Source organism: Neorhodopirellula pilleata, from assembly GCF_007859915.1.
Classification (GTDB): domain Bacteria; phylum Planctomycetota; class Planctomycetia; order Pirellulales; family Pirellulaceae; genus Rhodopirellula; species Rhodopirellula pilleata.
On record NZ_SJPM01000010.1, the window covers coordinates 66,743 to 182,085 of the forward strand.

The window sequence follows — 115,343 nt, forward strand, 5'->3', positions numbered from 1 at the left end:
AGCCCAGACTCTTTGGCTTGGACTGCAACGAGTCAACGACCTGTCCCACGCATGGGACGCTTTCGGCCCCGATTCTCGAGAAAAATCAGACAACCAATCCGACCACACTTGTGTGGTACAGTGAGCTTACGCAGCGGGTTACGATTGAATCAACAGCCCGCCGGCGGCCGGGCGTAATGAACGCCGCTAGAGAACCAACCCCCAACATACACCTTGACGTGCATATTTAAACCTATACACTGGGGTGCATGAAAAGGGTGGCTGATCAGGAAGGCTTCCCTGAGTTGCTTCTTTCCAGGAAACCGATTGATGATCAGTGAAAAGACGGTTCGAGTTATCAAAGACATTACCCCCGTGGTTGCCGCCAATGCGGAGACGATCACTCGGCGATTCTACGAGCGGATGTTTGTGGCCAACCCCGAAGTGAAGGCGTTTTTCAATCAATCGCACCAACACACCGGAGGTCAACAAAAGGCGCTAGCCGGCGCGATCTGTGCCTACTTCACGCACATCGATAACCCCGCCGTCTTGATGCCGGCCGTCGAGTTGATCGCACAGAAGCACTGTTCGCTGGGGATCAAAGCCGAACACTATCCGATCGTCGGTGCCAATTTGCTCGGTGCGATCGGCGACGTGATGGGCGACGCCGCGACTCCCGAGATCGTCGACGCGGTCGGTGAGGCCTATGGGTTCCTGGCTGAAATTTTCATCGCGCGCGAGAACGCGATCTATCAAGAACAAACGGCTGCGCCGGGCGGTTGGAATGGGACGCGAGAATTTATCGTTGCCAAGAAGATCCGTGAAAGTGATTTGGTCACATCGTTTTACTTGAAGCCGGCCGACGAGGGTCCGTTGCCTTCTTTCCAACCAGGTCAATACATCACCGTTCACATCGAACACCCTCACACGCCTACGTCTCCTCGCAACTACAGCCTTTCGGATCGTCCGAACCAGCCTCACTATCGGATTAGCGTCAAACGCGAAGAGCGACTTTCAGCGGACGCCCCAGACGGGTTGATTTCGAACTATCTCCATGATGGGATCGACGAAGGAGATTCGATTCACGTCGGTCCGCCGTGCGGCGAGTTCACGATCGACCCAGAGGCGGCGGACAAACCGATCGTTTTGATCGCGGGCGGGATCGGAGTGACTCCATTGATGTCGATGGCCAAGTCGCTGGTTCACACCAACCCCACGGTTCGCATCCACTTCATCCATGCGGTTCGTAACAGCCGTATCCAGGCGTTCGCCGACGAACTTGCCCACTTGGTTGAGGTCGGTCCGAATGTAAAAACGCACGTGATCTACGACAAACCGTTGCCGGGTGATACTGACGACGGCAAGTGCGATGCGACGGGATTCGTCACAACCGAGTTACTGCGTGATTGGACACCATGGGATGAAGCGAGCTTTTACTTCTGCGGCCCTCGAACTTTCATGCAAAACATTGATGCCAGTTTGCGCGAACTTGGCGTGGATGAACACCGCATGCGGTACGAATTCTTTGGCCCGAAACAGGATCTCGCGGTGCTCGACGCAGCGACCACCTAGTGGGGGCGTCGGAATCAAGGATTAGGTTTGGGCTGAATGGAAATCCATTGATTGCTGTTCATTTTGCTTTCGATGGGCGTGCGATTTGGTAGCCGCCTATTAGCAACCAGTCCGCTGGGAAAATGAATATTCGACGTAGCGATCCGTCGGAGGTTCATCCGGCACGCTGTGTGCCTACGGCAAGGAGTGGCGGATTGAGAGTTGTTTTTTCGAATGATTGATTCGGTTCGCCCGCGAGTTCAAGCAGAAATTGCCTGCTTTCACTCGAACGATCCGCCGTACGAATCGCCTTCCGGAGAACAACATGACTGGCTTCCTGTCTACCACCCTGCTCGAACTGCTTTCACATCGATCGAAAGCACAGGGAGCCCGATCACGAAAAAAGCAACCCCAGAAATTTCGCCATACCTCCATACGGCGTTTGCTTGCCGAACCACTCGAGCAACGTCGAGTGTTGGCTGCGTATCTGGTCACGACAGCCGACGACGTGGTCGCCGAAGATGGGATGCTCAGTTTGCGGGAGGCGATTCAAGCCGCGAACACGAATGCGATCGTCAATGCGGATACGGTCGCGGGCGACGCCGGTCCTGGGATCATTGACAGCATTACGTTTGCGGGAGGCTTGTCGGCGATCACACTCGGAAGCGAGTTGACCATTAGTGATTCACTCGCAATTTCGCTGGGGGACGACGCGGCCTCTCAAATCATCAGCGGCGACGATTCCTCGCGAATCTTTTCGATCGTCGAAGGTGGATCCGGCGTGGCAACCAATGTCTCGATCGAGGGTTTGACGCTCAGTGATGGTTTAGCCGAACGCGGAGGTGCGATCTTCATTTCCTCGGGCCAGTCACTCACGCTCGATTCGGTCACCGTAACGGATAGTGTGGCAACCGGCCCCTTGGCGACTGACGGTGGTGGGGCCGTTTTCGTTGATGGCGGCGAACTTACCATCACTAACTCGACCATATCGAATAACATCGCCAGTGGAGCCTCCGGCAGCGGAGGTGGAATCTTGAATCTGGGCGGCTCATTGACTGTAGCCGGCACGACAATTAGCAACAATGTTGCTAACCGGGCCGGCGGGGGCATCGAAGCGACCGGCGGAAGCTTCACCACGTTGACCGATGTGTCGCTGAGTCAAAACGTTGCAGGCCCAGATGGATCGGCTATGCCGGGAAATGGCGGTGGATTGCATCTCTCGGGTGATGGGAATGCCGCAATCACCGGTGGCACCGTGTCGGGAAACACTGCTGCCCTTGAGGGCGGTGGCTTGTGGAATAATCTCGGTACGATGACCGTCGAAGATACTACCCTGATCGATAACGTCGCTTCAGGTGATGCCGCCGACGATGGAGGCGGTGCCATTTTCAATAACGGCGGAACGCTGACGGTGACCGATGTCACGATCAGAGGCAACTCAGCGGATGGCCTGCTGGGAAGTGGTGGTGGAATCTTCAGCACCGACGGAACCGTCACGATCAACTCGAGTCAGATCGGAGGGCCGCTTGCCGCTGATGGCAACACCGCCAATCGAGCCGGTGGCGGTATTGAAGTCATTGCGGGAACGGTAACATTAAACTTTGGCACTGACGTGTCCAACAATTTTGCGAACATCAACGGCGGTGGACTTCACTCGACGGGCGCAGCTCAAGTCACTTCAAACTTCGCCATCTTTGGCAGCAATACCGCGGCCAGTGAAGGCGGAGGGCTATGGAACTCGTCAACGGGCGTCATGACGATTAACGGTGGAGCCTTAACCTCCAACATAGCCAGCGGTGACGATGCCGATAATGGCGGAGGCGGACTTTTCAACGACGGTGGCACGCTTGTCGTAAGCGATGCTACCATCGCCTTTAATGTTGCCAATGGCCTGAATGGATCCGGCGGCGGCATTCTCAATGATGGTGGGGTGCTCACAATCAGTGGAAACACCACGATCAGCGGCAACACGGCCAACCGAGCCGGCGGCGGGATCGAAGTCACCGCAGGTTCGTCGACGACGTTGACTGACGTCACGTTGGATCAGAACGTCGCCGGGCCGGTCGGATCGGCGGCACCGGGTAACGGGGGCGGACTGCATATCACCGGCGATGGTAGCGTAAGTATCGTCGGCGGAACGGTTTCCGCGAACACCGCCGGAGCCGAAGGGGGTGGACTGTGGAATAGCGATTCGGGAAGTTTGTCGGTGGATGGGACCTCGGTGAGCGGTAACTCCGCACCGATCGGCGGAGGTATCTTCAACGACAGTGGAGTCGATGTCACCGCGCGAACGTTCACGACCACCCTGACACCGCTCAACGGTTCCGGAGTGAGCGGGACGGCAAGTGTTACGGTCGACGACTCCGATCCGGAAAACCCGACGATCACGGTCAATATTAACGCCTCGGGGTTGGTTCCCGATCAACCTCACATTCAACATATCCACGGCCGCGTTGCATCGGATTTGGACACCACCGGATCCATTCCCGGTCCCTTTGTGGGACAAGGCGGCATCGCGATCGATACTCGCACACCTGTAGCCAGTGACGATGCCAACGGCGACGGTTTCATCACGGTGGGGGAAGGTGCGGCTGCGTACGGCAACGTGCTACTGAATCTTTCCAGCCCGCGAGCGCCCGTTCCTCAGGAAGGCGATTCACCACTGGATGATTTTGACATCAATGACTTTCCCACCGCACCGGGCGGCGTGATTGATTTCACGGAGACCTACACATTTGATTTAAGTGATCCCAACCAGGCACGCCAGTACAACAACTTGTTGCCGATGTCGCTGCGTGAGATCGTCTTGCACGGTGTGAACACGAACATCGACGTCGACCAAGATGGTTCACCGGATGGTTACCGGGTGACGGGTCCGGCCGCAGCGGGAACGTTGCAAGCGGTCGGCGGATCGTTGACGATCCGTAATGCGATCATCACCGGCAACACCGCGAGCGGCAACGGTGGCGGCATCGCCAACGAGAGCGGTGATCTTTCGATCACGGACTCGACGATCTCGCAAAACGTCAGCGGAGGCGATGAGCCGGGCGAAGGCGGCGGCGGGATCTTCAACGACGGGGGAACGGTGACGATCACCGACAGCGACGTGACCGGAAATACCGCGATCGTGGGACTGGGCAACGGCGGTGGGATTCTCAATGCGGACGGAGGCACGCTCGTGGTGCGTGGGGGTACGATCTCCGATAACGATGCCGCGCGCGCCGGCGGTGGGGTGGAGAACGCGGGCGATGCGACGTTCTTTGAAACCGAGTTCGATGGCAACACGACCGGAATCAACGGAGGCGCGTTGCACACATCTGGACCGTGGACGGCGCATTTCATCGACGTATCGATCACAAACAACACCGCCGATGCCGAAGGCGGTGGTGTTTGGAACAGCGTCACAGGTACAATGACTCTGGTGGGATCGACCATCAACGGCAACACGGCACGCGGCGACGACGCCGACCAAGGTGGTGGCGGCGTGTTCAACGACGGTGGGCAAGTCACGATTGATTCAACAACGATCAGCGACAACTTTGCCGATGGAACCGCCGGTAGTGGCGGTGGCATATTGAACCTGGGAGGTGCCTTGACCGTGACCAACACCAGCATCACTGGCAACACCGCCAACCGAGCCGGTGGCGGGATCGAAGTCACCGATGGATCATCGACGAGCTTGAGCCTTACGAACCTTAACGACAACGTTGCCGGCCCGGTCGCAACGGCATCTCCTGGTAACGGAGGTGGGTTGCACATTACCGGTAACGGAACTGTTTCACTTACTGAAACGACTGTTGATGGTAATTTCGCGGCAAACGAGGGCGGAGGACTTTGGAATAGTAGCTCAGGCACGATTGAGGTGATCCGATCGACCATTTCGAACAATAGGTCTGGCGATGGCGGTGGCGTTTTCAATGATGGTACGAACGGTGACGTGACAATCATCAATTCAACGATCGCAGGCAACTCCGCAATATCCTCAGGTGGTGGGATCGCTAGTGAAGGGTCATCGGTAACGCTGAGAAGCGTCACCATCGCAGACAATACGGCCGCGATCGGTGGCGGGGTATCATCGATCCTCAGTTCGGTTACGGCTACCAATACGATTATCGCTCGAAACACAGGCGTGACGAACAGCAACGTTGATGGCGAGTTTACCGATGGTGGCAACAATTTCATCGGATTCGATGCGGGTCTGGGAACGCTCGGCGATAACGGCGGTCCGACGCAAACGATTGCCCTGTTGGCGGGAAGCCCGGCCCTAGACGCAGGAGTTTCTGCGGGGTTAGCCACGGACCAACGTGGTGTTTCGCGTCCGCAAGGTACCGGCGTGGATATCGGCGCTTTCGAATCGGACCTTTCCGCCCCCGTCGCCGCCCTTTCGATTGCAGCCAACAACGCCGACCAAAACGAAGGTGATATGGGGACCACGGCGTTTACCTTCACTGTTACTCGCGGAACCAATGTTTCCGGAATGACGAGTGTTGATTTTGCCGTTACCGGAACGGGTGCCAACCCGGCAACGGCGTCGGACTTCGTCACCAACGTGTTGCCGTCGGGAACGCTCAACTTCCTTGCAGGAGAAACCAGCAAGGTCATCACCATCGATGTCGCCGTCAACTCCACCTTTGAGCCCGATGAATCGTTTTTGGTAACGCTAACGAATCCGAGCGGTGGCGCGACCTTTTCAACCAACACAGCCGTCGGGGTGATCCGGAATGACGACGCGGCACCGACCCCAACACTTTCGATCGCCGCCACTGATGCGGACAAGGATGAGGGCGATAATGGATCAACCGCATTTACGTTTACCGTTTCGCGGGGTGTTGTAACTTCGGGTACGACAACGGTTGACTTTGCAGTGACCGGCACAGGAAATAATCCCGCGACCGCGAACGATTTCCTAATCAATTCACTGCCCAGCGGAACGATCACGTTCAACGACGGTGAACTGACGAAGACGATTACGATCGATGTCTCCGGCGACAACGTTGTCGAACCAGACGAAAATTTCCGAGTCACCCTTAGCAATGCTAGCGTTCCAGCAACGATATCAAACGCGGCGGCGGTCGGGACGATCCAAGATGACGACCGGGTCGAACGTCAGACGCGGATTTTTATTCCGAACATTGTGGCTCGGCCGCACATCATCCCCGGCGATAACGTTCCCACTGCTATCATTTTTCAAGCGGTAGCCGACACGACTGTCACCGTGACATCTGCCTTTGGCAGCTCGGCAGTGAATGGCATACAGATTCTCGACGGCAATACCAATCCGATCAGCAACTTTGTCGACGGTGCGAACAGGGCAATGGTCGTTGCGGGTGGGCTCTATGCGGTGATCTTTCCGCCCCAAGGAACCGAAGGGCTCTACACCATTCGGTCGTCAGCCGGATTCGATGCTTTATCGAATCGCCCTGGAACGAACATTATCCAGCCGACCGATACCAACGGCGACGGCAACACGACGGCATTGGATGCGTTGATGGTCATCAACGAGATTAATTCGATCGATCAATCAAGAGCCGCTGGAGAAGGCGAGCCGATCTCGACTGAAATGGAAGCGGCCTCGTTCTTGGACGTCAACCGTGACGAGAGTATCACTGCATTGGACGCGTTGATCATCATCAACGAGCTCAATCGTCATAATGATTCGACCAATCGGACGATAGGTTCGGGTGAACCACTCGTACCGGCGGCGACGGTGAATCCGTCCAATTTGGCCAATTCGCAGAACGACTCGCCGACCGCTGATCGAGTACTCGCCGAAGCCGAATCGCACTTCTTTGTCGATACGTCCAACGATGAGACAATTGACCAAGTTGCACGGTACGGACCAGAAATCCGCGCGAACGCGATTGATGCTGCCTTGACTGAAACCGATGAGGAATCCAGCTTAGGCGAAGCCCGCGATCACTTCGCCGATCAGGTGCGGTTAATGTAGATAAGGCAGGATCTTTCACCGGATCCATGACTTTAGTTGCCGCCGTTGTCGATTTGGAAACCCTGGAAAGGCACGACGCCGTAGATCCCATTCGTAAAGACTTGGGCGACGAACTGGTCGAAGAGCAAGATCGGACGTTCGGGAACGATCACGACGTCGCCGTCACGCAACCAGATCTCATCGGCGGGCGTCGGACGCTTTCCGCGAATGGCACCTTGAAGGTCGAGCATTGTCGATACCAAACGCCAATCTTCGGCTCGGCGGAAGATCACGACTTGACGAAGATTGCCGCCGGCCAAATGACCGCCCGCCGTCGCAATCGCACCGATCGCCGTTGTTGGTGCGGTCATTTCGATACGTCCGGGCGTGGCGACTTGGCCGAGAACGTAGACGAAATGGGGCGCTTGTACGGCGAGTATCGGCTCAATTTCCAAACCCACCACGACCTCGGCGTAACGCAAGTTGACTTCGCGTTTAAGTTGGCTGAGCGTGAATCCTTGAACGTTGACACCGCCAATACCCGGTAGGCGGATCTGGCCATCGGGCATGACGGTCACGGTCAGCGACTGTGCCGCGAGTCCGCCCAATCCACCAACGGCGGCGCGGATGTCTTCGGCGAGCGTGTTGGTACGGACGGGCGTCACGTCAATTGACGGATCATCATAGAAGGCTTTGTATTCTCGTTCCAATAACGCTCGTAGCCCCTGCACAGTCAAACCGGCCGCTTGGACTTGGCCGAGCAGGCGAACGGTGATGCTTCCATCGGGTTGAATTAACAATCCGTTCTCTAGGGAGCCACGATTCAGATCACCGTCGGCGATCGACTCGATCGACACTTGATCGCCGGGCATCAACCGGTACTGACCGTTCTCCTGGCGTCGTGTCACCAAGTAAACCACTTGTATTTGATCACCGGGACGGATGTGATAGCGGGCAAGGTGTTGCAATCGAGCCGGCCCGGCATAGCCGCCAGGCCCGTAGGCATCGAAGTTCATCGGACGCATGTCCTGCCACCGCGCCTCATTTCCGCACGCGGTTGCGCAGTCGACGCCCATCATGCATTTCGGACAACCGTATCCCTGCGGACCAGCCACCATCGTCGTACCGCATCCCTGACACCCATGCGCAGTGATCGATTGATGTTCGGCTGGAGTTTGCGCCATCAAGTTATCTGCTAAGAACAGGCAACTTGCGATGAAAATAAGACAATGAACAACGATGCGTTGCATGAGCGCTTTAGGACAGGGAAGAATCGAACCGACTCGTCTGCACCTCGGGAGGTGCCTGCACTCTTGAAAACATTGGAGTTCACGGACAGTTGTCGAGTCGAAGAGCATGACGGTGAGGGTGAGAGTTTTCATGAGATCACCACCATCGCTTCGGGCTTGGCATCCGAGTGGTACTGACTCGGGCGGCAGGCGACACGGTTGCCGCAGGAATCACAGGTGGCCCGTTGTATCGTGAAGGCGTGATGGCAAATCCCGAATTCGGCGAGCCCAGTTCCGTCGGTTCGGATTGGGTTACATTGGTCGAGTCCGCTGCCGCAGGAAGGGTTCTGCGGAAGGAGGCGACCAGATTATGCATGATGGAAGTGCGCGGTACGGTTTCCGATCGTGCAGATTCCGGTGTCGCGTTGTTCATCGAATCGCGGTTGAGCGACACTTGATTTGAGCCGACCGGCAAGATCGATTCGTTGGATTGCGAAGGTTTCATTCCAGGCAGAACACTAGTTGAGATCGCCGCGAACTGGGTCGGACTCAACGCGATCACATCGGGGACGCGTCGGGTCGAATCAGGCGGTGTTTGCGATCGAGTCGACGCCATGATGGATTGTCCGTAGTCACGTTTTTCAGGGCGAGCGGAGATCGACTTCAAATGTGCTAGCCGAGCGGAGTTGGCGGAGTTAGGTTGAATCGACAACGAATGTCCCAACGCCCAGCGGGCTTCGTCGACCAAACCGATATCGGCGAGATGGTGGCCCAACTTGGCGGCTAAGTCCGCATTGCCGCTTTGACCTTGGACTGCGGCGCGGCGTAGGCAAATCGCAGTTGGGCCTGGCAATTGCGACAGGTCGTTACGACCGAGTCGAATGGCGGCGACCAAGTCCATCGTCTGCGCGGCAAGCAAACTTTGTGCTGCCAACTCGGCGAACTGAGAACGAGCGTAGTCGAGATAACGATCGATCGCCTCGCTGACGGTTGGCAAACGATCCGACGAGCCTGTCGACGGCTCACCCTGATTCGAGAGCGAGTAGGCGGCCCGTAGCGGAGGAAGTGTCTCACGAACGACAGGTGTTTCGTGAGATCGAGCCAGGCGAGAGATCGAGACCGCATCGTTTTGTGCAAACGGACCGACAAAATCACTTGCCTCCATGATCGCCCGTTTCCCCCGGTGCAGACGCTGGATTGCGGTCGGTGCCGAAGAATCTGCCAATCGAGGATTCATGCTGGCGGCCAGGTCGATCGCGAGCGCTGACTTTTCTAGCGACTCCCAAGCCGACGTTTCGGCTGACGCATAAGCTCGGTAGTCGTAGTCGAGTTGGGCGGTCTGGAACAGTTTCGCGGCGATCTCGAGTTCCGACTGAGCCGTTTGGGTCGCCAAATAAACCGAGGAACCCGCTTGAGGAGCGGGAGGCTGCTGGGCGAGGAACTGGGAACGTTTCTTTGCCGCACTGACGAGTTGAGCATTGGCACGACCGGTCACCGCACGCCCGTTGTTCGGCGGAGTGTTGAGCTCAGATCGAAGAGATTCGGTCACCGGCAAACGATAAGGCTGGGTGGGCATCGCCATCGTTGCTACAGAATCGCTGACTAATGACTGGCTCGGTTGCTGGACTGACACACGTTCGTATTGTGACCAATCGGGACCGACGAAGGAGCTTTGGCGAGCGGATCGGTCAACGATATTCGCGGTGGGAGTCTGTAAGCTAGCCGTAGCAACAGGCCCCCAAGAATGCGGTGGCGACGTGATCACGTCGCGGGTTGGAACTGCGAACGGATTCGTTCTTGGGCCGAGATTCTGGGCGTCTTCCGATGCGGCATCGCGTGCCATCAGAAGCGATGACGCCAGGATCGTGGTACCTCCGACCGCTAGGAATCCAAGGCGGTGTAGCTTGCCAAGGCTAGATTGAATGCGGCGGGAGTTGGCGCGCATGGAACTGGCGGTGCAACGACGTTGTGTTCGAAGGTCGGCTGGAGGCTGAGCATTCGTGGTCATCGCAACCAGTCTGATTATTGAGGATTCGTGAAACACCACAACAACACCGATCACGCGGTGGTTGAGTCCAACATTTCCATCGGTCGGCCGGTGTTCGGTTTGTTTGGATTCTTCCGATCGTCGGGGTGAAATGTTCGTTGCAGCCTGAACATGCGGAACAATCCTCACAGATTGACATTCCACCCATCGGATGTCCGGAAAGGAGTCCACTGTTCAATCGACCAGTTGTTACCGACATCCCTTTGGATCGTGACCTACAGTTCAGGAGAATGCGTTCCGAAGCTTCGACCTTGGTTCAATTGATCACCCCTCCGACCCTCAACCACCAACGACAATCTGATCGTTTCTATTCGAAGAACTCAGAGGAGCTTGCGGCAGACCTTTTGATTCTCGAGGGCGACGACGTGCTCGCGTTCCCGGTTCGCTTGGCCGACATCAGCGAGACAGGCTGTGCCGTTGAGATCTCCGCGCAATTCAATCGAGATATTCCCGTTGCGATCCTGCGCATCCGCGACATTGGAGGCACCGTCAATTTGGAACTTGCCGGCCGGATGTGCTGGAACCAACGTACATCATTGGGGGCGAACACGTGTGGATTCTGTTTCCGTCGTCCGCTCTCGAATGAGATCATCGATCAGATGGTCGACAATGGATGGGTCACACGACGGCTGGAACCTCGCGTGAGAACTGGAGCGATCGTCGAGGTTCGACGCGCCCATGGTCTGCCGACAATCGGGATGGCCACCCTGCAAGACTTTTCCATGACAGGGATCCGTCTTACATTGAACTCCGAAGTCGAGGTCGGAGAACGACTATTGATCAGTAACCGTGCTGAAGTCGATCAATATGATGTCGATGCCGCACTGAAATCCACCAAACGGATCGCAAATGGTGGCGTAACGGTAAAGTGGGTACGTCCCACCGACGACGGCTACGAGTGCGGATGCGTCTTTCAAAACTTAGCTGCGTCGAGGGCAATCAACGATGCGTTCTCAACGAGTGGATTGATGGCGAAGCATTGATCGCCGAAGCCTTTTCGCGGTCTCGTAGCCATCGAGTTTGGGCATCTCCATGTCCAACAAAATCAGGTCGAATCGACGGCCGCTCGCGTTACGTTGATTGACTTTTGCGATCGCATCCTCGCCATCGACCGCTTCGACGACACTCGCGTTCCACTTTTCTAGTAAATGCTTCGTCAGGAATCGGATATCGCGGCGATCATCAACGATTAAGAACGTGCAAGCGTTCATCATGCCGCTGTTGTTTCCGATCTGAAGATTCGCTTGGGACGCGATCTCACAGCCGATTGTTTTTCTCGGTTTCACCAAAGGGGTTTGGGAGACGTCGCCCGTCTGAATTGTAAACTGGAACCGACTGCCTTCGCCCGGTGTGCTCTCGACGGTGATTTTTCCACCAAGCATGGTGACAAGACGTTGGCTGATGACCAGACCTAAGCCGGTGCCGCCGTAGTCGCGCGTGATTGTTCCGTCGCCTTGTGAAAATGCTTGAAACAATCGTGACTTCTGTTGGTTACTGATTCCGATGCCGGAGTCGGCGACCTCAAACTTCAGCTTGTTGGTGTCCGCTGCATAAGCCACCGTCAAAGAGATACTGCCATAGTCCGTGAACTTAATCGCGTTGCCGATCAGATTGATCAGTACCTGTCGTACTCGTTTGGGGTCACTTTGGATCAACAGAGGAACCTCTCCGTCGTAGCGGATCAACAAAGAAAGCCCTTGTGCTTCCGCCTTCACTCGCATCAATCGCCTTACATCCTCGACCAATTCTTGCAAGGAAAATGGCTCAACGAGAATTTCGAGCTTCCCAGCTTCGATCTTCGAAAGATCCAGAATGTCGTTGATCAGCTCCAATAGGAAATTGCCGTGACTGTGTATCGTGGTAAGATGCTCGCGACGATCAAGGTCCGTCTCGTCTTCTAAAAGAATATCGGTGTAGCCCAGAACCGCCGTCATGGGCGTGCGGATTTCGTGGCTCATGTTGGACAAGAACTCCGTCTTGGCTCGACTAGCTTCGTTAGCACGTTGTTCACTTTCGGCCAATGCAATTTCGGCAAGTCGTTCCTGATGAATATCGGTGAAGGTGCCGGCCCACTCGCGGATGTTGCCGTCGCCATCGAGGATCGGAACCGCTTCGGCATCGAAATATCGGTACTGGCGACTGGCGTCGTTCCAGACCCGCCCGGTCGTGTGATAAAGGCTTCCGTCACGCTGGGATTCATTCCAGCGTTCTTGAACATGTTCCCGGTCTGCCTCGTGGACTGCTTGAAGCCAGCCTCGGTATCGATGTTCGCTCCAGCTCTGGCCGGTATATCGCTCCCAAGATTTCTGAGGGGACACAAACTCACCTTTTGGATCGGCAGTCCAAATGATGCTTCGCGTGCCGATGAGCAGTCCTTCGTAACGTTGTTTTAGGGCAACCAGCACCGCGGGGATCGCAAAATAGGCAAGCCAAATCGCCAAGTCCGAAACGACGTGAAGCCAACCAAGGAAATCCGACCAGTTCCCACAGTACCAACGAGGCGGAAAATCGGACGTATCAAACAGGTTCTGGAAAAAGTCGATCACTCACAATGCTCCAGAACGACTTGGACTCGCTCAACCGGCTCGACTCCATCGCTGGTGCCAACGCAATCGCACCCACAACGACCAAGCAATCGATCCATCGAGTCGATTGTTCGTTCATGACCAGATAGGCTCTTGTTTATCGGACAAGGAAACTCGGGGACATTCAATCTGATTCAACGAATGGTAAAAGGTGATAGCTGACCACTTCTGAGGGCAACTTGTCGCGAATGGTTCCCGATTGCCGAGCCAATTTCCCGAATAGCGGGTAATACTATATCTGCAGGTATTATTAATCATATACGCGATTCAACATATAAGTGGATAGGCTCAGGGTTTGGCGTGTCGCGAGCGACATCGGCTCACGAGAGGCCTGTCGTTGGCGGCGTGTTGATTTGATTGGCCGTACAACATTAGCGACGGTCCAGGCTCACGCCCTTCGGCTAATTAAATGCCTCCTTTATCTTCAAGGCAGAAGTTCGGCAAAAAAGCTTAGGGGGTTTGGCGCACGACTTGCATTGCGAGAATCGAGATTCGATGCATCTTGATTTCTTCTGTTCTGAGCTGGAGTAATGCTATGTCCACTGCCGAGTTTCCTCGCGCTTTTGCGGAGGGATTATTGTATCGTCAAGAGAAAGAGGTGACTGACAAGCATGTGAAGAGTCGCTTGGATCCTTCGGTGCCTCAGTGGTGGGTGATGCTTTTGGCCAGTACGGTCGCACTTGTCACAAGCGGTTACCTTCTTGTTGATGCTGCCGATCAATGGTCTGCGGATGAGTTGGATCACGGTGGCGGCGGCCTGCTCACTCGCGAGTTTGATCGGATTGCAGACACTGAGTGAAGCTCCGGCCACTTTCGAGATCATCGAGCATGGCAACGAGGTGAGTGGAGACGAGACAACCATCTCGGCCCCCTCTTCCATCCCGGCGTCGGGAGCGGGAGAAGCCAATGATGCGGGTAAAAGCAACATGCTCTTCGACGCTCCCCGGCGTCAAGCCTCGAGTTCGCAACAGGATGCCAAGGCGGCTCAGTTGATCGCGGCAATCGTTAACCCGGCAGCTTTGCTATACGGCCAAGTCACGGCGCCCGAAACCAAGTCGCCCACTGCGCTCGTGCTGGGCAACATTGAGTTGCGAACGGATTCATGGCCGTTGATCGGAAGGCCGGATGCCGAGATGGTCTTTGTCGAGCTTTTTGATTACACCTGTCCGCACTGCCAGCGGACGCACAAATCCCTTGACGCCGCTCGAGAACACTTTGGTGACAAGCTAGCCGTCATCACCATGCCTGTTCCACTCGATCGCGAGTGTAATCCTACCGTTAACTCGACCCATCCCAGTCACAACGAGGCGTGTGAGCTTGCAAAGCTTGCCATCGCGGTGTGGTGTGTTGATCCCAGTCAGTTTGAAAGGTTTCACGACGTGCTGTTTGAATCGACGCCGAACTATGCGCAAGCTCTTTCGAAAGCACGATCACTGGTCGATCAAAAAAAACTTACCGAGATGCTCAATAGCTCACTGCCGTCGGATTACGTGAACAAACATGTCACGTTGTATCAACGCGCGGGCGCAGGCACGATTCCGAAACTCTTGTTTCCGAGAACCAGTTCGGTCGGTGCCGTTGAAAGTCCCGATGCCATGATTCGGCTGATCGAGCAGCATCTCTAAAAACGTGTTAGTGATCATGCCCTGAATGGTCGTGATCGTGCGAAATCTTGCCCGTGTAAGACGAGCCCTCGATTGACAAAACGACCGCGCCTTCGGCCTCGGCATCGAGCCAACGCATCAATTCGCCATTGGTCGATGAAAAATGCGACGAACGACCCTCGGGGTCATCGGTTTGACGGTCGGCAGCAAGCTCAAACGACTTGACTTTGCCATCGTGTTTCAGACTCAGTGTGAGTGTTTGAACTTCAATCGCAACGGGTATTGTCGCGGTGTTATCGAGTACAAACATGGAGACCTTCGCGGCATCGTGAACCATCTCAACATGAAACGCTTCTTTACCGAGTTCGATCAGTTCGCCCCCATGTGGTCCGTGTTCAGGATGGCCGTCTGAATCGGTTAGCGATGGCAAGTCGTCCATAACGATCACGTCGGAAGGCTCCGGGACTGACGGGACGGACTCACTCGGCCCTGAACAACCGACTAGGCCATAGCAAACTAAGGTCAATGTAAACAAATGAATCTTCATTTCAGATTTCCAATGAGAGGTTTGTGGTGATCAGAACTCGGGTCTGGTAATTAGCTGGACTCACGCGGGTACAGTGCGTGTTCAGGTCGAACGCCATCGGTCGACCGCTGAGCAACCTGCGAGCGATCACGGATGATCTGTTTTCCCGCATTGATCCCGGTCGTCCAAAACAAGGCAGGACGAACAAAGAACTCCGCCAATGTGCTGGTGAGGAGACCGCCGACGATTACGGTTGCGATCGGGTATAGGATTTCCTTGCCCGGCTCACCCGCCGCGAGTGCCAAAGGAAGTAAGCCGATCCCCGATGTGAGCGCCGTCATCAGCACCGGGGCCATCCGTTCCTGCCCCGCGCGCCGGACCATCTCACGCGTCCATGATTCGCCTTCGTGCTCGTTTAGGTAGATATAGTGATTCAACAACAAAATACCATTGCGGCTCGCGATTCCGCACAGCGAGATGAATCCGACCATGGCGGCAACCGTGAGGTTCTGATCCGTGAGGATCAATGCCGCGACGGCTCCTAAGAAAGCGGTCGGTAACGCGACGAGGACCTGCATCGAGAAGTTTGCATTGCCAAAGAGTGTGTACAGGATCAAGAACATTCCAAGCAGCGCGACGCAGGAAAGAATCGCGAGTCGGCGAGTCGCAGATTGCTGGCTCTCGAACTGCCCGCCGTACTCGATGAAGTATCCTGGCTCGAGCGGCAAATCGACGAGTCGTTGTTGAATGTCGCCGACCACATCCACGACGCCCCGTTGCGAGACGTTTGCCTGCAAGACAATGCGTCGACGGACCTGCTCTCGCTTGATCATGTTGGGCCCACTGCTCTCGTACACATTCGCAACGGCTTCCAAAGGCAGGGTTCCACCATCGGGCAGCGGGACCGCCAATCGTTTGAGTTTGGTGAGGTCTTCGCGAAAGGGCTCGTCCATTCGAATCATCAAATCGAACGTGCGTTGGCCGAGTAACACTTGGCTGATGACTTGTCCGTTCATCGCCGTTTCAATCAATTCCATCACATTGGCGGGACGTAGCCCGTTTTGTGTTAGTGCCTTGCGATTCAGCTCGATTCGCAGTTGGGGGATGTTGGTTTGCTGTTCGATCATGACATCGGCTAAGCCGGGAACGTCCGCGATACGGCGCTTCATTTCCTCAGCCTTGTTGCGCAGGACATCTAGGTCGTCGCCGTAGAGTTTGATGCCGATTTGTGCTTTCACACCGGAGATCATGTGGCTGATCAAGTGAGCCAATGGCTGTTCCGTACTTGAAACGACGCCGGGTATGTCTTCCATGGTCTCGCGGATGCGTTCGATGGTACCTTCACGATCGGCACCGTCGTCGATTTCCAGAAACAGCTCAGTGACGTTGACGCCTTCGGCATGTTCATCCAGTTCGGCTCGACCGGTACGCCGTGCGACCGACTTGACGGACTGAATCTTCATCAGTTCCTCTTGCACGTTTTGCCCGATGCGATTGCTCGTCGCCAAGGATGTTCCCGGAGCAAGCAGCGCATTGACCTGTACGGCACCCTCGTTGAATGGCGGTAAGAAGTCGCGTTCGAGCTGGGAGACGGCGAAGATCGCAAACCCAACCAAGACTGCCGCGACACCGAGAACCGGACCGGCGAATCGCGTGCTGAAGTCGATTGCGATCCCGGCGATCCCTTTGAGTCCCTCGAGCAACTTGCCCTCTTCGGCCTCCGGACCACCCAAGAAAACTTCAGTAACCTGAATCAACCCCCACACCACAGGCGTCAGTACAAGCGACCACGCGAGGGGACTGCCAGGCAATCCGATTGGAAGATGCACAAGGTGAACGACTCGGGGCACAACCCAGTAAACGGTCAATGCGGCAATCCCAAATGCCAACACCGGCATCACCACCTGCCAGGCTCGCTTGTTGACCAATAGCAAAGAGGCCAAAACCGGTGTCACCGTCAACGAAACCGCCAGCGAGGCGATCAAGGATACGACGTAACCCATCGCCAAGGGAACGAAGAGTTTTCCCTCCATGCCTTCGAGGGCAAACAGCGGTATGAAAACAAGCACGACGATTGCTGTGCCGTAGACGACGCTGCTACGCACCTCAATGCTGGCTTTGTAGACAACTTCCAATGCGGGCCGTGGCGTCACCGACAGTCGGTTCTCTTTCAGGCGTCGAAAGATGTTCTCAACATCCACGATGGCATCGTCGACGAGTTCGCCGATCGCGACGGCGATCCCGCCCAGTGTCATGGTGTTGATCGAAAGCCCGAACGCAGCGAACACGCACGCGGTCGCAATGATGGATAGCGGAATCGCCGTGAGCGTGATGAATGTCGTGCGGAAATTCAGCAAAAACAAAAACAAGATAACGAGTACCAAGACGCCGCCGTCGGCGAGCGCTTCGACGACGTTGTCGATCGCGCGGTCGATGAACGAACGTTGCGAATAAACGTTGGCAATCCGGATGTCGTTAGGGAGCGAGACCTTCAGCTCTTGAAGAGCGTCGGCGATCGCTTGATCGACCGCGCGAGTGTCGCTGCCGGGCTGTTTGTTGATGGTCAAGACGACGGCCGGACCACCTTCGATCGTACCATCCTTCCCTCGTAAGTACGCGGACGAATCGCCACGCATGACTTGGGGCCCCTCAACCACTTTGGCGATGTCACCGACCGTAATCGGTAGGCTATCACGCATGGTGACGACGATCTCTTTCAAGTCCGCCAAGCTAGTGATCCGACCAAGGCCTCGGACAAGCAACTCATTGGCACCTCGTTGGTCAAGATATCCGCCCGTCGCGTTCATGTTCGCTTCGCCGACTGCGGTGTGAACGTCACCCATGGTAAGACCGAACTCAAGTAGTGCATCGGGATTAACCAACACTTGGTACTGCATCCGGCCGCCCCCCATAGAGAACACCTGCGAGACGCCAGGGATCGTGAGTAGTCGTTGGCGGACGACCCAATCGGCGAGCGTGCGAACTTCCATCGGCTCCGTCTTTCCCCCTTCGCTCCACATGCCGTACATGAGGATTTGACCCATGATCGACGAAATCGGGGCGAGGGTTGGTTTCACACCGTTTGGCAATTGCTCGGCGACGAGTTGCAATCGCTCATTGACGACTTGTCGATCGTTGTAGATGTCGGTATTCCACTCGAATTCGACGTAAATGACCGACAAACCGATGCCGCTGCTGCTGCGGACCGCTTCGACGCCACTGGCACCATTGAAAGCCGTTTCGAGCGGAAACGTGATTAGCGTTTCCACTTCTTCGGGCGCCATCCCGGGTGCCTCGGTGATAACGACCACGCGAGGACGATTCAAGTTGGGAAACACGTCGATCGGCAGCCGAGCGGATTGCCAAGCACCAACACCCAACATGATGGCGGCGAGTGCCAAGACAATCAGTCGATTGCTAAGCGAGAAATGAATAATACGATCTAACATCAGTGATTGTGCCCCGCGTGCGGATCGATGGCGCCACCGGCTTGGTTCTTCATCGCCATCTGCAACTGATGGGCACCGCTGACGGCGATCGTCTGGCCTGGCCAAACTTGACCATCATTCTTAATCGCAGCATGGACGCTGTCCGACGCGAGCACCTCAACGGGGACGCGATCGAAATGACTGCCATTCTCGACAAATAGATATCGCTCCGGCCCTTCTTCTGCCACAGCGTCTTTGGGGACCACCAGCGCGTTCTCGATGCGCGACTGCGGCAAACGGACGGTCAATCGTTGACCTGGTTTGTATCGCCAACTGACATACCGTTTGTCACCGCGTTGTTCGCTTCGTTCGATTTGGTTGGGAAGACCGATATAAAATGGCAAAGACCGTGAGTCCGTCCCCACTTCGTTTCCGATGTAGACGACATTCAGGCCCGCGATCGTTTCGACTTCGTTATCCGTTCCGATCATCGTCGCCTGTAACTCGGCACCGGCCTCGGCGGCTTTCCTCAGCAGACCCGCGTCGCGTTGATACGCTTGCCCTTCAATCAATAGTCGACTGTAGTCGGACAGTTGAGCAATCTGCTGACCCGTCGTAACTGATTCGCCCCGCCGAACGTCCAGTTCGGTGACAAGGAACTCCGCGTCAATGTGCTTATGCTCCGGCAAGGACATCGGCGGCGGTTGCATCGCAGCTAGCCGAACACTCGGATTGCCGGACACTCGACTATTTGCTTCACCGAGCGATTCGTGATGCAATGAGTTATCCTCTTCGACGAGCGGTGCCGTCACAACGACCTCCCGAATCAGCGTGCGAGTTCGTTCGATACTGGCGATTTGTTCTTCGCTTAAGCCGTGAAGCAGCATCGATTGGCGAGCGGCGCGGATGCCAGCCAATAACTTGTCGCGTTCGTACTCGCGAGCCAAGCGTGTTTTCCCCGCGATCGCTCCGGATTGTGAAATGCTCGCCAGTCGCTCGATCTCGCGCTCTTCGATGTCCATCTGTCCGAGCTGCGATAGAAATGCTTGCTGAGTATTGACGAGGTCCTGATGAGTCAGGCGAAGGGTGAACAGCGGATCGCCACTATGAACCATCTCGCCTCGCGAGATGTTGATGGCGTTGATCACTCCCGTCAGCGGCGAAGTGATCGAGACATGAGTTTCGCCGGGCCAGCGCGTCACGATGCCGGGAACTTCGACGAAACTCGTGTACGGCCCGACGACTGCGGTGGCAGTCGTGAGTCGTAGATTCGCGCGGGCCTGTGGGCTTAGCTCGATGGATTGGCCCGGTTCGTGATCCCCGTGATCATGGCCCGCGTGCTCCTCGTCGTGATCGGTATGTTCGCAGGAACTATGATCGTGACCGGCGTGGGGGTCGGAATCGACCACCGAGGTAGTGACCAGGCCAAGCCGGCGTGGTAGTTCGGTAAACGCGAGCGCACCGACAACAATGGCAATCGCCATCGCGACCGTCGTCAATAAAAAGCCGCGCACCCGCTGCGGCCAAGATTTCAGCGTGGACATCGTGAACCATGAATGGTTTGAGAAACAAGATTGCAATAGAAACCGGAAACCAAAGAAATCAACGGCCTGCGACTCGATAGTGGCGCAGACTCAACATCATTCTTTGTTCAGCAAACTTGGCTCAAATAATCCACGTGCAAAGGCAAGCGCAGTGCGAGAGAGAGTCTTGCACACCGAGAACACGACAGTGTGGTAATCCGCAAGACATCATCGCATGTAGATAGTTCGCCATGGGATCATGTTCATACGTCACGAACTCTACCAACGGCGGGTCGATGATGAACACAAAATCGGCCGAGGCGACGAAGCTACATTCCGTCACGCCGTGGCTACCCGGATGATCGCCGTCACATGGCCGCGATTCGCACTGACATCCATGAACGCCAACTTGGGCGACTCGATGTCCAAGACCGTCGGTGGCCGGTTCGCTGCTGTGGCTGTGCGAATGACCACAACACACATTTGAATGCGAATTGCTTACGTCCGCCATTTCAAGGGACTGCTCACATCCTCGGTCACCACACCCGAATGTTTCGCATCCGTTGACATGGTGCAACGAACATCCGAAGAACAGATGCATCAGCAACGCGACGACGGTGGTGAGGCGACAAACAACAGGCACGAAAATATCCTTTGACGAGTCCTGTCGTTATTATCGGTTGTGTGGGTAACATGGACCAGACCTTCTGTGCCGAATTCTCAAATTTCCCACAAGTCAGTTCGGCAGCGGTGCGGGAACTGTCATGTCGGGCTGCATCGATCGGCGTTCGGAAAAACGCCTGTCAAACAACGACGACACAGGAACGCCGGCCAGAAAAACATCGCGAATTCATTTCGCCAGGCGGATACCAGTGAACTGCCATCGGGTGTCGGCGGGAAAGAAGTTTCGATAGGTGGTTCGGATGTGATCGCTCGACGTGGCGACGCTACCGCCGCGCAGCACATATTGATTGCACATGAACTTGCCGTTGTATTCTCCGACGGCGCCCGGTGGCGGGCGGTACCCAGGATAGGCTGCGTAGCTACTGGAGGTCCATTGCCAAACAGAACCCATTAAGGTGTCGGGCGATCGCGTCGGATGGATGGCGAACCCCCGATCGACCAATTGGTCGGCAAACGGTTGCTCGTTTCGCGTTGCTGACCGGTTCCGTTCGGACTTCGCGGCCGCTTCCCATTCAAACTCGGTTGGCAATCGCATTCCACGCCACCGAGCGTACGCGTCGGCTTCGAACAAACTGATATGACAAACCGGCCAATCGTCGTTCAAGGGGACTAATCCGGCAAGCGTGAATGTCAGCCAGGCTCCGTTTTGCTGGAGCCAATAAAGCGGAGATCTCCAACCGTTGGTTTGGACCGCGTTCCAGCCCATCGATAACCAGAGTTCGGGTCGCTCGTATCCGCCATCATCGATGAACTCGCGGTACTCGCCACAGGTCACCAAGTCACCTGCCAAACGTGTTCCCATCAAATGAACTTCGTGCACAGGCGATTCGTTGTCGAACGAAAATCCCTCACCTTGTTGGCCGATGGTGACCAAACCCGATGGAACGTCGATCCAGTTTTCGGTCGCGGTTCGAGCGGGTTCAAAAGGCAGGTCGTCGTACTTCGGCCACAGCGGACTGCACGACAACGCATGCTTGATATCCGTCAGGATCAGTTCTTGGTGTTGCTGCTCGTGTTGAATGCCGGTTTGAACAAGAGCCAATTGAGCGTTGGTTAACGAGTTGGAATCGAACGCGTCTCGAATCGCTCGGTCGACGTGACTTCGGTACTCACGGATCGTTTCCAAACCCGGCCGCGAGATCAAACCGCGACGATGTCGGGGATACTGGTCGCCGATCGTGTTGTAGTAAGAATTGAACAGATAGCCGAAGGCTTCATCAAAGACCCTGTAGTCAGGTTGGTCTTTAAGAACGAAAGTCTCAAAGAACCACGTCGTGTGCGCCAGATGCCACCGCGTCGGACTGGCGTCGTCCATGGATTGGACCATGCAATCTTCCGCCGACAAGGTGCGTGTGATGCGATCGGTGAAGCTACGCGTCTTGAGATAGACGTTCGCGAGAGTATCACTCGAATCAGCCGCGTCAGTTGAAGTCATCAAGCTATCCGCTGATGTGCCGGATGCGACCGTGCTCACGATGTTGCTCCCTCGACTACCAAATGCAAAACACCAAAATAGTTTTGTGAATCGGTCCAATGATGATGTAGCGAAAAACCGTAAGTTTCGGCGAATTCGGCGAAGCCTTCGATCGTGTACTTGTGCGAGTATTCGGTCAGGATTTCTTCGCCGGCTGCGAACTCGATCGCGTGGTCTCCGACTTGAACCGTTTGCTCTTGAAGACTTTGGATGGTGATCTCGATTCGGTGTTCGATGTCGTTGTAGTTCGCTTGGTGTTCGAACCTATTCAAATTGAAGTTTCCGTCGAGTTCGCGGTTGATCCGGGCAAGCATGTTCAGGTTGAAAGCGGCGGTCACGCCTTCGCCATCATTGTAAGCTGCCTCGATCACCGACACATCCTTTTGCAAGTCGATCCCAATCAGCAAACCACCTCCACGTCCAAGCAATCTTGACATCGAATCCAGAATAGCACCGCCCCGGCCCCGATTTGATCGGCGATCGAGACGGCGTTTTCAGACATGATTTGAAGTTCCGTTCGCGTCGGGTAGTACTCATCGAGACCGCAGATTTGATCAAACAACGCCGAGCCGGTCTCGTCGTAAAGATACTTGCACGGCAGTATTTTGCGTGTTTGTCGCAAGCCCGTCAGAACGTCGTGTCGAAAAGCAAGATCGGGGGAGGTTGCAATGGGCATGATCGAGTTGAGTCGGTTCAGATGTTAGGCGATTGAGAGCGGACGAGGTATCGTATCCAGTCGACTATTGCCGAACCTTTCAGCGAGTCATCTCGGCCATCGCCTGTTCTGCCAATGCTCGATTGGGGAACTCCTTGACTTGAAATCGACCGAACGCGGTGGATCGGATTTCTCGAACACGCTCGGGCGAACTGGTTAGGTAAACCCGGCTTCCGGCAACGATCAAATAGTGTGTTTGATTGGCGATCGGATTGACGTAATTCAAACTCTTCAAGTGTTTGGTGAGTTCCTCCGCGATCTCGGCATCGCTCTGGGTAATGTGGCGTCGATAAACCGCTTCGGGGTCGGTTTCGCTGCCTTGTGCAAGCGCCGTGCCTTCGAACGGTTTCAGACCGCTGCAGTCGCGGATGCAGGCGAACAACTCGTTTTGATGACGCTTGGACATCATGTGAATGAGCGACCAGGAATACGCATAATCGAGTGAATCAAGCGAGTCTGCAGTGACGATACGGTCGATCGTGGCCGGACGTGTGGTCGTTCGATTTTCGGTCCAATCGTTCTCAATCTCGAACATCCGAAGTTCATTCGTCGCACCCAGGCCACTCCAGCGGATTCCCCGTCCGACCGATGTCGGTGCATAGAATTCCGCCAAACCCTCACTGAGCCACAACGGCCAACGCGACAATCGTTGTTGAACGCCGATATTGTGTAGGATCTGATGAGCCCCCTCGTGGGCGATCGTCGAGATAGCATTCTTAACTGCGATCTCGGGGGCGTGTTTGGACATTTCGGATTGTTCGTACAAGTAGACCGCGTTGGTGATCGCGTCGTAGTACGCCACGACTCCGCGAGGCATCCGACGGTAGTCTTGGAATTCCTGCTCGGTCGCGAACGCGATCACGACCAGTGGCAATTCGGGCTCGTGTACATCCACCGCAGAACGTGAAAAATACTTTCGGACGGCGGGGTACATGGATTCCATAATCGTCCGGGCCGATTTAACGAACAACTCGCTCGCATTGTGCAAGTACAAGAATCGGCGACTTCGAATCGCCTGAAAATCGGCCAATTTCGGGTCCGCAAGAAGCTTCGCTTGCAACCGGTCCATATCGAGCGGTTCGAAGGCATCGGTTGTTGGTGAAACGTCCCCGTCGGTGAACGATTTCAGGGTTCCGTCCGGCATCAAGGCGATCCGCGACGATCCGATCGTGACGTGATGGCGTGCCACGACCGACCCACCTTCGTCATCGCGAACTCGCCAACGTTCGCCCTGAGATTGCATCAACGGTCCCGGCGTGATTCGCAAGCCTGCGGTGGCGGCCTGTGGGTCTTCGTTCCAAGGTTGGTTTGCGGGGGCCGGTTCGGGATTCTGGCCCAACGCACCTGGGAAGCCACGAAGGGTTTGTTCCATTTCCTCGCGGTCGGCCGCGCCTCGTTCTCGCATCTCCTTGATTCGTTGCTCGGTTTCACGAAGACGGTCGTTGAGACCCTCCAAAACGCCGCCGAATTGAGCTTGGCTGCACCGAACCCCTAAGCTCAGGTCGGCCGCAACGCCCAAGATTAAAAAACAGAATACAAGTCGCATCGATAAAGCCTCGGAAATGAACGTTCGCTGACGGACTAAGAACGTGTTTTAAAAAGGGGTCTGACCATTTGGAGGCGAATCCTTTGGAGGCGAATCGATTTCATTGGGTTTTTGGCCTCGCCGGAGAGGGTCAGCCCCCTTTTTAAAACACGTTCCAAGAATATCCGATCGGGTACGAATCGTGGGCAGCGGGCCACAAATTGCTGTTCCCTTGTGGCGGGGGAATCGACTAATCAGGTGGTCGAAACGACATGCCTCGGAGCGAAGGACCACCTGAAAACTCATCATGGAAACATCGCTGCATCAACAACTCAAGTCTCACTACGCGACGTCGTCGGACCAAATCGAGGTTGTGATCGGTGCCTATCGAATCGACGTGGTGCGAGATAGTGAGTTGATCGAGATTCAGTGCGCTTCGCTTTCGGCGATACGCAAGAAGGTCATCGATTTGTTGCGTCGCCATGACGTTCGTGTGGTGAAGCCCACGGTCAACCGCACTCGAATCTGCAAACGAAACGTCTCGAACGGACCGGTCATTTCACGCCGGCTCAGCCCCAAGTGCGGTGCCGTCCATGATATCTTTGAAGAATTGATCTACCTCCGTGGCGTTTTTCCGAATCCTCGGCTGACGATCGAGATCCCGACGATCGATGTCAATCAGTATCGATGGATGCGAAAACGGAAAACTCGCCGTCGTCGTGACCCGGGTTACGTGATCGAAGATACCGAACTGGTCGACGTTCATTCGACCGTGGAACTGAATGAGCCATCGGACTTATGGCAACTGCTTCCCGGCGAAGCGGTAAGCAAGTTGTTTGATCAAGCGAGCGATTCGTCGGGAGTCTTCAATACCAACGACTTAGCGGACGCGGTGGGCTGCGCAAGATGGATTGCTCAACGAATCGCCTACGTCTTGCGACACTGTCACGCGATCGAACCGATCGGTCGGGATCGCACGGGCATTCGCTACCGAATCCCTGTGCAACACGCCATCCTCGTTTGAACCGAATGATCCGTGGTGGCGACTTTCAGTCGCCAAGTCCTGAAGCGACGACAGATAGTCGCCACCACTTGTGGAACTTCAGTCCGGTTGCTTGACGAAGTTCGTCTTGGGCGGCAACTTCTTCACGCGGGACAGGGCGGCAATCCGGTGGGACGAATCTTCGGACGCCTCGCGTGGTAGATCATTTTGGTATTGCGACCTATGGGTTAGCGATGACGAGCGTGGTACCCGCGTCGTTTCGCTTGGTTGGTGAATCCATGAGCGGGTTTGATGCAAACTTGATGGCTTGGCCGAGTCCGCATCATCGAGCTGGTCCTCCCAACCGCGAGGGATCGGTTCGGGATAGGTTGGTATCAAGGGATCGTCGATCGGATCGAGGGAAGTGTCTTCCCCAGGCAGTGTGTCGTTCATCGGCGGTAAGAGTTGTTCCAGCGGCACGGGAAGTTCGTCCTCGAGTGACGATTCCATCTCCAAGATCGACGGGGAAAGTCCATCGCGAGGACTGGACCGATCACTAGGACTGGGCAGACTGTCTTCACGGTCGCGGGATTGGTCTGGACTTGGTTGTCGGGATTGTTCGGCTTGTCGTTGTGCTTCGGCGGCAGACTCGGCTTCAGCAGCCAACTCCCGACGCATTCTCGCTTTGAGTTGCTCGACTTTGGATTCGTCGATTCGACGCCGTTCTTCGCTGCCGACCGGGGGCCCGCCGATGATCTGATTCGGCTCGGTTTCACTGGGGTCGATCAGGTACTTATCAAACTTTTTCTGCAACCGTTTTTGTTCAAGGTATTCGCGATACTCGGCAAGCTCGTGTTCGGTCATTTGGGGCGGGTTGGTCGGAGCCTCTGCGCGGAGTACCGAATGATCCATCGACTCAGAGGCGAACGGCGAGGGGTAACTTCGAGTCGAGTATTCCCTTTGATTTCCGTCGGGATCGAGTTGGGAATAGTAATGCCCAGCGGATTCTTCGGGGTCAACCAACGGTTTCATTGGTCGCACATTTGCCGCATTTTGGCTGACCGCCCACGCGTACCGATCAAATCGGTGATAGAAGGTATCGGCTGTCGGCGATCGCATCGGGTCGACACCCGCAAACGCAGCGTTGCCGCATTGGGGGCAGCCATGAAACTTTTCGCAGTCCGTTCCGATTCGGGCGGGAAACGAACGCGGTGGTAAGTTCGCAAGCGGACGAATTCCGCTGCTGTAGCAAGCGTGGTACCCGTCACCGTATCCACAACCGCAAAGCCGTCCACTCCGCGTGATCGCTTCAGGAAACCCGGCTAGGGAAGGGATCGTCGAAACGACGGCACCGACGGAAACGACGGCGATCGCCGCGAGCCATCGACGTCGATGTTTCCGGCGATGGGTCGAAACGTGATGGGTTGGGCAAGATGGAAGGGCGGCAACATCGTTCATGGGGATGTCCAACGGGTTCAATCGCAATGAGAATCACAATGGTCTCAACCGTCATGATCGGTCGGTTGTGACGAACCGTTTCGACCGACCGAGCCAACCCGCTCAGATTTACCGCACCTCGGCAGGATCGCGTCAATCAGGTAACCTGTAGGGATGATTCCTCCAGCATTAATCCTTGTCGATTCCGATCAAACCTCCACCTCTCCGAGTTCGTCGGCGACGGCGACGCTGTTTGCCGGTTTAGCCGATCGGAACGCGAATTTGTTTCGTCGTTTGGGGCTGCCTCTGGGAGACCCGGCGGCTTGGTTGGAATTGCCCTCGGGGCGGGTCGTTCGCATCGTCCGCGATCTTGAGATGGATCGCGCTCGCGCCCGCGCCCATGAAATGTCTGCCAATCCGGGCGCGGTTCATTGTCCAGCCGATTTCAAGCCAGAGGATGGCGAGTTGAGCAGCGACCGAGAAACCGCCGTTGCACAATCGATCGCAGTTCTAATGAAACAAGAAGGGGTCACCAACGTGATCGGTGACCGCTCCTTGCCGTTAATCTATGTCTATCAGTTGGCCGAGGTGGGCATCCGAGTTCAGTACGATGCGGCGTTGGGCGTGATCGATCGCCGTCCCAAGTCGGCGTCCGAGATCGAGGCTCTTGCCCACGCACAGCATGTGACTGAACAGGTTATGTTCGAAGTCTGCCACCGGATCGCCACCGCGACGGTCGACGATGATGGGCAGCTGTTTCAAGACGGCGGCTTGTTGACGAGTGAACGATTGGTCAATTACGCCCGACGCGGTTTTATGGAGCGAGGCTTCACGATGAGCCACGGTGCGATTGTCGCGTGTCCGCCGCATTCGGCCGATTGTCATCATGCCGGTACCGGCCCGTTGTATTCAGGCGTGCCGATTATTGTCGATCTGTTCCCACGAGATGAATTGACCCGCTATCACGGTGACTGCACGCGGACCGTGGTGCATGGAACACCGAGCGATGAAGTAATTCGAATGCACGCGGCGGTAGTGAAAGCCAAGGCTGCCGCCGAAGCCGAATTGTATCCGGGCCGAACGGCCGAGGCGGTGCATTTAGCATCGGACCGGGAACTGATCGCGGCGGGCTATCAATCTCATCGCGGACAACTGACCGAGGCTCCATCGATCCAACACGGTACCGGCCACGGAATCGGTTTGGAGATTCACGAACCGATCTTATTAGACTTCGGCGGCGAAGCGATGCTCGAAGGTGAAGTGTTCACCGTCGAACCCGGCTTGTACGGCAAACGGGACGGGGGCGTCCGCGTCGAAGACATGTTGGTCGTTACGCAAAACGGACCAAGGAACCTCAACCAGTTACCACAAGGTTTGAACTGGGAGTGATCGGCAAGTCTCAGCGTCAGAATCTTCTTTTAAGGATCCCTCGCTCTCCGGCGTGTTGATTCAGTGAGCCGACGGCGCTAGCGGGCTGTCGATTTAATTAGCCGTACCGCGTTAGCGGCGGTTCCCGCGACCGTTAACCGGGGCTAACGCCCGTCGGCTAATTGTTGTCACTCGGTATACGATTAAATCAACAGCCCGCTTTTTCGGGCGTTGGCTTTAAAGTCCGTGCGGTTCATTCCAAGAAACATCTGTCCGGGCGTGCAAGCGTTTGCTCACCTGTGTATTGCCACCGGAGAACAATTCGAACCGGGTCAACACCTCGTCGACATGAACTTGTTGAGCTTCATGAACCAGCATCGGTGTGATTCCGGGGATGATCACGGTGGTCAGAGAACCTTTGTGAGCCGACACGATCTTTGGTTCTAAACGTTCTCGCTCGGACTCACTCGCCACGAGCAACAGCAACCGTTGGCGTCCTCCGCATTGCAGCAGTCGTGGTCTCGCGACGTCAAGTGCCGACTCGATGGTTGTTTGTTGTTCCCACCGATTCTTGCTTCGGGAACCACCTGCAATCATTTGCGTCTTCATCAGGCCGGTTTGACCGGTTTTTGTCGATGAGCCGGACGTGCAGTACAGTGCCGTGGCAACGATGGAATCTTTCGAAGATTGGTTTGAATCGTCGTTGACGTTTGTCGTCGAGTCGACCCCAGGTTCGGCCGATTCATTTCGATGTTGATCAACGATCCGTTCGACGATTGGCAAACACTTCGCAACCAAGTCCGTAGCCATTCCCTCGACCTCCCACGGGGCATTAGGACTGTGGATCGGTTTGGTTAACCATATTTGTGCTGTCTCGGCGTGGACTTGGTCGAGGACGGCTTGTAATCGCGATTGAATCTCTTGTGGCATGTCTTGCCATGGATTCTCGGTATCGCGGTTGTCGCCCGGGACGCTGCGGATCGCCCGCGCGATCCCGATGGCGGTGGCCGTTAATTGGGTGTGCAATTGCTCGAGCTGATTCTGCAGATCGACCGTCGCATGCAACGTGATTCGCTGTGCGATCAACGAGATCGATCTTCTTGCAATCTCTTCGGCAAACAACAACCGGTCCGCTGCGTCGTCGACACCTGACGTCGTTGCATCCTCAATGTTTGCTAGCGAACCGCCAGCAAACTCACTCGGAGAGTTGGATTCGGTCTCAATCTCTTCTTGAAGATTGGCGATCTCTTTTGCGAAATCGAGTGATAATCGTTCAATCGCCTGGACCGCCGACGTGATGTCGATACGTCCATCGTTCAATCGAGCGACCAGTTCTCGTCGCAGCATTAGTAACTGTCCGGCCGCTCGTCGATCTAGCTGGCCGCTGATGTCGGCATCGTCGAGTGCGTTGAAGATGACGTTCTCGACCGCGTCAGGTTGGCTTAACGCCTCGTCACTTAATGGAGCCAGTAGCTGGGCAATGTAGTTGGAGATGCTGTTCTCGTTGTCGCCAAACTGTCCGACAATGAACTCGACGGTGCTGGTTAAATCCAACCCGCATCGTTTTTTAAGTCGTTCAGCGAGCGGTCCGGCGATCTCGCGTGATTCGGCGGGACGTCCGAGCCATGTGAGTAGCAACTGACGGGTCGCCGACGGTGCGAGCAAGTTTTCTTCAAGGGCTCGCAAACACTTCAATCTCGCCACCCCGACGCTTCGGATCATCGGCTTGATCATGTTTCCCGAATCTTGAATGTCACAGTGGCGGGCGCTCGCGAGAATCTCGGACGCACCGGTCGCGTCCGCCCAAAGGTAATCTACGATGGTTGATGATGCCGACGGTGAATCTGCGGTCTGTTGTTCACCATCGAGGACCAAATAGGCGTTGCGCAATGGGTTGCGTACTGCGGGGACTCCCGGCCAACCGATTCCTTCATCGCCCGGATAGCTGTTGCCTGGTAAAAGGTAATGGCGGATCTCGGAGATTGCGGCGTGGGTATCGTGCAAGCTCACGCCTTGAGTCGGGTTCCCTTGCAAACTAACCGCAGAAAACAGCGGCAGGATCGGCGCATGCTCCAAGCCGGCTTCATCGAGCAACGTTCGCAGTCGCGGTGTGATGTCGAGCACCATGCCGCTGGCCGTTCCGCCAGACAACGAACCGACGACATAGATCGACGGTACTCGTTCGCCGCAAACGGCGGCCAAGTGGTCGATGGCCTCACGCAATCCAGAGTCGATTTTCTCTGCATGATCCATCATCGCCAATCGGCCAAGTGGTCGCATGCCTTCGGTCGCTCCGCTACGTGGCACGTTGTAGATCCATCGCCGCGATACCGAACGCATGTGTTGGGTCGGACGATCGCGGTATTCCTGAGCGCTTCGCAGGGGCGTGTGCAGAATGGTTGCCGGAGGGATTCGGTCGGATGCCTCGGTTAGTCGTGCGGCGTGGATGTTTTGCATGTCCGTATCAATCAGGACCGAATGCAAGTCCAATGGACACGCCGAATGCAAGGTCGCCACGCGCCCCCGCAGTTCATGCAGGCATTCCCCGCCTGCACCACCGATTGCGACCACCAACGCATGCCCCGTCACACGGCTCTGTAGTAACTTGGTCTGGGCGTTGAGGCTGGGCAGATCCTCTACCTTACCGGATTCGCTCGGTCCGGCGACGTTGACTCGCTGGACGACGGTCGATTCACGTTGCCGCGGTGTTCGCAATGCCTCGACGAACGCCTTGCAGCTATCGAATCGACGTTTAGGGTCCTTTTCGAGTGCGCGGGCGACGGCGACTCGATCGGCGGGCGGCAGCGGTTCCAAGTTGGGCGCGGCGTGGACATGTTGCGTTGCCAATTGGGCGATCGTTCGTCCGGCAAACGGTCGTGTGCCCGTTAAAAGTTCCTGGTACATAACGGCGAGTGAATACTGATCGCTATTAATACTCGGTTGACCATCGAAGACTTCCGGTGGTGCATAGATCGGCGTCAGCCCGCCGATGATCGACTGATCAATATCTCGCAAATCTTTTAGCAAACCAAAGTCGCCGACTTTGACGTGCCCGCCGACCATCAATAGGTTCCCAGGCTTCACGTCAAGGTGCTGCAGTTGATAACTCGTGTGCAAGTAGTCAAGTGCGTCGGCGGCATCGTGCAAATACGATAGTAACGCCGAACGTGGGATTCCACACGAACCTCGATCGATGTGGCGTTTCAGAACGTCCTCGAGAGAACCGTCGGCCAGTTCGGTGACGATCACCAATTGGTCGTCGACAACGCCGAAGCGTTCCAGCGTCAAAAGAAATGGGTGGTGGACGCCTTTAATCCGCTCGAGTGATTTCAGCTCACGCGATCCACGGTTCGCTTCGGTCGCGCCGAAAACAAACTTAACCGCCTTTTTTAGGCCGCCTGGTGCGTTGCATCGCCATACCTCACCGAAACCGCCTGCGCCGATTTTCTGCTCGAGCGTATAGCCGGCGATCGGCTCATAGCCGGGAGCGATTCGTCGAGTTACTTGAGTGGTCATGGTTTATAGAGCGCTGAAGTAGTTCTTGCAGGCCTGGTCCAGGTAGTCTGGGCGAAGCGTCAATGGGAGTTTTCGATATCGGCAAAAGTTGGCAACCTGAGTCAAAAGATCACGCGGGTGACAACGACGCGGCGAACGTCCGGTGGCTTTATAGAAGTTCAGCAGATGTTCGGCAGCTTCAGGCGTTTCGGGAAAGCCCAGTTGAGCTGCGACTGTTTTCATGAGAACGCGGTACTCCTGCGGGGTCGGATCATCCACAAAAATTTTGTAAGGCACACGACGCAAGAAGGCTTCGTCGACCAAATCGTCAGGATTCAGGTTCGTCGAGAAAATGATCAATTGCTCAAACGGAATTTGGATCTTTTTTCCCGTCGGGAGAGTCAGATAGTCGCATCGATTTTCCAGGGGAACGATCCAGCGGTTCAACAACTCCTCCGGTGCGATTCTCTGGCGACCAAAGTCATCGATCAGGAGGCACCCGCAATTACTCTTCATTTGCAGGGGGGCTTCACACATGTTCGATCGCTGATCATGGCGTACTTCCAAGTTGCTCATGACCAATTCGCCACCGACGACGACACTGGGACGTTGAATCCGAATCCAACGCTTGTCCCAATCCTGGGCGTTGAGCAATTGTCCGTCTCCATCAGGAACCGGTGCTTCGCGATGAAACGCATCGTCCTTGAGTTTGATTAAATTGCCGTCATCAAGAATCGCATGGGGAATCCAAATTTCTTGGCCGAGGCAACGTGTCAGGCTGCGAGCGATCGTTGTTTTGCCGTTGCCGGGCGGTCCGAACAGAAATAGTCCCGTATTGCTGTTGATCGCTGGCCCTAGCTGATCTAGCAGTTCGTCTTGGTAAGAGATTCGCGACAGCGACGCCCGGAGTTGGTCCCGATCGATCGGATCGACGCCGGCTGCTTGAGCCTCGACGCTGAGCGTGTAGTCGGACAATAGCACGGGGGCGGGACCAACGTAACTGCACTGGGCGAAGTGCTGATTGGCTCGTTTCTGGCCCATCTCGGTGAGCGAATAGTAATAGTCGTTAAAAGCAGCCGGACGGACGTGAGCAACGAACTTTCGCGTTCGAAGCGCATCGATGATCGGCTCGACAATTCGAAACGGCAAACCCAAAAGGGTGGACGCATTGCGGCCACTAACGGTCCCGGCTTGCAAAACTGTCTTCAGCAACAACGACTCGATAAAGGTTACCGACAAACCTAGCTCGTTGATCGACCGCGGTTCGGACGGCCAGAATGTATCGTCGGTTAGCAATCCACCCAAAGCTGATGAAGATTCAAAGCTGTGGGTGTCGGTCATCAAGGCGTTCATCGAACATTCGTGGGGTCGCGAGTACGATCGGAAGCCCGATTCCCACTGTGAAAATCAAGCTCATGCAAACGTAGCTTGCTTTCCATGACACGCTCGAAAAAAAGGGCCGGCACGCCACCTTGGAATTCGATCAATCGGTCAACAAACGTGATGCGATCACGCACGCGGCCGTTTCAATCCTCAGAATCCGCTTTCCCAGATCGACCGGCTTGATCGACGCATCCAAGCAGTCTTGCAATTCAGATTCCGTCAAGCCTCCCTCGGGCCCGATGACTACCAAGCACTCTGGAACGATCGAGGACTCCGGGGGCGACGACTGATTTGAACGGATCGGATCGATCGAAGTCGGATTGCCCGACGGCATCGCCACGTAGGCCGTGCGGTCGACGAAATCGGACTGGCGATATTTCGTGATCCATTGCCCAAACGTCAACACCGGTAAAATCGGCATCAGGTGGTTCCGACCGGATTGTTTGCAGGCTTCGATCACGACCCGTTCGAGCTTCTCGATCAGGCTGCTACCCGGAGCCCGCTGCGTTCGTTCGAAAACGATCGGCTGAACTTGATGGACCCCGATTTCGGTCAGTCGTTCAATCATTTCTTTCGCTCGGTCCGGCTTAGGAATCGCGATGGCCATGATCAAATTGACCGACGGTTCAAGATCGATCGCCGCAATCGAATCGATTCGACAAACACACTGACGCTTGGAAACATGCGTGATCGCCGCTGCCGCTTGGTGCCCCTGGCCGTCGAATAACTCGATCGTATCGCCTTCAACGACCCGCATCACCCGCGCAGCATGAGCGGCCTCTTCGGGTGGCAATTCGATCAACCCTGACATCTGTGCCAGATTGGGAACGTAATAGCGGCGAGTCATGAACGATTTTTCTAACGCGGGGCTACAGCCCCAACTCCTTGAGCGTCGGCTCGAGGGCCTCGGCCCAGATCTCGTAGCCCTTCGTGCTCAAGTGCAAGTAGTCGGGCATGATCTCAGGATCGATACTGCCGTCCGATTCGAGGAATCGGTCGCCGATTTCGATAAAGTGGACTCGCTCGCCGTCGGCAAATTTCGCGATTCGATCATTGATGGCGATGTTGTTGAGTCGCATCACGTCAAACTTCGATTCTCCCCGAGGAAGGATCGCTTGCAACACGATCTTGGTCTTGGGCAGTTTTTGTTCGAGCAAAGCGAGGATCTCTTGGACACCTGCGGCGACCTCGGCGGGATCTTGCATGAAGTGACCGGTATTATTGGTTCCGATCATCAACACCAACACTTCAGGTTGGATTTTGCCCAAACCGCCATAAGTTAATCGCCAGATCACATGCTCGGTGCGATCGCCGCCGATCCCCAGGTTGATCGCGTTGTGACCGGCGTAGTGTTTCTCCCAGACTTCCTTGCCGCGACCTTCCCAACCTTGGGTGATCGAATCGCCAAGGAACGCCAGACGAACGTCTTTCATGTTCCGGGCGTTTTGGGTGATTTGCTGATCTCGCTGCCGCCAGCGTTCTTCGTCGCCCCGGGTGTCGGGAATGGTTGCCGAATTGACGTCATAAAAATCTCGCAGGTCTTCATATCGCTTTTTCAGCCCTTCGAAGATCGCTGCGTAAGCGGGTTCGTCGTGCAGGCTCGTCATTTCGTTGGGGTCCGATTGCAAGTCGAACAGTTGCCACTGACGCGTCCGTGGAAAGAACATCAATTTGTATTGGTCCGTCCGCACGCCGTCGTGTTTAGGGACGTTATGAACGGCCGCGTTTTCGTAGTACGCGTAATAAATAGCGTCACGCCAAGACGATGACGCCTTACAGCCGTTTTGCATCATCGGCACCATCGATCGACCTTGAATCGCGGCGGGAACTTCGGCCCCGGCGATGTCCAAGAACGTGGGCGCGTAATCGATGTTTTGGATCATCGCGCGGCTGTCCGTCCCAGGTGCGATCACACCGGGCCAACGGATCAAGAACGGCATCCGCAAAGATTCCTCAAACATCCATCGCTTGTCGTACCAGCCATGCTCGCCCAAGTAAAACCCTTGGTCGCTGCTGTAGATCACGATCGTGTTATCGGCGAGTCCGGCCTCGTCCAGATACGACAGTATTTCGCCAACACTATCATCAACCGCTTGAACGCATCGCAAGTAATCCTTGATGTAGCGTTGGTACTTCCAACTCACCACATCGCGATCGGATAACTCACCCGCCTTCATTGCCCGAATGAATTCTTGGTTTTCAGGTTCGTAAGCCGCGTCCCAGGCCGCCCGTTGGGCCGTGGTCATTCGGGCGTACTCGCCATCTTTGAGGTTCGATTCGAAATGCTTGGGGAACTCGTTTTCGCCATGGAACTTCATGTCGTGGCCCCAGTAGAAATGGTTGGCGACGGACATTTCGTTCTCCTTGAGCAGGTCGCTGCGACCGCTGTAGTCGTCGAACAGCGTTTCCGGCTCGGGCACATCTTCGTTTTTATATAACGAAAAGTGTCGCGGGTGCGGGGCCCAGTTGCGGTGCGGTGCCTTCTGTTGGCACATCAGCATGAACGGCTTGTTGGGATCGCGTTGTTCTTTCAACCACTGCAGCGAGTGTTCGGTGATGATGTCCGTAACATAGCCCTCGAACCGCTTCTTGGTGCCGTCTTGTTGAATCAAGTCGGGGTTATAGTAATGACCCTGGCCCGGCAGGATCTCCCAGTGATCAAACCCCGTCGGATCGGTCCCCAAATGCCATTTGCCGATCAACGCGGTTTGATAACCAACGTCTTGCAACAACTTGGGGAACGTCACCTGGGTTCCATCAAAGCGATTGCCGTTTCTCAAGAATCCGTTGATATGAGAATGTTTGCCTGTCAAGATGCAAGCGCGCGACGGACCGCAGATCGAGTTCGCGCAAAACGAGTTCTGAAAAACCGCCCCCTCCTTGGCGATCCGGTCCAGGTTGGGTGTTTGGTTGATCTTCGATCCGTAGGCACCGATCGCCTGCAACGCGTGATCGTCCGAAAAGACGAAAACGATGTTGGGCCGTTTGGCAACGCCCGACGGATCAGTGGTTTGATCACTTTGGGCGTGAAGGGTCGAAATAGGAACAAGAGCCGCTAGAAACGCCAACAGCATCAAACGAAGACAAAACCGAAAACAATTCATGGATCGCTAGGTGGGGCAATGGGGAGGGAGTCATGAGGTCGGACGCCCATGATAACCCATCCAAGCAAGCTCGTCGTCGGTTGGCTCAATCGAAATCGTGGCGACGAAACCCGATCAGAGCGTCGGCAAAGCAGCTTTGGGCGGCGCGGCGGCGGCCTTGGCAGCGAGATTGCGAACGAGCGCGCGGGCGACCTGCTCGAACGGAGCTCGCGCGCGGGCGTCCTCGTAAATCACTTTCGCCAATTCACCCGCGTCACCGGCTTCCCTCAAGACGATGTCGATCGGCAAGCCACCCAAATACGGGACGCCGAGTTCTTCGGCTTTGTTTCGAGCCCCGCCTCGTCCAAAGATGTCGTAGTTCTTGCCGCAGTCGGGACACTGGAATCCGCTCATGTTTTCAACCATCCCGGCGACCGGAATGTTGACCTTCTTGAACATGCTGATCGCCTTGACCGCATCGAGCAAAGCAACCTCCTGTGGAGTGCAAACGACGACCGCGCCTGTTACAGGAACGTTTTGCGAAAGTGTTAACGCCACGTCGCCGGTCCCCGGAGGCATATCAATGACGAGATAATCTAGCTCGCCCCAGTCGGTGTCCTTGAGGAACTGGGTGATCGATCCGTGCAACATCGGACCACGCCAAATGACAGCTTGATCAGGTTCTAATAAGAATCCCATCGACATCACCGGCATCTCACCATTGAGTCGAATGGGTTCGATCTTCTTCGCTTCGGAGATCGACGGTCGGCCTTGGAGTCCGAGCAAGTGTGGCACCGACGGTCCGTAGACGTCGGCGTCCATCAGCCCCACCTTCGCCCCGAGTCGTTGCAGGGTCAGGGCGAGCGACGCGGCGACGGTGCTTTTGCCCACACCACCCTTGCCGCTGCCGACCAAGATCACGCTTTTGGCTCGCAACCCGATCTGCCCCAATCGGGCCGGCGGGCGGGCATGGACCGGGGTTTCGATTTCAATCGTCTTGCCGGGGGCTGCGGCCAGCACTTTGTCACGGATCGCGTCGGCAACCTCGTCGGCAATGATCTGGTTGTGCGATGTGATGGCGACCCTCAGACGAATCGTGTCCCCATCGATCTGAACATCCTGCAGTTGCCCCATCGATCCGAGCGGGCGGCCCGATTCAGGATCCGGGTGCTGGGCGACAAGCTCGCGGATGGAATCACGGAGGGTATTCGGATCGGTCATCGAGTCAATGCAATCAGATCGGCGGTCGAGGCGGAAAGACGTCGATCAAGTGTAGCCGTGACGAGGCATCCTTCGTAGCCGCCTACCTTGGCTCACGCGTCGTAGTAGCTCACCGTTGCTCACGATAAGTCGTGAAGCTGAGAAACGCGAGCAAAGCAGCAAAGAAGACAAACGCGATATTCATCAACATGCTCGTCGATCCCAATACGGCTGTGTCCGCCATTCCGGCTAGCCCAAGGACGGTTTCCGAACCGAACAGAACCAGCAAGAGAATCGACGCCACAAGGCTGAGCAGACAGAGCGCCTTGGGCATGGACGGAAACCTCGCAGAGAATCAAAAGAGAAGAGGATCAAGATGTGGACGGCATTGTACTGACGCACATAATAATTGCGCAGCCCCGAGATTTCAGGAAGTTGCCCAGAAGTGGCACTTTAACGTCCATTCCCCTAAGTTTTTAGTCCGGTTGCGACGGCTGTGACGAAATATCACGTGAAAAAGTCGACTATTCGCCGGCAAGATGTCATGCGACGATGGCGTTTTCCCCTTTTTTTCGACACCGCAATCATTCGCCCATGAGACGCACGCTCTTCCTAATCCCTCACGAGGTGGCTGGCATTCCCGTCTTTGGGGTCGGTTGGCTGCTGTTCGGTCTGGCCGCTTTCGTTCTCGTGAGGTTGGCCTGGGTCACATTTTCAGACAACGCCGGCACTTCGATCACGGCGGCATTGAAGCAAGAATTCGGAATGTGGGCGACTTTCGCGGCGATCATTGTATTCGCACTGCCCCGGGCGGAACTTGCCAACGTCACTGGAGATCCGGTCGGGATGCCGATCCGGGGCTACGGCATGTTTCTGATGCTCGCCGCAATCGGGTCGGTCAGTATCGCGGCGTGGCGTGCCGACCGGGCTGGCTTGGGCTCGGAAATGATCCTTCGACTGGCTCCTTACACGTTCATCGGCGGTTTTCTCGGTGCTAGATTGTTCTATGTGATCCAGTACCGAGCCGACTTCATGCGAGAAACCTGGTCGGAAACCCTGCTCGCGATGGCGGCGTTCACCCAAGGCGGGCTGGTCGTTTACGGCGGATTCATCGGCGGATTCTTTGCTTCGGTATGGGCGATCCGTCGGTTTCAAGGATCACTTTGGAAATTCGGCGATGTCATCATTCCGTGTGTTTTCGTCGGACTGTTCTTTGGGCGGTTGGGATGCTTGATGAACGGGTGCTGTTACGGCGGCGAGTGCCAACCGAATCCGTTGTCGGTGCAGTTCCCACCGGGTAGTAAAGTGTACGCGGACCAGCTTACCAGTGGCGACTTAATCGGGATCGAGTCCCAAGTCGTCGATCAGCCGGCGAACGACCAAACGCCCGGACGGATCTCACGTCGGATCGAATCGATTCATCCGGGTAGCATTGCCGACCAAGCGGGATTGGAACCAGGGCAAAGCGTCGAACTCATTGTTGATCCGAGTTACCTCAATCAAGCCCCTCCGGATGTGCCTGCCGAAGACGCGTTGCCGGGACTGGCGATCGTTCGTGATGGCGAATTGATCGCTCGCGTCGGGCCGGATGAACTGCCGCCGGTTGCCAATCCCGTCGTAGCGACCCAGGTGATCAGTTCCGTTCTAGCGGCGATCATGTTCGTCGTTTTGTTGATTTTGGAACGGTGGGTGCAACGTCGGCCATGGTATCGCGATGGACTCTTGATGTTGGTCGGCTTCATCGGTTACGCGTTGATCCGGATCGTGTTGGAATGGGTCCGGGTGGACGAAGCCGGACAATTCGGCACGTCGCTTTCCATTTCCCAGTGGGTCAGCCTAGCGGTAATCACCGCCAGCCTGATCGCAATGGCGGGAAGGTGCCGTGGACGAGTTGACGAGTCCCCGGCAATGTAGCGGGCGAAGACTCGAGTCTTATTCCCGATCGCAGTTTGTCAGAAAAAGGGTTCGGGTTGGCATATCGTGGCTCGACGGTCCTCCGTCGAGAATCACGGTGGCGAGAATCACGGTGGGAACCACCGTGCCACGTTTTATGCCAACCCTCAACTAAAATTTAGGGTTATTGAAGTGAGCCGACGGCGCTAGGGGCGTGTTGATTTAATCGTAACCCGAAGCGTGAGCGAGGGATTCATCGCCATTAAGTCCTTTGTATGTATCCCTCGCTCACGCTTCGGGTTTCGATGAGGAATAAATCAACAGCCCGCTAGCCGCGGGCGTTGCTCGACGCCCGACGCTAGCGCGTTCGGCTCACCCTAAAATTAAATTTTGTCGAAGCACTGGAACGAACAAAATAACTCCCGCCAAGATCATCCCATGAAAGTCGCTTGCTTTAGCACGAAGTCTTACGACGAACGTTTTCTGTCGGCTGTGGCCAAGGATCGTGCGCACGAATTTCAGTTCCTCGAAGCCCGTTTGGACGCATCGACGGTGCGGCTTGCCGAAGGGTCCGAGGCGGTTTGTGTGTTCGTTAACGATGACTTGAACGCCGAGGTCATCGCCGGTTTGGCGGGAGTTGGGGTGCGATTCATCGTCCTGCGATGCGCAGGGTTCAATAACGTCGACATCGATGCGGCAACCAAACATCGGATTCTCGTCGCACGGGTGCCCCGTTATTCGCCCCACGCGGTCGCCGAACACACCGTCGGCCTAATCTTGACGCTCAACCGGAAGATCCACAAAGCCTACAACCGGGTCCGCGAAAACAACTTTTCGATCGACGGATTATTGGGCTTTGACCTCAACGGACGTTCGTTCGGAATCATCGGCACCGGCGCGATCGGAATCGTTCTGGCCAAGATCATGAACGGATTTGGCTGTGACGTGCTGTTGTTTGACCCCTACCCGAGCGACCAAGCCCGCGTTTGGGGACGCTATACTGAGCTCGAAGAGTTGTTGCGATCGAGCGATCTGGTGTCGTTGCATTGCCCACTCACTGAAGACACTTACCATCTGATCAACGCCGACCGAGTCGAGCAAATGAAGCCCGGTGCCATCTTAGTCAACACTTCGCGAGGAGGCTTGATTGACGCCGGGGCCGTGATCGCGGGACTCAAAAGCGGTCACCTCGGCGGGGTCGCGTTGGACGTTTACGAAGAAGAATCCGGAGTATTTTTTGAAGACCTGTCTCAGCAAATCATGCAAGACGACGTGTTGTCGCGGCTGATGACGTTCCCCAACGTCCTTGTCACGTCGCACCAAGCGTTCTTCACCCAAGACGCTTTGGAGACGATTGCCGCTACGACGCTGGCCAACCTCGATGCAATGGTTAGCAACAACCCTACTGATGACGAGAAAGAAAACCAAGTCAATGCCATTGCCACGTGAACGCGTTGATGAATGGATGGACGACCCGGCTTTGTCACCGGAGCGACATCGTCATGCCTTATCGGGATTGCGTCGACTGAACCGAATCAGTGGTGTCGCGGGCGCGATGTTCCGGCAACTCAAGCGACTGGCCGCAGCGACCCCAGAACGTCCCTTGCGAATTCTCGATGTCGCGTCAGGCAGTGGCGACCTGCCGATCGCTTGGCTCAAAGCCGCACGCCATTCGGGGATACCGATGTCCGTCACAGCGCTCGACATCAGCGAGGTGGCAATGCAAACGGCCAGCGAGTCGGCCAGTGTATCGGGAGTCCAGTTGGGAACGGTTCGTCGTGACTGCTTACGTGAAGGGTTGCCCGGCGGTTTCGATGTCGTGACCTGTTCATTGTTCATGCATCATTTGGATCCGCCCGATGTCTCTCGATTGATCCAGGAAATGTGGCGGGCGAGCGAACGAGCGATCGTGATCTGCGACTTGGAACGATCTCGCACCAACCTTGCCTTGGTGGCCGCGTCGGCGCGGTTGGTCACCCGCAGCGACGTGGTGCACTTCGATGCGTCGGCCAGCGTTCGTGGAGCATACACCCGTCATGAGTTTTCAAAAATGATGAATGCTTCACTCGGTTTTCCTGTGCGAGTGCGACGCTCGTTTCCATGCCGGTTCATGGTCGTCATCGACCAACAGTGTGAAACCGAATGTATTGCTGAATTATCCCCTGGAATGGTCGGGGTCGGCCCTTGAACGAGACTGCAGTCCGCTCGGCGCGTGATGCCCGTGTTCTTGTCATCGGTGGGGGCGTCGCTGGAATTACCTCGGCGATCCGGCTGCGCCACCGTGGCTTCGCCGTCACGCTAGTTGAACGTAGCGAATTTCCTCGTGAGAAAATCTGCGGATGCTGTTTGGGGGCCGCCGGTTTGAAGGCTCTCGACTCGATCGGACTCGGCGATGGAGTTCGCGCACGAGGCGTTGGCACCAAGTCATTTGTGGGGTACCTGCAAACGCAACGAGGGAATCACCGATGCGGCGCCCCGATCCGACTACCGATTCAGCCCGGTGTCGCGATCTCACGCAGTGTCTTGGACACATACCTCATGGAAGCGGCGATCGAAGCGGGGGTCGAGGTGTGGCAACCTCATCAAGCACAAATTGTCGATAGCGACGAACGCTCGGTCACCGTCCGTCATCGACGATCCGGTGAGCCATGGAAAACGACTGACGAGTTCGCCGCCGCTATCATTGCGACCGGATTGACGGGAGTATTTCAGGGGAAAGCGATCGACGTTTCAGAACTCGCGAGCCAATCGCGTTGGGAATTATCTTGGGTTGAACCCCCACACGGCCCGCTGGGTGTGGCAACCCATGTACCGGGTGATCATCCGCTGGCGATTTCTTGGCCGCTCGTTGATGGTGAGATTCAAATGGTGTGCGGCGACGACGGTTACGTCGGTTTGGTCCGTTTGCCTGGTGGAGCGATTGACATTGCCGCTGCACTTCCTTCGAGAGACAAGCACAAGTCAACGACTGACAAGCACAAGTCAATGACGCAAGCGGTCACCGCCACGCCCGCCGCGAGAATCGTCGAGTTGCTCCGTAGTCACCCCGACATCAGTGCCGAATTCGTCTCGGACCTGAGCGTCTGGCTGCAAAAGGATGCCCATTGGATGACCGCGCCGCCACTGCGTCGTACCCGCAAGGTCGGTCGCGGTCGCGCCGTTGCCATTGGCGATTGTGCTCGATATGTCGAACCCCTGACCGGCGAGGGTATGACATGGGGCATCGAAAGCGGGATTGCGGTCGCGGATTTGTGTGATGAAATCGTTCAATGGGACGGTGAGATCGATTTGTCGACCCGATGGGCCCCTCGACTTGATACACTACAGCCCAAACGGCGTGTCGTTTGCAGTAGTGTCACTGGCGCGTTACGCTCGCGAGTAGTCCGTCAACTGACTCGAATCAGCCTTCGCCACTTTCGGTGGTTAGCTAGTCCTCTGACGCATGGGTTGGCGAGCGGCGCGAAGTTTCAAACAACCGAGATTTGCAGCGGGAGATAATTTCTCGATGGCACTCGTAATTTTTAGACCGGGATCTTACTGATGACACCCCCCGACTCGATTCTTTCGCCGCCATCGGCCTCCTCCTTGGGGGCCTCATCCGTGGCGGCCCGGCGGGTGTCCTCAAGAAACCTATCGGCCAAGCTTTTGGCAATCGAATCAGTGGTTCCGCCATATACCGCCGACGTGGATTTGGCGACGGCAGCCGCACAGGCGATGTCGTGTGGCAACGATAAAGAAGCGGAAATGGTGGCCAAGCTGTACCGACGAACCGGGGTCCAAACGCGAGGCAGTGTGCTGCTGGAACGCGATGGAACAACCGGGCATCTCGGCCAATCGTTTTATCCACACGCGTCAGAGTCATCGCACGGACCGACGACTGCGCAGCGCAACGAGCGGTTCGCCGTCGACGGACCCCGACTGGCCGTTGCCGCCGGGCATGCCGCGATCCGATCGAGCGGTTGTTTGCCGTCGGACATCACCCATTTAATTACCGTCACGTGTACCGGTTTTTATTCTCCTGGTATCGACATCGAATTGATCGAATCGTTGGACCTTCCGGTAACGACCGAGCGGATTCAAATCGGATTCATGGGGTGTCACGCGTTGATCAATGCCATGCGAACGGCCCGGGGGTTGACCTCCGCTGATCGACACGCGTGCGTCCTAATCGTCAGCGTTGAATTATGCAGCCTGCATTATCAATACGGATACAACGCCCAGCGGATTGTTTCAGGATCCTTGTTCGCCGATGGGGCATCAGGAGCCATTGTCGTGGGTAGCGAATACGAATCCACTCATGACCTCGTCGATCCAGACTCAAGCGACACTCCGGCGCAGATCGTGGCAACCGGCTCTTGTCTAATCCCTGGTAGCCGCGATGCGATGACATGGACCATCGGCGATCACGGTTTTGTGATGACGCTATCGGCGTCGGTGCCGGCGTTGATCGAAGAGCACTTGCATGCTTACTTAAGTCAATGGCTAGCCAAGCAAGGCGAGTCGATCGAATCGATCGGAGGATGGGCCGTCCACCCCGGCGGCACTCGAATTTTGACAGCCGTGCAAACCGCCCTCGGCTTAAGTGACGAGCACCTTGAGATCTCTCGAGAGGTACTCCGCCAGCACGGCAACATGTCCTCGGCAACTCTGGGCGCGGTCCTACAACGGTTTGGAAAACATTCGATCCCTCGTCCGTGGCTGATGCTGGGCTTCGGCCCCGGCCTCGAAATCGAGGTCGCGTTGCTGCGGTAAAGGAAGCCGGCCAGCGAAACTCGGACTAACGGTTTTTTCGACCTTTCTTGGCCAACTCGTTCGCGCGCTGTGGATCATAGTCGGGGTTGGGGGTCGGCATCTTGGCTCCGACACGTTGCCGCCATGCTTCCAAAGCCGCACGTAATTCACGAACCAAATCAGGTTGGTTGGCTGCGAGATTGTGTTGTTCGCTTAGGTCATCGCGCAAGTTGTAAAGCTCGATCGAGCTATCTTCGAGGAACTCGATCAGCTTCCAATCGCCTTGGCGAATTACGCTCGCCGGAGTGCTGTGATGATAGTGCGGAAGGTGCCAAAACAACGTATCTCGTGGCAGACCGGATTCAGTCCCGGTCAGTAAGCCGAACAGGCTCACTCCGTCACGCTGGAAGGGGCTGGTTTCCGAGGAGGCGGATTCGATGAAGGTTGGATAGAGATCGATCGTCGTCGCGGGAACATCGCAACTTACGTTTGCAGGGATCTGTCCCGTCCATCTTGCGATGGCCGGAACGCGAATGCCACCTTCGTACAAGGTTCCTTTCTCGTTTCGCAGCGGCTCGTTCGACGTCACAATGGTGCCGTTCTGTTCGGTTTCCAATCCGCCGTTATCGGAAACGAAAATGATCAATGTATTCTCTGCGATACCCGATTCATCCACTGCATCTAAAACACGCCCCACGCTTTGATCGAGTTCTTCCAACAGACCTGCGTACTTCGGTCGGCTTGGATACTCCGGAGCGGGCGTCTTCGCTTCGTACTTGGTCAGTAATTCCGGCGTCGTCGACAGAGGGATGTGAACGGCGTAGTGCGACAGTTGCAACAAGAATGATTGTTGTTTGTTCGCTTGAATGAACTCAACCGCTTTGTCGGTCAGGAATTCAGCGGCCCGGACCGGTTCAGGCAAGCCACTGAGTTTGGGCGGAACCTCGTTTCCTTGGCCTTCGAACAACGTTTGCCATCCTTGCTCTTGCGGTCCGAAACCGTTGCCACCGAGATGCCATTTTCCGAAGTAGCCGGTCGCGTAACCGAGCTGTTGTAAAGTCTCGGCAAACGTCACGACCTCAAGCGGTAATTGCAGTGGCACCGCCGGATCGATCAAGCGAGCAAATGGACGACGGTGGCCGGGAATATGCTGTGTGATGCCGAAGCGAGCTTGGTCCAATCCAGACTGGATGTTTGCGCGTGTCGGCGAACAAACCGGCCCGGCATAAAACTGAGTAAACCTCATTCCTTCGCGGGCCATCTGGTCGATCCTCGGCGTCTCATTAAACCGATTGCCATAGCAACCCGCATCGGCCCAACCAAGATCATCAGCGAGAATGAGAATGATGTTCGGGCGGTCGCCCGATGATTCGTGATTCCGATCTGCCTGAAACGACTGTGCAAAGACCAACGGTTGACCAATGACATGACCCAATAGACCACCACTAATTGCCAAAGCGATGACAGTGAATTGGTTCAACAAGTAACGCCTCAATCCACGACGAATCAATGATGTTATGGAAGTTAGCGTCGCAGTGGCAAAGACCTGAATCATCTTGAATCACTTTTCGGGATCGACGAGGAGTGGCGAATGCTTACTTCATGCGGAGGACCGGCGAGCCGTCAATCGATTTTTGATCTCAAAGACTCAAGCTCAATCTCTCAACCCAGTCTCGTCGCTCGCGTGACACGAGTCAACAACATGCTTCGACCTCGGTCGTGGCCGGTTACAGATCGAGCGCGAGTGGCTGACCGTCTTCGCGGTGTGAGAGCGATTGAAAAAGTGTTTGGTCGATCGAATACGTGATCGTGTGCACACTTCCATCGCCGAACGCAAACAAACATCCGCCTTGGTGAGCGGATCCAAACCACGACTGACACGGTTGGGCGTTGCCGTCATGCTCGGGAGATTGATTGCCCCAGCGAATCACATCCCAATCCCATCCGCTGGTCCAACCTTCGTTGTCGGCGCAAGTGGCGACGTGATAGTGGAGTTCGTTCACGGATTTCTCGCCAACCATCAAGGTGTTCGCTAATCCATCGAGAATCGATGCGGGTGTGGCGACTGATGAGTACTGACTACGTGCCATGAAACCTCCCGCTAAACCGTCGCCCCAGTGTGCAGTCGGGTTAGTGCGGATACCGCCGTTGGCTGCGTAGTCGTTCAACGCGCGTGTGCCGCCCAAGTGGATATTGGTCGCTTCGGATCGCCGGGAGGGGCAAAAAAACAAACCGATCGTGTTGGCTTGTACCACCGCGTCGGATTGCTCCGAATAGATAGCACCTTGTTCGACGAATGGAAGGATTTGATACATCCAGCCCCAGTTCTGGTTCGGAGTGATTTCCGGCACTCCATTGGTCATCGAACGAGGCGACTGCCAATCTAATCCGCCATCGGGAAATTTTTTGTATTGGTTCTCGTGCAAATGAATGCCGAGAGAAATCTGCTTTAAATGATTTCGGCATTTGGTATAGCGTGCCGATTCACGTGCACTTTGAACGGCTGGTAACAGCAATCCGACCATCACGCCGATGACGGCAATCACAACGAGCAACTCGATTATCGTAAAGCCATGTCGTAAAGAACCTGTCCGCGATCGAGCCATTGGATCCTCCCCATCTAGAACCACCGTAAAACCGGTAGTGTACCGAAATCCCTCGGCCGAGTGTTGCAATGTCGTAATCTCGAACATTGCGAGACAGAGCTGTCCGCTTCAGGATCAGTCGTCGATGCTCGATTCTTCCTCAGATCAGGACGAATGGCGGCGCATGGTCAGGATGCGTTGGTGGCCGGCTAGGTCTTTGATTAACTTGATGTCGCTGTAGTGGCCGCTGGAATCGGCTAGCCTGACACAGGCTTCCGCGATCATCGGGCTCAGTTCGATGACCAGCTGCCCTGAGGCTGCGAGGTGACCGGCAGCCTCGCTGATGATTCTCGAAATGATCTCGGTACCTTCGGGTCCCGACAACAACGCGCCCCGCGGTTCATGATTCTTCACCGTCGCGGGCAATTCGTCGTACTCCGCTTGCGAAATGTACGGTGGATTGGTGCAGATCAAGTCGAACCGCGCCTCGGAATCGAGTCCGCCAAGCAGATCACTCTGCAATAGCGTGATCCGATCGTTCAAGCCTTGTTTCTCGACGTTCCATCGGGCGATCTCTAGCGCGGGCAGGCTGACGTCGACGGCAACGATTTCTGCGTTTTCGAAGTTCTTAGCAAACGCGATCGCGATCGCACCACTACCGGTTCCGATATCCAAGACCCGCAAGGGTCGTTCGATTACCGACTCGGCGAGGCGTTTGGCTTGATCGAGGGCTTCGACGACGAGGTGCTCCGTTTCCGGTCGCGGCACTAAGACGTTTTCATCGACACGAATCGGGATCGAATAGAACTCTTTGAACCCGACCAACTGAGCTACCGGAGCCCCGTCGCCCCGACGCCGGACAAGTTCCCGGAATGCGATGCGTTGTTCATCACCGGGCACGTCGTTGAACGAGGTGTAGAGATCGATCCGCTGACAATCCCGGGCGTGTGCCAATAGGATCTCGGCGTCAAGCCGAGGCGATTCACTGCCCCGCGTTTTGAAAAAATTGGTCGTCCACTCGAGCAACCGAAGAACTGTCCATGGTTCGGTGCTTGGTGTGGTCATTCGATCATATCACCGCGAAGTTGGTCGCGATCGTAGTTGATGAGAGCTTCGGTAACCGGGTTTAAATCGCCGCCGATGATTTGGTCGAGCTTGTACAGGGTCAAGTTCACGCGATGATCGGTCAAACGGTTTTGTGGAAAGTTGTAGGTTCGAATCCGTTGGCTGCGATCGCCCGATCCGATCAATCCCTTGCGGGTGGCGGCTTGCTTGGCGGCTTCTTCTTCGCGTTTCTTTTCATAGATCCGAGCCTTCAGAACGCGGAGCGCCTTCGCCAAGTTCTTGTGTTGGCTTTTTTCGTCTTGGCACTGCACGACGATCCCGGTTTCAAAATGGGTCAGACGGATTGCGGACTCGGTTTTGTTAACGTGCTGGCCGCCGGGGCCAGACGCGCAAAACTTGTCGATGCGGTAGTCTTCCCCTTTGAGGTTGACTTCGACGTCTTCGGGTTCAGCGAGTACCGCGACGGTGGCTGCCGAGGTGTGGACCCGACCTTGAGTTTCGGTTTCGGGGACTCGTTGGACACGGTGGCCGCCGGATTCGTATTGCAAATCACGGAAGACATTCTCGCCTTCAAAGGTCAGCATGATTTCCTTGAATCCGCCCATCTCGGTGGCGCTGGCGTCCATGATTTCCGTTTTCCATCCGACCTGTTCGGCGTGCCGCCGGTACATTTCGAACAGATCGCGCGCAAATAGAGCGGCCTCGTCACCACCGGTGCCGGCACGGATTTCCATCACACAACGCGTTCGGTGGGAGTCTTCGCCGCCTACGGTATAGGAAAGCAACTCCTCCCAAATTTCTTCGCGTTGGGCGCGCAGGGATTTCATTTCCGCTTCGGCCATGTCACGTTCGTCGGCATCACCCGCGTCCGCGACCATGGTCTGACATTCGCGGATCTCGTCCGACATGCGTTTGAACTCTCGATACCGGCTGGCCAACTTGGCAAGACTGCCGTGTTCGCGAGCGGCGGCACTCATCCGTGCGCCATCGGCCAAGACATCCGGATCGGACATGCTGGCTTCGAGTTCTTCAAAACGTGCGAGCTTTTCCTCGAGAATGTCGCGGATCGTTCCGCTCATTTCGTGGCTTTCTTGGCCTTCTTAGGCTTTTGCAACGAACCGTAAGTGCCGGCGGCAAATTTCTTCTGGAACTTGTCGATACGACCGGCGGTGTCGACATACTTCAACTTGCCCGTATAGAACGGGTGGCAGTCGCTGCAAATGTCGATTTTAAGCTCTGGACGCGTCGAACGGGTCTGGAACGTATTTCCGCAACCACAGGTAACCGTGGTGTCTTGGTAATTGGGGTGAATGCCGTCTTTCATGGTTGCTTACGCAAAACTGGGGCTAGGAGGATCGAATCGCAAATACTACGCGACGGTGGGCATTCAGTTCAAGGGCTAGTGACTTGTTACGAGTAAATCTCCCGCTCGTCTTACGGGTTCGCTTCGACGAGGTCTCGGTCTTTGGTCTCCGGGAGGGTAAACACGATCAAAATGCCCACCACGAAGAGCAGCGACAACCCGGTGACGGCGTAGGCCAACGAAACCTCGGGCCGCCCCTTGAGCCAGCCGGAAAACAAGAGCACGGGTACCGCCATCAACCGACCGCCGTTGAAACAAAAACTCGCCCCGGTGGCCCGGATGTGAGTGGGAAACAGTTCCGGAAAATAGATCGCAAAACCGGAGTGAATCCCCAGGGTCAAGAAACCAAAAATCGGCAACAACCCCACGATTTGGCCATACGTTTGTGGCACAAAACACACGACCGGCACAATCACCAAAGCCGCGAGCTGAAATCCGATGAAAGTCGGCTTGCGGCCGAACCGGGCGCACAGCGGCCCGAAAGCGAGCAGGCCCAATCCCCCGCCTGCCGCTTGGACGATGCCGTAGGCGAACTTCGATCGGCCGCTCGCGGTCGCTTGGTCGGCACCGGACGCGAGTAGCAGTTCGCGCACCAGATCCTGCCCCGCGACGGTGACGGACCAAAACGTGCCTAACCCGACCGCAGCCAACAACAAACCGCCGATCGCGTGCCAGCTCCATCGGCGGTCGGACAACAGTTCTCGGAAACTGCCGACCTTGCCGCTGACTTCACTCGATCTCGCCTCTTGCCATTTCTCGGGCTCCTTGACGCTCGCTCGAACCCACACGATCAACAGTGCCGGCAACACGCCCAACAAATACGCAAACCGCCAATTCGTCCCGACCAAGATTCCCGAAAGCGCCGCCAACCACGTCCCCAAGATACTGGACGCGTGAAAAATCCCCGCCGCATGCGCGCGGGCTTTGCGAGGAAAAACCTCGGCGACGAGACTCGCCGCGACCGCCCATTCACCGCCGATGCCGAGGGCAACAAGAAAACGCAAGATGCCGACGGTGTAAATGTCGTTGGCAAAATACGTCAGTCCGGAAAAAATCGAATACATCAAGATCGTCATGATCATGATCGGACGTCGTCCGTATCGGTCCGCCAATGAACCAAACACCAACCCACCGAGCGTGCCGCCGGCCAAGAAGATTGCGAGAAAATAGTCGCCCCAAACTTTCGCGGCCGCTTCGTCGTTGTTCAGGATCTCTCGCAACATGTCGTTGCGGGTGATATTGAAGATCTGCCCCTCGTAGACGTCGAACATCCAACCCGCGCAGGCGATCACCAATACCAACCACTGGTAGCGAGTGACGCCGGAGTACCATTTGTCGCTCATGAGCTTGCCAACTCGAACGCGTGCGTTCGCATTTCGGCCAGCGAGGCGAGCACTTTCCGCGTTCCGACAAATGGTCGCCGAGCATGCATCGCGACGGTGTTATCAAGCAAAACGATGTCGCCGACTTGCCATTGGTGATCGTAAGCGAGTTCTTCGGAAAGCTCGATCGCTACAGCCACGCCATCGCGATCGAGCCGAGAACCATCACCGTGACGAATCGCGTCGGACGGATCGTTGCGTTCATCTTTCCAACCGCAATAAGCGGCGATCAGTTGATTGAAAAAAGTCTTCACGCCCGGCGAAACTTCCATCACGGCGGGCAGCGGCGGCGTGGTCGCTCGCAAACAACCATTGTCGAGCCATTGATAGGAATAGTTCAACTCATCTAATCTTGCTTGAGCCGCATCACGGGAGTCGACGCCGAGCGTTTTCTGCCAGCTTCGCCCCATCCCGGAATTGGGGTCGTCGCTGTCGGGCATCACGTTGGTGTATTGCAGACCCTTGGATTCGCAATCGCTTGCGAACTTCGGGCAGCGTTCCGTCAATCGCTTGAACAAAATGTCGCTGCGGCACAACGGTGTCGCTCCGCCCTCGGCCGCAGCGATCTCGCAAAAGAACAAAATGTAGCGAGGGTACAGTGGTGTTTGAGCCATCTCGTGATGAAAAAAGATTCGCACATCCGGCGGGGCTTCATTGGCCGAAAACACTCGGGGCGTGCGGTTGATGCGAACGGCGTTGGACAACGATCGATCGTAGGGGAAATTCTCTAGACCGAGCCCTTGGATGAAATCGTCGAACGCGTCGACCGTCTTGGTCGGGAAATCTCGAAACGCAACGGCACCATGCCGCGTTGCGAGACTGAGCAACTCTTCGCAATGTTCGAACACCCAAGGACGCACACGGGGATCGATGGCTTCGTCGCTTGCCATCGCAGGGGCCGCGTCACGGTCATACGCGATGACATGCGGAAAAACGGAGTCCGGGTAGGTTTGTTGTCGGTCGATGTGCAAGGCTTGAGTCGGAAACGAATCACTCATGGCGGGGTTCCTGATGGAAGTTGGGTGATGTTCGGTGAGTGGACCGCAATTGTATTACACTGCCGGACGCCGATGGGACGACGAGTCCTTAAAAATTGGGAAGCCACTCGTCGGCTAGGCCGCAAGCATACAAGCCCGAAACGCGAGCAAGTGGACAGGAAGCGCGAGCGAGTGGACAGCGCTCATCGATCCGGATTTCAGCGAAACCTCTCGCTCGCCGGTCTGTTAGTTTAATCGTTTAACGGCAAGCCGCAGGCGACAGAGCTTGAAAACGCAGGCGCCTGCGGCTTGCCGTTAAACGAAAACGCCCAAACGTGCACTCAATCAACACGCCGTCGCGCGTCGGGCTTGGATGATTGTTGCTTAGCAACGCGTGAAGGTGAAGCGTGGCCAATACTCAGTAGCCCTACGCTCCGAGTCGAGCCAACCTAGCGTTGGCAAATCGTGTTACATTAAACGCGACTCCAAGAGTCGTGCCGCGTTTGTTAACCATTCGAATGAATTGATGATGCCTCACACATCCCCACGACGTGTGAATCGGCGTGTCTTCCTCGCCCGTTCCACCCTGGCTTATGTCTCTACCTCGGTTGCCTACACTTGTTGGGCAGCCGGTGGGAATCATGTCAACGCAAATGACAAGAATGATCGTCCCAAGGTCGCGTTGATCGGGGCCGGTTGGCAACCGGATAAAAGACGTCGCGGACGAGGACTCGAAATCGGTAAACAGGCGACCGCGCACGCGGATTTGGTCGCAATTTGTGAAGTCGATTCGGTGGCGGCGAAGTTCGCTCATCAGACGCTCACCCAAGGCCGATGCGAACTGTTGAGCGATTACCGCCAAATCATCGATCGCGATGACATCGACGCGGTCTTGATCGCCACGCCCGATCACTGGCATGCCAAGATCGCGATCGAGGCGATGCGGTCTGGAAAAGACGTCTATTGCGAAAAACCGGCGTCGTTGACGATCGACGAAGGCATCCAGATGCGAGCCGCGGTCAAGGAAACCGGCCGCGTGATGCAAATCGGAACGCAACAGCGTAGTGAGTACAATTCTCGTTTCTTGACCGCGATCGCGATGGTCCGCGACGGCCGGCTTGGAAAACTGCAACGTATTCGCATCGGACTCGGTCCGGGTTGGCGAGGCGGTCCATTCCAGGCTTCGTCACCACCGCCGACGTTGGATTGGAACCAATGGCTCGGTCCCGCGCCGATGGCGGATTACCGGCCCGAGCGGACCCATCGCACGTTCCGTTGGTGGTATGAATACGCGGGCGGTCAGTTGGCCGATTGGGGTGCCCATCATGTCGACATTGCCCAGTGGGCGATCGGTCACGACAACCACGGACCGATTTCCGTCACAGCGACCGGTGACTTGAATCAACCGCTCAACAACGGCATGCCGACCCGCGCGGACATGTACAACACACCGGTCGGTTTCTCGGTTCGGTGCGTCTTTCCCGCCAACCCAAACGTCGTCGCGAGCGATGGTGACACGATCGAAATGTTGATCGACGACGGACGCAACGGCATCATCTTCGAAGGCGATCGCGGTCGATTCTTTGTCAATCGGGCAACGCTCGAAGGCACCTTGGTCGATGAACTTGCCGAGCAGCCGCTGCCCGCCGATGCGATCGAGAAGTTGACCGGGTCATCCGATCGGGTCTCGCATATGCAAAACTTTTTTGACTGCATGAGAAGCCGACAAACTCCGATTGCCCCGATCGAATCGCATCACCGCACGATCTCCACCTGCCATCTGGCGAACCTTTCGGTACGATTGGGCCGCGAGTTGAAGTGGGATGCGAAGAACGAGCAATTTATCGGCGACGAGATGGCCAACTCCATGTTGTCCCGACACTCCCGTTCAGGTTTCGAAATCGAAGGAAATCATTCATGACGCAGTCGAAGGTGAAGTTCGGATTGATCGGGTTCGGAGCGTGGGGCCAACATCACGCCGATGCGATCACGAAGTGCAAGGGTGCCGAGTTGGCCGCGATCGCGGCACGTAGCGAATCGTCCGCCGCCAGAGCAAGGGAAACCTATCCCGATGCGTTTGTGACGACCGACTATCGTGAACTGGCGACTCGCGACGATCTCGATGTGGTCGACGTGGTTGTACCCAGCGATCTGCATCACGAAATTGCCACTTGCGTACTTGAGAACGATAAGCATCTGTTGCTGGAAAAACCGATGTGTGTGTCGCTGGCCGACTGCGACCATTTGATCCGATTGGCCGCACAGCAAGACCGCTTGCTGTGCGTCGGTCACGAGTTACGGTTGTCGTCGATGTGGGGCAAAGTCAAACAGATGATCGAAGATGATTTCATCGGAATGCCGCAGTACTGCCTCGTCGAATTATCACGGAACCCGTATCGCCAAGGTGCCGACGGATGGCGGTACGACATTGACCGTGTCGGCAATTGGATCTTGGAAGAACCGATCCATTTCTTCGACTTGGCAAAATGGTATCTGCAGCGTTCGGGCACTCCCGAAACGGTGTACGCGACGGCAAATTCACGCCAGCCCGAACGTCCGGAGTTGCAGGACAATTTCAGTGCGATCGTCCACTTTTCCGGAGGTGCCTACGCGGTTGTTTCGCAAACGCTGAGCGCGTTTGAACATCACCAAACGGTTAAAGTCACGGGGACCAAGGGCGCGCTTTGGGCGTCATGGAGCGGTGCGATGGACCGCACCCGACATCCGACGTTTTCGCTACGTGCGTTCGACGGTAACGAGGTCACCACGGTGCCGATCGACAAACCGACCGGCGAACTGTTTGAGCTCGAAGACCAAGTCGAAAGAGTCGTCGAAGCGATCGCCGACGGACGACCGCTGCACTGCACCGCCCAAGACGGGCGGTGGTCGGTGGCGATGTGTTTGGCCGCATCGGAATCGGTCGCCAAAGGCAAGAAGATCAAGATCGACCCGGCTTGCTCACTTCACGAGTCGTAGCCGGAGTCGCAAGACTTCGGTAGCCACGAGTCGTAGCCGGAGTCGCAAGACTTCGGTAGCCTTTGGTAAAGCTTCTGAACTCTTGCGAGTCCAGCTACGACAACGGCTTCTGAACTCTTGGGAGTCCAGCTACCACAACGGCTCTGAACTCTTGGGAGTCCAGCTACCACGAAGGCCGGAAATTCTAATGGTCACTTCACGACTAAGTTGACCATCCGTCCGGGGACCACGATGGACTTGACGATCTGTTTTCCCTCGATGGCCGATGCGACGGCTTCGTTGGCCAGGGCGGCTTCTTTCATTGCGTCTTGAGACGCATCCGGGGCAACGGAGATTTTCGCGCGGAGCTTGCCGTTGATTTGGACGGGAATCTCGATGCTCGATTCCTGGATCGCGGTTTCGTCCCATTTCGGCCAAGGTTGTTTGGCGATCGATTCGTCGTGGCCGAGCAGGCTCCATAGTTCTTCGCAGAGATGCGGTGCGTACGGGGCGAGTAGGATCAGGAATGTTTCCATGGCTTCGCGCGGCCGCGTTTCGGCTCGGGTGAAGTGGTTGGTGAATTCCATCATCTTGGCGATCGCCGTGTTGAAACTGAGTGCTTCGGTGTCCTCGGTCACCTTGCGGATCGTTTGATGCAGCACGCGAAGCTGTTCTTCGTCGCATGGCGTGTCGACGACGGCGTCGATCAACGCCAATTCTTCGGCCCCGTCGTCGACCATCATCCGCCATACGCGGTCCAAGAAACTACGGACGCCTCCGACGCCGTTCATCGCCCAAGGCTTGGTCGCTTCGAGAGGGCCCATGAACATCTCGTACAAACGCAACGAGTCGGCACCGTATTGGCTGACGACCGCGTCGGGGTTGACCACGTTGCCGCGGCTCTTGCTCATCTTGAATGCGCGACTGTCGACCTTGATCGACGGATCGGACTTCAAGACGAATCCTTCGCCTTTCTTTTCGACGTCGTCTTCGCTGAATGAAACGGACTCGACCGGCTCACCTTCGCGGGTGACCCGATTGCCTTCGGCGTCTTTCTTGACGTTCTTCGTTGAGACGTGCTGGCCGCTTTGGTTGACATAACCGCTGAATTCGACTTCGCCAAGGATCATGCCCTGGTTGACCAAACGTTGGAACGGTTCGGCGACACTGACGTGGCCTCGGTCGTAGAGCACTTTGTGCCAAAATCGCGAATAGAGCAAATGCAGCACGGCATGTTCGGCACCGCCGACGTACAGATCGACCGGCATCCACTGTTTTTCGAGTTCCGGATCGACGAAAGCTTTTGTGTTTTTAGGATCGATGTACCGCAGATAGTACCAACACGATCCGGCCCACTGCGGCATCGTGTTGGTTTCGCGGCGGTAGCGTTTGCCGTCGAGTTCGACGATCAACCAATCGTCGTCCGCTTTGGCGAGCGGCGGTTCGGGGCGACCGTGCGGCTTGAAATCCTCAAGCTGCGGCAACGTAACCGGCAATTGATCATCCGGGACGACACGTTTGATCCCGGTCGGATTGCCGTCGGCATCGATTTCATGAAGGATCGGGAACGGTTCGCCCCAAAAACGCTGGCGGCTGAACAACCAGTCGCGGAGCTTGTAGTTGATCGCTTGACGAGCCAAACCGTGTTGGGCGAGCGTCGCGGTCAACGCGGATTTGACTTCCGCGGTCGTTTGTCCGTCAAACTCGCCGCTGTTGATCGCGGTTCCTTCGGCGACGTAGCAGGCTTTCCCGGCCATGATCTCATCGTGTTGTTCGTGATCGGCGGGCGGGCCGACGACGGGGATGACGGGCAACCCGAACTCGACGGCGAATTCGAAATCGCGGATGTCATGAGCGGGTACCGCCATGATCGCACCGGTGCCGTAACCGGCCAAGACATAATCGGCGACCCAAACGGGGATCAGTCGACCGTCGGCGGGATTGATCGCGTAGGTGCCCGTGAAGACACCGGTTTTGGCGCGGTCACCGTCGGTTCGTTCGCGGTCGCTTTTGAAGGACGCCTTTTCGCGGTATGCGTCGACGGCGGCTTTTTGATCGCCGGTTACCAAACGGTCGATCAACGGATGCTCGGGAGCGACGACCATGTACGTCGCACCGAACAAAGTATCAGGCCGCGTTGTGTAAACCCGCAACGCATCGCCGTCGGAAGTCACCGGGAATCCGGATGAGGTTCGGGCTCGCTTGAACGCTTCGAAAGGACCCTGGGAGGATTCTTTCGAATCGGTCGCCGCCAGATAAAAATCAACCTCGGCACCGGTCGAGCGACCGATCCAATCGGACTGCAATTTCTTGATCCCGGTCGGCCAATCCAAGTCGTCCAGCCCGTCGAGCAATCGCTCGGCGTAATCGGTGATTCGCAGCATCCATTGTCGCAGCGGAATCCGCTTGACGGGATGGTTGCCGACTTCGCTGAGTCCGTCGCTGACCTCTTCATTGGCCAGCACCGTTCCTAAATTCGGGCACCAGTTTACCAACGCGTCGTCTTGGTAGGCCAAACGCTTCGAGTCGCGATAAAGTTCGATCGCCGTTTCTCCCTCGCGGGAGATCTCGTCGGGCACGGGCAACTCGGCCATCGGGCGGCCTTTTTGTTGTTCGTGATCGAACCAGGTATCGTACAGGACCGTGAAAATCCACTGGGTCCAACGGAAGTATTCCTCGTCGGTCGTCGCCAATACGCGATCCCAGTCGTAACTGAATCCGAGCAACTTCAATTGACGAGTGAAGTTATCGATGTTGCGCTGCGTTTGCACTCGCGGATGTTCGCCGGTCTTGATCGCATGTTCTTCGGCGGGCAACCCGAACGCATCGAACCCCATCGGGTGCAATACGCATTCGCCGCGTGCCCGGGCGAACCGCGAGATGATGTCCGTCGCCGTGTAGCCCTCGGGGTGCCCGACGTGCAGCCCATCGCCGCTGGGGTAGGGGAACATGTCCAAGACGTAGCGTTTCTTGGTTCCGGCGGGAAGATCGCCGAGCGGCGGCGTGGCGAAGGTGCGGTGTTCGTCCCAGAAAGCCTGCCAGCGTGGTTCGATGTAGGTGGGGTTGTAGCGGACCATGCGAAATTGATGCGTCGTGCGAGAGGAATGGATTCAAGTTGAGAACGTCATTGTCGGCAAATTAGAGTCGCCCCAAGCGATTTAGGAAAGTCGACCGCCGTCGACGGCTTGCCCGCAAGTCGAGCTGGTGCGGCGCGACGGCTTCATCGGCCTGAAATTTCGTTCGATCCGACGACGATTTCTTTGCGACTTCCTAAATGATCGTTGCACAAGCGGGGGAATCTCTGTCGGTCAGGCGTGTTGTAGCGATTGTGCCTTCCAGGCAAAAAATGCTTGGGTCAATGGCCCCTGAAAACCGGTTGACGCGGACGCCCCGCTTCATTCCGCGTCCCATGTTAGTGGTGGACGCTGAGCTGCCAATGCGAGTGTTCCGATCCGCACCGTCGCATTTCTCTCCAAGAGATTTGCGTTGTAACTCGCGGATTGTCTCAACATTAAACATCAACCCACTTTGGGATAGACAACATGACTCGAATTAACACCAACGTTTCCTCTTTGGTCGCTCAGAACCGTCTTCAAAGCAGCAATGCCGATTTGCAAAAATCGCTGACACGCTTGAGCACTGGTTTGCGAATCAACAGTGGTTCAGATGACCCCGCCGGTTTGCTCGCCAGTGAAGCACTTCGCAGCGAAATCACCGGCTTGAACAAAGCGATCAGCAACACGCAACGTGCCAGCCAGATCATCAGCACCGCCGACAGCGCCCTAGGCCAAGTCGGTAACCTGCTTAACGACATCAAGGGCCTCGTCAACGAAGCCGGCAACTCGGGTGCGTTGAGCGCCGACGAAATTGCCGCTAACCAACTTCAAATCGACTCGTCACTCGAAGCGATCAACCGGATCGCTCAAACGACGACCTTCCAAGGCCGAAAACTGCTCGACGGGTCTCAAGACTTCATCAGCAACATCGGTAGCGTCGCGACGGTCAAGGACGCTTCGATCGATCAAGCCAAGCTTGGCAAAGCGGGCAAGATTGATGTGTCGGTCGACATCACCTCCGCCGCCGAGCAAGCATCCGTTGAATTGAGTGCCGATGCATTCAACGCTTCGGATATTGATCCATCGGCAACCAACAATGTTGCGACGAAGACATCGACGATTTCGATCGGTGGCGAGACCGTCACCATCACCGGTAATGCCGACTTCGATAGCGTGACGATCACCGCAGACAATGCGTTGGCCGCAACCGCCACGGCGGACAACACTGCCGGTGCAATCGAAATCACGTTCGACGGCGACTCGAACCCCTCTGACGTTCAAGACGTTCTGGACGTTCTCAACGGAATCGAAGGCATTGTTGCCACGTCCGATGGAGACGGCACGGGGACCGTTGTTACTGGCGATGCGGCAGCGCTTGCTGCCACGACCGATGGCACCGATGTTGGTTTAAAGGTCACCGGCGCGGGATTAGATGACTTGACGGTCAACTATACCGCTGGAACGGGCGCAGACGTTGTGGCAACATTTGATGCGGATACCAACACGCTGAACGTTGCTCTCGGCACAACCACTTCCAATAACACCCTCACAAACATCAAGTCGAAAGTGGATGCTTTAGACGATCTCAGCGCCGAAATTGTTGATGATCAAGGAGACGCACTCACTGGTTTTGACGACCTGACTGTTTCAACCACTGATCTTCCTGAAGAAGCGACTGGAACGAAGGTTTCAGCCGGCTTGAAGGACGACCTGGTCTTCCAACTCAGTGGCACCGATGGTGCCGAAACGTTCAACTTCGGTGCCGGAACCTCGCTCGCGCAAATCAAGGCCGCCGTGAACTTGGTCAGCGATTCGACGGGCGTCAAAGCCGACGGCACGTCCACCCTGACGTTCAAGAGCGATGACTATGGCAAGAAGGCGTTGGTAAACATCGACGTCATCAATGAAGGTAGCAGCGGAGCATTCGAGTCGAGCTTGTCGGCCACCCGCGCCAACGGCACCGACATCAAGGCCAGCATCAACGGCGTCGCAGCCGATGGAAATGGCAATAGTTTCTCCATCAACACGTCAACGCTCTCGGTAAGCTTAAGCGTCGACGACGGCAGCACGACCGACTTCACGTTCAGCATCACCGGTGGTGGGGCAACATTCCAACTCGGTCCCCAAGTCAATAGCCAACAGCAAGCGTCGCTTGGTATCGCCAGCGTTTCGACCGGTAAGCTTGGTGGTGTCTCGGGTCGTCTGTACGAACTGGGCAGTGGCCAAGCCAAGAGCCTCTCGAATGATGCGACGGGCGCCGCCGACATCATCAACGAGGTCATCAGCAAGGTGTCCAAGGTTCGTGGTCGACTCGGTTCGTTCCAGTCGACGACATTGGAAAGCAACCTGGTTTCGCTCAGCGAAACGAAGGCGAACTTGCAAGAAGCCGAAAGCTCGATCCGTGACGCCGACTTCGCTCAAGAATCGGCCAACCTGACTCGTGCTCAGATTCTGGTTCAGTCGGGTACGAACGTGCTCTCGCTGGCAAACCAAAACCCACGAAACGTTCTGTCGCTGTTGCGATAAGCGAACGGATTTCTTCAGTCAGGTCCGGGGGGACTGACTCGAAGTTCAATCGTGAAACTCATCGAAATCCCGGAGTCCGCAATCTTGCAGGCTCCGGGATTTTTTGTGTGGGGAAACAATTCAAGCCGGCTACGCCACAAACACACAAGCCCGACGCGCGAGCGAGGAGATTCACTGGTGTTAGGAAGTTTGGAACGAACTCCCTCGCTCGCCGGTCTGTTGAATTAATCGTTTAACGGCAAGCCGCAGGCGACAGAGCTTGAAAACGCAGGCGCCTGCGGCTTGCCGTTAAACGAAAACGCCCAAACGTTCACTCAATCAACACGCCGTCGCGCGTCGGGCTTGTATCAATTTTGTTTGAAGAATACCGAACCGGCGATAACGGATGTGGCGGTTTATGCCGGTTATTCCGGTCGACCATTTGTTCAGAAAGTTTCGGTTAATCGTGCGCCGATACTCGAGACATCCCTGTCCTTCGATTCGATCTAGAATGCTCATGAACTATCCCGACGACTCGATGCCCCAGCCTGATTCCGCTTCGCTGCCCGCTGCCTCGCCTTACGAGGCCTCCTATTACAGCGGTCCTGAACGACGGATCACGTTTGAAGATCCCACCGTCAATGTTCACACCGGTTTCGGCCGACGACGCACGGATAATTATCTTGAGTCAATGATCGCATCCGCCTCACCGGCGCGCTTGCGGTTGATGTTGATCGAAAAAGGCGTCGAAGTTGCCCGACATCTAGCCGGCGTTTGGCGAGACACTCCCGGAAAACGCGGAACCAACGAACATTCGCTCAAGTTGTTCGAACTGCTGTCCGAACTGCTCAGCGGCGTTACGGACAAAAACGTGGAAGTCTGTCGCACGGTTGCCGACATGTACGTGTTCCTGTGCCAACATTTGATCGCGGCCGAAGAGAACGGTGACGCGTCGATGATCGACGAAATCCGCTTGGTGCTCGAAACCGAAGCGGAAACGTGGCGGATGGTTTGCGCCCAAGAGGGCGGCCAATCGTCGCCCCAATCTCGAGCCGCCCAATTGCTCGGCGGAGACAAACCGTCCTCAGGCGGATTGAACTTGCAGGGGTAACAACCGTAGGCTGGGTCGTAGCCGCTTCGGCGGAGACCCGGCATTTGCATGCGATTCAACAGCGATCAGGACTCGTGGTTTCGTCCACTACGATCAGATCGATTCGGGAAACGGATTCCAGCCGACCATCGGACTGCCGGGTGTGCGTCGCAAAGCCTCCTTCACCCAGCCTACTTTTCTACTTTTCACGAGACCTTGACTGATGAACTCCGCCATTGAAAACGCTCGTGTGGACCTGCAAGGAACACACTGCCTTGTCACCGGTGGATCCGGCTTCATCGGTTCGCATCTGGTCGGAAAGCTACTCGACGCGGGGGCTCGCGTGCGGGCGGTAGACAATCTGAGCACTGGTTTTTCGCACAACCTTAGCGAGTTCCAAAACGGCCCGTTCGCCGATCAGCTCGAATTCATCGAAGCAGACGCTTCCGAACACGAGACGGCCGAACGAATCGTTGACGGAATCGACCACGTTTTTCATTTGGCGGCGATGGCGAGTGTCCCACGTAGCATGCGAGAACCAGGATTGTGCCATCGCTGGTGTGCGACCAGCACGGTCGAATTGCTCTCGGCAGCCTCGACCGCGCAGGTTAAGCGTTTCGTGTTGTCGTCGACCAGCGCCGCCTACGGCGATTCGCCGTTCGTTTCCAAGCGAGAAACCGACGCCCCGGCACCACTGTCTCCTTATGCCGCCGCGAAACTTTCCGCCGAGAGTTATTGCGCGGCTTTCAATCGGGAGTTCGACATTGAAACGGTGGTCCTGCGGTATTTCAACGTGTTCGGTCCCCGACAGGATCCTCAAAGCGAATACAGTGCCGTCATTCCCCGATTCGTTTCAATGATTCTTTCGGGCGAGCGTCCGGTCATCTACGGCGACGGCCACCAATCACGCGATTTTGTGTACGTCGGTGACGTGGCCGACGCCAACCTATTGGCCGCGACCCGGGAAGGAGTCGCCGGTGGGACCTTCAATATCGCCCGAGGCGAACGCACGACCCTGCTCGATTTGCTCGAAACTTTGCGTGAACTACTAGGCCGTGACATCCAACCGATTCACGAGCCGGCGCGAGCCGGCGACGTGCGAGATTCGCTGGCGGATATCATTCAAGCCCGCCGTGAGTTAGGATTTGACCCATCGGTTAACATGACCGAAGGCCTAAGATCCAGCATCAACTACTACCGCGAACTCTGCACCGCCAATTAGTCGCCGCCAGTAACTCCTTCTCGCCTCTCGCCACTCGCTACTCGCTATGTCGTCTCTGACCGTTCGACGCGTTCAGACGCGACAAGACATGCGGGCCTTTCTCGAGGTTCCACGATCCATCTATCAAGATGATCCGCACTGGGTCCGGCCGCTGTCGGCGGAAGTCAAGACGCGACTGAACCCAAAGAAAAACCCGTACTTTCAACATGCAAACGTGGCCATGTTTGTGGCCCACCGTGGTGAGGTGGCGGTCGGTCGCATCACCGCCCAAGTTTGTGAACTGACGCAACAGCACCAAGGCTTGGGGACCGGTCACTTCGGCTTCTTTGAGGCGGACGATTCATCCGAAACCGCGACGGCACTTTTTCATAGTGCCCAAGAGTGGCTTCGTGATCAAGGCATGACGCGTATGGTCGGACCCTTTAATCTGTCGATCAACGAAGAAGCTGGTCTGCTTGTCGATGGATTTCATCGACCTCCGTTCATCTTCATGAGTCACAATCCGGCGTACTACGAGGGTCTGTTTACCGGTCAAGGTTTGACCAAAGAGATTGACGTTTATGCTTACTATCTCGACATCTCACAACCCTATCCGGCCAGGATCGAACGGATCATGCGGGCCGCGTCGCGGGACACGCAGATCACGCTACGCAACGTTGATAAACAAAATCTCGAGAAAGAACTCAATCTGTTGCTGGAATTGTTCAACGACTCGTGGGCGGACAACTGGGGGCACGTTCCCATGACGACTCCCGAGGTCGACGACCTCGCCATGTTGGTGCGTCGTTTGTTTACCACCGATGCTGTTGTCCTGGCCGAGATCGACGGGCAATGCGCGGGTTTCATCGTCGTAATCCCCAACCTGAATGAACTTACCGCCGACTTCGACGGCAAGTTGTTCCCAATCAATTGGATGAAGCTGATGTACCGTCTTCAGCGTCGGCAATGCACATCCGTCCGAGTTCCGCTGATGGGCATCGCCCGCAAGTATCAAAGCACACGAACCGGAGCCGCGATCGCATTCTCGATGATTGACCGCTGTCGACGGGCAAGCGTCGAAAAAGGCGCGATTCATTGTGAGATGTCATGGATCTTGGAATCCAATCAAGCGATGCGTTCGATCCTGGATGCGTCCGGTTCGGTGCTCGACAAAACCTACCGGCTTTTTTCCAAAGCGATATGATCCAAAAGGACTTGACCATGGGGACGCAGTTTCCATTGGGTCGTCCACATCGCCGCGCCCTCGCTGCTGCGCCAGTGTTCGCCTTCCCAAAACCCCCAAACGATGAATGCGGTGACCGCCGGATGGGCGGCGCAAAGGTCGAGGAAATCGCGAGTGAAGTCAGCTTGGGTTTGGTCATCGATCGCCACGTTGTCGATATCGAACTCGGTAATGTGAAGTTGCCAACCGTAGGCGGCGAAACGATCAAGCACCTCGCCGATGCCATCGATCGAAGGAAGCTGCTGACTCTTAAAATGACTTTGGAATCCGATGCCGTCGATGGGAACTTGGTGATCGATGAATTGCTCGACCACGCTTGCTAGCGGAGCCGCGTTTTGATGTGTCGGACTGCTCAGGACTTGGTCTTCGTTGATGAAGAACTTCGTTGCCGGATGGGCTAACGTGCGAGCCTCTCGAATCGCCGCCCGCAAGAACTCCCATCCCGTGATGTCCCACATTTGATCGTAAAGGATCGGATGATTGACCACATCCCATTCCGAGATGATCGGTCGGTCGGAATCGCCGATCGTGCCATTGAGCCCCACTAGCGAGTTATTGCGTACGTGCTCGGCAACACGATTTCGCAAATAGAACACACCCGCTTGTTCACCCTCGGATTCAAGAGTGCGTTGGTAAGTCTTCCACAGATCCGGAGGTGAGGGCCAGCCGACCGGATCACCCCACATTACGCTGTGCCCGCGCAGTTTCAGTTTGTTTCGGACCGCCCATGCGGCCATTTCGGTCGCCGGTGCGGGGTTGTTGACCCACATCGCCCATTGCTGAGAGTTCTCGTCGGTGATGCGATCAAAATATCTTAACACGATCGATCGGTAACGCTCCGCATCGCTTGTCGTCGACTTCCGGCCGGCACCTGCATTTGCGGCACTAGGGGAAACCCATTTCGCGTTCACGGCGGTACCGATCTCGTATTGGGTTTTGTCGCTCGACGCTCGCTCGGTACGCCACGCGGCATCCACGTCGCGACCTTCGTAACTGTGGATCGGTTTAGGCAAGCCGAAATCCCACCCGCGACCAAAATTCCAAAGACGCCAATCCGCCAACGCGATTCGCTGTCGTCCGTGGCCCAATCGGAAACTCAACGATGATCGCCCCAACGGAAGGTTTGAACTCATTGTGACGCGAAACAGATATGGTCGCCAACGTCCGGTCAAATCAAACGTTTGTTCTTCCCCATCGTAATTTCCGCCATCGACTTGCAATCGCACCGTCAACCGGGCCGGTGCATTGTCGGCAGGGAGATCCGACCTGGTTCCTTTGGCAAAGAAACAAACCAAGACCTCGTCGCCTTCGCTAAACGTTCGAGGCAATCTCCAAACCGCCCCGGCGTCCCACGGATTGGTGTGCGAGCCAACGAGGATCTCGGTCGCCTTCGAAAACGGCAGATCAGCCTCGTCGACGTTGATGGCCGATACCTGCATGTCGCCGACCCAATCGGGTTGCCGATCGGACGGTCCGATCACAAGACCATTGGACCGCGCCGATCGCGAAACCTCGCCCGCGATCGTGATGACAACCGAACGAGTGCTCGGCGGCCCCAATTGGTAGCCATCAGCGGCCTTCAATTCCAACCGGACGGATTCGGGGCCTTCGCCGACGTCATCATCGATCGGCTTGATGAACACCCGAGCGAACCGCTGTCCCGGTTCGAAATGAACTCGCACGTCGGAAGGCTCGTTCTCCGAACGACTCGTGGTGATTGGTATGATTGGCGCTAACGTATAGTCGACGTCGTAGGTTGCGGTTCCCTTAATATGCAAGATCACGTCGAGCGATTCGCTGAGATCGCCGTCACGGACCACGGCAACGCGTCCTCCGATCGCGAAATGTTCCGCTTCATGCGTTTCGCTGACCTCGGCGTGCAGTCGCACGGTCGCCGGTCCCGCCTCAACCAGTCTCCCGTCAACCGGTCCTGCGACTAAACATGCGACCGCCAAGCAAACCATCCATCGCATCGCATTCATCCCTTATCGTTCGACTTTACACTGTCTGATCGCCTATCCGGTCACCAAACGTTTCAGAGACGGATCCTTGACAAGATGGCCCGAGACGATTCGGTCGGCAAGGGCGTCATTGCTTTCGATAGCGTCGTGGACCTGCGTGGTTCGATGGATTCCGATGAGGCAAGCCAGCGACACGCCCACACCACAGGCGGTCCAAATCCAATGGTATTCCGGTGCTCCGCTGATCGCGTCGACTCGCAGAAAGTCATTCACAACGGGTAAATCCAAGTCAACAATTCGGCCGAGGGAGACCGACAAAGCATTGTTGCCGAAGTGGATCATGATCCCCGGCAATACACTACCCGTCCGCAGCGCCACCCAGCCCAGCAGCACGCCCATGATCGACGCGGAAATGGATTGTTGCAAAACGCCGTGAGAGATACCGAACATAAACGCCGTTACGACAACCGCCCGCACGGGGCTTTGGTTACGGAGCAAGCCGCCGAAAATGAAACCACGAAAAGCAAGCTCTTCACAAACGGCGGGCAACGCCGCCATCAACAAGATCACCGACAACCAAGGTGCCGACGCGACTTGCTCGCCGAACGGTCGCATCTGTTCGAGTGCCTGCGGACTGATGGGATACATGTAGCTGACCAAAGACGCCACTTGCAGGTACAACGGGTGCAACATCACCGATAACAAACCCACTAGCGACCACGTTCGCCACGAACATCCGGTCATTCGCAAACTGGATTTCAGTGACGTGGTCATCATCGTCGCCATCAACAACGTCGGCGCGAGGATGAATCCGATCTGCGGTACATAAATCAACATCGCAATGCCACTGAAGGTGGTAGGCATTTCCGTCACGGCGAGTTTGCCAAAGAACAGCGCGACCAAGATAATCGTACCGCAACCGAGTGCCAGCGCCGGCGTTGCGGCACGTTGGCGGTCTCGCCACAAGTGACGCATCCACGCGCCAAGTTCCCATTGATCGCCGTCGCCGAACAAGACCGCTTCGGATTCGAATTGCCGCTTCGCCCAACGCGTCGCCGCGAACAAGCATCCGGCCGTAACCAACGCCACCGTCGGCAAATACGTCAACGCTTCAAAGTGATGGCCTTCAACGAGACTACGCACGAGTAAGAACATTCCGGTAACGGGAATCAAACTCGTTCCCAAGTTCAAGTTCGTACCCGGCAACATCGGCAATAGGACCAACGGCAACGTGACCATCATCAGCGGCATCAGATAATACTGACCTTCCTTGCTACTGCGCGCCATCGCCGCCACGGCCAGCGCCAAAGCGCTAAAAAGAGCCGACAGAGGGACAAGCGCGACCAGCAACCACAGCATCGGCACCAACGGCGGCGAACCCATCGAACCGCCATCCGGGCCGATGCCGATCTGGTTGAACACGAAGGAACTGGTCACCAGCATCGAGCTAGCGTTCAAGATCGCCGTCATCATACTGAACGACATGACCGCGCCGAGTTTGCCCCAGACGATCTCGCCACGCAGCGCGGGGCTGCACAGGAGTGTTTCAAGGGTGCCACGCTCTTTTTCCCCAGCAACTAAATCGATTGCAGGATAGAAGGCACCCGTCATCGCCCACACGAGCATAATGAATGGCAACAGTTTGCTCCAAAATGCCGCTTCTCGCGTGCGCTCTGGAGCAATATCGACGTCATTGATTTTGAAAGGATCTAAAAGCGAAAGCTCGACGCCCGCATCGGCAAGCCGACTTCTCACCCACGTCCCTCGCCAACGATTGAGAATCCCGGTAACCCGATCTTTTGCCACCATCGATTGGTCGGAAGCAATGTTGTAAAACAACCCAACGGCGGGCCCTGTCGTTGCACCGACCTCGACGTCTTGTCGCAGCGGCGCGGTCACGCACACGACGCAATCGAAGACTTGATCACGAACCCAACGCCGCGCCTGGTCGTCCAGATCAGCGGATTGCGCAAGATCTTCGGCGCGGTATGCGAATACATCAATCGTCGACCCCGACTCCCACAATGATCGGGTGAATTCGTATTTTTCCGTTCCCCCATCGCTCGGCGTCGTCTGAGAGTCATTCTCGGAATCTCGTCGGACCTGAACGAGCAGGGGTTCGACGCCGGATTGATTCTTCAGCTCGATAGACTGGTCGTTGACATGTTCCAAACCAACGACGCAAACCGAAATGGTGTGCTGACGCGTGAACTGGGCGATCTGCAATAACAGCATCCCGACGAGTGGATACAACAGCATCGGCAAGATTGCGATCGTGAATAGCGTCCGACGATCCCGCAACTGGTCTCGCATCTCCCGAAAATAGATCAAACGGATCGCGCTTAATCGAGATCGCCCGGCCAACATCGCTTGACGACGTTTTTGCTGAGAAGAATCACTCATCGGACCGCCTCCATGACTGCCGATGACGAATCGTCGCTTTCATCGATCGTGTGCCGTTCGTTCTCGTGTGCGCTGAGCAGTGAGAAGAATAGTTCTTCGAAGTTGTCTTCTTGGTGACGAGACGTTAACTCGCCGAGCGTGCCCGTGTCGAGAATTCGTCCCTGGTGCATGATCGCGATTCGATCACAAAGACGCTCGACCTCGCTCATGATATGGGTGGAAAAAATCAAGCATTTCCCGGCCATCCGCAAGTCGCGAATCACTTCAAGTAGATTACGAGCGACCAAGACATCGAGCCCCAACGTCGCTTCGTCAAAAATCAATACCGGTGGGTCGTGCACGAGCGCACGAGCGATGGAAACCTTCTGCCGCATTCCCGTAGACATCTTGCCGCCGGGGACGTCACGAAATTCATTCATCCGCAGTTGTTCGAATAGCTTTTCCAATCGTTCGTCAAGCGTTTCGTTAGTCATACCATGAAGCTTGCCGAAATATTCGACCATCTCCCATGCGGTCATGCGATCGTAGATCGCCGTATTGTTACTGACAAATCCGATGCGGCGTCGGACTTCGGCCGGCTCGTAGGCAACATCGTATCCGTCGATCGTTGCGATTCCGGAAGACGGTCTCAGCACTGTCGATAAAATCCTTAAGACCGTCGTTTTTCCGGCACCGTTGGGGCCAAGCAGACCGAAAATCTCGCCTGGACGAACGGTAAAGGAAACTTGGTCGACCGCCCGAAAACGTCCACGGCGAAGATCCTCGTAGGTTTTCGTGAGGTGTTGAACATGAATCATGAAGAGGGTACCGGCGAGAGATGGTGGCGCACCGCGATCCTTGCCACGAACGGTCCCATCCGAACGAGTGCGCGAAACGCCTTCAGGTAACGGTAAGCTTCAAAATGTGTCGACGAAAGATTTCCCCGATGACTTCCCGATCAACAGCATCAATCCGACCTTGCCGTGTTCGGATTATGCCGGTTAAAGCGAATCGATCCGCTGTTCCGCAGCATTGCCCTTCTGTCGCCAAACCGTGACGTTAGAGTTCCCTCAATCATGGATGAGGACGCGGGTGCTAGCCGTTGATTGAACAAGGCGACGACAGGATCAAATCGGATGAGGTTGCCATCAATTGGTCACGACGATCTACTAGAGACTTTCCCTTCCTCGCGAGGTGAGTTCAGTGAACGGCAATAGTCTATACGTCGCCACGAATTCGAACGCGACCGGCAAACGCATGGTCGCATTGGGAATGATGGAGCTCGCCTGTCGGCGGTTCGGCCGCGTCTCTTTTTTCCGTCCGGTCGTTCGAGTGAGTCCGGCGGAGGACCAGAGCATCCGCTTGATGCGTTCGCGTTACGCGTTACCGACTTCGGCAGAGCAGATGTCTGGCGTGACGCGGGCGCAAGCCCGCCAATTGTTATCCGAAGATCGATATGAACAGTTGATCCAATTGATCCAGCAGCGATTCAAAGCATTGGAGGCGGAGGCCGATTTCGTCGTCGTCGAAGGCACTAGTTTTCAAGGTTTGGCACCGGAACTGGAGTTCGAACTCAATGCCGACATCGCCGTCAATCTGGGGTCCCGAATCTTGTCGGTATATGGCATGGGGGCTCGCTCGGTCGAGGACACCGTTCAGTCGGCAATGATCGGCAACGATAGCTTTCTCGATCACGGCGGCGTGTTGATCGCGACGGTGATCAATCAGGTGCCTGAAGTTCATGCGGATTCCTTGAGAATGGCGGCGACGGCGTCGGTTTTAATCGATCACGGCCCTCTTTATTTTTTGCCGGAAGAGCCGCAGCTTCGTCATCCGACGATTCGCGAAATTCAAGTAGGCGTTGGTGCGAAGTTACTCTACGGCAACGAAGCGATGCTCGACCGCGAAGTGACGCGCCGCAAAGTTGCGGCGATGCAATTACCAGGGTTTCTCGAGCGATTGTCTCCTGCAAGTTTGGTCATCACACCGGGCGATCGTAGCGACATCATCGTCGGTTGTTTGCTTGCCGGAACCGTCCCGGAAGGCCCGACGCCGGCTGCCGTCTTGTTGACCGGCGGGATCGAGCCGGCCCCTTCGGTCGCTCGATTGATTCGATACTCCGCTTCGCTTCCAGTTCTGATTTGCGACACCGACACTTACACGACCGCATCCCTCGCTTCGGAAGTGCGGGCGGAAATAGGTGACCATTCGCCACGCAAGATCGAAACAGCGTTGGGTGTTTTCGAAAAGAACGTCAACGTCGATGAACTCGCTGACAGACTACAAACGCGATCTCCCGGACGAATCACCCCGATGCTATTCGAGCATTCGCTAATCGAGCGGGCTCGGCAACACCGAGCCCGGATCGTTCTGCCCGAAGGTTGTGAGCCTCGAATTCTCCAAGCGGCTGACGTGTTGTGCCGTCGTGACGTTGCCGACTTAGTGCTCTTGGGCGATCCGAATCAGATTCGGGAAGTCGCTTCGCGAGTCGGCGCGACCTTGCCGAAGTCTCATGTAGAGATCATCGATCCAGCGACGAGTCCTCTGCGAGAATCCTTCGCGGAGACTTACTTTGAAATTCGTCAACACAAAGGCATGACCAAGGACGTTGCCAGAGATCGGATGTTGGATGTGAATTACTTTGGAACGATGATGGTCCATAACGGTTTGGCAGGCGGACTAGTATCCGGAGCGATTCACACGACCGCCAACACGATCCGCCCGGCGTTCGAATTTATCAAAACGAAGACGGGAGTGGACTTGGTCAGCAGTGTCTTCTTGATGTGTTTGAAAGAGGGAGTTTTGGTATTCGGAGATTGCGCCATCGTCCCGAATCCGACCGCCGAACAACTCGCCGAGATCGCCATCAGCAGTGCCGCAACGGCATCGCAATTCGGCATCGAACCTCGGGTCGCGATGCTCTCCTACTCGACCGGCCAAAGCGGCCAAGGAAAGGACGTCGAGAAGGTCCGTCGGGCGACCGAGATTCTGCGTCAGTCGCAACCCGACCTGCTTGTCGAAGGTCCGCTACAATATGACGCCGCCGTGGACCCAAGGGTGGCGGCCACTAAAATGCCCGATAATCCGGTCGCCGGAAAAGCCACCGTATTGATCTTTCCGGATTTGAATACGGGCAATAATCTCTACAAAGCTGTCCAGCGATCAGCCAACGCGATCGCAATCGGTCCGGTCCTACAGGGGCTCAACCGACCGGTCAATGATTTATCACGAGGTTGCACCGTCAAGGACATTGTCAACACCGTCGCCATCACCGCCATTCAGTCGCATGTCCACCACTGCCAAGATACCGGAGCGATCGAGTGAACGTACTCGTTTTTAACGTCGGCAGCACGACACTGAAATTCGCCTTGATTGATTCAAACGGCGGGTCGCGGATCCACAGCGGAATGTACGATCGAATCGGCCAAGATGGCGGCGACGCGATTGATCACGTGTCGGCGGTGAACCTGGTTTTGAACTCGCTTGATCGGAATCAAATCGACGTGATCGCTCACCGCGTCGTTCATGGCGGTGAACGATTCACCGGTCCGACCAACGTCGATTCGTCGGTTCTAGAAAGTCTCGCTAAGCTCGATCATCTTGCACCACTGCACAATCCAGCCGCACGGCGGGTTGTCGAAGCGTTGGTCGGTTTTGGATTGCCACAAACCTTGGTTTTCGATACGGCATACTATTCAACACTCGAACCGGAAGCCTATCGTTACGCCCTGCCCGAAACGCTCTACCAAAACCATCATGTCCGTCGGTATGGATTTCACGGAACATCGCACCAATGGATCACACGTTTAGCGATCGAGCACATCGAGGAAATAGAACGTTCTCAGCGTGTGACGTCGGACCGACCGCCGCTGAAACTCGTGTCCTTGCATTTAGGCGGTGGATGCAGTGCCACAGCGTCGCTTGGCGGAGTCGCGGTCGACACGTCGATGGGAATGACACCGCTTGAGGGATTGGTGATGGCCAGCCGTTGTGGCGATATCGATCCTGCGATTGTCTTGCACCTGATCCGAGACGTCGGATTGACTGTCGAGCAAGTGGACAACCTACTCAACAAGCAAAGCGGGCTGATGGGATTGTGCGGTGACAGCGACATGCGGACGGTCTTAAGCCGCCGCGCCGATGGCGATCCGGTAGCTGAACTCGCCGTTAAAATCTACGTAAGAAGGATCGCCAAGACGATCGGTGGCTTCATCGCCATGCTAGGGGGTATTGATGGGTTGATTTTTTCGGCGGGCGTGGGCGAGCACTCGTGCGAAATCAGGAGCCTAGTTGTCGGATCATTGGAGTGTTTTGGTGCCCGTCTCGATACCGCCGCAAATGATTCGCTTGATCGGACCAACCGTATCAACGACATTTCTGCCGCAACGTCACGAGTGAAGGTCCTCGTTATCGCCACGGATGAAGAACTGGCGATCGCACGCCAGGTGAGTTAATGAATGGATTTGTCGGTTTGCCCGTTCACTATTGACGATTGCTTGTCCGCGATTGCGTTTTCGAAGACGGTGAACCCAAATCGCAGGCGTGATTCGTGCACGTGCTCAGCCGAGCGGTGCTCGTAATCGTAAACGATCGCAGGATCATCCTAAACGCTGGGGGCGGCCATGTTTCTCTGATCACTTAGGCAGCGCGGCACCATTGAATGCGAACGAGTCGATGGAGCATCTCAAGAAATAGTGACGCCTCGAATGACTGAGCAACGCCTTCAATCCAACCTCGAAGAGTGTCGAGTCATTCAAGGTCGAAGGTTTGCGCAATCACCCTCTCCACCAATCACTCGGACAAACGCTCATCGCCACCGGTCGAACACCTTTCACCCGAACCACCTCTCTCACTCCGCAAAAGAGTCCCGCCACCTTTTCTGGGTCTCGCACGCGCACGGCAGCAGTGGGAGAGGATATTGGATGATGTCATCGAGTGCAGCGATGCACGTCGCGATCTCAATTGACTATCTCAAGAAGAACGGACTAGCGAGCCTTGAGGAAATCTGGAGCAACTTTGCTTCCAAGAAACGAACCGCCGGATGCGGACCCGCATGTCCGGTGGTGTGAGAGGGGTCCGCAGCAATGCGGCCCCTATCTCGATCATGGTTCCCCGCGTTTGCGAGTTCGCCGACCGATCCACGATGAGATCGTCGGCGGACCGTAGACGCGGGTATGCGAATAGGCCCATTCATAGTCGTCGGGCATTACGACATTGGGCACTCGTCTGGTTGTAGGATACCAGAAGTTTCCATCGGGTTCACGCAATCCGCAGCACAGTGTTGCGAGCGTGCAATTGTTACGAGTCGTGTCTGATGCGACAGAGAACTTTGCGGGAGCGATACCGTAGCCGTTCGGAGCATCGAGGAAGTACAACCGAAAGTAGAGATCGAGCGATGTGTCGAGATCAATGTCGCGTTCCATTGGCCGCACGCACCAGCCGAGTCGTAGTGACGCAAGCGATCATTCACCGACCGGAAGACGAAGTCGAATTTGAGATTGAACGCAGAGTCTCCAAATCAGTCGGGGAACGAAATGCGATCTATCCGCAAGTCAGGCGGCCGGCTCAACTAGCAAGTCGAGCTTTTCTAACGCCTGACCATCGGATAGATCGCATTTCGTTTAACCGGGGCTAACGCTCATCGGCTAATCGGAATTGCAAGTGCTGGATGATTCGCTCGACCATACCGGATCGGACAAGACATCGAACTTGGGTTGGATTCCGAGGCCAGGACTCTTGGAAGCGGACATAGTTCCATCGACTCGCTGGGGGGCTCCGTCGGCGATGGAGGTGGTGACGTAGCTGTTAAAATCGGTCGAGGTGAATCGCAGTTCCGGTGGGATGCCTTGGGCTAAGTGCGAGATCGCGGCGGTCACGATGTCGCCGCCCCAACTGTCTTCGAGCGTCATCGCGATTCCGAGCGATACGCACAGATCCCGAGCTTGTTTGGCTCGCGTCAGTCCGCCAAACTTGCTGATCTTGATGTTGACGACGTCCATCGCATGGTCGCTGGCTCCTTGCAGGATCGCGGCGGCCGAATCGATGACCTCGTCGAGGACAAAGGGCAACGCGGTGTTGCGACGGACACTCAGGCATTCCTGATAGGATCGGCAGGGCTGTTCAATGTACACGTCGATATCGGAGACCGCGCGAACGACTCGCATCGCTTCGTGCATCGACCATCCGGTATTCGCATCGGCGATCAGTTTGTCGCCCCGCTGGAGCATTTTTGAAACGGCGCGGATGCGGTCGATATCATCGTCGGGATGCCCGCCGACTTTGAGTTGAAAGCGGCGGTAACCTTCGGCGCGGTACTCAGCGACGTTTTGCGCCATCTCTTCGGCGGGACGTTGGGAGATCGCTCGATACAACCGCACCGGCTCGTCGAAACGACCGCCCAGCAGTTCGCAAACCGGAAGACCGGCGGCTTGACCGAGCAGATCCCAACATGCCATATCGATCGCCGATTTGACGTACGGATGCCCTTTGAGTTCACGGTCCATCTTGTCGTTGATGACGAGCAATTGACGAGGATCGTCGCCGATCAATGAGGGTGCAAGTGTTTCAATGCCGGTTCGAACACCACGAGCGTAAGCCGGCAGATACGCGGGGCCCAATGGGCATACCTCCCCGTAGCCACACAACCCCGCGTCGGTCTCGATTTCAACGATCGTTGAATCAAATACGTCGACGCTTTTGCCCTCGGACCAACTGTAACGTCCTTCTTTGAGCGGCAGATCGACCTGGTAGACGCGAACACGTTTTATTTTCAAGATGCTTGCCCGTCGTTGCGGGCTTCCTTGTTAGCTGGAGAAATCGTAGCGGAAACAGCTTCGGAGACGGATCGGAACGCGGCGTCGGAGGCGTCCGGCGGCATCCGCCAATCGCCTCGAGGTGATAGAGACACGGAGCCGACCTTGGGACCGTCGGGGACGCAATTGCGTTTGAACTGATTGGCAAAGAACCGGCGGATGAACGTGTCGAGCGTTTGTTCGATTTCGGAGGCACGGTACGTTGATTCGAAATCGGTTTGCTTGGCCAAGTACAGCATCTTTTCCCGGTCGCACCCACCGCGGACGAAATGGTAAAGAAAGAAGTCGTGCAATTCATAAGCGCCCAAGGACGCTTCGGTGCTTTGCCGAATCTCGCCCGCTTGATTAGGCGGCAACAACTCCGGCGAGATCGGCGTGTCGGCGATGCGATGCAATAGCTCACGCATCTTGCCATCGAAACGGTGGTCGGCGAAGTAACGGACGAGATAGCGAACTAGTGTTTTCGGGATCGATGCGTTGACGTTGTACATCGACATGTGATCGCCGTTGTACGTGCTCCAACCGAGTGCCTGTTCGCTCAAGTCGCCGGTGCCCAAGACGAACCCGCGACTCATCAAGAGCAAGGTTCGCATCCGGGCTTGAACGTTTTCGAATACCAAGTCTTGCGTTCCATCAGGCGTCGCGGCCAATTCGGTTTGCAACGCATCGATCTCGGTTGTCTCATCGACGGAAATACCCAGCGGCGAATGCTTCAGCCCCACGAACGTGTCGAGGGAAAGTTGTCGGATGTCGATGCTCTCGTAGCGAACGCCCAACAGTTCCGCTAACTCCATCGCGTTGTCATTGGTTCGGCGGGTTGTTCCGAAACCGGGCATGACGAGTGCGTCGATGGTTTTTCGATCTCGGCCTAAATGATCGACCGCGCCGGCGGCGATGAGCAACGCGAGCGTGCTATCGAGCCCCCCTGAGACACCGATGGAAAGCGTTAGCGACTCGGGAAGCTGGGACAATCGTTTGACCAAACCGCCGGTTTGGATGGCCAAAATCTCCGCGCATCGGGCTTCGCGTTCTTGTGGGTTGTCGGGCACAAACGGTGCCGGATCGATTCGCCGCAGAAGTTTGGACTGATCGGCCCCGCGACTCGGCTCGTGATTTTGAATCGGGATTCGGCGATAGTTGTGCGGCAAGGAATCGCGAAAATCGTCGAACGAACCGACGACACGGCGGTCGTGATCGAGTCGTTGCAAATCGAGGTCGCGTGTTAATGAGGTCGCACCGGGCAGCACAGGCGTTTGGCCGTCGCCGATCCGTCGCGATTGGCCGAGCAGGGTTCCATTCTCGGCGATCAAACAATGCCCACCGAAGACGACATCGCTGGTGGATTCGTCCCCGCCGGCGGACGCGTAGACGTAGCCCGCGATCAAGCGTCCCGATTGGCTGACGACGAGGTCATGTCGCCATTTGGCCTTGCCGATCGTTTCGTTGCTCGCCGACAGGTTCACGACGACGTTCGCGCCCGCGATCGCCGCATGGCTGCTCGGGGGCACCGGCACCCAAAGGTCTTCGCATATTTCGACCGCGATCACGGCGTGGCCGTGTTCGAACAACAGCCCGGTGCCGAACGGAATCGTGGTGCCATTGATTTCGACGGTCGAAGGATCACGCGACGTGGCGCCGCGAAAATGTCGACCTTCGTAGAATTCGCGATACGTCGGCAGGAACGTCTTGGGAACGATGCCGTAGATTTGGCCGTGTCCGATAACGGCGGCCACGTTCATGACGCTGGTCCCGACGGTCAAGGGCAGTCCGATGATAACGACCCCGTGGTGTCCATTGGTCGCCGCGACGACATTATGCAGACCGACAACGGCGGCATCGAGCAACGTCCGCGTGGCGAACAGATCGCCGCATGTGTAAGCGGTCAACCCGAGTTCGGGCAAGACAATCAAGTCACTATCACGAAACTGGCGGATTGTTTGAATCGACTGATTCGCATTGAACGCCGGGTCGGCCACTTTCAATCGTGGGCCGGCGGCGGTGGCGCGATAGTAACCGTGAGCGTGAAACGCGTCGGAGCGGGGAGAGGCCGTTTGAATCAAAACTGGTCCGCCCGTCGGTAAGCTTCGATGACTTTACGTTCGCCATCGATTCCCTTTTCGCTGTTGCCGTGTTCCATCCCGATCACGCCTTGATAGCCTTTGGAATGAATGTGGGCAAACACGTTGCGGTAGTTGATTTCACCGGTGTACGGTTCGTTGCGTCCGGGGTTATCGCCGGATTGAAAGTAAGCGATTTCGTCCCAACATGCGTCGATGTTCGGGATCAAATTGCCTTCGGTGATTTGTTGATGATAGATGTCGAAGAGGATCTTACACGACGGGCTGTCGACGGCTCGGCAAATCGCGTACGCCTGATCGCTGCGTTGCAGGAACGTGCCGCCATGATTGGCGTACCAGTTTAACGGCTCGAGGACCATGACTAATCCAGACGGTTCGATCACATCGACGCAGCGTCGCAACATGTCGATGACGTTGGCGGTTTGGTAGCCTTCGGCCAATCTTGCACCACCGTACCGATTCCAATCGCCGGCGTTGTTTTGTTGATCGACACTGCCGGGCACGACGGTACACCATTTGGCGTTGACGCGTTTGCTGATCTCGACGGCGTCTTTCATCTTCGTCAAAATCTCAGTCGTCGAGTCTTCGTCGGGACGAGCGAAGGTGGGCGAATCAAAATTGCCGTAGGCCACGAAGACGCCCATTTGCATGTCGAGCCGGCCGAGTAAGTCGCCGATCTTCGTTTGCATCTCCGGCGACTCGCTCGGTAACCCGTTGTATTCCAGCGCGGTGAAGCCTTGATCGGCCATGAATCGAATTTGATCCAAGACGTCGTTTCCGGCGGACGCTTTGAACATTCCCGGATGGGGGGCGTAGGCCAGCTTGAATTTCTCGGCTTGGTTGGTTTTTGTCGACGCTTCCGAACCGACGACTTCGGCGAAAGATCTTGCCCTCGACAGTCCCGCCAAGGCGGTCGTAGCGAACGCAGCGTGCAGGAAGCTGCGTCGAGAGGGGATAGCCGCGGTCACGAGGGTGTTTCCAAAGAGAAATTCGGATGTCGAGCGAGTCAACCAGATAGCGTCCGGGATTACTCGGCGGATTATAACGCAACCGTACCGCAGGAGTCGAGTTGCCCCGTTTGGTTCGGGCTTGGGGGGGATGGGGAGAACCACTCGCTCACGCTTCGGGCCTTTATGGTTGGCGAGGCGTCAAGGCTGGTTGAGCTAAGCATCGCGTGAACAATAAGTGATGGATTCTTAACGTGGCGTCGACTTTCAGTCGACGTTTCAGGGTTTGGCGACTGAAAGTCGCCACCACTTCATGTTCACGCGATGCTAATCGTAACCCGACGCGTAAGCGAGGGATCATTGAGATTGACTCATCCCTCGCTTACGCAGCGGGTTACGAAAATCCAATGCCACAGGCGAAAGCGAAACTTCAAAACTCACGCGTCGGGGTACGATGCCAGCTAAATCAACACGCCGGTCAGCATGGGGGACTTCGCCGCTTTGAGAATTCTTGCGTCGATGCTTACGCCGCCGTTGGAGGATGTTAAATTGTGGCGGAACGTTCATTTGGTGACAGACCGCCTTTTCATCTTCAAAAAATTGGTTTCATGCGTGCAGCGATACTCGGCGTCGGTTTCATGGGTTGGATCCATTCGTTGGCGTATCGTCGCAGCGAAACGGCTGAGTTTGTCGGTTTTGCCAGTCGCGATCCGACCAAACGCGACGGTGATTGGCGAGGCATTCAAGGGAATTTCGGGCCGCCGGGCGAGCAGTTCGACGTCAGCGATCTGGTCGTCTGCGAAGGACTCGATGGGTTGTTGGAAGATGATTCGATTGATTTGATCGATGTGTGTTTGCCGCCTCACTTGCATGTCGACGCGGTCACCCGATCCCTGAGAGCGGGCAAACGAGTGCTCTGCGAAAAGCCGCTGGCCTTGAATTCGGCCGACGGTCAATTGATGACCGACTTGGCAGAACCCGGCCAATTGATGGTCGGACATATTTTGCCATTGATGCCTGAGTTTGCGTTTTTGGTGGACGCCGTTTCGGATGATCGGTTCGGCAAGATTTTAGCGGGGCGATTTCAACGGACGATCGGGCCGCCGGATTGGATTCCGGATTTCTACGATCCGTTGCGCGTCGGTGGGCCATTGATCGACCTGCAAGTCCACGACGCTCACTTGATCCGAATGCTGTTCGGAATGCCCTCGCATGCCACTACCGCATCGGAACTTCGCAACGGGATTCCCAAACGTTACGAGACCGTGTTGCACTTCGACCGAACGTCCGACTCCCCCGAACCTGGCTTGGGCGACGAAAGTTCGGGAGCGGGTGGGCCGATCGTGGCGGTTTGCGGCGGCGTGATCGATTCGCCAGCCCGACCATTCACGCATGGATACGAAGTGTCGTTTGAACGAGCAACGGTGCGGTTCGAGTTTGCCGCCTACAGTGATGGTGAGAGCGATTCGATCCCGGTGACTGTTTTGCATCAAGATGGTCGCCGCGAGCTGCCGCCGATGGACGGTTCCGATCCGATCGATGCGTTTGTTGCTGAAATCGACGCGGCCGCAGGTGTGGTCGCCGGCGGACCGATGCCCGCGGCGCTGGATCCACAGCTCGCCACCGACGCATTGCGGATCTGTGAGATGCAGATGCCAGCGTCATGAACAAACGCAACGAGCTCACCGGGACGCAAAAACTAACAGCCCTGACGCGTCGATTGGTCGATCATATCGGTTCACTCGGACCCGTCGTGGTCGCGTTTTCGGGCGGCGTTGACAGCAGTGTCGTCGCTGCGGCGGCGGTTCGTGCTCGGCACGATCGGTTTGAATCGGGTGATTTGGATTCAACCGAACGTTGCTTGGCCGTGACCGCGCGATCACCATCACTAGCAAGTTGGCAGACGGATCTGGCGATTCGGGTTGCCGGTGAGATTGGGATCAAGCACCGCTTCGTTTCCACCAACGAACAATCTCGCGATGGCTATCGACGCAATCATTCCGATCGCTGTTATTATTGCAAATCGACGCTTTATCATTTCTTGCAACCGATCGCGGACGAACTGAATGCGGTGATTTTGTCGGGCACCAACGCGGACGATCTAGGGGACCATCGCCCGGGCATTCAAGCCGGCCGCGAAGCCCAGGTGATCACACCGCTGGCCGATTTGCATCTGACCAAATCTGAGGTTCGCTCGATCGCTCAAGAGCTGGGATTATCGAATGCGGACTTGCCTGCCTCGCCGTGTTTAGCCAGTCGGATCGAGTACCGGGTCGACGTCACGCCTGAACGGCTCGCTCGCATCGACGCGGCGGAATCTTGGTTGCGTCGACACGGCTTGCCGGACCTGCGAGTTCGTTTGCACTCGGGCGAATTGGCGAGAATCGAAGTGCCACGAGATTGTTTTCAACGTGTCGTCGAAATGGAAATGAATCGATCGTTGACGAACCAGTTCAGGCAATTGGGCTTTCGCCATGTCACGTTGGACCTCGTCGGTTTGCGTTCGGGCAGCATGAATGAAGGACTCGTTCAAATTAATCAGGTCGGAGAGAAGTCGTGAGTGATCTAGTCGGACGACGTCTCGGGGAGTATCAGATCTTGCGAAAGATCGGCAGCGGCGGGATGGCCGACGTCTATGCCGCTCGCCAATTGCAATTGCAACGAGACGTGGCGTTGAAGGCGTTGCGAGCCGATTCGCCTGGCGATGACGCGAACCTAAAACGTTTTCAACGCGAAGCCCAAGCGGCGGCTCGTTTGAACCATCCGTCGATTGTTCAGGTGTACGAGTTCGGCGAAACGGACGGTGTGCATTACATCGCTCAAGAACTCGTCGACGGAATCAACCTCAAGCAATCGCTCGACCGGGATGGTCCGATCGACGCGGCCGAAGCGATCGACATCCTACGATCGGTGGCCAGTGCACTACAAATCGCCCACGACGCAGGCGTCACCCATCGCGACATCAAACCCGAAAACATCATGCGGGGTGGTGACGGTGCGATCAAAGTCACCGACTTTGGATTGGCGCGTTTGCTAACTCAGGTCGACACCAGCACCGCCAACTTAACTCGGGCCGGCTTGACGCTTGGGACTCCGCGATACATGAGCCCGGAGCAGATCCAAGGGCACGCCGTCGATGCCCGCAGCGATTTGTATTCGCTCGGCGTGACGATGTATCACCTACTCGCCGGATCGCCGCCGTTCGACGCGGATGAACCGATCGCCTTGGCGGTCAAACATCTCAACGAAACGCCCATGCCGTTGGACCGAGCCCGCGGGAAATCGGATTTGCCGGAGTGGCTAGTCTCTCTCGTGATGCAGTGTTTGCAAAAGTCGCCCGAGGCGCGATATGGATCGGCGGCCGATTTGTTGTCCGCACTCGATTTGGCCGGCAACGGTTTGAGCTCTGACGGAACGAAAATGTCTTCGACAACCGAGAGAAGCTTGGTCGGTGGATCTTCACCAAGCGGAGTGAGTGCCGCGACGATCCACCTGCAACGTGTGGTTGATCAAGCGCATCGGGAGCGATCCAAGCGACGGCGACGCCTCTTGGCGATGACGGTGCTTTCGATTGTCGGGATCGGGATCGGAGGATGGCTCGCCGAGCGAAACCGTTTCGTGTCGATCAGTCAACAATTACGTGGCCCGATTGTAACGCGGGCGGACTCGATCGCGCAGCAGTACTTGATCGCCTTGACCCGAAATGACCTTCCCGCGTGGCGAGCCGTCTTGGAATATTTTCCCGCTGACGTGGACGAGACTCGCAACGAGTACCATCAAAAAGCCAAGCTACAAATGGCGAGACTGTGGATCGAACAAGAACAGTTTCGAGAGGCGGGCGAATTGCTCGATCAACTAGAGAAGTCCGCCTCGGTCAAACGGCTTTACCGATTGATGGCGTTGACGCTACGGCATCAAATGGCGACCGAAAAGAACGATGTTCGAGAAGCGAGTCGATTAAAAAGCCTGATTTCCCAGGAAGCCCAGGAACTCGCCACCGAAAACCCATCGGCAATGGAGACCTTTCGACAGGTGGTGCCCAGCGCCGATCGAACCGAGTTCGGGTTGTTGGATTGACGACGAAGGACCGGTCACTCTAGAAAAAACCACCTCCAACGCCGAATCCACCGCCACCCATGTTCGCAGCGGCTTCGACTTGCTTGCGTTCGAGTTCTTCCCGCGTAACGATCGGGTCGGGGCCGACATGACTCTTTCTTAATGCCTCAAGCAGCAAAGCAATTTCATCGTGAACCGAAATGGTCGATGTTACAAGGATACTAGGACGACCTGACCGCCCGTCGCCAATCGGGGCGATCGAACCGGGCCCACCAAGGGCTTCCCAAACATTCGGCTGGATCGACGTTTGAATCAGGCTGAGGGCCTCCTCGTAGTCACCACGTGGTAGCCCCGTGCCTTCGAGAAAATAAATCCGGCTGAGCAATCGGGACTGAACTGATTCATCCGTGCCGATCACAATCATCCCGTTTTGGTAGCTGTAGGCGAGGTCCAGGTCTTGGAAAATCTGCTTGAGGACCGATCTGGCGGGAAGCTGATTGCTGACAAAGTCGATCGGTACATCAGCGGTCAAACCGAAATTTTCCAAAGCTGGTTTATCGATCATGATCGGCACCTCAATCTCGGCGGAGATCATTTCAACGACTTCTTCGAGGGGAGCGTCGATGAAATCGAGTGACAGACTTTGGTTGAGTGCCGTCTCGAACTGCTGAACCAGTTCCTGAGAAACGCTCACCCAACGATCCGTCGCGATTCCATCTCGCGTCAGTTCGGTGAAGTCGGGCGTGATGACCAAGCCTTCGTCTTCGATTCGCGTCGTCAAGCGAAGCGGTTTCAGGATGCGTCGAAGCATCGTTCGAATCGGCTGATCCCTTCCATCAAACGTCACCATCGTTGACGATGGCTCTAGCTCAGCCATCTCGAATGCATCCGGATCAACGAGAACCGGAATCCCCCACTGCGATTCGAGTTGTGCGGCCAATCCATCCAGCTTTGCATCGAGCGTCAGATCGTCGTTCTGATCAAGTTGTTCGGCGACTCGGCGAGCAACGCCCGTGGCGAAACGATCGGGGACAGGTTCGTCTTTGTCCTGCGTACTCATCCGGGAGTTTTTCTTGGGCACCAACTGAACAGGCGGAGCGTTAGGTGTCCCCTCGTTTGGCGAACTGGCCATTTGAACCTGAACCGCAGGACGCTGCTCCTGTCCAGAAACTGGTATCATGCTAATCATAACAGCCGCAGCAACGAACGCCGTCAGGGAGGCCCAACCGAGAGGAGTCAAACGCATCGTCATATTTCCAGAAGAGAGGAGAGAAGAAAAGTCGATCGGCGATCCGGAATTGGGGTCCCGCACGGCGGGTTCGGCTGTCGACCAATCGATTCCGTCGGGTTCGGCATCGATATGAAAACGTTCCCACAAGTCGGCGGCTTCGGCGTCACTGGCTGAAGACGCCATCGCGGCGGCGAACGCTAGGACGGGAACGACGCCTCTGTGTCTCAATCTTGCCGCTAGGATTCGTTTACCGCGCTGGACACAACCGCGAATCGCTCCGGTCGTCGTTTCCAATCGGGCGGCGATCGCTTCGTAGCTTTCGCCTTGCATGATGTGCAGCACAACGGCGGATTGGTATCTCGAAGGGAGTTGGGCGAGTTCTTCGTCGAGAACCCTTGCCTCGTGCCGCCGGGTTAGCGATTCCCAAGCCGTTTCGCCGGGATCGATCGGCTCAACCCCGGGGTTCATTTCCGTGTCATGGCGTGGATAGGTCATTCGACTAGCCCGGGTCGCGACGCGATGCAGCCAACCGGCGAGACGATCGGGTCTTCGGATCTGATGAGCGGAGGTCGCCAAGCAAACCCAGGTCGTCTGAAAAGCATCTTCAGCGTCGGCGGAATTTCGACAGGTTCGCTGACATAAGCTGAGCACCATTCCACGATAGCGACGAACTAACTCGTTGAAAGCGTCGCGATTTCGATCGCGACACCAAGCATCGAGCAAGTCCGCGTCAGTTAAACGATCCCAGTTCTTGACTATCCCTGCGGCCGATCGTCGGGTTGGCGGAGGGGCAATCGGCGGCGGCATCACTTGGTTGTTCATATCTCCCATTTAGGGTAACGAACTTATCCGGCGGCGCGCAAAAAGCGTTCGTCGTTTTCAAAAAAGATGAAAAAAGCGAAAACGAGAGGACTCCCTTGCCAATATCAATGATCCCTCGCTGACGCGTCGGGTTACGATTAGTTCAAGCTGCACGGTTTCTCGCCAGACGAAAAGCTTGGCGAGTTTCGCTACGTTGAGATTCAATCGGCGAATCGGGCACCCGGCGGCAACGGGCTCTCGCTGATGATTTCGTCACCTTGGGAGTCAAACTTTCTCGCACCGTAGGGAGTGGTGGGGCGTTGGTACCAACCTTCACTCGGAATGCCGCCGCCGGAGTAACCGTCGACCGGATACTCATTTCCAATCACCGGCGCACTGAGGTAGGGGTCATGGACCGCTCCACTTTCGTAGCCACCATAGGGTGCGCAGGTTTGGCAGTCGCCTGGCATGCCTGAGACATAACCACCATCGACATAACCGCCATAGCCATACCCGCTTCCGACACACTCGTCGCCGCAGGGTACCGGGGAGCAAGCGACCGGTGGTGCGTAAACGGGAGCCGGATTGCGATTGAACAACCCGCAACCACGGCTCGGCGGAGCGCCACAGGTGGACGGCGCGATGCCGGGCGCTGGGGCGAGTGGATTGATCGCGTTACCGACCGCGCCGATCCGGTTGCACAGTCCGCACTGGGCACCGCGACCGAAAAGGAAGTTCCTCATGCCACCGCAACCGGTCGCACTGCTCGTGACTATCACAAGCGTTACTATCGTGAAAGTTCGGATAGACATCAAAGTTTCCTTAACGGGAAAAGCGAACGTAAACGGTCGCCTCCATCGGCCACCAACTAAAAGTAGGACGTAATTCGTGTTGTGCAAACGCAACAACGTTTTTTTTGGGCAACATTTTGATGTTCCGACGCCACGGCATACCTCGACGCCGTTTTTTGGCCGATAGGAAAGTGTCATCAACAGTGCCCCACCTTTTACGACCTTGTTCGATCGCCCTTCCGATTCGATCCCGAGTCAGATCGCTGCCATGAAGCATTTCCCGATTGAATTTTCTATGCATCGCCGCTTCCGCGAGATAGCGACTTCGTGGGTTGCCATGATCTCGATGTTGGTCGTGTTTCAGGGAGCCAACCAATCGCTGCGGGCGGAACCAAACGTTCCCGAAACCGATGCCGAACTGACGATCAATACTTTCTTACCTGCCCCACCGGAGTTTCTTACCGCAACGTCGGTCGCGTGCCCTGCGCCTACCGCATCGCGATGCTCCAACGATGGGGCGATTTCGGCCGTGCCGTCGTCGCTCACCGCAGAGTTGAAATCCGATCGTCTGTGGCTCATCAGCACGCGATCGATCTCAAGCAATGCGTGCCGAATCAACCTGCGCGATCCGAACTTCCGGATCAGTCGTTTAGACCATTGCGGCCGTCAAACGCCCAGCGACTTAAATGAGTACTTGGCGACCATGGACACGACGAGACCAAGGATCATCTATATTCACGGCAACCGCCGAGACGCCTCAGCGGCGATCGCCCAGGGCATCTGGGTCTATCGCGAGATCGCTCGCAACCGGCCGACCGACCAGCCGTTTGATTGGGTGATCTGGAGTTGGCCGAGCGAAGCCGAGTCGATCCTGCTTTCGGACGTCCGCAAGAAAGCTGAGCGAACCGACGCACAGGGATTGTATCTGGCTTGGTTGTTAACCCATCATCACGCCAACGCCCAGCCGACCGGACTGATCGGCTTTAGTTTCGGCGGACGCATCGTTTCGGGTGGTTTGCATGCGTTGGCCGGAGGCGTCGTCGGTCGGCGCACGTTGGACCAACCACCGATTCGCGGGGCCGAGTTCGATGTCGGCATGTTAGCCCCGGCCGTCGATAGCACTTGGCTGAGTTCGTGCGGACATCATCGCTATGCGTCTCAAAACATGAACCGAATGGTTTTGTTGTATAACCATCGCGACTTTGCGTTGAAGTACTTCCGAATGGTTAGCCAAGATCCCCACTCGCAGGCGTTGGGCTACACCGGCCCACGACCGATCGCGCCGCGACACGATGGCACACAGCTTCCGATTCGATCGCGCGATTGCGCCAACACGGTGGGAAACCACCACAGCGAAAAACAGTACTACCAAAACGCTTGCTACGCCGGACGCGAAATGGCGTCACTGATCGAGTCCAGCTTGATAACCAACTAACGTTAACGCGTCGTGCTCATGTAAAAACTGAACATTCGCTCGTCATCGGTGTCGGCTTGGTTGACGGGGAACGCAAAATCAAACGCTAACGGAGCCGGACCTAGCATCGGGATCGCAATTCGGAAACCGAATCCAGGGGCGACCCGAAAGTTGTCGGCATCGATCTCGATGTCTTGTTCGACCGTACCAAAGTCGACAAACGCGACACCTCGAAATGCGTCATCTGCGGTTAAAGGGAACATGTATTCGAGCGAATTGAGCCATTGAAAACGACCGCCGACCTCGATGCCGTTTTGCACGGGGCTGGCCCCTCGGAAATCGAAACCGCGGATCGTGGCGTAACCCCCGGCGAAGAAGTTTTCAAAGATCGGCGTGTCGTCACCGCTAATTCCTAGCTGAGTGCCGAACGAAATGGTTTGCTTCCCGCTGCCGTCGGCTCGCTGGCGAGTCAACCAGTACTTTCGGTATTCGCCTTCGAACCGTCCGTATTCAAAATCACCGAACGCTTGCTCATAGCTCGCTTTGATGTAATGCCCCTCGCTCGGTTGCAACGGGCTATTTCGAGTGTCGTGGATCAACGAGAACAAACCGCTGTACAATGCGTTGTCACCGTTGGCGACGACTTCGTTTAGCGCCGCGACCGCATTGGAAGCCGGATTGGTAATTTCAACGTTCTGTCCACTCAACCCGGCCGATACGGAAAGGTCAGGGGTAATGCGGTAGCCGAAACTCAGGCGACCGCCCATTCGGTTCTCGTCCCAGTCATCGAAACGCCGATCATACAGGAACCCCGACAGCGACATGCTGATCGGAAGATAGCCGAACAAATTCGGATCAGCGAACTGAGCCGTGTATCGTTGGAATTGACTACCAGGGACGGCTTCGATTCGAAACGTTTGCCCGGCACCACGGAATGCGGTGCCACTGAACAGGTCTTGAAACGATGTCGGCCATCGGGTGATATCAAAATTGCGCTCGTCGATCGTGACTTGGCCGGTAACCCCCGCATCGCTATTGACGGCACCACCGAACATGATGCGGCCCGTTCGCGCCGGGTACCCCTGGATGATCAAGTCCGCTTCGCGAACTGCCGGCCCGGTGACGATTGGCGGATAAGGCGCCACGGGTGGATAGACCGTCGTTGGGAATGGATCACCAGCAATGCCTCCGGTGGCACCACCAAAATCAGGTGCGCCGGTTTGCGGGACAACGTTGTATTGCGGTGTCGCGTTGTACTGCGGTGTCGCGTTGTATTGAGGTTGAGCTTGAAAACTCGGTGGAGTGGAAACGCCGCCGTTGTATCCGCCCGGTTGTGGTACCGAGTACGCCGATGGTGGTGTTGTGCCGTACTGGGCATGGACGTTCGGATGCCATGCAAGCGATACGACGAGTACCCATGCCGATGCAATCGCAAGACATCGCGAGTTGGGATGACGAGAAAAGACTCGCTTCATCTGCGGGGCAATTCCATGGCTCGATGAGATGTCGGTCATTGAGGTATCAGTCTCGTTCGGCTGGTCACTTCGCACGTCGACGACATTCGAGGCGAAACGGTAATTGATTCGGATCATCGCAGCATGTCCTCTTTTGGCACAACCTTAATGTCCGGAGTTTCAGCGATCATCGGGTTGGTCTCGAGCAGTTGGCTTCGTTCGATCCGGCGGCGACTCATCTCCAGTGTTCGTCGGTCGATCCAATCGCCCTCGCGCATGTCGACTAAGTTCAGCATCGTGGTTTCTCGCATCAGGTGTGGCTCCCCGTCGATGTTGACCATGATCCGGCCGATCTTCCAGCGATCGCCTTCGGTGATCTCATAGACGATGTCGGCGACGCCGTTTTCGTCCCGCATGATCGTCTTCGGATTCACTTCGGCGTAGATGAAACCGAGTTCTCCATACCCATAAACAAGTTCCCCGACGTCGCGTCGCATGATGGTTCCGTCGAACATGTCACCGGGCTTGAGTTCGAGTCGAGCGCGTAGGGATTCCTCGGTGATGTACTCGTTTCCGACAATCTGCATATCGCCGATCCGAAATCTTGGGCCTTCGTTGACGACGAAGACGACGGTCATCCACTTACCCGACTCGTCGTATTGAATTCTTCGTCCAACATTGGCCGTCAAGAATCCGAGGGAGTGGTAGTAAGCGGACAAATTGTCGACATCTTGGTCGATCTTTTTCATGTCGGCTTTGTTGCCGATGTAGCTAAGGATTCCCGCCATCGGACCGCGGGACGTGATGATTTTTTTCAGACGGGCTTCGCTGACGATCGAACTTCCTTCGATTTGAATATCCGCGATACGTTCCAAGGGGCCTTCGTTGATGCGATAGATGACCGTCCCCGGAGGAGCCATCGATGTGTCGACTTGGACTTGGTCGTCCGAGCGTCCCACGATCGTGGCCGCGATGGCAACTTGATTGAACCCTTCTTCCTGGTAGTAGTCGATCAAGCGACGCCGGCCTGACTCGACTGAAAACTCACTCAGCGGGTCGCCGACGGAAACTCCGGAACGGCCGGCGATCTCACGATCGTTGAGCCCGTAGTTGCCGTGAAAAATAACCTTCGCAACGACGGGGCGTTCATGAACATAGAACGTAATTTGGACGGTCGGAGTCGCGTCCGTGGAGGGTTCGTCGCCGTCTTCGTAGGTTGACGGTCCGCTGACATTCATTGGTTTGACTTCGAACGTCACTTGGTCGAACGAGCCCATATCGTTGAGACGCCGGACGTCAGCGAGTACCGTTTCGGAATCATAGAAACGCCCTTTGCGGGTTTGCAACTCGGTGTAAATATCGGCGGTTGAAACCACATGGTTCCCGACGATTTGAACCGAACCGACGATCGAATCGCCCCGTTCTCGGCGAAATGTCATTCCGGCGTGGGTGTGAATGTGGTCGCGAAACTTGGGTTTGTCCGGCCCCGAGGGAGCTTGGGCACCGCCGCCGCCCATGCCTCCGCCGCCCATTCCACCCATTTGAGCATGAGCGGGCGGGGTCACAGCCGTTGCGATCATCGATACTGCCACGATTATGAGCGTGGCGAGCGAACGAGGCAGCGGGAAAGCAGCAAAAAGAGGCATCGCCGAACAGATCCTGCGGTGGAATTGGACACAATTCAGGACACCTGCAATCGTTTCCTTCGAACACAAAGGTGTTCAGTGGTAACTCATTGAGATCTCCCGACTGCCGTACCTACCAATGCGGGAACCCACACCACAAGTCGAATTTGCCAACGAGGGTCGCGAAAGCGAAAGTTAAGAAGAGCAAGCCAACGCTCAGCCCTTCGGATTGGGTGAGGCCATCGATGGACCGCTTGGCCCGAAAACCACAATGGCCTGTGCCTGCTGCGGCGACTGCTGATCGAATGAGCCGTTTTGGCGTTTGCGGGCTGTTGACTTAGTTCGCATCGTAACCCGAGGCGTGAGTTTTGAAGTTGCGCTTTTGCCTGTGGCATTGGTTTATCGTAACCCGACGCGTAAGCGAGGGATGAGTCAATATTAATTATCCCTCGCTTACGCGTCGGGTTACGATTCAATCACCAGCCCGCTTGTGGCGGTCGCGTTTTTTGTCTGCGATCCAGTCCTTATTCAGCGCTGGCGGCGTAGCGGTGTTGCAACGACTCGACGTCCATCGGGGTGTCCCGGACGGCTTGCATTGCCCGTACGGCCGCTTCGGCGGCGGCCAGCGTCGTGATGCACGGCACGCCGTGTTGCACGCCGGCGGCTCGGATTTTGCCTTCGTCGGTCCGGGCGCCCTTGCCCGATGGCGTGTTGAGGATCAACTGCACGTCGTCGTTCTTGAGGTAGTCGATCAGGTTCGGATGGCCTTCGGCGATCTTCTTCACCCGAGTCACACGGATTCCTTCATCGGAAAGACGCTGCGCCGTTCCCTCGGTGGCGAGCAATTCGAAACCGAGGTCACACAGGGATCGTCCCAGTGGCACGACGTCGTCTTTGTGTCGGGCCGAAAGTGACAAGAAGATCTTCCCCGATTGGGGCAAGACCGTCCCGGCGGCGAGTTGGCTCTTGGCGAACGCGATCGAGAAGATCTCGCTGATCCCCATCACTTCACCGGTGCTTCGCATTTCCGGTCCCAAAACGATGTCGACGCCCGCGAACTTACGGAACGGGAAGACGCTTTCTTTGATCGAAACGTGGCGTGGGATCGGCTCGCTCGTGATTTGAAGTTCTTTGAGCGTTTTGCCGGCCATGACCTTGGTTGCTAACGCCGCAACGGGTACGCCGGTGGCCTTCGCGACGAACGGAACCGTGCGACTGGCCCTTGGATTGACTTCGAGGATGTAAACTTGCGGACCATCGGGTTCGACCTTGACGGCAAACTGAATGTTCATCAGACCGATGACGTTCAAACGGGCGGCGAGTTTCCGCGTCGCGTCACGGATCTCGCTGAGCACCGGTTGAGGCAAACTGAACGAAGGAATGCAACAAGCCGAATCGCCCGAGTGAACTCCGGCTTCTTCGATGTGCTCCATAATGCCCATGATCACGCAATCGTTACCGTCTGAAATCGCGTCGACGTCGACTTCGGTGGCGTCTTCGAGGAAGCGATCGATCAGAACCGGTTGACCGTCGGCGACGATGAACGCCTCAGCCACATATCGTTCGAACTGCGACCGATCGTAACAGATCTCCATCGCACGACCGCCCAACACGAAACTCGGTCGGACCAACGCCGGATAGCCGATCCGCTTGGCTTCGGCGCGGGCTTCTTCCATGTTGCGAGCAATCCCCGCAGGCGGTTGCCGCAAGCCGAGTTCGTTGATCAAACTTTGGAACAGCTCGCGGTCTTCGGCGGTATCGATCGTATCGACGCTCGTTCCGATGATCGGCACGCCGGCCTGTTCCAAGCCGCGGGCCAAGTTCAAAGGTGTTTGGCCACCGAATTGCACGATCAGGCCGTCCGGCTGGATCTCGTCACAGATGTTCAGAACGTCTTCGATCGTAAGCGGTTCAAAGAACAACATGTCCGATGTGTCGTAATCCGTCGACACCGTTTCCGGGTTGCTGTTGACCATGACGCTTTCGATGCCGAGTTCTTGCAACGCGAACGAAGCGTGACAGCAACAGTAATCGAACTCGATACCTTGGCCGATTCGGTTGGGACCGCCGCCGAGGATCATGATGCGTTTTTTGTCGGTCTTCGGCGGGACTTCCGATTCGGTTTCGTAGGTGCTGTAGAAATACGGCGTGACGGCTTCGAATTCGGCCGCACAGGTGTCCACGCTTTTGAACACCGGCGCCACGCCGAGCGATTTGCGATACGCCCGTACCTTCAGTTCGGTGGTCGAAGTCATCGTCGCGATTTGGCGATCGGAGAAACCACGACGTTTGATGTCGAGCATCTTTTCCAAATCGATCGCTTCGAGGCTGCCGAGATCGCGGATTTCGTTTTCGATCTCGACCAGATGTAGCAAGTGTTCGAGGAACCACTCGTCGATGTGCGTCAGGTCGTGAATTTCGGCGACCGACATACCCGATTTCATCGCGTAGCGAATGTAGAACACCCGCTCGCTACCCGGCGTGCTCAGCTTGGCACGGATCTCGTCGCGGTCGGGTTGGTCTTCGGTGCCCCATTTGTCTTTCGGGTCGCTGCCGAAACCGAACGCGCCGACTTCGAGTCCACGCATGGCTTTTTGGAACGATTCTTGGAACGTCCGCCCGATCGCCATCGTTTCGCCGACGCTCTTCATTTGCGTCGTCAAGGTCGCGTCGGCTTCCGGGAATTTCTCGAACGCGAACCGCGGCATCTTGGTCACGACGTAATCGATCGTCGGTTCGAAACACGCTTTGGTTTTTTGAGTGATGTCGTTGGGCAACTCCCACAAGCGATAACCGACGGCGAGTTTGGCGGCGATTTTGGCGATCGGGAATCCTGTCGCTTTGCTAGCTAGCGCACTCGACCGGCTCACCCGCGGGTTCATTTCGATCACGATCATTCGGCCGGTGTCCGGTTCGATCGCGAATTGAATGTTGCTGCCACCGGTTTCCACGCCGATCTCGCGAATGACGGCCAACGAAGCGTCACGCATCCGCTGGTATTCTTTGTCGGTCAACGTTTGAGCAGGGGCGACGGTGATCGAGTCGCCGGTATGGACGCCCATCGCGTCGAAATTCTCGATGCTGCAGATGATCACGACGTTGTCGTCGCAATCTCGCATGACTTCCATTTCGTACTCTTTCCATCCGATGATGGATTCCTCGATCAAGACCTCGGTGACCGGCGATTGATCCAAGCCGTTTTGCACGAGGGCATCGAAGTCGTCTTTATTGTAAGCAATCGCGCTGCCGCTGCCGCCCATCGTGAAGGAAGGCCGCACGACCGCGGGCAACCCGACTTCGGCGAGTGCGGCGCGGGCTTCGGTCAAGTTGGAGACCGTAAAACCTCGACAAACGTCCAAGCCGATCTTTTCCATCGCCTCCTTAAATTGATCACGTTCTTCCGCTTTAGCGATTACCTTCGCGTTTGCGGCGATCATTTCGACGCCATACTTTTCCAAGACGCCGTGCTTGTCCAAGTCCATCGCTACATTCAAGCCGGTTTGACCGCCGAGAGTGGGTAGCAACGCGTCGGGGCGTTCCTTGGCGATGACCTTTTCGACCATTTCCCAAGTCAGCGGCTCGATGTACGTGGCATCCGCCGTCGCGGGGTCGGTCATGATGGTGGCCGGGTTACTGTTGACCAGCACCACCTCGTAGCCCTCTTCGCGGAGGGCCTTGCAGGCTTGAGTGCCCGAATAATCGAATTCACAGGCTTGGCCGATCACGATCGGCCCGCTGCCGATCAACAATATCTTCTTGATGTCGTCGCGACGAGGCACGAGATTTTTCCAGAAACGTATGGGGTCAGGTTAAAATTTTGCAAAGGATAACCGATTTGCTTCCGCCCGTAGAGGACAGGCAAGCGACCCATCGGTCGGCTTTCGCAGAAAAAAAGAGTTACCCGCCATTGGCATTTTCTGAGGGCGGAGAATTGCACGCCGCCAGACACTCATATTTTCTTCGCGAAAAGTTCTCGACTTCACCCTGCCGGGTGGGTAGATTTGAAGCGGACTTGGGAATTTGCGTCGACCAGAAAAAATAAGTCGAGATGAAATCGAAACGAGTTTGATTTCGCGACGCAGATCATCCGCAGGAGGCGATCGCCCAACGTTCATTGATTCAGCAATGACGCCGATCGAGGAGTAGAAAACAGCATTATGCGAAGATTTGGATTTCGAGTCGTCCTGGCGGGACTTTCGCAAGCAAGCGAAGGGTTGGCTCACGCTCTCTATGACGCCGGATGCACCGACACGTCGGTCAGTTCGCAGAGCGGCGTGGTCGCCGTTCAGTTCCAGCGACAATCCGATTCACTTGAAATCGCCATGCTCGAGGCACGTGGCCAAATCGAAGCGGCCGGTTTTGAAATACAGCGAATCGAAATCGACAGTCAACAACTTTCGGCAATCGCCAGTGAAGTCCAAACCATCGCGGTCGGCAATCATTGGCGTTAGCATCGCGTGAACATTAAGTGGTGGCGACTTTCAGTCGCCAAACCCTGAAACGTCGACTGAAAGTCGACGCCACGTTGAGAATCCATCACTTATTGTTCACGCGATGCTTAAGACCATTTCGACCAACATCGCGTGGGCGGTGACCGCTTCATTTTTGGACTCATTCCCCAATCACCGAAACTCTTGGCGAGTTTCGCCACGTCCTCGATCCGACTTTTCGATCGGCGGACCTACTGAAGGTCTCGAAGTTCTTGCGGAGCAAGCAACTTAAGCAGGGCGACCAATTCCTCGGAAGACAGCGATCGCGTCGAACCGTTCGAGTTATTCGAAGTCGTTGATTGTGCGGTCGTGTCCACCGAAGGCACCACGACGGGACGTCGGACGGTCGTCGGAGCCGGTGGAGCCACCTGGTCTTGGGATGCCGAGGGTGCCGCATGTGGCACCGACGGGACGGCCGGAGCGGGAGTCGTCACGGAGGGCCATGTGTTATGATTGGGAGTCGGTGCCGGTGCGTGCCATGAAGCGGCCGGTGCGACGTGGTAGCTCGGTTGGTAGGCGGGTTGAGCGTAACCGTAGCCGGACACTTGGTAGCTGCCACTTGAGTAGCCGCCGGTTTGGTAGCCGCCACTGGAGTAGCCGCCGCTACCGCCACAGGCGAATGCCGACGCGGTGGTCGTAAGGGCCAACATTCCGGTTAACATGGCGATTTGAATCTTCATTTTGGTCTCTCGATTGGTGAGGGGTGAGTGGTGTCTGCCTAGTCAATGCAGACGACGGCTCCCGACCGGACAAATGAATTTAGATTTTTTGCCGAAGCAATCCGATCACTTTTTGTTTGGAAAACGAGATGACCGACGTGGGCTCGCCCGGCTGCTGTCCCGACCCGCCGGACGACCCGATGGTTCATTCTCCCGATCTGCCGTGGACCGGCGCGGCCGAATATTGGCGACGGTTGCCGCCGACCCGAAAGATGTTTTGGCGGACCTATGCGTTGTGGATGGGCGTGTTGGTCGCTTTGCATGGAGGCGGGATCTTGGCGTCGATGATCCAGGCATATTTCATGGTGGGCGGGACGTGGTGGCTCGCACCGATCTACCTTACTCAGGCGGCCTCGGCCGTGACCGTTTGGCAAATCGCGATTTGGTGGCACGGCATGCATCCTCAACGTCCGCCGGTTCGCGATTTGGCGGGCGTTCTCGCGCTGACATTGGGGCCCAAGTGCCTGTATTTGGGTTTCGTTTTTCTGATCGCCGAACCGAACCAAGTTTTCATTGGCTCCAGTTTTTCCCAGGTCGTTTGGGACGCGGTGTCGGTGGGGTTGGTCATCGTCGGATTGCAGTTCATCCGACCACTCTTCGGCATCGATTTCATTCGATCAGGCACGCAATCGATCGTGGACGTTCGCACACAATGGTCTATCAAGGGAATGTTCTGGGTCACAGGGATTGCCGCGTTTTTGTTTGCGGCACTTCGGTTCACCATCACTTCTTGGCAAGACAGCGAAGTGGCGGACTTGATCCCCCCGGTTCCTTGGATGCTTGCGATCACTTCGGTGCATTGGCTGCGTCTGGTCGTCGTGCTAATCGGTGCCGTCTATTTGTCAGTTCTACGATCAATGCGTGTGGGATTGATGGTGGCATTGCTTGCGATCTTGATCGCGGGAGGCCTGTCGATTAGCAGCGACCGAATTTTCTCGCATTGGTGGACCAACAGCGGCATGGCAGCGACTTCGATCATGTTCACGCCGATTTGGCTACACGTTTTACTGAGCGTTGGCATGATGACGGGACATGTTTGGTTCTTCAGGCGATACCTGCAGGCCGGATACTGGATTCAAGTGCATTCGGTGGTTCACGCTAATTCGTATGTTCGTTGTCAAAGTGTAAAGGATCGTTGATTGAGTGGGCCGACGGCGCTAGGGGCGTGTTAATTTAATCGTAACCCGAAGCGTGAGCGAGGGATTCATCGCCATTATATCCTTTGTATGTATCCCTCGCTCACGCTTCGGGTTTCGATGAGTACTAAATCAACAGCCCGCTAGCTGCGGGCCTGACAGTGAACACGCCCTCCGAGGCCCGTGGCTAGCGCCATCGGCTCACAAGAATTGCCGAATCCACTAAATCAACAGACTGGTAAGCCGGGGGCAGACGAAGCGATGTTTTCAATTGTGTTGCTTAACCACGAGGACTCGCTGATTCTCTATCTATTGGGGAATCGCGAGGAATCTCTTGAAAAACTGGACGAACACCTTGTGTATGTGGCGATGGACGAAAGCGGGAGCGTCGGCACTCATTCACCGTCCGTGTTTTTGCGACCATGGACTCGCGATAGCTCCCTTGAGTACAATGGGCCTCCCGCCTTGCCGTCCCGCCTCCCGTCTACCGCGACTGATCGTTGATGTTTTTGTTTAGGTTACTGCGTTGGTTACCGATTGCGAGTTTATGCTTTGCGATTGTGTGTTCAAGCTTAAATGCGGGAGACTTGCCGGACGGTTCGCAGCAATGGCAGCGCGATTACCAATCCGCCATCGTTCCGATCCTGAATCAGTTTTGTGCCGAGTGCCATCGTGGCGAAGACGCTCACGGATTCGATTTAGATCGATTCCAGGACACCGACTCCCTGCATCGTGAGTCGGCGGTTTGGGATGAAGTTGGTAAACGAATCCGACTCAATGAAATGCCGCCCGAGGGAAGTCCAGGACTGAGCGACCCGCAAAAGGCTGCCTTCCACCGTTGGCTTGATTCTCGCCCCGGTCGTGACCTTTGTGCGACGTTGGCGACTGATGAAACGAAGTCTTGGTACCGCGGCTACGTCATGAGTCGACGCCTGACGCGAACGGAGTATCTCAACTGCGTGAGCGATCTGGTCGCGGTTCGGATCGATCCGTCGCTGGAGATTCCTTCCGATGGAGCAGGCGGGGAAGGTTTTGATACGTCCGGAGATTCGTTGTTCACCTCGGCGGTCCATGTCGAACAATACCTCGCCGTCGCGGACTCGGTTATCGGTCAATCGATTGCTCAAGCAAAGCGGACATCTTCGATCGACTTTGACTCGACATCGAGTGAGCCCCATTCGGATCAAGGGTTGGCCACGCAGTTGTTGCACAATGCGATCGCCAAATCCAAAACGACCGAGAATGAACCGGAGCATCGAGGGATAGCGGCGGATGTCGTCAAGACGTTTGCCCGTCGGGCTTGGCGTCGTCCGGTTTCGGATGACGAGGTTGACCGATTGATGACGCTCTTCGACTTGGCCCGCAAGGAACAGGCCTCTTTCGGTGAAGCCGTTGGTAACGCGATGATGGCGCTTCTCGTGTCGCCTCACTTTTTGTTCGTCGTTGAAACCGAAACACCCGATGGCGGTGTGCAGCGACTCACTCCGCATCAACTTGCGACCCGGATGGCCTTGTTCATCTGGTCGTCGCTTCCGGACGAGGAATTGCTCCGCGCGGCCGATGAGAATCGACTCGACTCAAAAGAACAAGTCATCGCTCAGGCTCAACGAATGGTTTCCGATCCGAAGGCGAGGGCTCTTGGTGAAAACTTTGGTTTGCAGTGGCTCGGCCTGACACATTTCTTGCACGCTACGTCGCCGGACAATGATCTCTATCCCCACTATAGTGAACGTTTGGCGGAAGACCTTCGCGAGGAAGCCGTGCGATCGGTTTGGTCCGTGTTTCGCGATGGGCGTTCATTGTTGGAACTGATCGACAGCGACCATGTGCAGATCAACGGCACTTTGGCATCCCATTACGGAATCGAACTGGCTGCGGATGCGGATTGGCAAGAAGTCCCCGTCCCCAATCGTCGACGCGGTGGCGTGATCACACTCGGAGCCGTCTTGTCGGCGGCATCTTATCCGCGCAGGACCAGCCCCGTGCTGAGAGGGCGTTGGGTGCTCGAAGAAATTCTGGGCGGACGTGTTCCTCCGCCGCCGCCGAATGTTCCCCCCTTGGACGAATCCGAGGCCGACCACGCCAGCACGTTGCGAGAACGATTGGAACTTCACCGAAAAAATCCCGACTGCGCCGCTTGTCACAACCGCATGGACCCGCTCGGGTTCGGATTGGAAAATTTCGACGCGATCGGACGCTGGCGAGATCAGGACGGCGAAACTCCGATTGATTCGACGGGAAAATTGCCTTCGGGCGAAACGTTCAACGGACCCGAAGAACTCAAGCGGGTCTTGTTGAATCGTTCAGGAGAGTTTAAACGTCATTTCGTCAAGAAGATGCTCGGATTCGCGTTGGGTCGCGAACTCAATGAATTCGACGACTGTGTCATCAACGACGCCTTGAAGGCGCTCGATGCCAACGATCAGCGAGCTTCGGTCCTCATCGAGACGATTGTGACAAGCTATCCGTTTCAGCACCGATACTTTAAAGCCGCAACAAAAACCAACTAGTGGTCTGTCACAGCTAAACATTAGGGTTCGCTGTAGTGGATCTTGTTAAAGATCCGACCGCTACAGGATCTTTAACAAGATCCACTACCCTAACTTTTAGCTGTGACAGACCACTAGAACCAACCTGAAAACCATTATCCGCTGCTTAGTAGCAAGTTTCGCTACCCTAAAATAAAGTGCATTCTATCATGCCCAAACGTATTACCAGATCGCAGTTCGACCGCCGACGATTTCTGCGTGGAAGCGGCGTGTTGTTGGGTATGCCGTTTCTTCCATCGTTGGCTCGCGCTGATTCGACCACGTCGAGTCAAGACCAAGGACCCACGGGCGATGAGGCGACTGGCAAGCCGCCGCTGCGTACCGCGTTCCTGTATTTCCCCAACGGCGTCTGGGAGAAGGATTGGGTGCCCACATCAACGGGAACCGAGTATGAACTTTCGCCCACGCTCAAGCCGCTCGAACATCTTCGAGATGATGTCACCATTTTGTCTGGATTAGACAAAATGCATTCACACGGCGGCGACGGGCACTATGCCAAAACTGCCAACTTTTTAACCGGCATGCCGGTCGCCAAGACCACCGGAAAGGACATCAGTAGTGGGGGCATTTCGGTCGATCAACTGATCGCTTCACATCGCGGGAAACAGACGCCGCTTCCGTCCCTCGAGCTCGGAACCGAACCCGTTATCAGCGGAATCGATAGCAATGTGGGCTACACGCGTTTATACGGATCGCATATTTCGTGGCAAACCCCCACACGGCCTGTCGCCAAGGACATTAACCCGCGTGTCGTTTACGAAAGACTGTTCGGCAAAGGGCTTCAGTCCAAAGGAAAGGACACTCAGTCGTATCAAAACCTGCTTGATTATGTCCTCGAGGATGCGAGGCAGATTCGTGGGAAACTTGGTCGCGACGATCAGTTCAAAATGGACGAGTATCTCGACGCGGTTCGTGCCGTCGAGCAACGGATCGAATACGCCGCGAAACATCCCTCACGTTCTTGGGAACAGTCGACGAACGACGCAAGCATACCCGCACCCGAGTCGGGAACTCCTGGCGATTTCCGCGAACACATCGATGTGATGCTCGATCTGATGGTATTGGCTTTTCAAACGGATTCGACGCGCGTGGCGACGTTCATGTTCGCCAACGATGTTTCCGGACGCGGTTTTTCGTTTCTCGAAGGCGTTCGTGGTGGACACCACGAACTCTCTCATCACGAGAACAAGGAAGAAAAAATTCAGCAATATCAGCGGATCAATTACTGGCACGTCGAGCAGTTCGTCAAAATGCTCGACAAAATGAAAGCGATCCCCGAAGGGGAAGGGACGTTGTTAGACAACAGCATGATCATGTTCGGTTCGAGTTTCTCCGACGGCAATCGGCACGATCCCGATAACCTACCGATCGTGCTCGCCGGTCATGGTGGAGGAACGATTCGCGGCGGCCAACACCTTGCCGCACAAGGACAGGTTCCGATTTGCAATCTGTACTTGTCGATGCTGCGTCGGCACGGCATCGACCTAGAAAGCTTCGGTGATAGCAACGCGGAAATCGCGAATTTGTAAAAGGGTTCGGCAAGTGAATGCTTTTGTACCTGTCCGAATAGGGGTCTGACCCTTTGGAGGCGTGTCGAATTTCGCTGGCGTTTATGGCCTCGCCGGAGAGGGTCAGACCCCTTTTCGATTAGGTTCTTAGAACCGCAATCGGATCACGCGTTCAAAACCGTCGAGTAGCCGGTTTTGTAAGTCACCACCGATACCGGCACTTTCAAGAACGGTCGCGGCGCTCTGTCGTAATTGCAGCAGTTCGGTGTCGCTAAACGAACGATCGGCCGTGGTTTCGCGATAGAGATCGACGAAGGCGAAGACGCTAGACATGGACGGGAAACGCAGGTTGGTTTGCAAGCCTCGCAAGTTGTCCAACAGTCCGCCGATGGTTGAGAACGACAAACCACCTTCAAGTGAGTCGACGATCCGATCGGCGGTTTGAAGGATCTCAGGCGAGATCTCGTTCAACCGATCGGTTAAGGAGTCAGGCAGCGAATCAAGTACGTCTCGGACGCGGCGACGCACGTTCTCAACGTTCGTCGAATCAAGTCCCACCAAATCCACGATGCTTTCAACCCGCTCGAGAACCGCCGAGGTTCGTTCGGTTGTCGACAATTCACGATCTCGAGTAATCTCGGCGATTTCACCGATCACGTCCGCAACAGCTTGCCGTGGCAAGTTCACGTCGCGACGCAACGTGTTCAGCTCGGATACGAATGTTCGCACGGAATCTCGCAACGAGCCCGACACTTCGTTCGCGACGTCTTCACCGACGGTTGGCAGCGTGCGAAGCACCGAATCAACCAAATCCACTCGATCCGAATTGATTCGATTGATGATCCGAAGCGCATCAACGGACGTCAAACGCCCGTTCCCATCGACGTCGAGTCGATCCAAGATCGCCGCGACTCGCGGAGGAACCGGAAGATCGGAAAGTTCACCACCCACTTCGGCGGCATTGAGTTCGTTGATGACTTCCAACGCATCGCGAGCCGTCACGGAACCATCCGCATTCACGTCTGCCGCGACGATCTCGGCGACCTCGGCTACCGCCGCCGCATCGGCGGCCAAAAGTCGGCGAGATTCGAGCGACTGAAAGGCAGGTCGAAAATGGGAACGTTTTATCATCCGTCAATCCTTCATCCGAGGACGCAGGTTCTTCAGTCGAACCATTCGATGTGGTGAAAATGAGTTAGCTGAACATCAGTCTAAACGTTAGATCACCGTCGGGCAAACACCTGAAAAACCGCCGCCGGCCGGCGATGCATGCGAAATTCACGCGTTACTTGATATCGGAGCACCTGTTCCCATCAAGCGGTGGTGTTCCAAATAGCGGTTCCCAGAGTTGAATTGGCAGCTTCAAAGTGGCTTGACCGTATGCTGGGATGGAATCGTTTACTTGGGAACCACTAAATCTCGATCACGATCGACTCATCCACAGGATGAGACTGGCAGGCAAGGATGAAGCCTTCGGATTCCTCGGACTTGGTAATCGCGTCGCGACTGACCATTCTCACACGACCCGACGCGCATCGCACTTTGCACTGACCGCAGATACCGCTGCGGCATTCCCAGGGCAAAGTTACGCCGACTTGTTCAGCGGCCTCAAGGACTGTTGTTGACGAATCAATTTCAACCATGCGCGCCGAAGTTGAGAATGTGATGGTCGCTGTTTGGCCGTCGGCCAATCCGGACACCAGGTTGCCAATCGAACCATCGCTCACCTGATCATTGGCATTAATCACCGCTGTTGCTTTTGGCGAAACGAACTCTTCAGTCGAAACATTCTCGTTAGGGATACCTAGCGACACAATCGTTTTGCGAACGGCTTGCATCATCGCGTCGGGGCCGCAAAGAAAAATTGGCAAGTCTTCTAAATCGGAAATGAATTGACCCAGGTCCTCAGCGTTGATGTAGCCCGACTTGTCTTGCCATCGGCTGGCGGGGACATCGTTGCGTGTTTTAGGAAGCGATTGACTGAAAAAATTGAGAACCTGCAGGTTTTCGAATCGATTCGCCAAAAACTCCAACTCGTTGGCAAAGATCATGTCCTCCGCAGATCGCACCGCGTTGATGAAGTAGATCGTCCCGCCCCACGCTTGGTCGGTCAGGTTTCGCAAGATGGACATCAATGGCGTGATACCGACACCACCGGAGATCAACACCACCGCTTCGGCCTTCAGGTCATTGAAGAAGAACTTGCCCGCTGGAGCACCAACGCGAATCGAGTCGCCCGCTTTGACGACGTCGTGCATAAATCGCGACGCAGTGCCTTCAGGATTCCGCTTAATGGTCAGTTCGACGTGGCCACGCTGGGTCGGCGACGAAGCAATCGTGTACGAGCGTTTGACTATCGTCCCGTCAATGTTGAGCGTCAGATTCATGTACTGTCCAGGTTGGTGAACAAACGGGATCTCACCGCCGCCCGGCATAACGAAGCGGAATGTTTTAACGTCGTTTGTCTCGCGACGAATATTTGCGACGACTAAATCACCATTCCAAAACTTGCGGGCAACGGTTGGTGCCGCGACCGCGTTTATTTTTGCCTTAGCCGCCCCACGACGAAGGTCAAGGTAGTGTTTGACACTGCGAAAACCAAGAATCGGCGTCAACACCGCGGCGAAAGCGAGGGGTTGACGAACGTCACTCTTTACCAACATGTAATAGTGGACAACACCCAAAACTGCTGCGACATACGCAAGTCGATGCAAGAGTTTCCATCTCATCGGCCCTAGCTTCCGTATCATCGCGTTCGTGCTCGTTAAAGCAAGCGGCAACATTAACATCACCGCAATGAAACCAACTAGCAAAAATCGTCGAGAGAAAATTTCCTCGACGGTACTACTGACACTTCCCATTCGATCAAATACGACATAGATACCAAAATGAAGAGCAGCGTAGGCAAAGCCGTACAGCCCGAGGGCACGCCGATAGGCGATAAGACTGTTCCATCCCGTCAGCGTTCGTAGGGGTGTAACGATCAATGAAATGAACAAGAAGACGAGCGAAAGAATACCCGTGATGTGCAATGCATTGTTTACACCGTTTGCACCGAGTTGCCCTTGCCAAGTATCCCAACCAAGCATCAGAAGCGGACCAATTCCAGCCAGAATCACAAGATTGCGATAGTATGAAATATTCATCGTGTAAGAATCCATCTTCCGGATAGGCATTAAATGTTAACAGACAGATCGAGACCTTCGTACAGCGACGCGACTTGGTCCTCATAGCCGTTGAACATCAAGGTTTGTCGACGACCGGTCTCCCCAATTCTTTGCTCGGTTGCTTGGCTCCAACGAGGGTGTGGGACATTCGGATTAACATTTGCCAAGAATCCATATTCCGATGGTGCGTATCGATTCCAGCTTGTTGGTGGCTCGTCGGAGAGCAGCGAGATCTTCACGATCGATTTGATTCCCTTGAATCCGTACTTCCAAGGCGTGACCAATCTGACGGGGGCGCCGTCCTGTGCGGGCAATTCTTTGCCATAGAGCCCGACGGCTAGTAAGGTCAGCGGATGCATCGCCTCATCCAAACGCAAACCTTCGACGTAAGGCCACTGAAGAACGGTTGTCTTTTGCCCTGGCATCCGTTCCGGATCGTAGAGCGTCTCGAATGCGACATACTTGGCTTCGCTCATTGGTTCGACCGCATCGATCACGTGTGATAATTGTAGTCCTGCCCAGGGAATCACCATCGACCATGCTTCGACACAACGCATTCGATAGATCCGCTCTTCGATCGGCCCCAACGTTTTGAGTTCAGGGATCGTGAACGTGGTTGGTTTGTGAACCATGCCCTCCACGCGGATTTGCCAGCCGGTCGTATCAAAATTTTTGGCCGTATCGGCGACCGCGTTTTTATCAGTCGTAAACTCGTAGAAGTTGTTGTAGGAAATAATGCTTGACTCGCTCGTCATCGGCTCGTCGACATAGAATCCAAGCTCTCGCCGTTGGTCCTGAGTCAGATCCACTGACGTCAAATCGGAGATTGCCGCCGTCTCGAGTTCCATCTTGCGAACCGGATTGAACCACCGGTACAGCCCCGCAGAAGCTGCTAGCGTTCCCACAGCTCCGACCCCTCGGAGAAATCGTCGACGGTTCGCGTAGAGCGGATAGGGCGTGACTTCGCCGCGAAGGTCGCTACCGAAATGGTTCTCGCTCAAGTGAATGGCTCCTAGGGAAAGCGATGGAAATCAAATACTTATCGTGGGATTTTCCGCCAGACTTGTCATGTACCAGAAGATAGACGCCGCCATTGACCGGAAACTTACTTCCCGTCTAAGAATTTCACGAAACGCATACGGTAAGGCGAATAAAGAATGATCGCCATCTACCAAAAGACCGAGCGCAACTCAGCCTTTTGGCGTACTTGTAAATGGAGTTGTGATGACCGTTGTCCGCCACGGTCTCACGATTGACGCGATCACGATTGCCGCAAGTCCCCGCTCGACCTGTTCCGCTCAACCTCAGGCCATGTCAACCAAGCGTGTAGTCGGCTACCCCGATGATGCACGAGGACCACATGATGTATCCGATGGCGAACGACCCCATGCCGATGGAAAAGGCTTAGGAAATGGCGTCGCCTGCGATGGTATAAAGGCGGGCGAGTCAATGATGGCTTTCGCCGATTTGCCGACGGTGATGGCCTACGAAATGCCGACGACCGCAATCATCGCAAAATCGGAGGCCTTGACCGCGATTGCTGAACATGCGACCATGACTACGGCGTCTGGCGCAACGATGGTGACCGACGTCGAGATCAAGACTGCAATCCGAAAAGCATTCAGCGATCCGGCTCATTCCCAAGCGTTGCTTCAAACCATGATCTCGCGCGAGCCCGCATCGGCGATGTTCTCCGGTGCTCCTGTAAAAGCAGCTCCCATGTTCGCATCATAGCCCGCGATGAAGGCCAGCATGATACAAGACGCGATGATGCGTACGATGGTTCAACCCGCGTTGGCCGCACCCGCGATGAGAAAATAGTCAGCCCCCGTTCATTGTTCGCGGTCAGCTCGAAACTCAGGTCACTGACCATCGAGCAGGCCGTGAAGACATCTAAATCGGATTTGGAATCGCCATATGGAAACAAGTGAGCCCTCAATCGACAATCGCCATTGCCGAGACCTTGAATGTTTTATGCAAGGTTTGATGCGTCGCAATCCAGGAGAAGATGTCTTTCACCAAGCGGTTCGTGAAGTGGCGGAAACGATCATTCCGTTTACTAATGAGAATCCAAAGTATCGAGACGCTCAGATTTTGGAGCGAATGACGGAACCCGATCGCGTCGTTATTTTTCGGGTGACATGGGAAGATGACGAAGGAAATATCCGAGCAAACCGAGCTTGGCGAGTTCAATTCAATAATTCGATTGGGCCATACAAGGGCGGTTTGCGATTCCACCCCGACGTTACACTCGGCACTCTGAAATTCTTAGGATTTGAGCAGACTTTCAAGAATAGCTTGACCGGGTTGCCGATGGGCGGGGCAAAGGGCGGGGCGAACTTCAACCCCAAGGGTAAGAGCGATCGAGAGGTGATGCGGTTCTGCCAATCTTTGATGATCGAACTGCATCGACATATCGGCGAAGACACGGACGTTCCCGCTGGAGACATCGGCGTAGGCGGCCGTGAAATCAGCTATCTGTTTGGTCAGTACAAGCGGCTGTCGAATCGATTTGTTGGAACGTTGACCGGAAAAGGGTTGTCGTTTGGCGGCAGTCTGATCCGCACCGAAGCAACGGGGTACGGTTGCGTTTATTTTTGCGAGAACATGCTGAACCGAGTTGGGGACAGCGTTCGTGGAAAACGGATCGCGGTATCGGGAAGCGGAAACGTTGCCTTGTATGCGATCGAAAAAGCTACCGAACTTGGCGGTATCGTGGTAACCGCCTCCGACTCGTCGGGAACCATCTATGACGCTGCGGGGATTAACGACGAAAAGCTTGAGTATTTAAAAGATTTGAAAGAGGTGCGTCGCGGTCGGATCGAAGAGTATGTCCAGCGTTACCCATCAGCACAGCTTCTTTCCGGTCGGCCCTGGCAGGTTCCTGTTGACATCGCCTTGCCTTGTGCGACGCAAAATGAAATCGATGCAAACGACGCGAAAATGATGCTTGCTAATGGTGTGAGGATCGTCTGCGAAGGTGCGAATATGCCGACGGACTTGGAAGCATCACGATTGTTCGCATCACAGCAAATTCTGTTTGGACCAGCCAAGGCAGCAAACGCCGGCGGTGTTGCCGTTTCCGGTTTGGAGCAATCGCAAAACGCATTGCGTCTTTCGTGGACTCGAGAGGAAGTCGATTCCAAGTTGCAAACAATCATGTCTGAAATTCATGCGAAATGCGTCCGTTACGGAGCCCGCGAGAACGGCCACGTCGACTACGTCGCAGGTGCAAACATCGGTGGATTCATCAAGGTAGCAGACGCAATGCTGGCTTACGGAGCAGTTTGATGACTGAAGATCAAGATTGGTTGTACCGCCTTCGCAGTTCGGATGACCGGGTTCGCGACGATGCGATATCACAGCTTCGCGAACTGCTGTTACGCGGACTCAGCCGATCACTCACGAACCGATACGGCCAGCCGTTCTCGGCTGAAGATGTTGTTCAGGACGCATTGCTCAAGATCCTGCAGTCGCTTGATCAATTCGAGGGCCGAAGCAAATTCATTACGTGGGCGATGGCGGTCGCTACCCGTGTCGGAATCAGTTCTCTGCGACGTAAATACCACCGAGATGTCTCGATGGAAGCGTTCAACAAGGATGACGGCTATCGGATAGAGATTGCGTTCGAATCGTATACGGGTGTCGGTTCCGATGCAGATCGCCAGGAACTATTGACAACGTTGCATCAACTTATCGAAGACGTGCTGACTGACAAGCAGCGTCTTGCAATGCGTGCGTTTCTGTCTGGTTTTTCTACGGACGGAATTGCCGAACGAGTCGGTACCAATCGTAACGCTGTTTACAAATTGATACACGATGCTCGCCTTAAACTAAAAGATGGTTTTGAGCGAGCTGGCATTTCGGCTGAAGACATCAACGCCAGTCTCGCATAAAGTAACCAAAATGAAACTCAACTCAGTGCAACTCGCCAACCTGATCGATCTGATAGTAACCGCGAAGGCCGAAAGCATTGGCTGCGACGGTTGCTATGAACTCATGGACCAATTCGCTCAAGCCGAACTGGATGGCCAAACCGTCCCACAATCGCTGGAGATCGTTCGCACGCACCTGGAACTGTGCAAGTGCTGTCGCGACGAGTACGCCGCGCTGTTGACAGCCTTGAGAGCAATCTCTGAGTAGATCACAGCATCACCGTGCAATCCGCTTGCCATCGAATCCGACATCGTGATAACCATCGCGTCGGTGAGAGCCGACTGAATCGTCACGCGACCGCGTGTCGAAAGCCCTTAGGCTGCAGCAGAAACCGTCAGGACAACAGCGATAGCGGCCGAATTGAACGTCTTTTGCATTTTCTTATCTTCCTGAACAGTCGGCTTTCAGGTTCCCAGATCGACATGATCGCGGCAACACTGACTGGATGCGGTTTGCGTCTCAAGTCTTTCCGACTGGCTCGGTAGCCCCCAAGGGAAACGAGACCGGTGTTACTCGATCAATGCGATAGCGCACCGACGCCGATCGACGTAATGATACGGTTTATACTCGCGAAAAACGCTTTAAAGGCAAACCGAACGTAAGATGTGCTGAAGATATAGCGTCTTAATGAGCGTTGACAGCCGAATTGGTTTCGCCTCATCGAGTTTGCCTTGCAAAAGCTCTGATTGACTATTCGCGGGCGTATCTATGCTTGCTCGATCTGGACGGTCTGCAGGATATCGCTGGCTGAGTCTCACTCAACTTTTTTTAAACAATCCAAACTGCAGAACCAGAGAATGAAAAACGAGCCGGAATCCAATCCCAGAGTATCCAGCGGTCCCCACGAACTGCAATGCATGGAAATCTGGAATGGGAGCAGCCACGTCGAAAAAACGGTAACATCGGCTGGTCTTCACGCCTGGGTGTTTAGTCAGCCTTACCAAGGTGATAAACAGGGGGGTGACGTCCATTACCTCTCGCTGTGTGCCGGTGGAATTGTCACGCGTATTGTGCTTTCCGATGTTGCCGGGCACGGTGATCGCGTCAGTGAAACCTCAAAAAAGCTACGTGCCTTATTGCGAAAGTTCATGAATGCCAAGAAGCAAGATCGCTTGGTCGTTGAGCTGAACCGCGAGTTCACGGAGCTGGAAACAAAAGACGGATTTGCGACCGCCGTGCTTGCAACTTTCCTTAGCCATAAGTCAACTCTCCTGTTGACCAATGCGGGGCACCCGCGACCGCTGATTTATCAACACTCGCGGAAAAGCTGGGCGTTTCTGGATGAGCCGACAAGTACAGCGGGGCAAGCCGATAATTTCCCGTTCGGGCTGGACCGTTCAACTTCCTATGAGCATTTCGTGATCAAGATCGATCCAGGTGACTGGCTCCTGCTCTATACCGATGCTTATACGGAATGTTGCGACACGTCCGATGAGTTGCTCGGCGAGGCAGGACTTCTAAAGATTGTCGAGCAAATTTCGCGAACCGATTCAGTATCGCAATTCGGCCTAGAACTCAACCGGTTGGTTAGTGAACATTCCGCTCGATGGCTTGGCGACGATGATACGACCCTCATCGCGATCCGGTTTACCGACGAACGAAGAACGCCGGGTCCCATTGAAAAACTGACTGGATACTTCAAATCACTTTCCCAATTGATCGCAAGAGTTGGCGAGCGGGTTTAGCATCAGTTATGTCACCGCGCCTATTTGGCCAGATTGTCGAGTGCTGTAGCCGGGCAGTTCGCCAAAGATGCATCGGAAAGATTTCGCAGTGATGGTGCTGTTTGGATCGCTTTCCACGAACGGGACAGCGTATAGCAATCGGTATCTGGAAATTCCCCAAGGGCGATTCTGAGAAAATCGGAACTCGCTTGGTAAGACAGTGACCTGCAACGGCGTCTATTCCTCATCGCAATCAGGAACTCTCCCTGTCGTGCAACAAAAAAACTAATTTTCCAGAAAGAAACAAGATGAAAACGCTCGCAATCTCCACTTCCGGTCTGTTCCTGGTCGCTACACTCGCCTTTGTCGGATGTGCGGAGAATAAAATGACCACCGAAGGCGCGTCGAACGACACGCCCGCTATGGCTGACGACATGAAAGGCGGCGAGATGATGTCCGACAACATGAAGGGCGAGGCGATGATGGCGGAACCGACCATGAGCGGCGACGCTATGACGAAGGAAGGGAACTAGCTTCTACCTTTCTTTTTGTCGATTGCAGTTCTTTAGCGTCTTTGGGGGCGTAATCGAACAAAGTCAGAAAATCAAAGCATTCTGGTTCTTCCAAATCGTGGCAATGGTGTAGTCGCCTTGCAGCGCCATTGACAATGTAAAGTCGCTTGACGGGGCTCGAGAACGAATCGTGATGGGCTGACCTGGCCACTGCGACAGTGAGAAGGTTCGGAACTACGACTACTTCAATGATGACGAACCCCGTCGCAAGATGGACCAATTGAAGTGGACCGGAGTTGGCGTCGGGCGTTCCGACGTTAAGTAGTTTTGCAACCGACTTGGCATCCGGCTGCGGTACATCGCCCGTCATCGAGTCGGACAAGAACACTTCTATTGGCAAACTCGTGGCACACACCGGGGTGCCAATAAAAACACCCTCAAAAACACGGGGTTTTTGAGGGTGTTTTGACGACAGCGGAGGACACGGGACTCGAACCCGCAGCCCCTTACGGGGTACCTCAGTTCCAGTGAGGCCGCTCACCAACTCGCTTATCCTCCGTTGGCAAACTTATCGTTGCTCAACCTTCTTGGTGCGTCCTTAGAGTTTCGTTGATTCGTCGGTTTTTGGCAACCACGGCAAGCGGAGTTGTGAGCAAGTTTATTGAACCTGTTCGGGCCGAAACTCTTGGCGAGTTTCTCGCCGCCTTCAGATGCCATTGCGACGAATATCTAAGCTAACTTGGCTCCCGAGATTAACTTCAGGAAGCCTTCGTTGTCCTCGAATCGACCGAGTTGTTTCGTCAATTGCTCCATCGCGTCGACAGGATGCATTTCGCTGAGCGTTCGCCGAAGCATGGAAACGGTTTCGTAGGTTTCTTCGTCGAGCAATAGTTCTTCGCGACGAGTTCCGGACATCGATATGTCGATGGCCGGATAAACGCGGCGATCAGCCAAACGTCGATCCAAAACGACTTCCATGTTGCCGGTGCCTTTGAACTCTTGGAAGATCGCCTCATCCATTCGCGAGTTCGTATCGACCAAACACGTGCCGACGATTGTTAGTGAACCGCCTTCTTGGAACGCCCGCGCGGTCGCAAACAGTTTCTTGGGGATGTCCATCGCGCGGATGTCCAAACCGCCGGTGCCTGTGGCACCGCCACGACCGGCTTTGCCGACCCACTTATTGAACGCTCGCGCCAACCTCGTGATCGAATCAAGCATCAAGAACACGTCCTGGCCGGCTTCGGCGAGACGTTTGGCGCGATCGATCGCCAGTTGGCTGAGTCGCACATGGCTTTCGATGTCCATGTCCAAACTGCTCGCGATGACTTCGCCGTTGATAATACTGCGACGCATATCAGTGACTTCCTCGGGCCGCTCGTCGATCAACAAGACCATCAGTTTGAGGTCGGGGTGATTCTGTGAAATGCCTTCGGCGATGTGCTGAAGCATGATCGTTTTACCGCTTCGCGGCGGCGCGACGATCAACGCACGCTGGCCTTTGCCCATCGGGGCGAGCAAGTCGATGACTCGATTGGTCAGCGGCAATTTGCCCTTTTCCAGCTTGAGTGGTTGTTCCGGATTGATCGCCGTCAGGTCATCGAAATGAGGGGCATCAACATATTTTTCCGGTGGCGAACCTTCGACATCTAAGATCTCGCGAACACGCGGCCCCTGTTGTCGTTTGGCCTGTTGCACCATCGTGTGCAGCATGACGCCCTGACGCAGACCGAACTTTTCGACCATCGTTCCGGGCACGAATGGATCGGACCGTTCGCGGGTGTAGTTGTTCGTGGGGCTGCGTAAGAATCCGTAGCCGTTGGGGTGCATTTCGAGGATGCCGGACCACTCTTCGAGCGGAGCATCGCTGACGAAATCTGCTGGTTCACCGTTGCCGCCCGAAGGAGGTCCGCCGGAGTTTCCGCCGCCGCCTCCGCCGCCACGTCGTCGACGCCGCGATCGGGGTTTGCCGCCGCCGTTGCCGTTGGAGGTGCCTTCACCACCGTTGTCCGATGGGGAACCATTTTGAGAGCCGCCGTAACCACCTCGGCTACGAGGTGCACGCTTCTTTTTTGCCATCTGTCATTCCTGGTACCACAAGCAACACCCGCAAACGGGCAGATTGGTCGGAAAGTTCGATTGCCGCTTTCGCTTGAGATGGTGCCTTAGCAAAATCACGAAAGCAGAGACCGAACGCGCCAAGTCGATTGGATAACCAACAAGAGGAACCGCGTTTTGAAAACTGAAAGTCAGGTTGTTTGCTTTGAGGGTGGCGGTAACACCTTCAACGCAACCTTCGGAGATCAAGCCAGCAAAGATGCCCGACACGAACTCACGTAAGTGGCAATTCCTTGCCAAAAGATTCCCGTTCGACCCTTCCCAGATAGGATTTGGGATCGCCGAACAACACCCATCGAATTTTCGGAAAACAAAACGACTTCTTGAATTCTTTCTCGAAGTCTGCGAGGAGGCTCGCTTAAAGAGCCAGGCCTCACTGTCGAAAACAATTCCGAGTCTTCGGGGGCCATCAAAAGATTAGGTGAACGGAACGGAGTGAACAAGCACACGTCTTTTCCGAACACCAAAACACCATTTATGTCGCAAATATAGGCCTCCATTAGCTGATGTCAAGGTGTTTTTGAAATTAGTTGACCTGAACGAACGAGTTTTTTTGGCAACACGCTCGAAACGGATACAGCTAGAAACTCAGCTAAAAGCGTGCCTGACGCTGTTGCAAATACTCGGTCAACGCCTTGTCAAACGGCATGCTTGTGTCCAACGGCACATAATCGATCCGCATTCGGTTGCAGCCTTCCCGGTACGTTTCGCGAAACGCTTTCACGCCACTGAGGTATTCGTCTCGAAAACCGGTTGCGTCGACCGTGACGACCTCACCCGTTTCCGGGTCTTCAAACTCGATCGGGCCGTCATAGGGAAAATGAACTTCGGCTTCGTCCATGACATGAAAAACGATCACGTCGTGCCCGCCGTGACGCAATCGCCCCAATGCCATCAACACTTCAGCCGGGTCGCCGAGTAGATCGGAAAACAGCATCACCAAGCTATGCTGACGCAACATCGCAGCGACCTGCGTTAGGCTGGCGGGCAGCTCGGTCGTTCCGTCGGGCGTCATCGATGATAACGCCGCCATCACGTCACCGAGTTGCCCCCGTCGACTTCGTGCAGGCAACACAGCTCTGAGCTTGTCGCGAAACGTCAACAAGCCGACCGGGTCCTTTTGCATCGTCATCAAATAAGTCAGCGACGCCGCCAAGCACGTCGCGTACTCAAACTTGTTCATCGATTGTCGCTGGCTAAACCCCATCGACTTGGACAGGTCCATGACCAAGTAGCCCGTCAGGTTCGTTTCGGCCTCGTAACGTTTGACATAATGCTTGTTCGTTTTGGCATAAACCAACCAATCGATCAGTTTGGGGTCATCGCCCCGGTTGTAGCGGCGATGCTCACTGAACTGCACCGAAAATCCTTGCAGTGGGCTCGTGTGCAATCCTTGCAAAAAGCCCCGCACGACCATCCGTGCACGCAAGTCAAGACGTTTGATCTTCTGCAACGCTTCGGGGGCCAGCGACGCCGTCATGCCCGCGACTCGAGGTGACCGTCGACCAATTCCCACCGTTGGTCCATCGCATCGGCTAGCGTTTGGGAGTGGGTCACGGTGACAAGTACCGCGTTCGCGTCGGCCTGCAAACGTAGCAGTAACGCAGTGATCTCCGACGCGGTGCGTGCATCCAAATTGCCTGTCGGTTCATCGGCCAAGATCAACGTGGGCTGCATCACCAACGCTCGCGCGATCGCGACGCGTTCTCGTTCGCCACCAGACAACTCGCCGGGCAGGTGCGTCATTCGTTCGGCCAGTCCGACGTCGCGAATCAGCATCTCCGCACGCTGATGATCCTCCGGCATGGGACGCCCGACGGCGAGCGCGGGAATCAATACGTTTTCGATGACCGACAGTTGCGGCAACAAATGATGATCTTGAAATACGAAACCGATCGTGCGATTGCGAAACGCCGCGCGGGCTTTCTCATCGAGCAGGAATGGGTCTTGTCCACCGATCGATACGTCTCCCGCGTCGGGTTGATCCAACGAGCCCAAGATCTGTAGCAGCGTTGTCTTGCCGCTGCCGCTCGGGCCGACAATCGCCGCCGATTGCCCGGCGTTTAATTCCAGTGAGACGTCACGCAACACAATCAACGGTTCGCCGACCGTTGGGTACGTCTTGCGAACCTGATGTACTTTCAACACGGCCAAGCCTAAGCGCCTATCCGAAAAGGGGTCTGACCCTCTCCGGCGATACCAAAAAAACAACGAATATAGACGCGCCTCCAAAGGGTCAGACCCCTTTTCGGATGGGCATTATCAAAGTGGCATAGGCTTCCAGCCTGTTTATACCCCACATCTTTTTTGACCCCCACGAGCTCGTCTCGTGGGTGAATAAGGTTCGCAAGCTAGACAACGACGCTACCCCAACCTTCCGATTTTCACTTGTGCTCGCCGCTTCAAGCGGCGAGCACAAGTGAAAATCGGAAGGTTGGGGGACTTGCGGCTCGTGTCTAGCTTACCAACCTCGGCTTCCTGCCAGACGAGCTGGCAGGGGAGCAATACATGAGGACTTGTGGGATATACACAGGCTGGAAGCCTATGCCACTTATTTTTCACGCGATGCTAAGCTTAACGCAGAACACCGGTGCGAACCACCCAATCCGAGTATGCCGAAATCGCGGCCTTATACCATCCACTGCGGTTGCGACTTGGCATGGTCGCCGAACCAGCCTCGTCGTTTGCCCGCGTCGACTAATCGCTGCGGGGGCCGAACGACCAACAAAGTGAGCAACGTAATCACCGCAATCCCCAAAACCGCCAAGACGCGGCGTAAGTCGGCGATCGCGTAAACGCCACCATGGCCAACCGGGATAATCTCGGAAGATGCAATCGGCAGATTGTACTGTTTGGCGAGCTTGACAGCGTTGATCATATTGATCACCGGAACCCCAGACGACAAGAACCGAGCCGCCACACAATCGTTCGGTGATGGCTCTCCGCTGGCGGTCGGCACCGTCCCGGCTTGGGCCACGCCTAGGAATCGACTCGGTGACAAGGCCGAGATCGGCTGAATGATGCCTTCGCCGAGCGTGTCATTTCCGATCGTCCCTCCGACCGAGGCGTCTCCACCACCGACATTGATGTAAACCGCGTAAGAGTCGTCTTCGACCGCTTCGGAGTACGCCAACATGCGCCGCTCGATCGCGTCTTGGTCACTCTCGCTATCCATCAATGGCAAACCGCTTCGCTCGATCGACGCTTCAAGGATGACGCGCGTGTCATCGGTCATTCCAGCCGCGCGATCTTGAAAACCGCCACGGGATACCATCAAGCTGCGATGAGCAAAGATGCCTTCATCGTAAAGCAGCTTTTCCATATCCGGCCACATCAGGTCCGGTTCGTTGGCACCGAATTGACTCGAGGCGGCGCTACTGATGATGACAGGGCGACATCCGAGCGATTCGGCGGCACTGTAGACCGCGATATTCAATGCCGGAAACGATCCGGTGCAGCCGATGGCAATCCGGTCGCCGGGACGGACACCCGCATCGACGAGCATTCGCATCGCGACGGCGGCAAAGTTCGGGTTCACACTCGTTTGCTTCGCTTCGAGGTGACCGGGCAACGTTGTCACCATGGACATCGAAGGGCCGATCATGCCGGTGTCGGCAGGATCATGAAGGTCAAGCAACGCGTGCCCGAGTTGTACACGACGACAGTGAATCGCCTCAAACGCGGCCTCGGCTCGCTCGGATGCTTCGAGCATGCGATCACGCAAATCAGGGATCTGATAAGCCGTGCCGGCGAAGCTTTCGAGCGCCGGCCAACGGGCTGGCACCAATCGGATCGCCATGACCACGGCGATCGAACCGATTGCCAAGAACACCAACGACCAAGAAGAGATCTTCTGTGGTCGATAGTATAGTTTTTTCATTTCAGGTTTCGTTGGGTCTTAAATTGGGTAGTGAACGAGGCCACAAGAGAATGAGTATTGGACGATGCCATGAGCCGGTCTTCGCTATGCCAACGAAGTGACGCCCATGGCGACCAACACTAGATGGACGAGCGACGATGCGATGATCAGCGGCGATAACGTTTGGATGACACCGCTGCGGGAGATCCACAACGCGACCAATCCGGGGATCACGAATCCGATCACGGTCATGTTTTGCAACCACGCCAGCGACATCTCGCCCGAGGCCAGTTCCGCCGCCGAGCCACCCACCAGCGCCATCGAAACACCCGGCCACACGACT

82 protein-coding genes and 1 tRNA gene (1 of these 83 cut by a window edge) are annotated in these 115,343 nt (G+C 55.8%); 35 read left to right on the plus strand and 48 right to left on the minus strand.

Annotation, left to right across the window (positions count from 1 at the left end; genetic code table 11):
• Window positions 1-309 precede the first annotated feature (309 nt).
• Window positions 310-1,551, plus strand: coding sequence for an NO-inducible flavohemoprotein (gene hmpA / locus Pla100_RS20670; protein WP_146579731.1), 1,242 nt, complete (start codon window positions 310-312; stop codon window positions 1,549-1,551).
• Window positions 1,552-1,855: 304 nt separating this feature from the next.
• Window positions 1,856-7,477: a choice-of-anchor Q domain-containing protein gene (locus Pla100_RS20675; RefSeq protein WP_146579733.1), complete on the plus strand. Its 5,622-nt coding sequence runs from the start codon at window positions 1,856-1,858 to the stop codon at window positions 7,475-7,477.
• Window positions 7,478-7,509: 32 nt separating this feature from the next.
• Here Pla100_RS20675 and Pla100_RS20680 read toward each other — a convergent pair whose 3' ends face one another.
• On the minus strand, window positions 7,510-8,706 hold the full coding sequence (locus tag Pla100_RS20680; protein WP_231603294.1) for a polysaccharide biosynthesis/export family protein: 1,197 nt from the start codon (window positions 8,704-8,706) through the stop codon (window positions 7,510-7,512).
• Between the two features lie 136 nt (window positions 8,707-8,842).
• Window positions 8,843-10,693 (minus strand): hypothetical protein, encoded by a 1,851-nt coding sequence (locus Pla100_RS20685; protein WP_146579735.1) that lies wholly within the window; start codon window positions 10,691-10,693, stop codon window positions 8,843-8,845.
• Between the two features lie 269 nt (window positions 10,694-10,962).
• Between Pla100_RS20685 and Pla100_RS20690 the strand changes: the two genes are divergently transcribed.
• Complete coding sequence (locus Pla100_RS20690) at window positions 10,963-11,715, plus strand: PilZ domain-containing protein (RefSeq protein ID WP_146579737.1); 753 nt, start codon at window positions 10,963-10,965, stop codon at window positions 11,713-11,715.
• Here Pla100_RS20690 and Pla100_RS20695 read toward each other — a convergent pair.
• Entirely contained in the window at window positions 11,686-13,278 is a 1,593-nt protein-coding gene (locus Pla100_RS20695) for a hybrid sensor histidine kinase/response regulator (protein WP_146579739.1), read from the minus strand. The genes Pla100_RS20690 and Pla100_RS20695 overlap by 30 nt on opposite strands.
• A 574-nt stretch (window positions 13,279-13,852) precedes the next feature.
• Here Pla100_RS20695 and Pla100_RS30985 point away from each other — a divergent pair.
• Entirely contained in the window at window positions 13,853-14,116 is a 264-nt protein-coding gene (locus tag Pla100_RS30985) for a hypothetical protein (protein ID WP_197168110.1), read from the plus strand.
• The gene (locus Pla100_RS20700; RefSeq protein WP_197168111.1) at window positions 14,049-14,942 is read left to right on the plus strand and encodes a DsbA family protein; all 894 of its coding nucleotides are present in this window, start codon (window positions 14,049-14,051) and stop codon (window positions 14,940-14,942) included. Before Pla100_RS30985 ends, Pla100_RS20700 begins: the two co-directional genes overlap by 68 nt.
• Before the next feature lie 7 nt (window positions 14,943-14,949).
• On the opposite strand, the gene Pla100_RS20705 is transcribed toward Pla100_RS20700, so the two are convergent.
• From Pla100_RS20705 to Pla100_RS20740, 8 genes are all read right to left on the minus strand, one after another.
• Window positions 14,950-15,468 (minus strand): hypothetical protein, encoded by a 519-nt coding sequence (locus tag Pla100_RS20705; RefSeq protein WP_146579743.1) that lies wholly within the window; start codon window positions 15,466-15,468, stop codon window positions 14,950-14,952.
• Window positions 15,469-15,518: 50 nt separating this feature from the next.
• On the minus strand, window positions 15,519-18,896 hold the full coding sequence (locus tag Pla100_RS20710) for an efflux RND transporter permease subunit (RefSeq protein ID WP_231603295.1): 3,378 nt from the start codon (window positions 18,894-18,896) through the stop codon (window positions 15,519-15,521).
• A complete protein-coding gene (locus tag Pla100_RS20715; protein WP_146579745.1) occupies window positions 18,896-20,419 on the minus strand; it encodes an efflux RND transporter periplasmic adaptor subunit in 1,524 nt (507 codons plus the stop codon). The genes Pla100_RS20710 and Pla100_RS20715 overlap by 1 nt, the downstream gene beginning before the upstream one ends.
• Before the next feature lie 121 nt (window positions 20,420-20,540).
• The gene (locus Pla100_RS31790) at window positions 20,541-21,041 is read right to left on the minus strand and encodes a hypothetical protein (protein ID WP_231603296.1); all 501 of its coding nucleotides are present in this window, start codon (window positions 21,039-21,041) and stop codon (window positions 20,541-20,543) included.
• A 207-nt stretch (window positions 21,042-21,248) separates the two neighbouring features.
• Window positions 21,249-22,517: an ergothioneine biosynthesis protein EgtB gene (egtB, locus tag Pla100_RS20725; protein ID WP_146579747.1), complete on the minus strand. Its 1,269-nt coding sequence runs from the start codon at window positions 22,515-22,517 to the stop codon at window positions 21,249-21,251.
• Between the two features lie 35 nt (window positions 22,518-22,552).
• Complete coding sequence (locus Pla100_RS31795; protein WP_146579748.1) at window positions 22,553-22,993, minus strand: L-histidine N(alpha)-methyltransferase; 441 nt, start codon at window positions 22,991-22,993, stop codon at window positions 22,553-22,555.
• Complete coding sequence (locus Pla100_RS31800; protein WP_146579750.1) at window positions 22,957-23,232, minus strand: L-histidine N(alpha)-methyltransferase; 276 nt, start codon at window positions 23,230-23,232, stop codon at window positions 22,957-22,959. The genes Pla100_RS31795 and Pla100_RS31800 overlap by 37 nt, the downstream gene beginning before the upstream one ends.
• Window positions 23,233-23,311: 79 nt before the next feature.
• Entirely contained in the window at window positions 23,312-24,817 is a 1,506-nt protein-coding gene (locus tag Pla100_RS20740) for a DUF1570 domain-containing protein (protein WP_146579752.1), read from the minus strand.
• Between the two features lie 286 nt (window positions 24,818-25,103).
• Between Pla100_RS20740 and Pla100_RS20745 the strand changes: the two genes are divergently transcribed.
• Entirely contained in the window at window positions 25,104-25,820 is a 717-nt protein-coding gene (locus Pla100_RS20745; RefSeq protein ID WP_146579753.1) for a hypothetical protein, read from the plus strand.
• A 78-nt stretch (window positions 25,821-25,898) separates the two neighbouring features.
• Here Pla100_RS20745 and Pla100_RS20750 read toward each other — a convergent pair whose 3' ends face one another.
• Entirely contained in the window at window positions 25,899-27,236 is a 1,338-nt protein-coding gene (locus Pla100_RS20750) for a hypothetical protein (RefSeq protein ID WP_146579755.1), read from the minus strand.
• A gap of 153 nt (window positions 27,237-27,389) precedes the next feature.
• On the opposite strand from Pla100_RS20750, the gene Pla100_RS20755 reads away from it, so the two are divergent.
• The gene (locus Pla100_RS20755) at window positions 27,390-28,604 is read left to right on the plus strand and encodes a M24 family metallopeptidase (RefSeq protein WP_146579757.1); all 1,215 of its coding nucleotides are present in this window, start codon (window positions 27,390-27,392) and stop codon (window positions 28,602-28,604) included.
• Window positions 28,605-28,820: 216 nt separating this feature from the next.
• Here Pla100_RS20755 and Pla100_RS20765 read toward each other — a convergent pair whose 3' ends face one another.
• From Pla100_RS20765 to Pla100_RS20790, 6 genes are all read right to left on the minus strand, one after another.
• Window positions 28,821-32,099, minus strand: coding sequence for a serine/threonine protein kinase (locus Pla100_RS20765; protein ID WP_146579759.1), 3,279 nt, complete (start codon window positions 32,097-32,099; stop codon window positions 28,821-28,823).
• Between the two features lie 3 nt (window positions 32,100-32,102).
• A complete protein-coding gene (locus tag Pla100_RS20770) occupies window positions 32,103-33,431 on the minus strand; it encodes an ATP-binding protein (RefSeq protein ID WP_146579760.1) in 1,329 nt (442 codons plus the stop codon).
• A gap of 130 nt (window positions 33,432-33,561) precedes the next feature.
• Window positions 33,562-34,308, minus strand: coding sequence for an RsmE family RNA methyltransferase (locus Pla100_RS20775; RefSeq protein ID WP_146579762.1), 747 nt, complete (start codon window positions 34,306-34,308; stop codon window positions 33,562-33,564).
• A gap of 22 nt (window positions 34,309-34,330) precedes the next feature.
• Window positions 34,331-36,565 (minus strand): sulfatase/phosphatase domain-containing protein, encoded by a 2,235-nt coding sequence (locus tag Pla100_RS20780; protein WP_231603297.1) that lies wholly within the window; start codon window positions 36,563-36,565, stop codon window positions 34,331-34,333.
• A 114-nt stretch (window positions 36,566-36,679) separates the two neighbouring features.
• Complete coding sequence (locus Pla100_RS20785; RefSeq protein ID WP_390620633.1) at window positions 36,680-37,765, minus strand: Mrp/NBP35 family ATP-binding protein; 1,086 nt, start codon at window positions 37,763-37,765, stop codon at window positions 36,680-36,682.
• 109 nt (window positions 37,766-37,874) lie between these two features.
• A complete protein-coding gene (locus Pla100_RS20790; RefSeq protein ID WP_146579764.1) occupies window positions 37,875-38,078 on the minus strand; it encodes a hypothetical protein in 204 nt (67 codons plus the stop codon).
• A 260-nt stretch (window positions 38,079-38,338) separates the two neighbouring features.
• On the opposite strand from Pla100_RS20790, the gene Pla100_RS20795 reads away from it, so the two are divergent.
• The 5 genes from Pla100_RS20795 to Pla100_RS20815 all read left to right on the plus strand — a co-directional run bounded on the left by Pla100_RS20795 (window position 38,339) and on the right by Pla100_RS20815 (window position 44,389).
• Window positions 38,339-39,658, plus strand: coding sequence for a prolipoprotein diacylglyceryl transferase (locus tag Pla100_RS20795; protein WP_146579766.1), 1,320 nt, complete (start codon window positions 38,339-38,341; stop codon window positions 39,656-39,658).
• A gap of 417 nt (window positions 39,659-40,075) precedes the next feature.
• Window positions 40,076-41,086 carry a 2-hydroxyacid dehydrogenase gene (locus Pla100_RS20800; protein WP_146579768.1) on the plus strand — a complete coding sequence of 337 codons (1,011 nt, stop codon included), beginning with the start codon at window positions 40,076-40,078 and terminating at the stop codon, window positions 41,084-41,086.
• Complete coding sequence (locus Pla100_RS20805) at window positions 41,070-41,825, plus strand: methyltransferase domain-containing protein (RefSeq protein WP_146579770.1); 756 nt, start codon at window positions 41,070-41,072, stop codon at window positions 41,823-41,825. The genes Pla100_RS20800 and Pla100_RS20805 overlap by 17 nt, the downstream gene beginning before the upstream one ends.
• Window positions 41,822-43,135, plus strand: a complete 1,314-nt coding sequence (locus tag Pla100_RS20810; RefSeq protein WP_146579772.1) for an NAD(P)/FAD-dependent oxidoreductase — start codon at window positions 41,822-41,824, stop codon at window positions 43,133-43,135. The genes Pla100_RS20805 and Pla100_RS20810 overlap by 4 nt, the downstream gene beginning before the upstream one ends.
• 42 nt (window positions 43,136-43,177) lie before the next feature.
• Entirely contained in the window at window positions 43,178-44,389 is a 1,212-nt protein-coding gene (locus Pla100_RS20815; RefSeq protein WP_146579774.1) for a type III polyketide synthase, read from the plus strand.
• 25 nt (window positions 44,390-44,414) lie between these two features.
• Here Pla100_RS20815 and Pla100_RS20820 read toward each other — a convergent pair whose 3' ends face one another.
• The 7 genes from Pla100_RS20820 to Pla100_RS20850 all read right to left on the minus strand — a co-directional run bounded on the left by Pla100_RS20820 (window position 44,415) and on the right by Pla100_RS20850 (window position 51,761).
• Window positions 44,415-45,848, minus strand: a complete 1,434-nt coding sequence (locus Pla100_RS20820) for a sulfatase (RefSeq protein ID WP_197168112.1) — start codon at window positions 45,846-45,848, stop codon at window positions 44,415-44,417.
• A 247-nt stretch (window positions 45,849-46,095) separates the two neighbouring features.
• Window positions 46,096-47,061 carry a DUF1559 family PulG-like putative transporter gene (locus Pla100_RS20825; protein ID WP_146579778.1) on the minus strand — a complete coding sequence of 322 codons (966 nt, stop codon included), beginning with the start codon at window positions 47,059-47,061 and terminating at the stop codon, window positions 46,096-46,098.
• A gap of 57 nt (window positions 47,062-47,118) precedes the next feature.
• A complete protein-coding gene (gene prmC / locus Pla100_RS20830) occupies window positions 47,119-48,018 on the minus strand; it encodes a peptide chain release factor N(5)-glutamine methyltransferase (RefSeq protein WP_146579780.1) in 900 nt (299 codons plus the stop codon).
• Window positions 48,015-49,097, minus strand: a complete 1,083-nt coding sequence (prfA, locus tag Pla100_RS20835) for a peptide chain release factor 1 (protein WP_146579781.1) — start codon at window positions 49,095-49,097, stop codon at window positions 48,015-48,017. The genes prmC and prfA overlap by 4 nt, the downstream gene beginning before the upstream one ends.
• Complete coding sequence (gene rpmE / locus Pla100_RS20840) at window positions 49,094-49,342, minus strand: 50S ribosomal protein L31 (protein ID WP_146579783.1); 249 nt, start codon at window positions 49,340-49,342, stop codon at window positions 49,094-49,096. Before rpmE ends, prfA begins: the two co-directional genes overlap by 4 nt.
• 110 nt (window positions 49,343-49,452) lie before the next feature.
• On the minus strand, window positions 49,453-50,724 hold the full coding sequence (locus tag Pla100_RS20845; RefSeq protein WP_146579785.1) for an MFS transporter: 1,272 nt from the start codon (window positions 50,722-50,724) through the stop codon (window positions 49,453-49,455).
• Window positions 50,721-51,761 (minus strand): TauD/TfdA family dioxygenase, encoded by a 1,041-nt coding sequence (locus Pla100_RS20850; RefSeq protein WP_146579787.1) that lies wholly within the window; start codon window positions 51,759-51,761, stop codon window positions 50,721-50,723. Before Pla100_RS20850 ends, Pla100_RS20845 begins: the two co-directional genes overlap by 4 nt.
• A 505-nt stretch (window positions 51,762-52,266) precedes the next feature.
• On the opposite strand from Pla100_RS20850, the gene Pla100_RS20855 reads away from it, so the two are divergent.
• Window positions 52,267-53,661 (plus strand): Gfo/Idh/MocA family protein, encoded by a 1,395-nt coding sequence (locus Pla100_RS20855; protein ID WP_146579789.1) that lies wholly within the window; start codon window positions 52,267-52,269, stop codon window positions 53,659-53,661.
• Entirely contained in the window at window positions 53,658-54,716 is a 1,059-nt protein-coding gene (locus Pla100_RS20860) for a Gfo/Idh/MocA family protein (RefSeq protein WP_146579791.1), read from the plus strand. The genes Pla100_RS20855 and Pla100_RS20860 overlap by 4 nt, the downstream gene beginning before the upstream one ends.
• 191 nt (window positions 54,717-54,907) lie before the next feature.
• On the opposite strand, the gene leuS is transcribed toward Pla100_RS20860, so the two are convergent.
• Window positions 54,908-57,772 carry a leucine--tRNA ligase gene (gene leuS, locus Pla100_RS20865; protein WP_146579793.1) on the minus strand — a complete coding sequence of 955 codons (2,865 nt, stop codon included), beginning with the start codon at window positions 57,770-57,772 and terminating at the stop codon, window positions 54,908-54,910.
• Window positions 57,773-58,237: 465 nt separating this feature from the next.
• Here leuS and Pla100_RS20870 point away from each other — a divergent pair, with 465 nt between their 5' ends.
• The 4 genes from Pla100_RS20870 (at window position 58,238) to Pla100_RS20885 (ending at window position 63,751) form a co-directional block, all read left to right on the plus strand.
• Window positions 58,238-60,277 (plus strand): flagellin N-terminal helical domain-containing protein, encoded by a 2,040-nt coding sequence (locus tag Pla100_RS20870; RefSeq protein ID WP_146579795.1) that lies wholly within the window; start codon window positions 58,238-58,240, stop codon window positions 60,275-60,277.
• A gap of 496 nt (window positions 60,278-60,773) precedes the next feature.
• Window positions 60,774-61,367, plus strand: a complete 594-nt coding sequence (locus Pla100_RS20875; protein ID WP_231603298.1) for a flagellar protein FliS — start codon at window positions 60,774-60,776, stop codon at window positions 61,365-61,367.
• A 202-nt stretch (window positions 61,368-61,569) separates the two neighbouring features.
• Window positions 61,570-62,568 carry an SDR family oxidoreductase gene (locus tag Pla100_RS20880; protein WP_146579797.1) on the plus strand — a complete coding sequence of 333 codons (999 nt, stop codon included), beginning with the start codon at window positions 61,570-61,572 and terminating at the stop codon, window positions 62,566-62,568.
• A 46-nt stretch (window positions 62,569-62,614) separates the two neighbouring features.
• Window positions 62,615-63,751: an N-acetyltransferase gene (locus tag Pla100_RS20885; protein WP_146579799.1), complete on the plus strand. Its 1,137-nt coding sequence runs from the start codon at window positions 62,615-62,617 to the stop codon at window positions 63,749-63,751.
• Here the strand turns inward: Pla100_RS20885 and Pla100_RS20890 are convergent.
• From Pla100_RS20890 to Pla100_RS20900, 3 genes are read right to left on the minus strand one after another with little or no spacing between them, the layout of a single operon-like run.
• Window positions 63,724-65,772: an endo-1,4-beta-xylanase gene (locus Pla100_RS20890; protein WP_146579801.1), complete on the minus strand. Its 2,049-nt coding sequence runs from the start codon at window positions 65,770-65,772 to the stop codon at window positions 63,724-63,726. The genes Pla100_RS20885 and Pla100_RS20890 overlap by 28 nt on opposite strands.
• Before the next feature lie 33 nt (window positions 65,773-65,805).
• A complete protein-coding gene (locus tag Pla100_RS20895) occupies window positions 65,806-68,154 on the minus strand; it encodes an ABC transporter permease subunit/CPBP intramembrane protease (RefSeq protein ID WP_146579803.1) in 2,349 nt (782 codons plus the stop codon).
• A complete protein-coding gene (locus tag Pla100_RS20900; protein ID WP_146579805.1) occupies window positions 68,151-68,951 on the minus strand; it encodes an ATP-binding cassette domain-containing protein in 801 nt (266 codons plus the stop codon). The genes Pla100_RS20895 and Pla100_RS20900 overlap by 4 nt, the downstream gene beginning before the upstream one ends.
• Window positions 68,952-69,336: 385 nt before the next feature.
• Between Pla100_RS20900 and pta the strand changes: the two genes are divergently transcribed.
• The 3 genes from pta (at window position 69,337) to Pla100_RS30995 (ending at window position 73,202) form a co-directional block, all read left to right on the plus strand.
• Window positions 69,337-71,457, plus strand: coding sequence for a phosphate acetyltransferase (pta, locus tag Pla100_RS20905; protein WP_146579807.1), 2,121 nt, complete (start codon window positions 69,337-69,339; stop codon window positions 71,455-71,457).
• Entirely contained in the window at window positions 71,454-72,587 is a 1,134-nt protein-coding gene (locus Pla100_RS20910; protein ID WP_146579809.1) for an acetate/propionate family kinase, read from the plus strand. The genes pta and Pla100_RS20910 overlap by 4 nt, the downstream gene beginning before the upstream one ends.
• Before the next feature lie 468 nt (window positions 72,588-73,055).
• Window positions 73,056-73,202: a hypothetical protein gene (locus tag Pla100_RS30995; protein WP_197168116.1), complete on the plus strand. Its 147-nt coding sequence runs from the start codon at window positions 73,056-73,058 to the stop codon at window positions 73,200-73,202.
• Between the two features lie 33 nt (window positions 73,203-73,235).
• Here Pla100_RS30995 and Pla100_RS20915 read toward each other — a convergent pair whose 3' ends face one another.
• The 4 genes from Pla100_RS20915 to Pla100_RS20930 form a co-directional block, all read right to left on the minus strand.
• Window positions 73,236-73,556 carry a hypothetical protein gene (locus tag Pla100_RS20915; protein WP_146579811.1) on the minus strand — a complete coding sequence of 107 codons (321 nt, stop codon included), beginning with the start codon at window positions 73,554-73,556 and terminating at the stop codon, window positions 73,236-73,238.
• A 222-nt stretch (window positions 73,557-73,778) separates the two neighbouring features.
• A complete protein-coding gene (locus Pla100_RS20920; RefSeq protein ID WP_146579813.1) occupies window positions 73,779-74,906 on the minus strand; it encodes a cis-3-hydroxy-L-proline dehydratase in 1,128 nt (375 codons plus the stop codon).
• Window positions 74,903-77,005, minus strand: coding sequence for an NAD(+) synthase (locus tag Pla100_RS20925; RefSeq protein ID WP_146579814.1), 2,103 nt, complete (start codon window positions 77,003-77,005; stop codon window positions 74,903-74,905). Before Pla100_RS20925 ends, Pla100_RS20920 begins: the two co-directional genes overlap by 4 nt.
• The gene (locus tag Pla100_RS20930; protein ID WP_231603299.1) at window positions 77,002-77,991 is read right to left on the minus strand and encodes a hydroxypyruvate isomerase family protein; all 990 of its coding nucleotides are present in this window, start codon (window positions 77,989-77,991) and stop codon (window positions 77,002-77,004) included. The genes Pla100_RS20925 and Pla100_RS20930 overlap by 4 nt, the downstream gene beginning before the upstream one ends.
• Window positions 77,992-78,578: 587 nt before the next feature.
• Between Pla100_RS20930 and Pla100_RS20935 the strand changes: the two genes are divergently transcribed.
• The 3 genes from Pla100_RS20935 to Pla100_RS20945 are packed head-to-tail and all read left to right on the plus strand — an operon-like array spanning window position 78,579 to window position 82,047.
• Window positions 78,579-79,637 carry a Gfo/Idh/MocA family protein gene (locus Pla100_RS20935; RefSeq protein WP_146579816.1) on the plus strand — a complete coding sequence of 353 codons (1,059 nt, stop codon included), beginning with the start codon at window positions 78,579-78,581 and terminating at the stop codon, window positions 79,635-79,637.
• A complete protein-coding gene (gene larE / locus Pla100_RS20940) occupies window positions 79,634-80,530 on the plus strand; it encodes an ATP-dependent sacrificial sulfur transferase LarE (protein ID WP_146579818.1) in 897 nt (298 codons plus the stop codon). The genes Pla100_RS20935 and larE overlap by 4 nt, the downstream gene beginning before the upstream one ends.
• Entirely contained in the window at window positions 80,527-82,047 is a 1,521-nt protein-coding gene (locus Pla100_RS20945; RefSeq protein WP_146579820.1) for a serine/threonine-protein kinase, read from the plus strand. Before larE ends, Pla100_RS20945 begins: the two co-directional genes overlap by 4 nt.
• Before the next feature lie 19 nt (window positions 82,048-82,066).
• Here the strand turns inward: Pla100_RS20945 and Pla100_RS20950 are convergent, their stop codons facing one another.
• On the minus strand, window positions 82,067-84,079 hold the full coding sequence (locus Pla100_RS20950) for an RNA polymerase sigma factor (protein WP_197168117.1): 2,013 nt from the start codon (window positions 84,077-84,079) through the stop codon (window positions 82,067-82,069).
• Between the two features lie 200 nt (window positions 84,080-84,279).
• Window positions 84,280-84,870, minus strand: coding sequence for a hypothetical protein (locus Pla100_RS20955; protein ID WP_231603300.1), 591 nt, complete (start codon window positions 84,868-84,870; stop codon window positions 84,280-84,282).
• Window positions 84,871-85,144: 274 nt separating this feature from the next.
• On the opposite strand from Pla100_RS20955, the gene Pla100_RS20960 reads away from it, so the two are divergent.
• Entirely contained in the window at window positions 85,145-86,284 is a 1,140-nt protein-coding gene (locus Pla100_RS20960; RefSeq protein WP_231603301.1) for a hypothetical protein, read from the plus strand.
• A gap of 2 nt (window positions 86,285-86,286) precedes the next feature.
• Here the strand turns inward: Pla100_RS20960 and Pla100_RS20965 are convergent, their stop codons facing one another.
• The 3 genes from Pla100_RS20965 to carB all read right to left on the minus strand — a co-directional run bounded on the left by Pla100_RS20965 (window position 86,287) and on the right by carB (window position 93,121).
• Complete coding sequence (locus tag Pla100_RS20965) at window positions 86,287-87,855, minus strand: BamA/OMP85 family outer membrane protein (protein WP_146579824.1); 1,569 nt, start codon at window positions 87,853-87,855, stop codon at window positions 86,287-86,289.
• On the minus strand, window positions 87,852-89,363 hold the full coding sequence (locus Pla100_RS20970; protein WP_146579826.1) for a BamA/OMP85 family outer membrane protein: 1,512 nt from the start codon (window positions 89,361-89,363) through the stop codon (window positions 87,852-87,854). Before Pla100_RS20970 ends, Pla100_RS20965 begins: the two co-directional genes overlap by 4 nt.
• 503 nt (window positions 89,364-89,866) lie before the next feature.
• Window positions 89,867-93,121, minus strand: coding sequence for a carbamoyl-phosphate synthase large subunit (gene carB / locus Pla100_RS20975; protein ID WP_146579827.1), 3,255 nt, complete (start codon window positions 93,119-93,121; stop codon window positions 89,867-89,869).
• Window positions 93,122-93,499: 378 nt separating this feature from the next.
• Between carB and Pla100_RS20980 the strand changes: the two genes are divergently transcribed.
• The gene (locus Pla100_RS20980; protein WP_146579829.1) at window positions 93,500-93,793 is read left to right on the plus strand and encodes a hypothetical protein; all 294 of its coding nucleotides are present in this window, start codon (window positions 93,500-93,502) and stop codon (window positions 93,791-93,793) included.
• A gap of 230 nt (window positions 93,794-94,023) precedes the next feature.
• On the opposite strand, the gene Pla100_RS20985 is transcribed toward Pla100_RS20980, so the two are convergent.
• A complete protein-coding gene (locus Pla100_RS20985) occupies window positions 94,024-94,512 on the minus strand; it encodes a hypothetical protein (RefSeq protein ID WP_146579831.1) in 489 nt (162 codons plus the stop codon).
• A gap of 128 nt (window positions 94,513-94,640) precedes the next feature.
• Here Pla100_RS20985 and Pla100_RS20990 point away from each other — a divergent pair, with 128 nt between their 5' ends.
• From Pla100_RS20990 to Pla100_RS21000, 3 genes are all read left to right on the plus strand, one after another.
• Window positions 94,641-95,690, plus strand: coding sequence for a hypothetical protein (locus tag Pla100_RS20990; protein WP_146579834.1), 1,050 nt, complete (start codon window positions 94,641-94,643; stop codon window positions 95,688-95,690).
• Window positions 95,691-96,274: 584 nt separating this feature from the next.
• Complete coding sequence (locus Pla100_RS20995; protein ID WP_231603302.1) at window positions 96,275-98,197, plus strand: DUF1588 domain-containing protein; 1,923 nt, start codon at window positions 96,275-96,277, stop codon at window positions 98,195-98,197.
• A 185-nt stretch (window positions 98,198-98,382) separates the two neighbouring features.
• A complete protein-coding gene (locus Pla100_RS21000) occupies window positions 98,383-99,765 on the plus strand; it encodes a DUF1552 domain-containing protein (protein WP_390620635.1) in 1,383 nt (460 codons plus the stop codon).
• A gap of 126 nt (window positions 99,766-99,891) precedes the next feature.
• On the opposite strand, the gene Pla100_RS21005 is transcribed toward Pla100_RS21000, so the two are convergent.
• From Pla100_RS21005 to msrP, 3 genes are all read right to left on the minus strand, one after another.
• Complete coding sequence (locus Pla100_RS21005) at window positions 99,892-100,875, minus strand: dockerin type I domain-containing protein (protein ID WP_146579840.1); 984 nt, start codon at window positions 100,873-100,875, stop codon at window positions 99,892-99,894.
• A 281-nt stretch (window positions 100,876-101,156) separates the two neighbouring features.
• The gene (locus Pla100_RS21010) at window positions 101,157-102,890 is read right to left on the minus strand and encodes an FAD-binding oxidoreductase (protein ID WP_197168118.1); all 1,734 of its coding nucleotides are present in this window, start codon (window positions 102,888-102,890) and stop codon (window positions 101,157-101,159) included.
• A 29-nt stretch (window positions 102,891-102,919) separates the two neighbouring features.
• On the minus strand, window positions 102,920-103,912 hold the full coding sequence (gene msrP / locus Pla100_RS21015) for a protein-methionine-sulfoxide reductase catalytic subunit MsrP (protein ID WP_146579844.1): 993 nt from the start codon (window positions 103,910-103,912) through the stop codon (window positions 102,920-102,922).
• A 223-nt stretch (window positions 103,913-104,135) separates the two neighbouring features.
• Here msrP and Pla100_RS21020 point away from each other — a divergent pair, with 223 nt between their 5' ends.
• The 6 genes from Pla100_RS21020 to Pla100_RS21045 all read left to right on the plus strand — a co-directional run bounded on the left by Pla100_RS21020 (window position 104,136) and on the right by Pla100_RS21045 (window position 109,044).
• Window positions 104,136-104,645, plus strand: a complete 510-nt coding sequence (locus Pla100_RS21020; protein WP_146579846.1) for a hypothetical protein — start codon at window positions 104,136-104,138, stop codon at window positions 104,643-104,645.
• A gap of 252 nt (window positions 104,646-104,897) precedes the next feature.
• On the plus strand, window positions 104,898-106,202 hold the full coding sequence (gdhA, locus tag Pla100_RS21025) for an NADP-specific glutamate dehydrogenase (protein WP_231603303.1): 1,305 nt from the start codon (window positions 104,898-104,900) through the stop codon (window positions 106,200-106,202).
• On the plus strand, window positions 106,202-106,807 hold the full coding sequence (locus Pla100_RS21030) for an RNA polymerase sigma factor (protein WP_146579850.1): 606 nt from the start codon (window positions 106,202-106,204) through the stop codon (window positions 106,805-106,807). Before gdhA ends, Pla100_RS21030 begins: the two co-directional genes overlap by 1 nt.
• Window positions 106,808-106,817: 10 nt before the next feature.
• Complete coding sequence (locus Pla100_RS21035) at window positions 106,818-107,054, plus strand: cupin domain-containing protein (RefSeq protein ID WP_146579852.1); 237 nt, start codon at window positions 106,818-106,820, stop codon at window positions 107,052-107,054.
• Window positions 107,055-107,533: 479 nt separating this feature from the next.
• Window positions 107,534-108,532: a PP2C family protein-serine/threonine phosphatase gene (locus Pla100_RS21040; protein WP_146579854.1), complete on the plus strand. Its 999-nt coding sequence runs from the start codon at window positions 107,534-107,536 to the stop codon at window positions 108,530-108,532.
• Between the two features lie 287 nt (window positions 108,533-108,819).
• A complete protein-coding gene (locus Pla100_RS21045; protein ID WP_146579856.1) occupies window positions 108,820-109,044 on the plus strand; it encodes a hypothetical protein in 225 nt (74 codons plus the stop codon).
• 454 nt (window positions 109,045-109,498) lie between these two features.
• On the opposite strand, the gene Pla100_RS21055 is transcribed toward Pla100_RS21045, so the two are convergent.
• The 6 genes from Pla100_RS21055 to pgsC form a co-directional block, all read right to left on the minus strand.
• Window positions 109,499-109,581: transfer RNA gene (locus Pla100_RS21055), tRNA-Ser, on the minus strand.
• 171 nt (window positions 109,582-109,752) lie between these two features.
• A complete protein-coding gene (rho, locus tag Pla100_RS21060; RefSeq protein ID WP_146579860.1) occupies window positions 109,753-111,102 on the minus strand; it encodes a transcription termination factor Rho in 1,350 nt (449 codons plus the stop codon).
• Between the two features lie 631 nt (window positions 111,103-111,733).
• Window positions 111,734-112,621 (minus strand): DUF58 domain-containing protein, encoded by an 888-nt coding sequence (locus Pla100_RS21065; protein ID WP_146579861.1) that lies wholly within the window; start codon window positions 112,619-112,621, stop codon window positions 111,734-111,736.
• On the minus strand, window positions 112,618-113,289 hold the full coding sequence (locus Pla100_RS21070; protein WP_146579863.1) for an ABC transporter ATP-binding protein: 672 nt from the start codon (window positions 113,287-113,289) through the stop codon (window positions 112,618-112,620). The genes Pla100_RS21065 and Pla100_RS21070 overlap by 4 nt, the downstream gene beginning before the upstream one ends.
• Before the next feature lie 481 nt (window positions 113,290-113,770).
• A complete protein-coding gene (pgsW, locus tag Pla100_RS21075) occupies window positions 113,771-115,021 on the minus strand; it encodes a poly-gamma-glutamate system protein (protein WP_146579865.1) in 1,251 nt (416 codons plus the stop codon).
• Between the two features lie 84 nt (window positions 115,022-115,105).
• A protein-coding gene (gene pgsC, locus Pla100_RS21080; protein ID WP_146579867.1) for a poly-gamma-glutamate biosynthesis protein PgsC crosses the window boundary here: on the minus strand, window positions 115,106-115,343 show its 3' end. The gene runs 278 nt beyond the window's last position; only the last 238 of its 516 coding nucleotides appear in the window; the start codon falls outside the window, past its right edge; the stop codon is at window positions 115,106-115,108.

Bases quoted from the DNA above. Each gene is read 5' to 3' on its own strand.
- hmpA (WP_146579731.1), top strand. From the start codon at position 310: ATGATCAGTGAAAAGACGGTTCGAGTTATCAAAGACATTACCCCCGTG.
- Pla100_RS20675 (WP_146579733.1), top strand. From the start codon at position 1,856: ATGACTGGCTTCCTGTCTACCACCCTGCTCGAACTGCTTTCACATCGA.
- Pla100_RS20680 (WP_231603294.1), bottom strand. From the start codon at position 8,706: ATGCAACGCATCGTTGTTCATTGTCTTATTTTCATCGCAAGTTGCCTG.
- Pla100_RS20685 (WP_146579735.1), bottom strand. From the start codon at position 10,693: ATGACCACGAATGCTCAGCCTCCAGCCGACCTTCGAACACAACGTCGT.
- Pla100_RS20690 (WP_146579737.1), top strand. From the start codon at position 10,963: ATGCGTTCCGAAGCTTCGACCTTGGTTCAATTGATCACCCCTCCGACC.
- Pla100_RS30985 (WP_197168110.1), top strand. From the start codon at position 13,853: ATGTCCACTGCCGAGTTTCCTCGCGCTTTTGCGGAGGGATTATTGTAT.
- Pla100_RS20700 (WP_197168111.1), top strand. From the start codon at position 14,049: ATGAGTTGGATCACGGTGGCGGCGGCCTGCTCACTCGCGAGTTTGATC.
- Pla100_RS20705 (WP_146579743.1), bottom strand. From the start codon at position 15,468: ATGAAGATTCATTTGTTTACATTGACCTTAGTTTGCTATGGCCTAGTC.
- Pla100_RS20710 (WP_231603295.1), bottom strand. From the start codon at position 18,896: ATGTTAGATCGTATTATTCATTTCTCGCTTAGCAATCGACTGATTGTC.
- Pla100_RS20715 (WP_146579745.1), bottom strand. From the start codon at position 20,419: ATGTCCACGCTGAAATCTTGGCCGCAGCGGGTGCGCGGCTTTTTATTG.
- egtB (WP_146579747.1), bottom strand. From the start codon at position 22,517: ATGACTTCAACTGACGCGGCTGATTCGAGTGATACTCTCGCGAACGTC.
- Pla100_RS31795 (WP_146579748.1), bottom strand. From the start codon at position 22,993: ATGTCAAGATTGCTTGGACGTGGAGGTGGTTTGCTGATTGGGATCGAC.
- Pla100_RS31800 (WP_146579750.1), bottom strand. From the start codon at position 23,232: ATGCCCATTGCAACCTCCCCCGATCTTGCTTTTCGACACGACGTTCTG.
- Pla100_RS20740 (WP_146579752.1), bottom strand. From the start codon at position 24,817: ATGCGACTTGTATTCTGTTTTTTAATCTTGGGCGTTGCGGCCGACCTG.
- Pla100_RS20745 (WP_146579753.1), top strand. From the start codon at position 25,104: ATGGAAACATCGCTGCATCAACAACTCAAGTCTCACTACGCGACGTCG.
- Pla100_RS20750 (WP_146579755.1), bottom strand. From the start codon at position 27,236: ATGAACGATGTTGCCGCCCTTCCATCTTGCCCAACCCATCACGTTTCG.
- Pla100_RS20755 (WP_146579757.1), top strand. From the start codon at position 27,390: ATGATTCCTCCAGCATTAATCCTTGTCGATTCCGATCAAACCTCCACC.
- Pla100_RS20765 (WP_146579759.1), bottom strand. From the start codon at position 32,099: ATGACCACTCAAGTAACTCGACGAATCGCTCCCGGCTATGAGCCGATC.
- Pla100_RS20770 (WP_146579760.1), bottom strand. From the start codon at position 33,431: ATGAACGCCTTGATGACCGACACCCACAGCTTTGAATCTTCATCAGCT.
- Pla100_RS20775 (WP_146579762.1), bottom strand. From the start codon at position 34,308: ATGACTCGCCGCTATTACGTTCCCAATCTGGCACAGATGTCAGGGTTG.
- Pla100_RS20780 (WP_231603297.1), bottom strand. From the start codon at position 36,565: ATGAATTGTTTTCGGTTTTGTCTTCGTTTGATGCTGTTGGCGTTTCTA.
- Pla100_RS20785 (WP_390620633.1), bottom strand. From the start codon at position 37,765: ATGACCGATCCGAATACCCTCCGTGATTCCATCCGCGAGCTTGTCGCC.
- Pla100_RS20790 (WP_146579764.1), bottom strand. From the start codon at position 38,078: ATGCCCAAGGCGCTCTGTCTGCTCAGCCTTGTGGCGTCGATTCTCTTG.
- Pla100_RS20795 (WP_146579766.1), top strand. From the start codon at position 38,339: ATGAGACGCACGCTCTTCCTAATCCCTCACGAGGTGGCTGGCATTCCC.
- Pla100_RS20800 (WP_146579768.1), top strand. From the start codon at position 40,076: ATGAAAGTCGCTTGCTTTAGCACGAAGTCTTACGACGAACGTTTTCTG.
- Pla100_RS20805 (WP_146579770.1), top strand. From the start codon at position 41,070: ATGCCATTGCCACGTGAACGCGTTGATGAATGGATGGACGACCCGGCT.
- Pla100_RS20815 (WP_146579774.1), top strand. From the start codon at position 43,178: ATGACACCCCCCGACTCGATTCTTTCGCCGCCATCGGCCTCCTCCTTG.
- Pla100_RS20825 (WP_146579778.1), bottom strand. From the start codon at position 47,061: ATGTTCGAGATTACGACATTGCAACACTCGGCCGAGGGATTTCGGTAC.
- prmC (WP_146579780.1), bottom strand. From the start codon at position 48,018: ATGACCACACCAAGCACCGAACCATGGACAGTTCTTCGGTTGCTCGAG.
- prfA (WP_146579781.1), bottom strand. From the start codon at position 49,097: ATGAGCGGAACGATCCGCGACATTCTCGAGGAAAAGCTCGCACGTTTT.
- rpmE (WP_146579783.1), bottom strand. From the start codon at position 49,342: ATGAAAGACGGCATTCACCCCAATTACCAAGACACCACGGTTACCTGT.
- Pla100_RS20845 (WP_146579785.1), bottom strand. From the start codon at position 50,724: ATGAGCGACAAATGGTACTCCGGCGTCACTCGCTACCAGTGGTTGGTA.
- Pla100_RS20850 (WP_146579787.1), bottom strand. From the start codon at position 51,761: ATGAGTGATTCGTTTCCGACTCAAGCCTTGCACATCGACCGACAACAA.
- Pla100_RS20855 (WP_146579789.1), top strand. From the start codon at position 52,267: ATGATGCCTCACACATCCCCACGACGTGTGAATCGGCGTGTCTTCCTC.
- Pla100_RS20860 (WP_146579791.1), top strand. From the start codon at position 53,658: ATGACGCAGTCGAAGGTGAAGTTCGGATTGATCGGGTTCGGAGCGTGG.
- leuS (WP_146579793.1), bottom strand. From the start codon at position 57,772: ATGGTCCGCTACAACCCCACCTACATCGAACCACGCTGGCAGGCTTTC.
- Pla100_RS20870 (WP_146579795.1), top strand. From the start codon at position 58,238: ATGACTCGAATTAACACCAACGTTTCCTCTTTGGTCGCTCAGAACCGT.
- Pla100_RS20875 (WP_231603298.1), top strand. From the start codon at position 60,774: ATGAACTATCCCGACGACTCGATGCCCCAGCCTGATTCCGCTTCGCTG.
- Pla100_RS20880 (WP_146579797.1), top strand. From the start codon at position 61,570: ATGAACTCCGCCATTGAAAACGCTCGTGTGGACCTGCAAGGAACACAC.
- Pla100_RS20885 (WP_146579799.1), top strand. From the start codon at position 62,615: ATGTCGTCTCTGACCGTTCGACGCGTTCAGACGCGACAAGACATGCGG.
- Pla100_RS20890 (WP_146579801.1), bottom strand. From the start codon at position 65,772: ATGAATGCGATGCGATGGATGGTTTGCTTGGCGGTCGCATGTTTAGTC.
- Pla100_RS20895 (WP_146579803.1), bottom strand. From the start codon at position 68,154: ATGAGTGATTCTTCTCAGCAAAAACGTCGTCAAGCGATGTTGGCCGGG.
- Pla100_RS20900 (WP_146579805.1), bottom strand. From the start codon at position 68,951: ATGATTCATGTTCAACACCTCACGAAAACCTACGAGGATCTTCGCCGT.
- Pla100_RS30995 (WP_197168116.1), top strand. From the start codon at position 73,056: ATGATGTCATCGAGTGCAGCGATGCACGTCGCGATCTCAATTGACTAT.
- Pla100_RS20915 (WP_146579811.1), bottom strand. From the start codon at position 73,556: ATGGAACGCGACATTGATCTCGACACATCGCTCGATCTCTACTTTCGG.
- Pla100_RS20935 (WP_146579816.1), top strand. From the start codon at position 78,579: ATGCGTGCAGCGATACTCGGCGTCGGTTTCATGGGTTGGATCCATTCG.
- larE (WP_146579818.1), top strand. From the start codon at position 79,634: ATGAACAAACGCAACGAGCTCACCGGGACGCAAAAACTAACAGCCCTG.
- Pla100_RS20950 (WP_197168117.1), bottom strand. From the start codon at position 84,079: ATGAACAACCAAGTGATGCCGCCGCCGATTGCCCCTCCGCCAACCCGA.
- Pla100_RS20955 (WP_231603300.1), bottom strand. From the start codon at position 84,870: ATGTCTATCCGAACTTTCACGATAGTAACGCTTGTGATAGTCACGAGC.
- Pla100_RS20960 (WP_231603301.1), top strand. From the start codon at position 85,145: ATGCATCGCCGCTTCCGCGAGATAGCGACTTCGTGGGTTGCCATGATC.
- Pla100_RS20965 (WP_146579824.1), bottom strand. From the start codon at position 87,855: ATGATCCGAATCAATTACCGTTTCGCCTCGAATGTCGTCGACGTGCGA.
- Pla100_RS20970 (WP_146579826.1), bottom strand. From the start codon at position 89,363: ATGCCTCTTTTTGCTGCTTTCCCGCTGCCTCGTTCGCTCGCCACGCTC.
- Pla100_RS20980 (WP_146579829.1), top strand. From the start codon at position 93,500: ATGCGAAGATTTGGATTTCGAGTCGTCCTGGCGGGACTTTCGCAAGCA.
- Pla100_RS20985 (WP_146579831.1), bottom strand. From the start codon at position 94,512: ATGAAGATTCAAATCGCCATGTTAACCGGAATGTTGGCCCTTACGACC.
- Pla100_RS20990 (WP_146579834.1), top strand. From the start codon at position 94,641: ATGACCGACGTGGGCTCGCCCGGCTGCTGTCCCGACCCGCCGGACGAC.
- Pla100_RS21005 (WP_146579840.1), bottom strand. From the start codon at position 100,875: ATGATAAAACGTTCCCATTTTCGACCTGCCTTTCAGTCGCTCGAATCT.
- Pla100_RS21010 (WP_197168118.1), bottom strand. From the start codon at position 102,890: ATGAATATTTCATACTATCGCAATCTTGTGATTCTGGCTGGAATTGGT.
- Pla100_RS21020 (WP_146579846.1), top strand. From the start codon at position 104,136: ATGACCGTTGTCCGCCACGGTCTCACGATTGACGCGATCACGATTGCC.
- gdhA (WP_231603303.1), top strand. From the start codon at position 104,898: ATGCGTCGCAATCCAGGAGAAGATGTCTTTCACCAAGCGGTTCGTGAA.
- Pla100_RS21030 (WP_146579850.1), top strand. From the start codon at position 106,202: ATGACTGAAGATCAAGATTGGTTGTACCGCCTTCGCAGTTCGGATGAC.
- Pla100_RS21035 (WP_146579852.1), top strand. From the start codon at position 106,818: ATGAAACTCAACTCAGTGCAACTCGCCAACCTGATCGATCTGATAGTA.
- Pla100_RS21045 (WP_146579856.1), top strand. From the start codon at position 108,820: ATGAAAACGCTCGCAATCTCCACTTCCGGTCTGTTCCTGGTCGCTACA.
- rho (WP_146579860.1), bottom strand. From the start codon at position 111,102: ATGGCAAAAAAGAAGCGTGCACCTCGTAGCCGAGGTGGTTACGGCGGC.
- Pla100_RS21065 (WP_146579861.1), bottom strand. From the start codon at position 112,621: ATGACGGCGTCGCTGGCCCCCGAAGCGTTGCAGAAGATCAAACGTCTT.
- pgsW (WP_146579865.1), bottom strand. From the start codon at position 115,021: ATGAAAAAACTATACTATCGACCACAGAAGATCTCTTCTTGGTCGTTG.